The sequence below is a fragment of the Brevibacterium aurantiacum genome (assembly GCF_003932995.1).
Lineage (GTDB): Bacteria > Actinomycetota > Actinomycetes > Actinomycetales > Brevibacteriaceae > Brevibacterium > Brevibacterium aurantiacum.
In genome coordinates this window covers 3625468-3739765 of record NZ_CP025333.1, presented here as the reverse complement: position 1 = coordinate 3739765, position 114298 = coordinate 3625468, and the positions used below count along the sequence as shown (strand labels likewise).

The window sequence follows — 114298 nt, the reverse complement described above, 5'->3', positions numbered from 1 at the left end:
GTGGTCTCCGGATCCTCGGGCAGGCCGATGACGATGTCGTCTCCGTCGGCCACATCGCCGGCCAGCAGCGCGCGGGCCAGCTTGTCACCGATCTCGCGCTGGACCAGCCTGCGCAGAGGCCGGGCACCGAACGCAGGATCATAGCCCTCTAGCGCGAGCCAGTCCTCGGCGGCATCCGTGACCTCAAGCGTGATCCGCCGTTCGGTCAGTCGAGACGCCAGACGCTGGATCTGCAGGTCGACGATCGAGGACAGCTCCTCGGTGCTCAGAGCATCGAAGAGGACGATGTCGTCGAGGCGGTTGAGGAACTCGGGCTTGAACGTCGAATGCACGACGCCGAGCACCGCATCCTTCTGCTCCTGCGCGCTCAGCGACCTGTCGACGAGGAACTGCGAACCGAGGTTCGACGTCAGGATGAGGATCGTGTTCCGGAAGTCGACCGTATGGCCCTGGCCATCGGTGAGGCGACCGTCATCGAGAACCTGCAGCAAGATGTCGAAGACGCTCGGGTGAGCCTTCTCCACCTCATCGAGGAGGACGACGGAGTAGGGGCGACGGCGCACAGCCTCGGTGAGCTGACCGCCCTCGTCATAGCCCACGTAGCCCGGAGGGGCACCGACGAGACGGGACACGGTGTGCTTCTCCCCGTACTCGCTCATATCGATGCGGATCAGGGCCTTCTCATCGTCGAAGAGGAAGTCGGCGAGGGACTTCGCCAGCTCCGTCTTGCCCACACCCGTGGGTCCGAGGAACAGGAATGAGCCCGTCGGACGGTCCGGGTCGGCGATGCCGGCACGTGAGCGTCGGATCGCATCCGAGACCGCGGTGACAGCATTCTTCTGGCCGATGAGACGCTTGCCCAGCACATCCTCGGCGCCCAGCAGCTTCTCGATCTCCCCCTGGAGCAGGCGGCCCGCGGGGATGCCGGTCCACGCGGAGACCACCTCGGCGATGTCATTGCTCGAGACCCGATCGCTGACCATCGGATCGGTCTCGGTCTCAGCGTTGGCCTCCTCTGCCTCGGCGATGTCGATCTCCTTCTGCACGGCGGGGATCTCCCCGTAGAGCAGACGTGAGGCGGTCTCCAGGTCCGTGTCGCGCTGGGCCTTGTCCGCCTGGGAACGCAGATCGTCGAGCTTCGTCTTCAGATCGCCGACACGGTTGAGGCCGGCACGCTGGGATTCCCAGGTGGCCTCGAGGCCGTGTAGCTCCTCTTCCCGATCGGCAAGGTCGGCACGCAGGGCGCCGAGGCGTTCGATCGAAGCCGTGTCCGTTTCCTTGGACAGGGCCATGTCCTCCATCTTCAGTCGGTCCACCGCGCGGCGGAGCTCATCGATCTCGACCGGAGCCGAGTCGATCTCCATGCGCAGTCGGGACGCGGCCTCGTCGACGAGGTCGATGGCCTTATCCGGCAGCTGACGCCCGGTGATGTAGCGATTGGACATGGTGGCCGCGGCGATCAGGGCGCCGTCGTTGATCGAGACCTTGTGGTGGGCCTCGTAGCGTTCCTTGAGGCCACGCAGAATCGCGACCGTGTCCTCGACGCTGGGCTCACCGACGTAGACCTGCTGGAACCTGCGTTCCAGGGCAGGGTCCTTCTCGATGTTCTCCCGGTACTCGTCGAGGGTGGTTGCGCCGACGAGGCGCAGTTCACCGCGGGCGAGCATCGGTTTGAGCATGTTGCCGGCATCCATCGCCGAGTCACCGGTGGCTCCGGCTCCGACGACGGTGTGGAGCTCATCGATGAACGTGATGATCTGACCATCGGCGTTCTTGATCTCTTCGAGAACGGCCTTGAACCGCTCCTCGAATTCACCGCGGTACTTCGCTCCGGCGACCATTGCGGACAGGTCCAGACTGATCAGGGTCTTGTTGCGCAGGGATTCGGGCACGTCTCCGGCCACGATCCGCTGAGCCAGTCCCTCGACGACGGCGGTTTTGCCGACGCCTGGTTCGCCGATGAGGACCGGGTTGTTCTTCGTCCTCCGGGAGAGGACCTGGATGACCCGTCGGATCTCCTTGTCGCGGCCGATGACCGGGTCGAGTTTGGCCTCACGTGCGGTGGCGGTGAGGTCGACGCCGTATTTCTCCAGCGACTGCATCGTGTCCTCGGGATTTTCCGAGGTGACCTTCTTGCCTCCGCGCAGCTCGGGCAGGGCAGCCAGCAGCGCATCGCGTCCGGCGCCGTTGGCTCGAAGGGCTTCGCCTGCCCCGTCCTTGCCTGCGGCTGCCGCGAGCAGCAGGTGCTCGGTCGACACGAACTGATCGCCGAGGCTCGTCATCTCCTCCTGCGCGAGATTCATCATCTCGAGTCCGGAGCGCGAGAGTCCCGGCTGGGCGACGGTCTGCCCGCTGACGGTGGGGAAGCCGTCGATGGTCGAACGGACAGCGGCGAGCACGGTCCGGGGGTCGGCGCCGACCTTGGTCACCAGGTTCGAGGCCAGTGAGTCGGGCTGATCAAGCAGCGCCGCGACCACGTGGGCGGGCTCGACCTGGTTGTTCCTCCTGGCCACGACGTCATTGATCGCGGACTGCAGCGTCTCGCGTGATTTGGTTGTCATCTGTGCGTCCATGCGCATCTCCTTCACAAGTGTTCCGTGAACAGTAATTGCTCTCGAAGAGTTCAACACCAACAAAGTTGAGTCTATTCCACTCAGCTTTAGAAAAACCCGAGAATCCGCCTCCTCGCGGGGAGCATGTCACGCAGGCGCACCGCGGGGAGTGACTCGACGCAGCAGCTCACCTCAGAAGCACGGATTGGAGGTCGAATCGGCGCAGCACCCTGTCGGCGACCTCCGGATCGGTGCCGCGTTCGCGCCGGGCCTTGAGCACTTCCGTGCGGGCCGACTGCAGCGCCCGGGTCTGCACCTTGGCCATGACCTCGCGGTTCTCCTTCAGCGTCGTCGCCTGTTCAGAGCTGGCCTGGTCGTCAGTGGTTCCCAGCAGCTGCGCATAGAGGCCCTTGAAGCGGGCGCGCAGAGGGTCGGCCACCTCGTCGGGCAGAGCCGGGTCGTTCTTGATCTGGTGGAGGGCGGCTTTGTAGGCCCGGGCCGCGATCTCCTTCGTCGCCTGGCGTTCCTTCTCCGCCTCGTCGTCGATGCCTAGGACGTTGACGATGGTGGGGAAGGTGAGGCCGGCGAGCACCAGCGTCACGAGCAGGATCACCGCGGCTGCGACGAGGATGTAGGAACGGCCGGGGAAGGGTTCGCCGGTGTCTGTGGTCGCCGGAATCGACAGGGCCAGTGCGATCGTGGCCAAACCGCGCATGCCGCCCCAGGTCATGAGCGTGGCATCCCTGATGTTCAGCGGTGCGGCATCCGGGTCCTCCTCCCTGCGCTTGTTCTCCAGCACGGTTCCGATGAGCAGCCAGCCGAACCGCACGGCGATGACGATGAGCGCGATGCCCAACCCCACGAGGACGGCCTTTCCCAGGTCGGCGTGCTCGGACTCGACGACCATGCGCAGATCGAGGCCGATGAGGCCGAAGGCGATTCCGGTGATGAGCATTTCCAGGACCTGCCACGTCGAGGCCTGGGTGACACGTTCCGCCGAGTTGCCTTCGACGTCGCGCCTGCGCACCTCGAGCGCGGCCACGACGACGGCGATGACTCCGCTGGCATGGAAATGTTCGGCGATGAGGTAGACGCCGAAGGGCAGCATGAGCATGAGCGAGGAGCGGGCGATCGTATGGTCGATCTTCTCCATCACCCACCACACGATGAACACGACGACGAGGCCGACGGTGATGGCGATGACCGCGGAGATGAGGAAGGACAGGGCCAGCTGACCGAAGTCCACCTCGGTGCCGGACATGGCTGCCGCCATCGCCGTCTGGAAGATGACGAGGGAGGCGGCATCGTTGAACAGCCCTTCACTCTGCAGGGTCGACATGATCCGCCGAGGTATCGAGACAGTTCCCGCGACCGCATCGACGGCGACGGGGTCAGGCGGGGCGAGCATGGCGCCGAGGGCCACCGCCGCCGCGATCGTGATCCCGGGGATGAGGAGGACCGCAGTTCCGGCCACTGCCGCCACCGTCACCCCGACGAGAGCGACCGCCATGCCCAGGATCGTGCGCCAGCGGATGGCGAAGAGCGCCCACGAGGTCTTCTGCGCGGCGGCAAACAGGAGCGGAGGCAGGAACAGAGGCAGAATGAGATCGGGTTCGATGGTGATCTCGGCGAACGTGGGAATGAACGCGCCGGCGATGCCGATGATGACCATGAGAGCCGGCCAGGGGAGGCGCAGCTTCTGGCCCAGGCCCACGACCACGCTGGTTGCGGCACCGAATCCGATGATCATCAGCAGAGTCGTCATGCTCGTCTCCTCGATATGGGTGGCATGAATGCACACCGGTACAACGGCATCGATGTCAGGAAACATCGTCTCCATGAGGGGGCGCCTGGTAAGGATTCGGAAAGAGATCCACATCAGGTTTCCGCGCCGGACCAACGATATTTTGGCAGAATACCCTTATGTCTGACTCAATTGTATTCTCCCTGGAAAAGGACGCAGTCGCGACGATTTCGATCAACGAGCCTCAGACTCGGAACGCGCTGTCGCGCTCGGTGATGAAGGGTCTCATCGACACCCTCGCCGAGGTGGGTCAGCGCACCGATGTCCGTGCCGTGATCCTGTCCACCGCAGGTCACGTCTTCAGCTCCGGGCATGATCTCAAGGAGATCAGCGGGGCGAAGCTGGAATCGCAGCAGGAGACCTTCGCACTCTGCTCCGAACTCATGCAGCTGATCCAATCGATCCCGCAGCCGGTCATCGCACAGGTCCAGGGCGTGGCGACCGCCGCCGGGTGCCAGCTCGTCGCCAGCTGCGACCTGGCGGTCGCAGCAGCGTCGGCTCGGTTCGCCACCCCAGGGGTGAAGATCGGCCTGTTCTGCTCCACACCGATGGTGGCCCTGACCCGGGCGGTGCCGGCGAAGACGGCGATGCGGATGCTGCTGACCGGGGACTTCCTCAGCGCAGATGACGCACTGTCGTTCGGTCTGGTCTCCGATGTCGTCGCCGATGACGAGCTGGAGGCCTCGACCCTGGAATTGGCGCGGAAGGTCGCGTCAGCCTCGTCAGCTACAGTGGCAATAGGCAAAGCAGCGTTCTACGAACAGCGCGATCTGCCTCTGGCAGAGGCCTATGAGCACATGTCGGAGGTGATGGCGCACAACGCCGTCGCAGCCGATGCGCAGGAGGGGATCGACGCTTTTCTCACCAGAAGAGAGCCTCGGTGGCAGCATCGGGACTGACAGTGTGATTTCCTATGACAGTGTGCTCATTCGGATGGACCGGATGAGATGCTTCAGATGATGATGGAGGATCAGACGTGGCGGTAATCGTGACCGGAGCCAGCGGCTTCATCGGTGGCGCCATCGCCCGTGCCCTGGCGAACAGGGATGAGACGGTCTATGCCTTGGGTCGACGCGATCCCGAGATTCCGGGTGTGAATTTCCAGGCGTGGGACCTGACCGAACCTGCGTCGGAAGCGGTGAAGTCCCTGGCGTCGAAGGCCACGGCGGTCTTCCACTGCGCCGGCATCGCGGCCGTCAATGCCGATGACGATGAGCTCTACAGCGTCAAGGTCACGGGGACGAGGAACGTGCTCGACGCATTCGCGAAGGCGCGAATCGTGCACATCTCCTCCACCACCGTCTATTCCACGAACGCACCCCATGCGGACCTGTGGGAAGAGGCCGGGCCCAAGGATCCCAACGACTTCCACGACGCCTATTCGAGGACGCATGCTCTGGCCGAGCAGCTGGTGATGCGGATCCGTCCCGATGCTGCCATCCTCCGGCCCGCCGCGGTCTACGGCCCCGGCGAGACGATGCTCATGCCCTATCTCAGCCAAGTGGCGAAGAAGGGAGTCCTGCGACTTCCCGGCGGCGGTCGGCAGAAGATCACCCTGACCCACATCGACAACCTGGTGCGAGCGGCCATCGCCTGCGTCGACGTACCCTCGGCTTCGGGCCCGTTCAACATCGGCGATCCGACTCCGTACAAGCTCAAGGACGCCGTCTCCACCCACTTCGCCCGTATGGAATACGAGCCTGTCGTCATCGATGCGATCGCGAAGGACAAGGCGCTCTTCGCCGCGAAACTGGGCCTGAAGATCAAGACGTTCTTCAAGCGGGGCAACCGGGCGGAGCTGTTCCTCGTCGAGTACCTTCAGCACGATCGCACGTACAACCTGACTCGTCAGCAGCGAGTGCTCGGAATCTCCACCACGCAGTTCCTTCTGCCCTCACGGTTCCAGTAGCCGTTCAGGCAGTCAGCCACTCAGCGGCGCAAGATCGCGGAACTCATCGTTTGAGCCCGTGCTGGGCCGCGACGATCCGTGACATCACCGCGCGCGGGAGCACCCGTTTGAGCAGGAACGGCAGCGGTGCCCTGCTCCCTACGGCATAGAATTCGCGAGGCCTGGCCGCCTCGATGGCCGTGACGATGGTCGTGGCCACGGTCTCGGCCGAGATCCCGCCTCGTTCATTGTCATCGAGGTGCTCAAGCATCGTTCTCACATCCTCGGTGTAGACAGAACCGGGAGAGAGGTACTTCGTCCGCCGGTTGCCGATCCCGGTGGCGATAGACCCGGGTTCGACGACACTGAGCCAGACTCCGAATGGCGAGAGCTCCTGACGTGCGGCCGTGGTGAATCCGCGCAGGGCTGCCTTGGAGGCGACATAGGAGCTGCGGTGGGCCAGGGGGAAGCTGGCGAGCATGGACCCGACCATGATGATCCGGCCGCGACCACGCTCGCGCATACCGGGCAGGACGAGCTGACTCAGACGCACCGGCCCGAAGACATTGGTGTGAAACAGGCGGTCGATGGCATCGGAGGGCAGCTCCTCGAAGGGACCCGACTGGCTCTCGCCGGCATTGTTGACGAGGACGTCGACGGTGCCAAGCTCGGCGCCCAGTGACTCGACGCTGTCGAGATCGGCGAGGTCCAATTGAAGATAGCGCACCCCGGGGATCCGCTCGGACTGCGGAATCCGCTCGGGGTCCCGACTCGTGGTCAGCACCGTGCAGCCACGGTCTGCCAACTTCCTCACCAGCGCGGCACCGATGCCGGAAGTGCCACCGGTGACTAACACCGTGAGATTTGTGTTCGTCATGGTCTTCACGCGCTTCCCAAACTTCCCGCCACGGCACGTCCGGCACGCATCCCGGAGAAGATGCACCCGCCCAGGAAGGTTCCCTCAAGTGCGTTGTAGCCGTGCATCCCTCCGCCGCCGAATCCCGTGACCTCGCCGGCCGCATAGAGTCCGGTAATCGGTGTGCCGTCTGCTCCGATGACCTGGGCGTCGAGGTTCGTCTCCAGCCCACCCAGGGTCTTGCGGGAGAGCAGACTCAGCCGCACAGCGATGAGCGGACCGTGGGCCGGGTCGAGGATCTTGTGCGGTTTCTGGACCCGCACGATCTTGTCGCCGAGGTAGTTCCTGGCATTGTGGATGGCTTGGACCTGCGCGTCCTTCGAGAACGAATGGTCCATCTGCCGGTCACGTTCGATGATCTGGTCGACGAGGTGGTCATGATCGATGACGGGACCGCGGGAGCGCTCGTTCATCCCGGCGACCAGCTCCTCGGTGGTGTCGGCGACGACGAAGTCGGAACCGAACTTTTTGAAGGCTTCGACCGGGCCGGGAGCATCGGAGGACCGGGCGCGATCCAAAGTCAGGCGCCAGTCCTTCTTCGTGATGTCGGGATTCTGCTCCGAACCCGAGAGCGCGAACTCCTTGCGGATGATCGACTCATTGAGCACGAACCACGAGTAGTCGTGACCGGTCGAGAGAATGGTCTTCATGGTCCGGTTGGTGTCGAACCCGGGGTAGTTCGGTGCTGGGAACCGGTTGCCTTCGGCGTCGAACCACAGTGACGAGGGTCCTGGAATGATGCGGATCCCGTGGTTCGGCCACACGGGGTTCCAGTTTTCGATGCCCTCGGTATAGGCCCAGATCCGATCCCGATTGATCAGGCTCGCACCCGCCTCCTCGGCGATGGCCAGCATGCGCCCGTCAACATGGGCAGGGACTCCGGCCAGCATCGTCTGCGGGAACTCGCCGAGGCGTTCGGCCGGCCAGAACTTGCGCATGAGTTCGAAGTTGTGGCCGATGCCGCCGCTGGTGACGATGACCGCAGGGGCACGCAGCTCGAAACCATCGAGCTCCTCGCGATTCGACTCGACCCCGCGGCCGGTGTGGCTGGGGGCCAGTCTCCGCCCGCGAACCCCGACGACCGAGGCACCATCCCCGCTGCCGCTGCCGCTGCCGCTGCCGCTGCCGCCATTGTCGACGATGAGCTCATCGACACGATGCCGAAACCCCATGGTCACGAGGCCTGCCGTTTCTGCCCGCTCCACGGGCTCGCGGAAGACCCGGACCACCTCGGGGCCGGTGCCCCAGGTGAGGTGGAACCTCGGCACGGAGTTGCCGTGCTCGGAGGCACCCGACCCGCCTCGCTCTGCCCAGCCGACGATCGGTGTCAGGCGCAGCCCCAGGTCATGGAGGTAGCGACGTTTGTCTCCGGCGGCGAACTCGAGATACGCCTCGGCCCACTGCCGTGGCCAATGATCGTCTTCCCGGTCGAAGCCCGCCGAGGTGGCCCAATCCTGGCGCGCCAGGTCGAGGGAGTCGTGGACGCCGAGTCGGCGCTGCTCAGGGGAGTCGACGAGGAAGAGTCCACCGAGGGACCAGAAGGCCTGACCGCCGAGGTTGGCCCGGTTCTCCTGGTCGAGGATGAGCACTCGCTTCCCGGCGAGGCTGAGTTCATGGGCGGCGACGAGTCCCGCGAGGCCTGCCCCGACGACGATGGCGTCATAAGCCTCATTCGGGTGAGGGGCGGCGGTCGGAGAGGTGTTTCCCATGGGCGACTCCTTCGTCGAAATGTGGGTCTGGCGACCCGTGCATACTCAGACTACTGGCCGCAGAGTCTGTCTACTGTCCGCGGTGTCTGCCTACTGTTCGCAGGGCTTGCAGTCGTGTCTCAGCGGCCCAGCGTCGAATCGAGCCAAGCAGCGGCGGCGGAGAACGAATCGTCCGTGGTTGTCGGGTCGAGTGGCACACCGGTCTCCACCGCACTGGGGTAGCTGCCGAGGAACCTCAGACTCCTGGTCACACGGTGGACTCCCTGCAGCGCATCGGCCATCCGGGCCTCGTGCACGTGTCCCAGCAGGTCGATCGAGAACTGGTAGAGCCCGAGTCCGTCACCGGTGGGTCGGGATTCGATGCGTGACATGTTCACCCCGCGGCTGGAGAACTGCTCGAGCATCTCCAACAGCGCACCCGCACGATCGGAGCGCAGCGAGGCCACGATGGTGGTCTTGTCGGATCCAGTCGGTGCGGGAATAGCACCGGGGCGAGTGACGACGACGAACCGGGTCTCGGCATCCTGACGTTCTCCGATGTCATTGGCCAGAACCTCAAGCCCGTAGCGTTCAGCCGCCAAGGCCGGACACACGGCCGCCACATGGTCGGCGGCATCGTTAGCCAGATCTCGTGCGGCCGCGGCCGTCGACGAGGTCGGCAGGTAGACGGCATCGGGGAAGTTCGCAGCCATGAACGTCCGCACCTGCGCCTCGCCATGCGGGTGGGAACCGAACGAGGTCAGCGTGCTGGGATCGGTCCCCGGCTTCACCGCCAGGACGAAGCGCACGGGCACGACCACCTCGGCGATGATCTGCAGCTGACCATGATCGGTCAGGGCATCGATCGTGGCCGGCACGCCGCCTTCGATGGAGTTCTCGATCGGCACGACCGCAGCCAGGCAGTCACCGTCGAGGACGGCCTCGAGAGCCGCGGCCCCGTTGCGCATGGGCTGGGTCGATGCGTTCGAGCGCAGGCCGTGGGAGTCGAGGTACTGCAGCAGTGCGGCCTCGGTGAATGTGGCTTCGGGGCCCAGGTAGGCGTAGCGCTCTGCGCTCACTGCGTAGTCTCCTTCTCGGTACTCGGCGAGGTGCCGTTCTGCTTCTTGGCCCGGAGTCTGCGCACGAGGATCGCTCGGGCGACGTCGCGGTATTGGGCGGCACGGTGCAGCTGTGCATTGAGGTCCTTGCCCGTGACCCGGTGGTGGAGGTCGCATTCGACCTCTTCGACGCGCAGGCCGGCATTGACGACATCGATGGTCATGGCCGTTTCGACGCCCCAGCCGGCGGCGAAGGGCAGTGCCGTGTCGAAGGCCTCGCGGCTCAGGCAGCGCATTCCCGACAGGGGCTGGGTCGCGTCGAATCCGCTGAGTTCGGCGATGCCCTTCTTCGCGAGACCGACGACGAAGCCGAACCCACCGCCCTTGCGTTTCTGTGCGGGCAGGATCGCGATCGTCATATCGGCCTCACCAGCGAGGACAGGTGCGGCGAGCGGGGCCGTGTTGAGGGCTGAATCTTCCAAGTCGCCGTCGATGAAGAGGAGGGCGCGGTGATTCGGGCGCTGGTTGGGATCCGAGTCGGAGATCTCACGATTCCTGATCGCAAACGCGCCGGTCATCATGGCCGCAGCCTTGCCCTTGTTCTTCCTGTGGGTGACCACCTCGGCGCCGGCCCTGCGGGCACGAACGCCGGTGTCATCACTCGAACCGTCATCGACGACCATGATGATGTCGACGCCGGGGATCTGCTTGGCGCTTTTCACGGTCGCTGCGATCCGGTCGGCTTCGTCCATCGCGGGGATGACGGCGGCGATCGCGCGGGGTGCCGCCCCCGGAGATGGAACTGGGGTGTTCGACTGTTCGGACATGGAAACTCTTCTCCTGTCCGCCTCACGCACCGGCGAATGCGCGTCGACGCTCGCCGGTGGTCGTGGCGACGGAACTCAGTGGATGGTCAGCTGACGAGCGACGATGCCTGAACGTGCACGGCGTGCCTCGGTAGACAGAGACTCGCCCGAGTTCATGGTCGTCTCGAGGCGCTTGCCGAACTCCGCGATGGGTTCTTCGATGTCGTCGACCTGTGTGCCGAATTCGAGTTCCCAGACGGGCACGATGATTCCGTGGGCCCGGAAATATCCCAGGAAAGTGCCCGGACCGCCGAGGTCGTTGAGCCCCTCGACCTGCAGGCTCGCGAGAGCGTCGACGATCGCGTCCTCACCCTCGGGGCGTGCCCAACGGACGTAGGTGCGGCCCGACATCTCGGTCCAGTAGGCGGACTTCACCGAGGCGAGCTTCTCCGTGGGGGAGATGGAGTCGTTGGCCTGTTCGAGCGCCGCAGCAACATCGGAGTCCGTCTCGGCCTCGGGCAGCTTCCAGTACTCGAAAGTCTCGAGGACGCGGATGTCGAACGGGTGGTCGGTGTCGAGGATGTCCTGCAGACGCGGTCCCTGACCTGGCTCGGTGGTCGCCTCGACGGTGGTGCCCGGCTCCGCATCGACTGCGGCCAGGATGCCGTGGGCGACATCGCGAGAAGCATCGGTCGAGGACACAGGAACCTGCATGCCGGCCAAGATTTCACCGTCTTCACGGTGCCAGGCCTGCCATGCTGCGGGCAGCAGGGAGGTGATGGTGATCTCCTGACCACCGAACTCCTCTTTCAGCTTCGCCGAGGCGGTCGCCGCCGGCACCAGCTCACGCAGGCAGATGAGGTCCGCCTCGAACGGCAGTCCCTCGAACGGACGTGCAACGAAGGCCGTGGCCTCTGCACGTGCCAGACGCTTGGCAATGACATCTTCTTTGGAACGCTTCGACTTCTTACCCATGGAAGACAAGTCTAGACGGTCTGGCGAATCGGAATGCATCCCGTTCGCCGGGGCGATTCAGTGCTGCCCGGCGACCGGGATGAAGTAGCGCGTGGTGTTCGACTCGTCCATCGTCACCTGCAGTTTGTCACCCGGGTTCGGGAACGCCGAGTGTTCGGGATTCTCCGGCGTCAGTCCCAGGTTCTCCAGGCGGATGATCCCGTGCCGACCGACCTCGTCGGCGGCGAGGACATAGGAATGATTGAGCTCGCGGATGGTGACCTCGATCGAGGGGACCTCCGCTGCAGCATCGACATTCGTCACCGTCCGAGGCGGTGAGGCGTTGCCCATTCCCAGGTAGGCACTGACATCATCGGCGATATAGGCGGCAACCACATCGGCCTGAGCCAGGAGCCCGGAGAGGACGACGGAGAGCCGCTCCTGCTGGGCATCTGATTTCAGTGCCTGACCGGGTTTGAACAGATGCTCCTCGGCGAGCACACACCACGCATCCTGCATGATCGTGCGCAGCTGGAGCTCGACGAGCACTGAGGGTTCGGCGTCGAAGGGAACTTCGATGATGAGATGGCGTCCGCGATAACCGGAGGGCTTGGGCTGGGCGGAATAGTCCCGCACCTCGGCGATGGAGAGGTTCGAACTGTCATTGCTGTCGGTGAGCAGATCCCACAGCGCGGTCTGTTCCCGCTCGGTGCGGCACACCGCCCGGGCACCGACAACATCGATGACCTGGTTCTCAACCTCGACGGCCTCATGGATCTCGTCATTGGCGTCGGCGAGTTTGCGGCGCAGCTTCTCCCCGGCTCGGAGTCGGTCCTTGATCCGTCCGCGGCCGACGGTGACTCGATCGCCTGACAGCAGCGCGGAGCCCGAGCATGCGGCCTCGACCCAATCGTTGACCGTCTCCAGGGCGGCCCTCCATGTCGACTCGCGCCTGTCGTAGGCTTCGTCGACCAGTTCGCGGACTGTTGCTGACATCCTCGTCACCTTCCTAGCTCCTGATTCAACTTCACCAGAAGACGGGGTGGATGTCCATGCTTTACGCGCGAATGAGACGAGCTTTCCTCCGGGAGGTCATCACGGGAGCCTCCGGGGACTGTTCAGGGGTCCTGCGATGCGCGCCGCAGACTCAGCGCTCGGTGGGAAGGTACCCGTATTCGTAGCCGCGGGCCAGCGCATCTCTGCGATTGCGGACGCCGAGGCGCGCGTAGAGATTCGACAGCTTGTTCTTCACAGTTCCTTCGACGAGGCTGAGCTCAGCGGCGATTGCGGACACCGAGGACTGGGTGTCCAGCAGTGCCAGGAGCTGTCTCTGCGAGGGGCTGAGCAGTGTGTGACCGGCGCGGATGCGAAGTGTCTCCCCAAGATCCAGCAGCCGCTGCCGGAGCCGTTCCCCGGCACCGCGATCGCCCGGTCCGCCGATGGCACCGTCGGCGCCGTCGGTGGAGTTGGATTCGCTCGCGAAGACCGGAGCGATCAGGTCCCACTCGGCAGCGCTGGAGCTGCGCGCGATCAACTGATCGCGCAGAGACTTGGGAACCAGCGCCACGGGAATGAGGCTGGCTGCGATCCTGCAGTACTCGAGTGCGTCGACGAACGCGGAGTCTGACTCTGCCAGTTCTCCTTTGCCCAACAAGCTGGCAGCCTGAATCGCACGTGCCGAGGCCCTGGCGTGCAGGTCGAGTGGCTTCTGAGACAGCACTCTGTTCGCCAGGTGCGCCGCGGTCCCGTGTTCACCGATGGTCAGATGGAGTTGAGCTCTGGCCAGGATGATGTACGGCGATTCGGTCTCGGCGTCGAGCAGGACATTCTGGGCGAGATGGGTCTGGCCCTGAGCCAGGTGGAGGGAGACCAGCATGAGCTGGAGTGAGTGGAGCAGGAGTCCGTAGGCCGGCAGGGACGATCGGTTGGTGTCGATGATCTGCTCCAGGCGCTTGCCCTCGATCCCGACATCGCTGCGCAGAATGCCTAATAGCGATCTGTACTGAACGACTCCGAGCCACGAGTGATGACCTAGTGAGGGGTCAGTCAGGCGCGCCGAGTACCGGCTTGCTGCGTCGAGGTCCAGGCCGTCCATGGCGCGAATCATGCGAGCCAAGGAATAGGCGGTGAGCGTGTGGGGGTTGTTGAAGCGAGTTTGCTCCCTGAGCTCGTCGAAGTGACGCAGGTGCGCGTCACTCGATGGCCCGTTTCCGAGCATCGCGTACGCCAGGGCACTGTAGGCATGTGCGGGGAGCAGGAGATAAGGAGAGGACGCAGAGGCGAGCTCTGTGATGATGATCGACCGGCGCAGCAGTTGGACACTGCCCGTGAGATCGCCGACGAACATGGTGGTGATCCCATATTCGAGGTGGAATCGTGCTTCGCAGAGTCGGCTCGATGCTGACTGGAAGTGTCGGCTGTCGTTGATGAGCTCCTGGGCCGTCCGGGCCACTTGCAGACCCTGGTCCGACTGGCCGAACACCTTCTGGCGCCGCATCGATGCGATGGCCATGATCAGGATGTCATCGACGGTGAAGTCACCGTCCTTGATCCGTTCCAGCTGCGAGTCGAGCGTCGGGACCGCCGAGTGCTCGAAGTCGACCTGGCCGAGAACGGTGAGGGCGTCGCTGACGCGAAGGCGCCGTCTGGCCTCACCTGCTTGCAGGCAGTCGCCCTTCGCCTCGGCCAATACCGCCGAGTTCTGAGTCTGCGCCTCGGGGACCTTCGAGAAGGCCTCGAGAGTCGCGTCGAAATGATCGACCATGAGTGCATGGCCGCGGTTCGCCCAGAGATCTGTCAGTGCGCTCCACTCTCCGGCCTCCGCGACCTGCAGGAGTGCCTCATCGAAGCCCTCCGAATGATAGGAGGCTGGGGCCTTCAGCCATTCCGCGGCGCTGCCACCAAGTGCGCGTCGCGACCGCGATTCGCTGTGCCGATCCCGGTCGTCGTAGAGCCGCCTCAGGATCGCTCTCATGACCGGCGGAATCGTGTATTGACCGGTGTCTTCCAGCGATGGGAACAGCAATCCGTCCTCGAGCAGATGTGCGCTCAGGTCAGCGATGTCGAAGGTGTCGCCGCCTTCTGGGTCGATGGGGACGGCAAACGACCCCAAGTAGCGCATTGCTCCGGCGGCGATGGCCAGAGTGTCGGCGTTGATGTCGCGTACGAATGAGAGCAGATGGGCAAACCTCAGCTCGGGACTGTCCGGGGCCTGGCTTCTGATCTGAGTCAGAACCTCGGCGGATGGCAGATCCGAGTAGTGGTCGGCATCGACTGTCGAGAGGTCATGGCCCATCGAGTCGGCGCCCTGCAGAACGGCTTGGCCTGCCAAGATATGGCCAGATGTCTGCAAAAACAGACTCTTCCACACTGGTTCGGGCAGCTCGGGCGCGAAATCGGCGAGGCGAGTCGCGAATGCGTGAGCTGTCGTCGAGCGCTCGCCGGGAAAGACGCCTGCACCGGCTGAGCGGTCCGTCGGGGGAACGGGAGCGCCCTGGTCAGCGGAATCATGCATGGGTGGGGACCTCTGGCAGTGGGGATATGGGGATTTGGGGATTGACTACCATTAAGTAATCTATCTGATCTCTTTGAGAGAATTCCGGTTACACAATGTGGCAGCTATGTGATTTTCACTAAGTCTGCGTTTGTCTGCGTTCAACTTCACTCAATCTGTGTTCAACGATGCCGTTGCGCATTATCGGGGAGTGAGCAGCGGCACGTTGTTCTTAGGATCACTTGTGAAGTGGTGTTTCGTCAATATTGATCTGTAGCGGCGTGGGGGAGTGCCGAAGCAGGCTCAAGACGTGAGGTTTTCGTCGGGTACTGCTCACACCTCGTAGTCGACGATGACAGGAGCGTGATCCGACGCGCCCTTGCCCTTGCGCTCCTCGCGGTCGATCTCGGCACCGGTGGCCTTCTCAGCCAAGGACGGTGAGGCGAGCTCGAAGTCGATGCGCATGCCCTTCTTCTTCGGGAATGCCAGCCTCTGGTAGTCCCAGAAGGTGTAGACGCCTGGGCCTGGTGTGAACTGCCTGGTGACCTCGGTGAGCCCGGCGCCGAGGAGGGAGTTGAAGGCATCGCGCTCGGGCTCGGACACATGGGTGAGTCCGTCGAACTCCGCCATGTCCCAGACGTCCTCATCCAAGGGTGCGACATTGAAGTCGCCACAGAGGACGAGCTTCTTATCAGGTGTTTCACTCAACTGTGCAGAGATATCGGCAGTCAGGGCCCGATACCATTCGAGCTTATAGGTGTAGTGCGGGTGGTCGAGTTCACGACCATTGGGAACGTAGAGCGAATACACTCTGACTCCGCCGCAGGTGGCTGAGAGTGCACGGGCCTCGACCACGGGCTCTTCGCCGAATGAGGGAATGTCGGTGAATCCGATCTCGGGGTCCTCGAGTCCGACTCGGGAGGCGATGGCCACACCATTCCACTGATTGAGGCCGTGGAAGCTCACTTCATAGCCACGGGAGGTGAACAGGTCCTCCGGGAACTGTTCGTCCTTGCACTTGAGTTCCTGGATGGCCAGGACGTCGACGTCGGAGCGATCCAGCCAGGCGCCGATTCTGTCATGTCGGGCGCGGATCGAGTTCACATTCCAGCTCGCGATTCTCACTCTCCCACCATAGGCGGTCCCGACCGCAGGCCCAAGCTCAACAGGCAGAAGGAAGCCGGTCACCAGGAGGAGTCAGCAGGCGCACCCCGTGGCCCCATCACCTCGGCGCCGGTTGGCTACCGATAATCTGGGGTCATGCCTGAAGCACTCAACGAACACCTCGGCCACGATGGTGCCGCCTGCCCCGACTCCTACTATGTGCGCACGGGGCCGGAGACCTTCATCTCGACGCTGCACAGTCAGGGCGCCTGGCAGCCGGGCGAACAGCATCTGGCCCCAGCCGCAGGACTGGTGCTGGCAGAGATCGAACGCCGACTGCCCTCGGACAAGTTGGTCTCTCGGATCAATTTCGACATCCTCGGCGTCATCCATTCCGGCGAATTCACAATCGACGTCAACGTCATCAGGCCCGGTCGGACCATCGAACTCATCGAGGCGAGCATGCGCCATGGTGAGCGCACGAGCGTCCACGCCAGAGTCTGGCGCCTGCTGCCCAGCGACACCACCAGCGTCGTCGGCGACGAATGGCAGGCTCTGCCAGAGCCCGAAGAAGCTCCTGCCGTACCGTTCACCGGCCGCTGGGGCGGAGGCTTCATCGCCTCGTTGGACGGTGGCCAGTTCGCCGACGTCCGCCCCGGATTCGCTCGTTCCTGGATTCGGTCCCCCTTTCCCCTCGTCGACGGTGAGGACGACCCCGCGACCGCGGCCTTCGTGAAGCTCGTCGATACAGCCAACGGGCTGGCTGTGAGAGAAGATCCGAAGACGACGTTCTTCCCCAATGTCGACCTCACCATCCACCTCACCCGAGTCCCCGAACCAGGCTGGGTCGGCTTCGAGACGAAGGTGGCGTTCGGCCCCACCGGGATCGGCGAGACCACGAGCGTCCTCAGCGATGTCAAGGGGCCGATCGGCACCGCGGCACAGTCGCTGACAGTGCGGGTGGGCCAGGGCGCGAAGTGACGAGGCCGCGCGCTCTCGTCACCGGCGCCAGCTCAGGGCTGGGGCGTGGTTACGCCCTCAGCCTCGCCGCCGATCACTATGACCTCGTGCTCGTGGCCCGCGATGAGACGCGCCTGCGGGAGCTGGCGACGAGCATCGAAACCGAACACGGCACCCACGCCGAGGTTGTCGTGGCCGATCTGTCCACCCGATCCGGCATCGACATGGTCCGGACTGTGGTTGAGACCTCACGGATCGATCTGCTCATCAACAACGCCGGATACGGACTCAAGCAGGGTCTGCTCGACTCGGATGCGGCCGAGCTTGAGGACCAGGACATGGTGCTCACCGGCGCCGTGCGCGAGCTTTCGCTGGCCGCGGTCAAGCAGATGCGCGAACGTGGTCGCGGCGGTCTGATCAACGTCTCGTCCATGGCGGCACTGACGACCATGGGGCAGTATGCGGCATCGAAGATGTCGACTCTGGTCTTCACTGAAGCACTCGCCGGCGAACTGCGAGGTACCCCGGTGACGGTCACCGTCGTCCTGCCTGGATTCATTCGGACCAGATTCCATGAACGACTCGGCGTCGACCGGCCCGGGCCGGGTTGGATCTGGCTGAGTGTGCAGCAGGTCGTCACCGCGTCCCTGCGCGATGCCAGGCGCGGCAAGGTGGTCTCGGTCCCCGGGGTGAGCTACGCGCTGGCGGCTCGAATCGCCCGCTTCGTTCCGCGTTCCCTGGTGCGCTGGGGGTCGACGGGATTCTCTCTCAGCAGACGAGACGATCACTGAGTTCGCGGCAGTGACAGTTGCGACCCGCCGAATGAAGTTGAGTCTTGAATTATTTTCGGCGAGGCTTGTGACCTGGGGTTCTATCAGGTGTTCAGGGTCGCCGAAAGGCGCCCTTGCGGCTTAGGCAGGGCGGAACAATCTTTACAAGTAGGATCGATGTGTGATCCAATAATGGTGTTCGCCCGGTGGGGATCGGGTGGACACAACGGACGTATGGGGATGCGTCCGGGTACTCGAGGGGAGTGCTGCGAGGACCCCGGGATGTCGCGATTACGCGCCCCGGGGTCTTTGTCATTCACAGCTGAACACTGCGCTGCTTCCTCTGCCGTGACCTGGCGATGGCGACCTCGACGCCGACTGCGGACAGCGGGACGCCGAGTGCCTGACTGGCGTTGCGGGTCACGCGATCTGCGACGTCGGCGACGACTGAATCGATGTCGGCGCGTTCGTCGACATCGAGGTGGAGGACGAGCTCAGGGCGTCGCGCAGTTCCGCGCAGGATGGCCTGTGCGTCCACGACCTCGGGGGTGGCTTCGAGGTCATCTTCCACGGCGGCGGCCACGACGTTCGCCGTCACTGTGGTCACACCGCTGCGAGCATCTTCCTGCATGCGCAGAGGCTTGGCGGAATCCTTCCGCGGGACCTGCGCAGCGAGCCAACGGATGCCGATGATCGCCAGAATGAGGGCGACAACCAGTGCAATGACCGCGGAGAACGGCAATGCGAATACGGCGGCGACAGGCTGCAGTGCTGCGTCCGGCGTCAAGCCGGGGGCCACGGCTGCTGCCAGGCCGAAGCTGATCGCAAGCACAGCGAGTCCGGCCACCAGGAGGAACAGTCCGACGATGATGAGTCCGGTGCGGTTGGCACCTGCTGCCATACGTCTCATGCCTGCCTCCTGTGTGCTCGGACCTTGACGGTGGGTGTGCGGTCGAAGGCGATCGAGTCGAAGCGCTGGGTGACTGCGGCATCGACATCGCGGCGGATCTCGTCGTTGTCACGCACGGGGGTGGAGAAGGTGACGTTCGTCGACGAGGCATTGGATGCGGCGCGCACGCTCGAGACTCCGTCGACGGAGTCCGCTGCCGCGGCCGCCAGGCCGGACAGCGCCGAGGTCGGCAGCACCACTTCGAAGCGCTCGATGTGCTCCGGGGTCTGCGTGCGGTAGCCGATGACGCGCTTGGCTCCGGGCGAGATTCCGATGATGAGGAAGATCAGGCCCAGCAGCGCAATGACGACACAGGCGGCGATGATGGCCGCGGATCCCCAGGTCATCTCGCCGAGGCTCGACAGTCCTGGGACTCCGTCCGAGAGCGCGGAGCTTCCGGAACCTGCAGAGGCGATGGCGGCAATGGCCGCCCAGCCGAGGGCCACGGCGATGACCAGGATCAGGATGGCGAGGATGACGGCGGGCACCACGCGTGCCGGGCGTGCCCGAAACAGTCGTGCGCTCATTGCAGATTCCTCACTGTCTTTCCGGATCCTGATGCATTGGGCTTGAGCCATTTCACGGAGATGTCGACCTGATGGACGGTGACTCCGGTGAGGGCTTCGACATCGGTGCTGAGGCGACGACGGACCGATTCGGTCGCCTCGGTGATGGGGGATGGGTACTGCAGTCCGAGTTCGACTTCGAGGGTGCAGCTTCGACCCGAAAGGGTCACGTCAACACTGGGCCGGGAATCGAGATCGGCGCTCGAACCGAGTCCGAACAGACCCGATTTCGTCCCGCCGATTCCGGGCAGACCTTTGAGGATCTGGGAGGCTGTCTTCTCGATGACCCGGTCCGCGATCGTGAGGTCGCCACGTGATGAAGCCACGCTGTCACCTCCGCGTTGTTGAACGTGAACTCAGTGCGCTGAGGTCGAGTCGTCCGTCGAGGACCAGGCCGACGACGAGGCCGAGCCCGCCGCAGATGGCGACGATGAGGAATGCCAGGAATCCTCCGAAGTACGCGACGATGCCCAGCGTCAATCCGACGAGCAGTCCGATGAGTGTTTTCGACATGTCATTCCTTCCGCCGAGGCGGCGAGTCGTTCTCGGGCCTGAGATCGGCCGCGGGAAAGGCTGCGTTCGTGTGTTGAGTATGCAAACTGGTGTGTAGGGGGCAGATCAGTTGAGTTCGACGGTGTCGTTGGAGCTCTGCTGATCGTCCTCATCACCGGGGAGGTGGACGTCGGTGACCTCGATGTTGACCTCGACGACCTGGAGTCCGGTGCCCTGTTCGACGGCACGGATGACGTTGCGGCGGATCGCCTCGGCGACGTCGACGATCGACGTTCCGTACTCGACGACGATGGTGAGGTCGATCGCGGTCTGCTTCTCACCCTTCTCGACGGAGACTCCGCCGGAGACGTTGGTCTGCGAGCCGGGGATGCGGTCGGTGAGGGTGTCGAAGGCGCGGCGTGCGGCGGTGCCCATGCTGTAGACGCCGGGGACCTCACGTGCAGCGATGCCGGAGAGCTTGGCGACGACGTTCTCGGCGATCGTGGTGTTGCCCATGTCGGTGACGAGGGGGCTGCGCACCGAATCGTCGGTTGTGGACTGCTGGGAAACGGTGGACTGCTTGACTTCAGGCATTTCTGATTCCTTAACGTTTCGATTGCGCTGACATTGGTACAGACGCGGCAGGTCAGAGAACCTCACGCACCTGTGCTGAAAAAGTTCTCAAGCGAGTTCGCACTCGACATTCCCCCGGCACGGAATGTGCGCTCATAGCGCCGACGGTCGCATACGATGTGGATATGACAAGGCACGATGATCGGTTCGATCTCGTCACCCTGGTCGTGCGCGCGAGGGAAGGTGATATCGATGCCTTCGAGTCGTTGGTCGACCGGTATGAGACGAAGCTGCTGCGATTCTGCCTGCGCACTCTCGGTGATCGGCAGGATGCCGAGGACGTCGTGCAGGACACGCTGGTGCAGGCGTGGAAGTCGTTGAACGCCCTGAGTGAGCCCGCCGCCTTCGGTACCTGGATCTACCGATTGGCATCGAACAAGTGCACCGACATGCTGCGGCGGCGGATGGCCAGGCCCTCGGATGCACAGGACCCCGACGATATGAGCATCCACCCAGACGGGCGTGCATCGGTTGAGAAGTCCGTTGAGGCACGCACCGCTCTTCAGCATTTCTCAAGCGTTCTCCAGACGCTCTCGTCAGAACAGCGGGTAACCTGGGTGCTCCACCAGATGGAGGGTCTCAGCTACGCCGAGGTGGCCGCGACTCTGGGCATCAGCGAAGGCAGCGTGCGAGGCCGCATCCACCGGGCCCGAACTGCCGTCATGGAGGGGATGGAAGGATGGACATGAACGAACATGTCGGCTCCGGCGCTGAACCTGACCAGACGAACGATGATCTCCAGCGGGAATCAGACGCTCAGCTTCGCGGTGTCATCGACGAATACATGGCCACGTTCGAACCTGAACCTGAGGACACTGCCGGGGTGCGCGAGCGCATCCTCCAGCTGGTCCGAGACGATCTGTACCGTGGGCCCTCGACACGTCTGCAGACCGAACATGGTCACCCGTTTTCGATCTCCACTGCCGCGGTGCGCTCAATTGTGCGCAGAGCCGTCGACTCGGTGGACGGTATCCGTGCCCGCAGCGTCGACGTCGAACCCGCCGGTGAACCCGAAGGCAGAGCGGCGACGGTGTCATTGACACTGGCTATGCGCGCCGGCATCTCCTTCGCCCCCACCGCCGAGGCGATCCGCGGGGCCGTGTCCGCCGCGGTTCTGTCCGAACTCGGGATTCCAGCTGTCAGGATCGATATCAATGCTGAGGATGTGTACGTTGACTGATCGTGGCGAAGCGAAGGACCTCAACCTCGTGAACAGCGGCAATGGCTCTGGTATCGGCAGCGGCTCAGGCGTCCGCAGCGAGGTCGCGGAGTCGGAGCGTCTGGCGACGTCGGTGACCTCGGTTCCCGGTGTCAGAAGCCTGGCGCCGGGACTGCGCGATCTGGTCGCCACAGCCACAGCCAGAGTGCTGCGGCGAGTCGGTGGTGAGCCTGTCGGTGTCGACGTGGCTCGCGGAAACGACGGTGTGAAGGTGAGGATCGATGCCCATCTTGACCGCACCCGTTCGGTCGCCGAGGTTGTCGATGAGATCTTCTCCGTCGTCGAGGCCGATATCGCTCGCGGGGCAGTGGAGGCCAGCGGACGGCTCGACATCGATCTGCGCGTCGTCAGCCGAGGGTAGCTGCCAGGACTGAATGGGCAGCTACCCTCGACTGAAGGGCAGCCGCCAGGACTGCAGGTGAATATGGCGAGGGCCGGAATCCAGTGATGGATTCCGGCCCTCGCCAGGATCAGACCGTGATCAGGCGGCCTTGTCCTTCTTGCCCATCTTGCTGGTGATGAAGCCCCAGATGAGAAGGACGATCAGCGAGCCGCCGATCGCGCACAGCCAGGACGAGATTGAGAAGAAGGCATCCATCTGGACGCCGAAGATCGCGCCGCCGAGCCAGCCGCCGATCATGGCTCCGATGACGCCGATGATGAGTGTGGCGATGAGTCCGCCGCCCTGCTTGCCCGGCAGAATGGCCTTGGCAATGGCACCGGCAATGAGTCCGAGAATCAAGTATGCGATGAAACCCATGAGGTTCACATCCCTTCAGAAGTGGCTGATGATCGGGCTTGCTGAGTGAATCTGTCTCCAATGGTAGATCCGATTCTCGCGGAACGTACCGCTTCGCCCGATTCTTTATGACATTGGTGCAGACGTTCGCTCGGTGGAAACCTCACGGACGAATTCTGTTCGTATGCTGTGATCCCCATCGCCACCTCGGCGAGGGCGGCTGGGGCTCACGACCACCTCGGCGACGGGGGCGCTGGGTGTGTGTGACGGCCCTGGTCCGCGCAATGGCACTGGCCGTTTAGACTTGTGGGCATGACCGATAGCGCAGACACCCGCCGACAGTTGCTCGACCTCATCGACGAACTCGCCGTGGTTCGTGGCAAGGTGACCCTCTCATCAGGCAGGGAAGCTGACTATTACCTGGATCTGCGCCGGGTCACTCTCGATCATCGCTCCGCACCTCTGATCGGCGATGTGGTGCTCGACCTCCTGGCTGCCGAAGGCCTGCTGGAGCAGGTCGATGCCGTGGGCGGTCTGACGATGGGAGCCGACCCGGTCGGCACCGCAGTCATGCACCGCTCCGTCGTTCGCGGCACTCCGGTGGATTCCTTCGTCGTCCGCAAGGAGGCGAAGAAGCACGGGATGTCTCGTCGCGTCGAGGGCCCCGATGTCGCCGGCAAACGGGTCGTTGCGGTCGAGGACACCTCCACCACGGGTGGTTCGGTGCTCACCGCCGTCGAGGCTCTCAAGGAGGCCGGCGCCGAGGTGGTGGCCGTGGCCGTGGTCATGGACCGTGACACGGGAGCCAAGGAGCGGGTCGAGGCGACGGGAATTCCGTATCTCACGGCGTTGACGACAAGCGATCTTGGTCTGGACTGAGACGTTTCCTCGGACTCCGCGGGCGCCGTCTCACCCGTCGATCACCAGCTGGGACTCGACTGGCAATTCTGTCGAAATCGGGGTCCTGGTTTGAAACATCGTGGTCCATTCAACACGATAGATGAGACACTCCCACAGTACTGCTTCAGGAAAAGTAAGGATGACGCGTGCTCACACTGAAAGAGGTTTCCCTGCGCAAGGGAAAGCGAACTTATCTCGACGAGGTGAGTTTCACCGCGCAGGCAGGCCGGATCACCGCAATCGTCGGATCCCGTTCAGCCGGTCGGACCGAGCTGGTTCGCGTCATCATGGGGCTGATCTCGCCCGATGAGGGCACGGTCAAGCTCGAGGACTTCGAGCTCGACTTCGGCGATCGTCAGAACTTCGGATATCTGCCCGCCGAGCGCGGCGGCTACCCGAACATGCGCGTGATCGATCAGATCGTCTACCTGGCGCGTCTGCACGGCATCACGCTCGGAGCAGCGGAGCGCAATGCGCTGACGCTGCTCTCGCGTCTCGAGCTCGCCGATCGCGGCTATGCCCCGCTGAAGAACCTCAGCGGCACCGAGATCGCCCGCGTCGACATCGCAGCGACCCTGGCCGCCGATCCCGATGTCGTCATCATCGACGACGCCTTCTCCGGACTCGACTCGGAGTCAACCGAACTTGTGATGTCCCTGCTGCGTGCCCACGCAGCCTCAGGCGTGCCGGTCATCCTGGCTACCGACAATTGGGAGGCCGCGCAGGCCCATGCCGACGACGTCATCGTCCTCAGCCAGGGACGGGCCAGCGTGTCCGGCAGCGTGGCAGAGCTGCGTTCGGATGTGAAGTACCGGGTGGAGCTCTCCGACGCCGAGGCGGCTGCTAAGACATTGGAGAAGCGCGCGGACATCAGCGACGTTGCGATCCTCGATTCCGCCGACAACGTCATCAGCTTCCGGGCCGCCGATGCTGGTGCGGCCGCACAGACCGTGGCAGCACTGAATGGTGTGAAGAGTTTCGAGAGTGTTCGCCCGACATTGGCCGAGCAGTACAAGGAGGCTTTGTGATGGCAGGCAAGGACGAAGGCCAAGACGGGGACTCCCCAGAGCCACAGGTGTCGAAGGGCACTGCGGGCGAGAACATCGATGACCTGGGCACTCCGGTCGGCGACGACGTCACGGTGACCGACAACGATGGCGACACAACACAGAGCACCGGCACCGGTGCGAAGTCGGCCAAGAAGGCCTCAGCGGCTCGGAACGGCAAGTCGACGAAGAACGCCAAGGGCGCAAAGCCAGCTGCGACTGCCGATGATGATGCTGCCGACGCAACCGATGCGGCTGATGCCAGCGACGCTGACGCAGTGGCGGCCGACGACGGTCTCGACGAGGTTCCGTTCGAACTTGCCGAGGACAAGCCCTCCGCCGACGAGCTCCCCGAGACCGGATTGGTCTCCGAGTTCGTCGACGTGAACAAGCGCCAAGCCGCGTGGCTGGTGTCGAACCGAGAGAGCACGACCGCACTGCGCAGTCCGTTCTTCCTGGTCACCGGCGCGGTCATCGTGCTAGGTATCCTCGCTGCGATCATCTCCGGCGTCGTCGCCGGATCCGACGCGAAGTCGGGTACTCCGACCATGGCCATGGTCGGAGTAGGCGAACAGGCTGCCATGTACGAGCAGCAGCTGGGCGTGAAGATCACCGACGCCAAGGACGCTCAGGCTGCAGAGAAGCTGGTCAAGGAGGGCAAGGTCGACGCGGCCTTCATCCAGGACCCCAGCGGACAGGCACAGCCGACGATCATCGCCTTGGACGAACAGCCCGAGGCACTGCTGGAGAAGCTGGCGCCGAAGACTGAAGCGACACTGCTGAACGCGCCGGCAGTCGGAGCAGAGATCGCAACTCCGCTGCTGTGGGGCATGGCAGTGTTCGCGCTTCTCGTGGTGGCCACCCTCGGCACCGCGCTCTATCAGAACCTGCGTCTGGAGAAGCGCAACCGGATCACCGAGATCATCGCGGCGACGATCCCTCCTCGCGCCTCGGCCTCGGGTCGGATCACGGGCATGCTGTCCCTGACGGCTGTGCACCTGGTGATCGCGATCGTTGTGGCAGAGCTCGGGCTCTCCATCACGGGGAAGACCTCCTTGGCATTCGCCATGCTGCCCGGGCTGGGCTGGTTCGCACTGACCCTGCTGTTCACTGCCTGGACCATCTACGCGCTCCTCCTGTGGGCATCGACTGTGGCTGGCAGCACGGCACGCAAGATCTTCGTCTCGATCATCGGCGTCATCACCGTGGCCGGCTTCATCGCTCCCGTCATCATGGGAGCCTCCGGAATGGTCGCCAAGGTGCTGTCGTGGACTCCGTTCACCTCGCCGTTGGGAATCGCCGGACGCTTCTTCGCAAGCCCACCTGAATGGTGGGAGGGCCTGGTTGCTGCGGCCATCGCAGCAGTGGTGGCGCTCATCGTCCACTCCCTGGCCAGCAGTGCCTACGTTCGCGCGGTGCTCACCGGCGGCGGACGCGGCGGCAAGCCCGTGAAGATGAGCAAGCGTGCACAGAAGGTCTCCGTCGGCGCAGCCGGTAAGAAGGAGACCGATTCGAAGGATGCTGCCAAGGATTCGGACTCGGACGACGTGGTCGATTCGGACTCCGCCGACACCTCGGCGGGCAAGTCGAAGGCTGACACCTCGGCGGATGAAACCGATGACAAGAAGTGACTGAGGACAGCGCGTCGGAGTCGAACGCGCCACAGGTGGGGGTCGGTCCGTGGACCGGCCCCTGGCCTGTGTCTGAGCACTTCGATCCCGAGCTTCTGGCTGAGGGCGATCGGCGCAATGTCGTCGACAAGTATCGCTACTGGAAACTTGAGGCGATCGTGGCCGATCTCGACGCCACGCGGCACGAATTCCACGTCGGTGTTGAGAACTGGCAGCACGACCTCAACATCGGTTCGGTCGTCCGGACGGCCAATGCCTTCAACGCAGCCGCAGTGCACATCGTGGGCAGACGGCGCTGGAATCGGCGTGGAGCGATGGTCACCGACCGGTACCAGCACATCATCCACCACCCGAGCATCGACGATCTTCTGCAGTGGTGCACCGACAACGACGTGCCGCTGATCGGGATCGACAACTTCCCGGATTCCGTGCCCTTGGAGACCTATGACCTCCCGCGCCGCAGCCTGCTGCTGTTCGGCCAGGAGGGACCCGGGCTGAGCGATGAAGCACATCAGGCGAGCACTGCGGTGCTGTCAATCGCCCAGTACGGTTCAACGAGGTCCATGAACGCCGCGGCCGCGGCAGCGATCACCATGCACTCCTGGATCCGCCGTCACGTCTACGACCAGCCGGTGAACTGAAGGGCTGCGGGCCTCCGGACTGACTGCCTCCGGCCCGCGCGACGGCGGACCGGCGTACCGGCGGGGAACGAAAACAGTGGACGTTTTGTGCTGATTCCAGGGTTGGAATCAGCACAAAACGTCCACTGTTTTCTCTAGCTGATCGCTGTTGGTGCTCTTCCGCTTCAGGCTGAGTGCGTGAAGCGGAAGAGCGTCAGCTGCCTGACCTCAGTTGAGGTCGGCTGCGTGCGGCTCGATGAGCCCACCGATCTCTGCCAGCTCGGCAGTCAGCGAATCGGCATCGTCGAAGGTGCGTGAGATGACCGTCAGGCGCTTGGCGTAGTGACCGATGGGGTATTCCATCGTCATGCCGATGCCGCCGTGCATCTGAATCGATTCCTGGCTGATGGTGCGAGCCGACTGATCGATGATGATCTTGGCCGCAATGACATCGCGGTGGCGGTCCTTCTCGGAGCCGGCTTCCTCATTGGTGACCGCGAGACGCGAATAGAGCGCCATGCTGCGGGCGTATTCGAGGTCCGCGTAGAGGTCGGCCGCACGGTGCTGGAGAGCCTGGTTGGCACCGATCGGGGCACCGAACTGCTCGCGAGTCTTGAGGTACTCAGCCGTCATCGTCAGAGAGGTCTCCATCACGCCGACAGCTTCGGCCATGATCGCAGCGTTCGCGGTATCGAGCAGTTCTGCGACGACGGCGTGCGCGTCGGCGGCGCCCAGGCGCTGGGCCGGAGCGTTGTCGAACTTCACGCTGGCGCTGCCCTGCCCATCGGCCTGACGGTGAGCGACGCGGTTGACTCCCGAGGCCGACGCAGCGACGAGGTACAGTCCCAGGTCGCCGTTCTCTGCGGCCGTGACAATGAAGTGGTCGGCGACGTCGCCGCCGAGTACGCCGGTCTTCTCACCACTGATCGTGTAGGCACCATCTGCACCCGCCGAGGCGGTGGTGGAGGGCGTGTCGACCGCGTAGCGCAGGCCCGGTTCGAGAGCGGCGAAGGCGAGGAAGGTCTGGCCTTCACACACGGAGGGCAGGATCTCCTGCTTCTGTTCTTCGGTGCCGGCTGCGACGATGGCGGTGGCACCCAGCACTGCGGTGGCCAGGAACGGCTCAAGCACGAGCGAACGGCCGAATGCCTCGAGGACCACCGCAACCTCGGCGAAGGTCATCTCGGCTCCACCGTAGTTCTCCGGGATTGCCAGGCCGAGAAGGCCCATCTCTGCGAACTGCTCCCACTTCTCGCGGGAGATGCCCTCTTCGCTGGCCAGGATGGCTTCGCGGGCCTGGGTGTCGTACTCGCTGCGCAGGTACTTGTTCAAAGTGCTGGCGAGTTCTTGCTGAATGTCGTTGAGTTCAAGATCCATGATTGTCCTCTTCTTAAATGTCCTGGGGTCCTGGGAACCTCAGAGACCAAGCAGTGCTTTCGAGATGATTCCGCGCTGCACCTCGGACGAGCCGCCGTAGATGGTGACCTTGCGGGTGTTGAAGTACGCGGGCAGGGCATCGACGGCACCCAGCGGAAGGTCTGAGAAGCCTTCGCCCTGGGCACGGTCGGCGACGAAGTCGAGTCCCTGTGGGCCGAGGACGTCGACGAGGAGTTCGCTGATGTCCTCCTGCAGCTGCGAGCCCTTGAGCTTGAGCACGGAGGAGCGTGGGTCCGGCTTGTCCGATCCCGCCGCCTGAGTCGAGAGGATGCGCAGCTGGGTCATCTCGAGTGCGGTGAGTTCAGCTTCGATCCGAGTCAGACGGGCTGAGAACAGCGGGTCATCCAGCAGAGTGCCGCGTGCCGTCTTCGTCACCGCGGCGTAGGCCTTGGCCCGAGCCAGGTTGACCTTGGAACCGCCGATGCGGGCAATGCCGGTGCGCTCGTTGCCGAGCAGGAACTTCGCGTAGGTCCAGCCCTTGTTCTCTTCGCCGACGAGGTTCTCGACGGGCACCTCGACATTGTCGAAGAAGACTTCGTTGACCTCATGGCCGCCGTCGATGAGCTGAATCGGGCGGACGGTGACACCGGGGGTCTTCATGTCGATGAGCAGGAATGAGATACCTGCCTGCTTCTTCACGTTCGGGTCGGTGCGCACCAGGTTGAACATCCAGTCGCCGTACTGACCCAGGGTTGTCCAAGTCTTCTGACCGTTGACGATGTACTTGTCTCCGTCACGGACTGCTGTGGTCTTCAGCGAAGCGAGGTCAGAGCCGGCATCGGGTTCGGAGAAGCCCTGCGACCACCAGATGTCGATGTTGGCGGTGGCGGGAAGGAAGCGCTCCTTGATCTCCTGGCTGCCGAAGGTCGCGATGACAGGGCCGACCATGGAGACGTTGAAGGGCAGCGGCTGCGGGACGCAGGCGAGCTGCATCTCTTCGAGCCAGATGTGGCGCTGGACAGGAGTCCAGTCCTGGCCACCCCATTCGACGGGCCAGTTCGGCACGGCGTATCCGTGCTGATTGAGGATGCGCTGCGAAGTGACCATGTCCTCTTTGGTCAGCTCCTGGCCGGTGGCGACCTTGAAGCGCAGTTCCTCGGGGATCTCCGTGCGATAGAACTGACGCATCTTCTGCGCGAACTCGCGCTCCTCTGCATTCAGCAAGGTGTCCATGAAAACTCCTGATTGATCGTTCGGTAACTTAATCCCAATAGTACGTTTCGGTGTTCAGGCTCACAAGTGGGTGAAGGCTCCAGTCGCCGAGGATCTGCGGAATCGGAGCCTGCGATGCCGCGATGCTGACCAGAAGGCGCTCGGCAGCCTGACAAAGGCCCTCCCGGTGGTGCGTTTTGCCTGGTATCTGCACTGTTAAGGCGCAATATGTCTGAAGTATTACCATTTCGTGATATTCGGTCACTGCGAATGTTACGTTTTCTTAACAGTAATGTGCTGGATCTAGGACCAGTAATGAAGCAGTTCTAGTATCGGAAGGACCGGCGCGATCAACCAGATCGACGAGCTGCTGGCCCGCGCCTGACGCCAAACCCATTGGCCGCGGCTGGCACCGCACTCGATGCGTCAACGGTTGGTAAGTTCTCATCGAAGTTCGTTCTTGGATCGAGGAGAACTTACCAACCGTTGGCCCCTTTTGGGAGGGGGAGTCCCGTACCTCAGCTCCTCGTCGCCTCAGCTCTCGGCCTGCGCTTGCATCGCCTTCCGTGGGGCATCGGGCCTTACTGGGATGATGAGGAGCAGGCCGATGAACAGCACGATGAGAATGCCCAGGGTTCCGGCCCGCTGGAAGCCGAAGATCGAGATCGAGACCGCGAACATGGCCGGGCCCAGGAAGCTCACGGCCCGACCAGTCGTGGCGTAGAGGCCGAAGTTCTCTCCGGCTCGTTCGGGCGGAGTGATCCTGGCCAGGAATGATCGGCTCGAGGCTTGCACCGGGCCGACGCAGAAGCTGAGCACGAGAGCACAGACCCAGAACACGGCTGCGGTATCGCTGAAGAGGATCGGCAGTCCGCCGATGAGGATGATGATGAGCCCGGCGATGATGACGGGCTTGGGTCCGAGCTTGTCATCGAAGACTCCGGCGATCATCGCTCCTGCGCCGGCGGCGACATTGGCGGCTACACCCAAGATGATGATCTCCGAGGCGGAGAAGCCGTAGCTGCCTGCCGCGAGGACTCCTGCGAAGGCGAAGATCGCGGCCAGACCATCACGGAACACTGCCGAGGCGATGAAGAACCGCAGCGTCTGATGCTCCTCCTTCCACATCCGTACCAGGCGGCGGACGAGCGCGGCATAATCGGCGATGAACGCCTTGACCGGATGCCCCTTCGCGGGATTGGCGGCCTTGGCGCTCGGTGCTGTGAACAGCACCGGCAGGGCGAAGATTGCGAACCAGACCGCGGAGAGGGCGGCGACGACGCGGAATCTCATTCCACCCTCATCGCCAGCACCGAAGAGCCCGACCTCGGGCTGGATGACGAGTACGAGGAGGATGACGAGAAGGACGAGTCCGCCGGCGTAGCCCATGCCCCAGCCGAAGCCGGAGACCTTCCCGACGTTGTCAGCTTGGGTGATGCGAACCATGATGCCGTTGTAGGACACCTCGGCGAACTCGAAGAACACACTGCCCATGGCGATGAGGAGGAGACCCAGCCACAGATACTCGGGGGAGTCGCGGACGAAGAAGAGGCCGAACATCGTGAGGATGACGATTCCGGTGTGGACGCCGAGCCACAGTTTGTGTCGTCCGCCGGCGTCGGCCCGGGTGCCTGCAGCCGGCGCCACGAGAGCGATGATGAGCCCGGCTGCGGCTGTCGACCAGCCGAGTGCCGACGAGCCCGCCTCCTCGGTGGCCGCCACGCTCTTCGTCAGATAGGGGGCGAAGACGAAGGTGATGATGACGGCATTGAAGGACGCCGAGCCCCAATCCCAGAGGGCCCAGCCGAGTATTTTCGAACGTGACCCAGCAGCCGGCCTCGGATTCGTCTCCATGACGCCACTGTACTGAATTATCGTCGGTGCCCCCCGCAGCTGACTTCGCCTGCGCCAGCCGCGCCAGCCGACGCTGAACGGGTCAGCCGCGCACGACTACGTGGGCTCCTCGATTGCCTATGCAGTGAGTTCTCCGATAAGTTCTCAGCGAATTACTTGATAGTGCCGATGTGGTGCGGCAGAGTGGGTAGACGATTATGTCCACTTGTACGTCCACTTGAATCGAAAGGCCCTATGACTACCTCCGACGAGAACGGGAACGGCAGGGCGGAGGAAACGACCGCCTCGGCGCCGGTAGATGATGCCCGCCGCCCACATATGCTCATCGAAGACCCCGAACCGATCAGGCTGCATCTGCCGCGCGATGTTTCAATCACCGATGACGACAGCGACGCAGAGATCACCGCCAAACTGCGTGCTCAGGGAGTGCGCATGGGCAAGGGAATGGTGGCTCCGGCCGTCTTCTGGCCTGCCCTGATCGCCATTCTGGGCGTTGCGCTGCTTGCGATCTTCCTGCCAGATGGCACCAGCAAGGTCCTGACGAGCATCAACGATTGGATCGTCGCCGACCTCGGGTGGTACTACATGCTCGTCATCGGCGGATTCGTCATCTTCTCCGTCGTGATCGGGTTCTCGAAGTTCGGCAAGATCACGCTCGGGCGTGACGGGGAGAAACCCGAGTTCGGAGTCTTCTCCTGGTTCGCCATGCTCTTCGCCGCTGGCATGGGCATCGGCCTGGTCTTCTACGGCGTCGGCGAGCCGCTGACCTATGCCACATCCGGCCCCAAGCCGGGATGGGACGGCAGCGAAGCGGATATCTCCAAGCTGGCGATGGCCCAAACCTTCATCCACTGGGGACTGCATCCTTGGGCGATCTACGCGGTGATCGGATTGGCACTGGCCTACGCGATCCACCGTCGCGGACGTCCCGTCTCGATCCGCTGGGCGCTGGAGCCGCTGCTCGGGCACCGCGTCAAAGGGTGGATGGGCGATATCATCGACATCCTCGCCATCTTCGGCACCGTCTTCGGCATCGCGACCTCACTGGGGCTCGGCGTGCAGCAGATTTCGTCGGGGCTCCAGGCAATCGGGCTGGTCGGCGAGGTCGACAACACATTCCTGGTCATACTCATCGTCGTCATCACCTTCCTGGCGACCCTGTCCGTGATCTCGGGAGTGGGCGCGGGAATCAAGTGGCTGTCGAACATCAACCTGTCACTGGCGGGCCTTCTGCTCATCGCCGTGCTGCTGCTCGGCCCCACCCTGTTCCTGTTCCAGAACCTCATCGAATCCCTCGGCGTCTACCTGGCGAACTTCTTCAACATGACCTTCGACGTCGGTGCCTACACCGGTGAGGAAGGCGCCGAGTGGGCATCCAGCTGGACGATCTTCTACTGGGGCTGGTGGATCTCCTGGGCCCCGTTCGTCGGTGTGTTCATCGCCCGCATCTCGCGGGGACGCACCGTCCGGGAGTTCATCGCCGGCGTCCTCCTCGTGCCCACCGTGGTCGGATTCATCTGGTTCGCTGCACTCGGCGGCACGGGAATCTACAAACAGCTCTTCGGCGAGGGCGGCCTAGTCGACCCGGAAGACGGAGTCGTGGCGGAGAAGGTGCTCTTCGATGTGCTCAGCTCCCTGCCGATGGGCAGCATCCTCTCTGTGATTGCCATCATCCTCGTGACGATCTTCTTCATCACCTCCTCGGACTCCGGCTCGCTGGTCGTCGACATGCTGGCGTCGGGCGGGCACCCGAACCCGCCGGTGTGGTCACGTGTGCTGTTCGCCGCACTCGAGGGCGCTCTGGCGATCGGACTGCTCCTGGCCGGCGGCCTCGGTGCTTTGCAGGCGGCCTCCCTGGCGACGGCGCTGCCGTTCAGCATCATCCTGATATTCATCGCGATCTCGATGGTGCGGGCGTTCCAGATCGAATCCGTCAGAGCTCGGGAGATCGAGACCGGTCAGCGTTTCCACGAGGTCGGTGAGCACATCGCCGATGACTTCGACGAATACCTCGGCGACAAGGTCGATGCACGCATCGACTATCGGCTGTCACGGACCAAGGGTGTGCTGAATAGGGCACCCAAGGAGGAGAGGAAGCCCAAGGGCTCCCGATAGGGATCGTGCGGCAGAATCCAACGAAGCAGCAGAGGCGACCAGGTGATTGATCCTGGTCGCCTCTGCTGTCTGTGCTCGTGCAGGCCGCATGTTCGCGGAGAAGCGAGAATTCCCTGTACACGGCGGGGACCGCTTCTGTCGCCTGCCGGAGACCGAGTAGTCTGGGAGCAACCGAAAGCGCACCGAATCCACCGACCAAGGAGCCCATATGCCCATTGCAAGCCCCGAAGTGTATTCCGAGATGATCAACCGGGCGAAGTCTGAGGGCTTCGCCTACCCCGCGATCAACTGCACCTCTTCGCAGACGATCAACGCCGCCATCCGCGGCTTCGCAGAGGCCGGATCCGACGGCATCGTCCAGATCTCGACCGGTGGCGCCGAGTACATCTCCGGCCCGACGATCAAGGACCGAGTGCGCGGAGCCATCGCGTTCTCCGTCTTCGCCGCCGAGGTGGCCAAGAGCTACGACGTCAACATCGCCCTGCACACCGACCATGCCCCGAAGAAGGAGGTCGAAGAGTGGGTCAAGCCGCTGCTGGCTCTGTCGACCGAACGTGTGAAGAACGGCGGCGAACCCTACTTCCAGTCGCACATGTGGGACGGTTCGGCTGTTCCCCTCGCTGAGAACCTCGTCCTCGCCGAGGAGCTGCTCGAGCTCTCGGCGGCCGCCCACTCGATCCTCGAGATCGAGGTCGGCGTCGTCGGCGGCGAAGAGGATGGCGTTGAGAACGAGATCAACGACAAGCTCTACACCACGGTTGCCGACGGCCTGGCCACCGTCAAGGCTCTGGGCTCCGGCGAGAAGGGCCGCTACCTCACGGCTCTGACCTTCGGAAACGTCCACGGCGTCTACAAGCCGGGCAATGTGAAGCTGCGTCCCGAGCTGCTCGGTGAGATCCAGACCGATGTCGGCGCGCAGGTGGGCAAGGACAAGCCCTTCGACCTCGTCTTCCACGGCGGCTCGGGTTCGAGCGCAGAAGAGATCGCCGAGGCGGTTCGTCATGGAGTCGTGAAGATGAACATCGACACGGACACCCAGTACGCCTTCACCCGTCCCGTCGTCGAGCACATGTTCCGCAACTACGACGGCGTACTCAAGATCGACGGCGAAGTCGGGAACAAGAAGATCTACGACCCGCGTGCCTACGGCAAGGCAGCCGAAGCCGGCATGGCCGATCGCATCGTCGAGGCATGCCAGAACCTCGGCTCCGCAGGAACCAGCCTGAAATAGGCAGCACGCGCCGCAGCCCTGTCGCAACTTTGGAGTAGCTGCGGCGGTGCGGCGCAACAACCGCGCGGTACGACGAGAGGTCCGGGACGCCATTGTCCCGGACCTCTCGTCTATTCAATTGTGTCTACTCAGTTGTGCCTGGCAGCGGTGATCAGCCTTCCGAGACTTTCTCTCCCGCCGCCACCTTGGCGATGCGCGTATCCCAGAAGTCAGCGTTCCTGATGTTGAGCGCCTTGGGATCGAACACCGGATCCAGCCCCTGTTTCCTCTGACGTTCGAAGTCCCGAAGGAGCTTGAACGCAGGACCCTGCAGGATGAGGATCGCGATGATGTTGAGCCATGCCATGAGACCCACACCGATGTCGCCGAGTGCCCAGGCACTGCCGGAGGCCGACATCGCACCGACGGCGACTGCGACGAGGATGAGTACCTGCAGAACGCGCTTGCCGATGGTCAGCGCCAGGGGGTTCTTGATCCGACCCAGCAGGTAGACCAAGTTGGTCTCGGCCATGTAGTAGTAGGCGACGATGGTCGTCAGGGCGAAGAGGAAGATCGAGATCGCGATGAAGCTGGCGCCGAAACCGGAGATCATCGTGTCGAGACCGGCCTGCGGCCACTTCTCGCCCGGAGTCGCGGCGATCTCTTCGACCATCTGACCGCGCCCCGTGCCGATGATGGTGGTGCCGTCTTCGCCGAACACCTTGTACATGCCGGTGGAGAGGATCATGAACGCAGTTGCCGAGCACACGAACAGGGTGTCGATGTAGACCGACCCGGCCTGGACGAGACCCTGCTTCGACGGGTGCGAGACCTCGGCGGCGGCGGCCGCGTGAGGTCCGGTGCCCTGACCGGCTTCGTTTGAGTAGATACCGCGCTGGACACCCCACTGGACGGCCATGCCGATGATTCCGCCGAAGGCAGCCTCTGGTCCTGCGTCGATGCCGAAGGCTGAGGTGAAGACGAGCTGGAAGACCGGGATGATCTGGTCGGCGTTGATCAGGGTCACGGCGATCGCGGCAATGATATAGATGACGGCCATGAAGGGCACTGCCAGCGAAGCGAAGTGCGCGATGCGCTTGACGCCGCCGATGACGATAAAGCCCATGATGATGGCGAGGATGAGCGCAGTGATCCAGGTCGGAGTTCCCCAGGCGTTCTCAACGGCGCCGGAGATGGCGTTGGACTGGATGCCCGGGAGCATGAAGCTCATCGCCATGACGGTGACTGCTGCGAAGACCATGCCGTAGACCTTGAACAGGCCCTTGGCCTTGGTGTGGCGGTAGGCCTTCTCAATGTAGTAGGCCGGTCCACCGCGGTATTCACCGGTCTTGGGGTCCTGCTCCTTGAACACCTGGCCAAGAGTTGATTCGACGTAGGAGGTCGAGGCGCCGAGGAGCGCGGAGATCCACATCCACACGATGGCACCTGGTCCGCCGAAGCCGATGGCGGTGGCAACGCCGGCGATGTTGCCGACTCCGACTCGACCGGCCAGCGATATCGATAGGGCCTGGAACGAGGAGACTCCTTCATCGGAGCTCTTGCCGCGGAACATCTGGGTGAAGATCGCTTTGATCTGTCGGATCTGGACTGCGCGAGAGCGGATGGTGAAGTAGACACCGGCACCGAGGCACAGGTAGACGAGGGCAGAGGACCAGATGATGCCGTTGAGCCATTCGAGGACTGCGGACATGCTTCTCCTATCAGGGAGGCAAAAAGTGGAAACGAACATTCGGCGGGACCCGGCAGTGAGCCCGATCGAGCATTTTCATGGGCAATCAGCGACGAAAACGTGAGTTTTCTCTGTGATTGACCTCATAAGTCAAACGGATTGTGACCCGCGACGCAAATCCAGTGGTGTCGGCCCGGAAAATCAGCTCGGGCGCGGTCTTCTGAGCGGTCACCGCGAGGTTTCAAAGTGATGACAGGGTGGGCGGAGTCATACTATTCAGTTCACTATTTGGGACGGCGGCCGTAAGATGTGGTGCGGATCTCTCCGAGCAAAGACGACTCGGAGAGCACTTTGGATGACAAGGAACACAATGAAACGTCGAACTGGTGCAAAGGCAGTGGCCATCGCCGCTGCCGGCGCTTTGCTACTCTCGGCATGCTCGACCTCGACCACCGGCAACGACGGTGAAGAGGGCGGTGGCTCCCTCACAGTGGGAACCACAGACAAGGTTGTCGCTCTCGACCCGGCCGGTGCCTATGACAACGGAAGCTCGCTCGTCGAGCAGCAGGTCTATCCGTTCATCCTGGCCTACAAGCCGGGAACCGCGGACCTCAATCCCTCCATCGCAGAATCGGCGGACTTCAGTGAGCCGACGAAGTACGAGGTCAAGCTCAAGGACGGGCTGAAGTATGCGAACGGAAACGAACTCACCTCCTCGGACGTGAAGTTCTCCTTCGATCGACAGCTGAAGATTCAGGATCCGAACGGACCGTCGTCCCTCCTCGGCGGCCTGGAATCAGTTGAGACTCCGGATGACTCCACGGTCATCTTCAACCTCAAGCGCAAGAACGACCAGACCTTCCCAGGTGTGCTGGCCAGTGCCGCAGGACCGATCGTCGACGAGGACGTCTTCGAGGCGGACAAGATCACTGAGAACCAGGACATCGTCGACGGCAAGGCCTTTGCCGGTCCCTACACGATCGACGGATTCAAGTTCAACGAACTCATCACCTACAAAGCCAACCCCGACTACAAGGGCTTCATCGAGCCGGCGAAGACCGAGACCGTGCAGATGAAGTACTACTCGGACGCCAACAACATGAAGCTCGACGTCCAGGAGAACACGATCGACGTGGCCTGGCGTTCGCTCTCGGCCACCGACGTCGAAGACCTCGGCAAGAACGAGGACCTCAAGGTGCACAAGGGCCCCGGCGGCGAGATCCGCTACATCGTCTTCAACATGGACACGATGCCCTTCGGTGCCAAGACCGACAATGCGGATGAGAAGAAGTCCCTGGCCGTGCGTCAGGCCATGGCCGACTCGGTGGATCGTCAGGCAATCGCCTCCCAGGTCTACAAAGACACCTTCACTCCTCTGTACTCGCATGTTCCCGATGGACTGCCGGGCGCCGACGAGCCGTTGAAGTCGGAGTACGGTGACGGTCAGGGCGGAGCCGATGTCGACAAGGCCAAGAAAGCCCTCAAGGATGCCGGCGTCAAGACCCCGGTCACGCTCAACCTGCAGTACAACCCCGACCACTACGGTCCCTCCTCGGGCGACGAATACGCTCTGGTCAAGGATCAGCTGGACAAGACCGGGCTGTTCAAGGTCAACCTGCAGTCGACCGAATGGGTGCAGTACAGCAAGGACCGCACCGACGACGCCTACCCCATGTACCAGCTCGGCTGGTTCCCGGACTACTCGGATGCCGACAACTACCTGGTGCCGTTCTTCTATGACACCGACGAGACACCGAGCTTCCTGGCCAATCACTACCGGGATAAGACGATGAACAAGGAACTGAACGCTCAGTCCTCCATCGACGACAAGGGCAAGCGCGCAGACGCGCTGAAGAAGATTCAGGGTCAGTTGGCCGAAGAGCTGCCGACCCTGCCGCTGCTTCAGGGCAACCAGATCGCGGTCTCGGGCAAGGACGTCAAGGGCGTCGATGACACCCTTGACCCCGCGTTCCAGTTCCGGTTGGCGCTGCTGAGCAAGTGAGAGCGCGAACCACACACGTCGCCAACGACGTGAGAGTGCGCATGGCTACGCCGCGACGATCCATGACCTGATCGTCATTCGAGGTGCAGGTGAGCCGCCCGGCCCGCCTGCACCTCGTGGTGCGTTCGCATGGCATCCCAGCATGCCTGCGACCGCAACCCAGCGTGCCCGCAGCCGCATCCAGCGTGCCCGCGAACGCATTCAGCGTGTCTGCAACCGCATCCAGCGTGCCCGCACTCTGTGGCACCGAACAAGAACCACGTCGGCACTCGAGCTTTCTGAGCGTCGACGCCAGCAATGAAGGAACACATGTCTGCAGCCATCAGCGAACCAGGGGCAGAAGCCGCCGAGACCTCGGTCGCGGTGAAGAATCCCTCGGGGGGCGGATTGGGACGCTACGTCGTCATCCGATTCCTCCTCATCATTCCCACCATCTTCATCCTCACCACTCTGGTCTTCTTCCTCATGCGCATCACCGGTGATCCGATCACCGCATCTCTGGGTGGACGCCTGACCAAGAGCCAGTTGGCCGAACGCATCCATGCCGCCGGCTACGACCGGCCGCTCCTCGTCCAGTACTTCGAATACATGGGCAATCTGCTCAAGGGCGACTTCGGCACCACGGTCTCAGACGGCCAACCCGTGTCGAGCATTCTGCTCAACTACGGCACCGCGACCATCGAGCTCGTCTTCTACGCCCTCATCGTCGCGTTCATCCTCGGCATCCCGCTGGGCATGCTCGCTGCCTACCACAGGGACAAGGCCCCCGACGCCGCGCTGCGCATCCTCGCGATCCTCGGCTACGCGACTCCCGTGTTCTTCGCGGGCATGATCCTCAAGCTGGTATTCGGCGTATTCCTGCCCATCCTGCCCGTGGCGGGTCGCGGCACCACCGAGACCGAATACATCATGTCGGGCGTGGTTGGGCCCACCCGGTTCTACATCATCGATGCGATCCGCATCGGCAACTTCGAGGTTCTCGGCGATGTGCTCGCCCACGCGGTCCTGCCCGCGATCGCCCTCGGCGTGCTCACGGCGGGAGTCTTCCTCCGCCTCGTGCGCACGAACCTCATCGGCACCCTGGGCCAGCAGTACATCGACTCCGGCCGGTCCCGCGGCATCTCCGAATACCGCCTGGTCACCAAACACGCCTACCGTCCCGCGCTGATCCCGATCATCACGGTCATGGGCATGCAGATCGCGCTCATGCTCGCCGGCGCCGTGCTCACGGAGACGACGTTCGAATGGAAGGGGCTGGGCTTCAAGCTCGCCGAATACCTCACCGCCCGTGACTTCGTGGCCGTCCAGGGAATCGTGGTCTTCCTCGCCATCATCGTGGCGCTGACCAACTTCCTCGTCGACGTCATCGCCGCCTTCATCGACCCCCGAGTGAGGTACTGATGTCCACTCCAGACAACACAGCCAAGAAGTCCTGGTTCTCCCGCCTCCCGATCGTCTCCCATCTTCGTCAGTCAGTGGGTCTGCAGCGAGGGATGCTCATCACGGGTCTCATCCTGTGCGGCATCGTCCTCATCTGCGCGATCTTCGCACCGCTGATCGCCCCCTACGGGTTCAACCAGCTGGGCACCTCCGAGGGCAACTTCGGATCGAAGCTGCCACCTGGCGGGACCCACATCTGGGGAACGACCGTCGGCGGCTACGACGTCTTCTCCCGTGTGGTCTGGGGAGCCCAGACCGCGGTGGCCGTCATCATCGTGGCCGTGATCATGTCACTCTTCGCCGGCGTGATCCTGGGACTCGTCTCGGGCTACCTCGGCGGTTGGCTCGACCGCATCCTCGTTGTCATCGCCGACGCGGTCTATGCCTTCCCGACCCTGCTGCTGGCGCTGGTCATGTCGATTGCGATCTCCGGCGGTCAGTCGAGTGCCTGGGGCGGCATCGCCGCGGCCGCGTTCTCGATCACCGTGGTCTTCATTCCGCAGTACTTCCGCGTCGTCCGCGCAGAGACCCTGCGCCTGAAGGCAGAGCCCTTCGTCGAATCGGCGATCGTGCTCGGTGCTTCGAAGACCCGGATCATCTCAAAGCACATCTTCCGGAATGCCACCCGTACTCTGCCGCTGATCTTCACCCTCAACTCCTCCGAGGCGATTCTGACTCTGGCCGGACTCGGGTTCCTGGGCTTCGGAATCGAACCCACCTCGGCGTCGGAATGGGGCTATGACCTCAACAAGGCACTGCCCGACGTGACCAGCGGCGTGTGGTGGACCTCGGTCTTCCCAGGCTTGGCGATCGTGCTGACCGTTTTGGGCATCACCCTCGTCGGCGAGTCGATGAACGACCTCAACGACCCGCGTCTGCGGGTGCGTCGCAAAGCCAAGGGCGCCAAGACAGCGAAGGCCGCGAAGGCCGGCTCATCGTCGAGCATCAATGAGACCGCGGAGGCCAAGTGATGAATGAGAACGTGAAAGACAACAGCACCGACGGCTCGGACAGCGCGGCCGGCTCGGACAGCACAGCCAGTCGGGCGAAGAGCATCCTCGACATCGACGGGCTCGACGTCACCTTCTCCACCGACGGCGGCGACGTCCACGCGGTGAAGAACGTGACCCTGTCGGTCACCCCAGGGGAGGTGCTGGCCATCGTGGGCGAATCCGGCTCCGGCAAGACCGTGACGGCACGCAGCATCCTCGGACTCCTGCCCGAAACCGCACAGCGGTCGGGCGCCGTCATCGTCTCCGGCAAGGACGTGCTCAGCGTCTCCGGGGAGCAGCTGCGCAAGCTGCGCGGAACCGATGTGTCGATGGTCTTCCAGGAACCCTCGACGGCGCTCAACCCCGTCTACACCGTGGGGTGGCAGATCGCCGAGGGCCTGCGGGCCCACCACAAACGTGCGAGCAAGGCCGAGCTCAAGGCCAAGGTCATCGCCGCGATGGAGCAGGTCGGGATTCCCGATGCGCAGAACCGCTTCGACTACTATCCGCATCAGTTCTCCGGTGGGCAGAAGCAGCGCATCGTCATCGCCATGGCGCTGGCGCTGGGCGCCGAACTCATCGTCGCCGACGAGCCGACGACGGCTCTCGACGTCACCGTCCAGGCCGAGATCCTCGACCTGCTGCGGGACCTGCGCGATGAGACAGGGACCGCGATCGTGCTCATCACCCACAACATGGGTGTCGTCGCCGACCTCGCCGATCGGGTGGCCGTGATGTATCGCGGTGACCTCGTCGAGGTGTCCTCGGTCAAGCAGCTCTTCAGTGACCCGAAGGAGCAGTACACGCGTGACCTCCTCGGCGCTGTTCCTCGCCTGGGATCGACGGTTGCCGGCAGCCGCAAGGCCGCTGCCGCCTCGGCGAAGCAGGATCGCGCCGGCGAATCCGCCCGCGACTCCGCCCGCGACTCCGCCGGCGACTCCACCGGCGCTGATGCGGACCCCGGCAAGCCTCGGGATGAACGCGATTCCATCGTCGTTGCCCGCAACCTCGACATCGTCTACCCGGGAGGATTCGGACGGTCGGACTTCCAGGCGGTGTCCTCGGTCAGCTTCGACATCAAGGCCGGCGAGGTCTATGGTCTGGTCGGCGAATCAGGATCGGGCAAGACCACGATCGGGCGTGCCATCGCAGGCCTGACCAGGGCCAGTGGAGGCAGCCTCAAGGTGCTCGGGCACGAGATGGTCGGATTCAAGGAACGAGCCTTCTCTCCGATCAGGCGCCGCATCGGATTCGTGTTCCAGGACCCGGCGGCCTCATTCAACCCGCACCTGACGATCGGTGAGTGCGTGGCGGAGCCGTTCGCCATCCACCAGCAGGACATGTCGCCGAGGGATCGTGAGAAGCGCGTGCTCGAACTGCTCGACTCGGTGCAGCTGCCGAAGGCCTACGGTGCCAGATACCCGCACGAACTCTCGGGCGGCCAGCGCCAGAGGGCTTCCCTCGCCCGCGGTCTCGCGCTCGATCCGGAGTTGCTCGTCGCCGATGAGCCGACCTCTGCCCTGGATGTGTCGGTGCAGGCCAAGGTGCTCGAGCTGTTCGTCGAGCTGCAGAACAGGTTCGATTTCGCCGCCTTGTTCATCAGCCACGATCTGGCTGTCGTCGACATGCTCTCCGACCGCATCGGAGTGCTGTTCCACGGTGAGCTGCTGGAGGAAGGCACGGGTGAGCAGGTGCTCGGGTCACCGAGCAACGACTACACGAAGCGACTCATCGCCTCTCTGCCGGTGCCCGACCCGGACGAACAGGCCAAACGCCGGGGACTCGCCCGCGGCCTGCGCACCACTGCCGGCTGAGCGGCGGTCCGAACTAGCGACAAAAAATACCCGAAGGGACTAAACACGCGCGGCGCCGTGCGGGTTTAGTCCCTTCGGGTGAATATAGCGATGTGGGCCTGGCCGTCGCGGGGTCAGGCCTGGTCGTCGGAGATGAAGTCGAGCATGCCTGCCTGGCTGATCGGCAGCGCCATGAGCCGGTCAAGCTCTACTGCGCTGGGGTCGATGCCGAGGATGCGCAGGGAATACTGAGTGAAATCGCGCTCGATGACATCGGGAGTCAGGTCGCCGGTGGGTTGGTACCAGAGTGAGAGCGAATTGCAGATCGAGTGGATCGCACGCGTGACAAGCTGCGCACTGTCGACCTGGAACGTCCCGGCGTCGATGCCGGCTTGGACGATGTCGCCCATGATGACTCGTGCCTCACGCTGGAGTTCTTTCACGCGAGCGGCATTGTCACCGGTCAGCCGTTCGGTGTCGCGCAGCAGCACGGTGGACACCGAGACATTCTCCATCCGGTACCGAGCCAGGTAGCGCACGGCCACGGTCAGCTGCTCGGTCGGATCATCGCCAACCTCGGCGATGGCAGCTCGGCTGTGCTCGCTGTACCAGGTGTACGCCGTGTGCACGAGCTCATAGAGAGCTTCCTGCTTGGATGGGAAGTAATAGTAGAGTGCGGACAGGCTCAGTCCTGCGGCCTGTGCGATATCGCGGATGGAGGCACCGTCGAATCCCTTTGCGGCGAAGGTGTCCCGAGCCGAGCGGAGGATGTTGTTGCGGCCGTTGGTTGATCTCACGGTGCTTATGCTCCTTGACGGTCGGATATCGAACAATCTTTCACTTGCCAACCGAGGATACATGACGTTGGGCTGAGATTGGCCGTTTCCGGCCAGAATTCGCGGATCTCGCGCCGCCGAGGTGTGCGCTGGCTGTGGTCGGAATGTGCGGGGGTCACCCCATACAGGCAGTGAGAAGTGACGCCAATCACAGTATGGAACGGGAATGATTGACGGTTCAATCATGTTGGGCAGATGTGGATGGCACGGACGAAGACTGCCGGTGCCGATCACCTGAAACCAGCATCACCTGACATTGCACCCTATGAATGAACTGAGGACGGACATGCTCAACATCGCCATCATTCCCGGAACTTCGCGCCCGCAGGCACTCAATCCGCAGGTCGTGGCTTGGGCCAAGGACCAGCTGGCCGGTCGCGAGGACGTGCGTGCCGAGATCGTCGACTTCGGCGAATTCAATCTGCCGCTGCTCGACGAGGTCATCCCGGCCGGCGCGAACATGTACCAGAACGACCACACCAAGGCGTGGGGCGCCAAGCTCGCCGAATTCGATGCCTTCATCTTCGTCACCCCTGAATATAACCACTCGATCTCCGGATCACTGAAGAACGCCCTGGACTTCGTGGCCAGCGAGTTCAACCACAAGGTCGCCGGCATCGTGAACTACGGCGCCGACAAGGGTGTGCGTGCCGCCGAGCACCTGCGCCACATCCTCGCCAACTACAAGCTCGCTGTTGTCCGTGACCAGGCCTCCTTCAGCCTCTTCACCGACTTCGCCGATGGCGTCTTCACCCCGACCGAGGTCTCCGCGACTCCGTTTGCTTCGATGGCCGATGACCTCGTGGCCTGGGGCGAGGCACTGAAGTCCGTGCGCGAGGATTCCGCCTCCGAGGAGCAGGCAGCCTGACCAACAGCTGACACGTTCGAAGCCCGTCGCACCGAAAGGTCGGCGGGCTTCGTCGTGCCCGGACCAGACTGGCCTGCGTTAAAGTCGAACCAACTCAACCGTTCACTCAACGCTGCGAAGGACACTCATGGATCTCAACAACACAGTCGCACTCGTCACCGGCGGAGCCTCCGGGCTCGGCCGTGCCACCACGGAACGGCTCCTGGCTGCCGGTGCCCAGGTCGTCATGGTCGACCTCAACGCCGAGGTGGGTCAGCAGGTGGCAGCGGAACTGGGCTCCAGTGCCCATTTCGTCTCAGCCGATGTCACGAACGAAGAGCAGGTCCAGGCGGCCGTGGACACCGCGACCGGTCTCGGACTGCTGAGGGTCGTCGTCAACTGTGCGGGAGTTGCGACTCCGGGCAAGCTCGTCTCGCGCAAGGGCCCACTGGCTTTGGACGCGTTTTCGAAGGTGCTCAGCATCAACGTCGTGGGCACGGTCAACGTGTGCCGCCTCGCCGCTGCCGCGATGCAGGCGCAGGAGAATGTGGGTGAGGAACGCGGCGTCATCGTCAACACCGCCTCGGTCGCAGCCTTCGACGGTCAGATCGGACAGATCGCCTACTCCGCGTCGAAGGGCGCGATCGCCTCGGTGACCCTGCCGATGGCGCGCGAACTCGCATCCTCACAGATCCGTGTCGTGACGATCGCGCCGGGCATCTTCGAGACCCCGATGATGGCCGGTCTGCCCGAAGAGGCCCAGGAGTCTCTGGCGAAGTCGATTCCCCATCCGTCTCGGCTGGGCAAGCCCGCCGAGTACGCGCAGCTCGTCGAATCGATCGTCGCCAACCCGATGCTCAACGGTGAGACCATTCGCCTCGACGGCGCCATCCGCATGGCCCCGAAGTGATCTGAGTCGTCCTCGACGCTCAGCGCCGTTCGTTGACGAGCAGGGACAATTGCACGCGGGTGCTGACGTCGAGTTTGTAGAAGATGCGAGCCAGATGGGTCTTCACCGTGGCTGTGGAGACGAACAGCGCCCGCGCCACCTGCGCATTCGTCATCCCCTGAGCGACCGCCTCGGCGATCTCCCGTTCTCGTGTGGTCAGCGGTTCCAAGGGGTCGGGTCCGATCGGGGCACTGTTCCAATTCGAAGCACCAGACACTCCTGTCGCCGAGGTGGTGTCTCGTCCCAGCAGGGACTCGACCGCACTTGGTGACAAGGTTCGTGTGCCGTTCGCGGCTGCCCGAACCGCGTGGATGAGATCTTCTGGCGGAGTGTCCTTGAGGATGTAGCCGGCCGCTCCCGAGCGCAGTGCCTGAAGCACGAATTCATCGGTGCCGAAGGCCGTGAGGATGAGAACCTCCGGATGAAGAGTCTGAGCCATGAGGGCACGGGTGGCCTCGAGCCCGTCCATGACAGGCATGCGGATGTCCATGAGAATGAGGTCTGGACTCAGCTCTCGGGCAAGTTCGATGGCCTCGGCACCGTTGGCCGCCTCGGCGATGATGTCGATGTCATCGGCGGCGCCGAGGAGCAGGCGCAGGCCCGAACGCATAAGGGACTCGTCGTCGGCGATGATGGCTCTGATGCTCATGCGCTGATCTCTTCCGTGTTCTGGACGGGGATGCGAGCTCGCAGTTCGAAGTCAGGATAGTGGCTGACCTCGAGGTCACCGCCCATCGCCTCCAGCCGTTCCTTGAGACCCAGAATCCCCAGGCCGGAGCCGGCGATGTACTGCTTGCGGTGGGGTTCGCCGTGTGCCGGGGCGCCGAGGAGGCTGTCCGGGTAGTGATTGCGCGCGGTCATCGTGATATATCGAACGGCGTCATCGCCCTCGCCGCCGATGGTGATGGTGAGCATCTCACCGAGCGCGTGTTTGAGGGCATTGGTCATGGTCTCTTGGACGAAGCGGTAGATCGTCATTCGTTCGAGGCTGCCCAGGGCGTGCAGTGATTCGGAGGTGAGCGGTTCGGAGTAGATCAGAGTCACCGACTCCGGGCGGTCGGCGACGAGGCGGTCGAGATCGGGGTCGATCACTGTGCCTTGGTCGTCTCCGCGCAGCATCGTCAGAACCTCTCGCAGCTCGATTCCCGAGCGGCGGGCGCTGCTGGCGATGAGTCGGGCGCTTTCGTGGACGGACTCGGGGTCGAGGTCTCGCCTGACGGACAGTGCACCGGAGTACATGGCGATCACGCTGAGGTGGTGCGAGAGGGAGTCGTGCATGTCGCGGGCGATGCCGCGGCGCACCTCAGCGACGGCACGGTCCTGGCGCGAGCGTTCGCGCAGAAGCGTCTGCGCGGCGGTGTCGATGAGCCCTTGTTCGCGGGCTCCGCGGATGACGCCGATGACGACGATCATTGCGTAGACGGTTCCGTTGACGAGGAACAGCGGAAGTTCGAAGGCTCCGACCGCCGTCGGGGTGAGCGTGTACGTCAGGCCCTGGGAGATGATCGCGGCAGCGAGGCAGGTGAAGTCGAGTGACCAGCTGCGTCGAGACGTGAGGGTGATGAGGATGAGCAGTCCGGCGAATGCGCCGAGGACGCCGATCGTACCGGTGACGATGCCGAGGAATCCGACCGCCACCGGAACCCAGCCGCCGGGCCGACGCTGCAGGGATTCGACGGAGCCGTCCGAGGCGAGGAATTCTACGCCGCCGCGACCAGTGTTCGTGAGGAAATCGCGCAGCTTCTCGGCCGCAATCACCTTGGGGTGCAGGGATCGGCGGGGGATCGTCCGTCCGTCGAAGGCAAGGACGATGGGCAGGCAGGCCAAAGAGATGAGGCCGAAGAGGATATGGATGAACAGTTCGGCACCGAGCGCTCCGGTGCGGGCACCTGCCTCCTCGAAATCCGGCCATTCGGTTCCGACGATGACGATGAGCGCGAACACGCCGATGGCCGCCGAGATGCCTGTCCAAAGCAGGACATGCATCAGAGAGCTGCGGCCGGAAGGAGGAGTCACAATTCGACACTACCTGTCGCCGCTCGCCGGTGCTGTCCTCCGAAAGGATGAGATCATTCGAACCGATGACCGAGCGCTCCCGCCGAGGTGGTGCGAAAGGCTGGAGACATGTCAACGGATTTCATTCGCCAGTTCAGATCGCAGCCGCAGCACAGGTGGTACAGCCCGCTGCTCGTCGTCGTCCTCACCGCAGTCTTCTATGGGGTCGGCCTGATCATCCAGTTCGGAGGGTTCCTCGTCTGGGCACTGATCGTCATCGATGGTGGAAATGGTGACTTCGACTCCCTCGCCGAGACCATGGTCGACTTCAACACGCTCAATGGAATCGTCAACGGTCTGATCACCGTCATCCTCATGTGGCCGGCAGCGGAACTGGCCACACGCATCGTCTATCGCCGGTGGTTCTGGTCGATGATCTCGGTCGGCCGCGGACCTTCCTATAGTGGGGCGGTCGGCCGCGGACTTCGCTGGGGTCTGCTCGGTCGGTACATGCTGCTCGGTCTGCCCGTGTGGGGGATCGCTGCGGTCGTGCTAATCGTCTTCTCACCGGGGGCGATGGGGGACCTGACTTCCGGCGTGCAGTGGGACGGCCGCGTCGCCGCCATGCTCGTCGCAGTTTTCCTGCTCGTGCCGTTCCAGGCCGCCGCCGAGGAGGTCATCTTCCGTGGTCTGGCGATGAACGTCATCGGCAGCTGGCTGAAGCACCCCGCCTGGGCCGTGCTCATCCCTGTCCCATTCTTCGTCTTCGGCCACCTCTACGACCTGCCGGGACTCATCGATGTCGGCATCTTCGCAGTCATCGTCGGCGTCCTCACCCTGTACACGAACGGACTGGAGGTCGGCATGGCCTTCCATATCGTCAACAACATCTTCGCCCTGGGACTCGGGGTCCTCTCCGGTGCCGACATGAATGCGACGAGCGGACCGGCGATCGAGACCGTCATCTCGATCAGCGTCCCGATCGTGTTTGCAGTACTCGTTGTCCTCGACACCCGACGCCGGCAACGCACCGAGGAAAGCAGAGAAGAACGTGGAAACAGGAAAGCGAACCAACAGACGAATTCGGATCTCCCGACGACCACGCGGGTCTGCACAGTGGGCCGCGCACACGATCACCGGGAACCCCGTGCTTGAGCAGCTCGCGGGAATGATCGCGATCCTGGTCCTGCTCATCATCGGTGCCTTCGCAGCAGGCTTCATCGACACTCGTCTGCCCCGGGGCTTCAGCCTGAAGGGCTCGACGGCCGATGGCCCCCGATGAGGGGAGCAGGGTTCAGTGGGAGTCCGGCAGCGTCGTCAGGCAGCGGTCGACGAATTCGTCGGGCGTGAGATCGGCTAGGCGGGCGGCTTCCTCAATGCGGCGGACTGATTGCGGGGACAGCTCAGAAACTGCCTTCGCGGACAGATCAGAGTCCGCTTCGCCGAGATCCGTCTGTGGCTCAACTGCCGCGGATTCGGGTTTCAGCAGCAGTGAGGAGACGGGCACTACGACGACCCCCAGGGCTGCGAGTATCCAGACGATTCCGATCAGCCGAGTCAGCCACTCGTAGTCCCACGCAGACTGGAACCAGATTGAGATCAACGACAGCGCGCAGCCGAGAGCGATGAGACAGAGGGTGATCGACAGTGCGATCCTGACCGTCCACGACCGGTTCGAGACCAACAGCAGGATGAGCGAAGCGACGGAGGTGCAGGCGGAGAGAAGGCAGGCCGTGACGAGCAGCTTCCAAGGGAGGTCAACGTCGTAGGGCTCTGCCCAGACGAACCAGAGGGCCAGCGCCAGAGCGAGGACGGCCAGTCCGATGGTGATGACGCCGAACTGCTTGCCGCGCCTGCCGATCAGTGTCGCCCCGCAGAATGTTGCAACGCTGAAGACTCCCGTCAGCGCCGTCGTGGCGAGGACCTGGTACGCGATCTCCGACTCGATGTCGCCGAGGAGGACGATGATCCCGCCCAGCGCCGCGAGACTGAAGGTCGTGACGATCGCCATGACGATCGCTCGTCGGAGGCTTTGGGCCAATGCGCTCGGGGCCTGGTGTGCCATCGGGGGCCGATCCTTCCGAAGGATTGTCTGGGCAGCACCATCATTATCCCATCGGAGCATCAGTAAGCCCTTCACGAGGTGGGCAACGTGGCCTTGACCTCGAATCCGCCCTCAGCAGTCGGACCCACCTGCAGCGTTCCGTCGAGTGCTTCGACCCTCTCGCGCATGCCTTTGAGGCCGAATCCTCCGCCGAGGTGGCCCTCGTCGGGCTGGCCCGAGCCCGGGTGATTCGTTCCTGAGTCGGTTGAACCCGGAACCCCGTTGACGACACTGACCGACAGCTGCCACTCATCGGTGCGAACGGACACCCTCACTGGTGCGCCGGGAGCATGGCGCAGAGCGTTCGACAGTGCTTCCTGGACGAGGCGGAAAGCGGTCAATCCGGTCGTCGGGTTGATCTCGATCGGCTCCGCAGAGAATTCGAGTTCAACCTCGGCGCCCGAACCGCGGGTGGCCTCGACGAGGTCGGGAATGTCATCGATCATCGGCTGCGGAGCCAGATCGGCATCGCGGCCACCGCGCAGAATCGCCAGCAGACCGCGCATCTCATTGAGTGCCTGCCGAGCCGAGCCGGCGATCGAATCGAACTCGTCAACGCTTCGGGTATCGAGTTCGGGCAGTCGGTAGCGGGCCGTGGTGGCCTGGACGCTGATGACGGACATGCTGTGCGCGACGACGTCATGGAGTTCCTGGGCGATCCGGTTGCGTTCCTCGAGCTCTTGACGCTTGGCCAACTGCTCGGCACTGAGCTGGCGCTCCGTGGCCAGCTGGGTGCGTCCGCGGATCCACAGATTGCCGATCACCGCGACGATCGAGATTCCGGCAGTGAGTGAGACCGTCGTGATGACATTTGCCAGCGCCCCCGACAGTCCTCCCGCATGGGGCATGGTCAGGCTCAGCGCGCCGAGCACTGTGGACAGCGACCACAGGATGACGAGGTGGAGCCAGCTGTGCCGCATCCCGATGATGAGGTGGAGGAAGAGCAAAGCCAAGATTGACGTCACTGCCCACGGCCAGACCTCCCCTGTGACGTCCGCAGTGAGGACGATTCCTGCAGCGGAGGAGACGAGGCCGAGGACGATGGCCGGGATCGGTTTGCTCACGGCAAGCACCAAGGCCCCGCTCGAGGTGAGCGCGAGGAGCATTGCAACGACCGCTGGCATTCCGTAGACAACCGCCGTTACCGGCCATCCGATGGCCACGAGCACCACGCCCACGAAGATGCTCATCAGCCAGAACCAGCCCTCGCCGGCGGAGCGCGTCAGGAACGAGTTGGCTGCCGGTGACACCAGGACTGTCGATCCCGACGAAGTCGCCGAAGCAGCCCCCATCGGATCGTGGCCCCATGCGTCACCGGCTCGTGCTTTTCCCGCCGAGGTGGCCCCATCGTGACCGGGCGCCAGACCTGCCGTAATCGCCGCGATCTCCAACCGGGCCATGGCGTGCAGGACGAAGGGGAACGTGACGAGGAGGATGAGTCCGGAGATGAACTGGAAGGTCGCCTCGGCGCCGAATCCCAGATCCACCAAGGGGGTGTCGTTCCACCAGGCTGCGATGAGGCTGATGAGATCGGTGTTGTCGTAGGGGAGGAATCGTCCCCAGAAGAAGTAGGTGATCCCACCCAGGGCACCGAAGAACCAGGGGATCACCACAGAGAAGGTGAAGAGCCGGATCGGCAGCGCGAAGACCATTTCGAAGAGCAGGTCGAGCCAGCGCCGTCCCTCGGCCATGACACCGAACCACCCGCTGATTCCGCGTCCGCGGGGACGATGGACAACCTCGGCGATGGGGGCTCCCCACTGCCGGGCACGGGCCCGGGACAGGTTTGCGAATCCGGTCGCGACGTAGAGCGTCAGCGGCAGGAGCAGGGCGCCGATCCAGATGACGATGGTCGCGATGGACACCGAGAACAGCGCGATGAGCGCGACGAACCCGATGAGGGAAATGAAGAAACCGGGAAGGATGAGGACACTGTCGCGCCCCAGATTGTGCCACATCCGCGACCACCACGATCGGGTGATGGGCGGTGTATCAGCAGGACGGGGCACGGTCTCAGAATACGTGCTCGGCCAAGTGGCCGCATCGGTGGGAGAGGTTTCGAGGGTCGGGTTCATTTTCGGATTCCTTGTTCGTTGAGCGTCAGTGTGTGCGGCTCTGGTGAGCGGAGGGCAGGAACGTTGGTTGGGACGTGCTCGGGGGCGTATGCGTCGTCGAGGTGATTCGACGCGGTCAGTGATGCTGCAGCGGACGGCATCTTCGCCTCGAGGACGCGGGGATGGAACTGGGAGAGCATCCAGACGCCGCCGATCCCTCCGACCGCGGCGAGCAGGAGGAGGCCGATGGCCATGGGGGTAAGGCCCGTGTATTCGCCGAAGAAGGCGGCGCCGATGGCCACCGCCACGATCGGGTCGATGACGGTCAGACCGGCCAGAACCGTCTCTGGAGGGCCTGAGGCGTAGGCAGTCTGGACCAGCCAGAATCCCACCGCCGAGGCGAGGGCCACGGCTGCCAGCACCATCCACCACCGCGCGCCCATGAGGTCGAACTCGGGGAGTCCGCCAGCCACGACCGTGCGGGCGAGCACATGTGTCGCGGCGGCGACCGTGCCGAAGATGATGCCGGTCATGATGACGCGTGGAATGTGCCCGGCCCGACTGAGTGCGAAGAGCGCGCCGAAGACGCTGAGGGCGATGAGGAGTGCCAGCAGCCACGTCACCGATTCCTCGGTGGCGACGAGTTCGTGGGAGAACTGCGCCGAGGTGGTCACGAAGGCGAAGATCGAGAACATCGTCACCCCGATGCTGATGAGCAGTGGGGCACCGAGCTGCAAGCCGAAGTACCGGCGGCTGATGAGCGCGGCGAAGACGAGGGAGATCGCACCGATGGGTTGGACGATGGCGACCGGCCCGAGGCCCAGTGCGATGACATTGAGGACGGTCACCATGCCCATGAGTCCCAGGCCTGTGATCCAGGTGGCTCGGCGTTTGGGTCCGGGTGTCATGGTGGCGACGGCGTACTGCTGGAAGTGGGTGCCGAGTGCCAAGCAGAAGGCTGCGACCGTGGCGAGGATTATCGCTGTGATGATCATGGTGTGCACGCTAAGGACCTGGTGTCATGGGGCGCATCATACGAAGGAGTGATTGTGCAGGCGGGGGAGTGCTACTTTCGGATGAAATCGGCCCTGGTGGGGAGGTTTCCGCCTGATTTCACGGGCTTTCGAGGGTCCACCGTGGTGCGGGTCGGGTAGCGTGAGAGCATGCCAGAAGCAGGAGTGCCAGGGGCAAGTCCCGCACCAGGGTCGACGCCGAGTCCCGCACCAGGGTCGATTGCGCGCGACGGGGTTCCGCCGCCCTCGTCCGAGACGACGCGCGTCGCCATCGTCGATGACCAGGCCATGGTCCGCCAAGGATTCGGAGCTCTCCTCGATGCACAGCCGGACATGAGTGTCGTCGGCAGTGCCGAGGACGGTTCGCAAGTCGTCGACCTCGTGCGCAGAACCGCACCCGACGTCATCCTCATGGACATCCGGATGCCGAAGCTCAACGGTCTCGATGCCACTCGGGCCGTGTTCTCGATGCCCGGCGAGCACCCGAAGATCATCATGCTCACCACCTTCGACGCCGATGAGTACGTGTTCTCAGCACTGCGCGCAGGGGCCAGCGGCTTCCTCCTTAAGGACGCCACCGCAGAAGACATGATCACCGCCGTGCGCGTGGTCGCCGAGGGGCAGTCGCTGTTGGCGCCGTCCGTGACCCGCCGACTCATCTCCGAGTACGTGAGCGGACCCAAGATCGCCAAGGACACCGCCGTGCTCGGGCAGCTCACCGACCGTGAGATCGACGTCATGACCCTGGTGGCCAAAGGCCATGCCAACGCCGAGGTGGCTGAGCACCTGTTCCTGGCCGAGCAGACCGTGAAGACCCACGTGTCGCGGATCCTGTCCAAGCTGGGCCTGCGCGATCGCACCCAGATCGTCGTCGCCGCCTACGAATCGGGCCTGGTCGTCGCCGGGAGCTGAATGGCTCGGCACTCAACCTCCGTGCGTGAAGGCTCGGCGCCTTAAACCTCCGTGACGTCACTAATTGCACCCGCGTGCTGACTACCTTCATATCGGACACTGTTCGCAGTGGTTTATCGGACAGTGTCCGTACTGACTTATCTGACACTCAGGTGGGTTTCTTGAACGATTCGACTCCCGATGGGAGGTGCTTACGGTCTCTGTTGACGAATCTGCCGACCTTGCTGATGTTGTATTGCCTGAGTAGAGGAAGATCGAGCGTCGCGACGAGTTCACCGTGCGGGATGAGATAGAACTCGAGGTGTCCGCCATGATCAGTGATGGGCACCTGGTGCCCTGTCCAGGGTGAACCGAACACGATTACATGCTTACGGAACTTGAAGTGACCGCCACAGTGAAGGGCTCGAACCGAGTACTGGAAACTGAGGTGGCCCCGATCATCGGTCGTGGTGTATCGATCGAGCAATGCCAGACCTGAGTTGCACAGGTTTAGTTACCCTGGCGGAGTCAAGGTGATTGGCCAGTCGGTAGCGCGTCGAGGAGTTCCCTCGCCGCCGGCGGGATATCTGGGGCGAACGTGATCTCCTGATCACCAATGACGCCAGTGAACTCCCGCAACGGACGCAACGTCGTGATGATCTTCTTCAACGACACCCCGGACGCGTCTTGCATAAACCTCGCCACACCCAAAGCAGTGAACACGACTGTCAGGTGAGCCTCGATCGCGTCCCGGGTCCGGTGAAACATCGGCCTGGCATCGAGATCTGTCTTCGACATCCGAAACGACTGTTCGACATGCCAGAGGTCGTGATAGCTGCCGATGACCTCCCTTGCCGGCATGATGGTCTTTGGAATATTGGTGACGTATCCCTTGAACCCGGACAGCTTCATCGCCCGGTCATAGGCCTTCTCGTCGAAGACCTTCTCCGCTCCCTTGGTTTTGACGAACCTCGCTGATTTCGGTTGCGAGTCTCCCTCGATGATGCTGATAGCTCGGTTGCGCTGCAGATTCAGAGTCTGTTCGTCACGCATCGCTCTCTTGCGTCGGTACTGCCACACCGCCCGCCACGCATCCGGAAACGACTCCGCGTCCCAGACGGGTTCCGACCTCGTTTTTGTTCGGTGTGGGTCAAGTCGTTTCTGGCCACGAGGAGTGATCGTATCGATGACGGTCTGGTCATCGGCCCACTCGCCGTTCCAGTGGAAATACGTTGCCAGGTCGTGCGGGGCCTTGACCTGCCTGGAACCAACAATGAACCGCAGGCCTGCGTCATCGAGTTCTTTTAAGTTCTTCGACGAGAGCATTCCGGCATCGGCAGCCACGACCATGTCCGATACTTGGTGGCGGTCTTGGAAGCGTTTGATCACGGGAATGATCGTGTGGGTCTCTGCTTTGTTGCCTTCGAAGCACCCGATCTCTAACGGGAACCCTGTTCGATCAACGAGGAGTCCCGTCCGACAACGATCTGTGGGTCGACTCGACGTTCTTTGGAGTATCCGACTTTTCGCAGACTGTCTTCTTTCTCTGCCTCGAAGTACAGGGTAGTGACGTCGTAGAGGAGGAGACTGATCCCGGTCGTAGCCACTGAGTAGTCGAAACACTTCGCTGCGATCTGGTCGCGATAGTTGTGGTCGCGGGCGCGTTTGAGACACGTCAGGAACGTGTTGCGGTGGACAGTATCGACACCGAGCTCGGAAAGGACTCTCACGCTATCGGATTTCGAGGTGGGTTCGATCAGGCGGGCGAGGACGAGTTGGAAGAAGGCTTCGTCATCGACGGTATCAAAGCCCAAACGCTCGTAGGCGGCACGGATCGTATCGACGATGACTTGTGACCGGCTGGACTTCACGACCGCGGGGGCCGTGGCGGGTTTGTCGGTGTGGTCGAAGTCGAGGACACCTTGTCCGGGGTGGAGTTTGTCGCGGCCAAGAGCCATGAGTGCTGCGAGTTCCTCGGGAGTGTGGGCAGAACCGAGGTGCTCGACGATGCGGTAGCGTCCACCTGTTTTGTCAGCGATCTGCACTGCGGTGGCCCCGGACGCTGTGGGGACCTTACGCACGAATGGGCTCATGGACCCATTTTAGTGTCGAATTTAGTTACCCAAAAGCGCGAGTGATAACTCCCTTACCAGCACAAACATTCCACGACACCGTGAAATCACCGGTCACCTGTGCAAGTCAGGAGCAATGCCAGATACTTTCATCCGTGGTGAAGGGGACTCTATTAAGGCGGCGGAAGAGCAGGCGTGGCAGAAGTACCAGGGCTACATCGCCGACGGTCACGAGCACGAGTTCGAAACCCGCGGCTACACGGACGGCTCTGGAAGCTGTAAACACTGCGGATTGTTCTCATCAGGCGTATTCGACCTCCACGAGATCGGTGCCGTCTGCGAAGTCTGAGGAGATGACATGTTCGCCTCGGTTGGCGATCGCATGTTCTGCTTGGAGCATGATCCTGACCCGCTTGCTGAGCGCATACGGCGTATGAAGCAGCGAAGGACTGGCAAACACGTCAGCGTACTCGAAGAACTCCTCGACATCCTCATGTCCGACGAGTAACCAACAACCCCAAGACCCCGAGCGTGTGATGTGCTCGGGGTCTTTTCTATTGGGTATGTGCCTGTGAAGAGTGTCCCAGTTCCTCTAGCGGACTAGCAGGAGCGCAGCGCCACCACTCACGTGCGCTTCACTAGCCGAAACGGCTGGTGGTTCAAGGGTCCGTTTTTGAAGACCATATCAACCGAGTCCGTTCCGGCATCTGTGTTGTGCGTCAGCACTGATTCCGAGGTTCCGAGCACGCTTCCGCGGCCGAAGTAGCGAAATCCGACTGCTACTCGCGTGGAGCTCTCGTCGATCGTTTCAATTTCCGTAACTTTCGACCACTGGCCGGGGTATTCAACACGGTCGACCAGCACCACAGGCTTGGTGAACAGTCTCAGAAACCAACCGTTGACCCAATTCGTCTTAATGCGTACGCGCAACACCGTGGTCATCGCTTACCTCATGTTCTTCTAGAAAACTAACCTGACTACGAAATCCAGCCATCTTCGGACGCAATTCTTTCAACACAACGGTCGGTCCCGAGGCAGCGATCACAGCTCCAATCATAATGAATGCAAACGACCATAGCCCGATCATTGCGATAATAAGAATATGCAAACAAACTGACAGCCAAACACCGAAACGTCGGCTCCGGCGCGGCCCAACCAGGAAGAACGCAATCGACATTTCAACAGCTATCGTTCCCCACGTCATCATTAGCGACAGGAAAGGAATATCGACAGCGAAATCAAACAGCGGCCCGAATGGCGGGGCGGTGCCAAACATGGGATCTAGCGTAATGAAATAAACAGCGGATCCGTCACGCCATTCTGGAACAGCGGTCTTCTCTATCGCAGAATTCAGATAAAGCCATGCGATCTGAAAGCGTATTAAATGAGCAGCTACCCAGCTCAGAGGCAGGAGTTTTGAACCACCCACCTCATCAGGCATCCAATGGTTCTTCCGGCCATCCGATAGCAAAACGAGCGCAAGCAGCAGGACGAGGACCTGTGAGATTGATTCTCCGCCATCGGCGAGACTGATCGCTGGCGCAAAGGACAACGTCACCCATGCGTGGAGTAGCCCTGTGTAACGGGGGAAGTAGCCAGAGAGGACGAGCAGCAGGCTGGCAATAACCACGAGCGTGGGTACCGTGAGCCCACCCCACGAGTACATCATGCAGTACGCGCCAATACGGGCGACGCCGTCACAAGATGGGCCGAAATCTTTGTCCGATGACGACACGAAGAGTGCATCCCACTCAGTTAGCAACAGAACTGACAGCTGGGCTAAGGCGATAAGGGACCGCGCAACCGCGATCTTCCTCGAACCCGACGGCATGCAGGCCAAGGACCGTTCGATCGGCAGAGTGAGTCCATGAACTAGTTTTCGCATGTCACCTGCATTTCAATCATTCCTTCCGGGATGTGCGTCTGTTCATACAGGTCCCGGTAGGACCAGGGGACCGGCTCTGCCTGGGCGATGACTACTTTCCCGCACAGCGTCGGGTGTTTAAACGTGTTGTCGGCTCGAATGGGCTCGGTCGTGGATGCTTTGAGGGATTCATAGCACTCTTCTAGATCTTCACCCGTTTCGCACTTGAACCAGTCCTCTTCCGCGAGGGGAGTCAGCAGCGCGCCGCCCTCGGGGCCCTGAGCTCTTTGTGTCCGGCTTAGGCCTAGTGTCCTGCGCCGGTAGTTCGTTGCATTAGTCGTGAGAGAGATTCCAGTATCTCTTCCGCGGTTTTCGTCCACACGAATGGCTGCGGGTCCTCGTTCCACGCCTTAACCCACTCGCGAAGGTCTTTCTCCAGGGCTTGCACGCTTCGGTGGTCACTGCGCTGGAGGAGTTCGCGGGTGACTTCAGCGAAGAGCCTCTCGACCTGGTTGATCCACGACGAATACGTGGGCGTGAAATGAATATGGAACCGCTCATGCTTGCCCAGCCAGTTCCGCACCAACGGGTGTTTGTGCGTGCCGTAGTTGTCACACACGACGTGGATGTCGAGGTGGTCTGGAACGTGTTTGTCGATCTTGGTTAAGAACTTTTTGAACTCGATCGCGCGGTGCTTGCGGTGTGTCGAGGCGATCACGGTTCCATCGGCGACATTCAGCGCTGCGAAGAGACTCGTCGTGCCGTGGCGGGCGTAATCGTGGGTACGTTTCTCCGGCATGCCCGGCATCATCGGAAACGCCGGCTGGGACCGAGACAGCGCTTGGACCTGGGACTTCTCATCGACGCTGAGCACGACAGCGGACTCGGGTGGATTGAGGTAAAGGCCGACGATGTCGTAGACCTTTTCCACGAAGAGAGGGTCGTTGGAGAGTTTGAACCCATCGGCGCGGTGGGGTTTGAGCTCGAAGGCCTTCCAGATCCGTCCGATCGTCGATTTCGATAGTCCGCTGCGTTCGGCCATCTGCGCCCGTGACCAGTGGGTGGCGTTTTTCGGTGTTTGTTCCAGGGTTGAGGTGATGACGTCCTCGACCTGCTCGGCCGTGATCGTGGCGGGTCTACCTGGGCGTGGTTCGTCGACGAGACCATCGAGTCGGTCGGCAATGAATCGGTTCCGCCATTTGGCCACAGTCGCGGGCGTGCAGCCGAGGCTGGTGGCGACTTCCTTGTTTGATCGTTCCTGCCCGCAGCCGAGGATGATTCGTGAGCGCAGAGCAAGGGCTTGTGAGGACTTGCGCCGACGGGACCAGCGAGTCAACGTCTGGTGTTCTTCATCGGTGAGGATCAGTTCGGCTTTCGGACGACCGGTGCGAGGCATACTCCATTCTACAACTTCTTACACGAATTTACGGCGCAGGACACTAGCAGGTTATCCGCCCGTCCTTGTGGGGTCTCCATCACGGACTGCAGGTTGCCGTCGTAGTAGAACAGATCCGAGTCTGATGGCGGCTTTGTGAAGAACCCCCAACCCTGCGGCGCAAGATCAACACTAAACACTCTGGCCGCATTGACTTTGCCTCTATCGGACAGCACATTGCTAGGCAGCGAAAAGAATACCGATACGAGGAGCATCAGTATCGCTAATCCGAGGAGGGCTAGCGTCACCAGCGAACGCACGCTTGCTGCCCCGGCAATTGACCACTTCCGACTCATACGGCAAGCGCACGGGTCAGGTCAGCAACGAACTCAGTTTTCACGAGTTCTCCATCTGCCGAGTCCGGTGCCATCAGGTAAGACACGGCCGAAGGGACGACGTAGAGCCCGATGACCGCCATCGTTGCAGCAGCGGCATTGGCGTAAACAGCAACGTTGACAAAACCTACCGCGTAGGCGACGACGCAAACTTTGCCGCCAGGCCCACATCCCTTTTGTGGGGACACTTTTATGGGCACCGACTCCACCCCGTATTCGTCCTCTAGGAAATCGAAGTAGGTATCCGTCAGGTTGGTCAATGCAGCCTCAACCTGCTTCGGGTCGCCCGACGTCAAAGGGCTAACAACTTTGCCTTCAAAATCGGGGTGGTAGTCAAGGTATTCGTCAATCACCTTGCCAAGGACTTCCTTGTCCGCCATCGGGCGGTCCTTATTAAAGTTGAACCGCTCAAGCAATTCAGGGTTTTCTTTTGCTACCTTGCCGGTTCCTTCAAACAGGAATTGCAGAATTTCTTCGTGCGTGTAATTTTCAGCAAGCTTTGCTGACTCCTGGCCTGACTGCGGACTCGGGTACTCAACATCGACCGCGGACGCGGGCGCTGCTGATGACGATGCAAGGCTCAACGCAAGTATTCCAGCGCATAGTGACTTCTTGAACATCATGCTCCTAGTTGTTTAAACATCAAACGGGGTTGCTAGTTCAACTGTTGACCTTATGGGACTCTGAGCAAATCGTCAACGCAGTCTTACAGCAAGTACGGTTTATTTTTCAATGGACTTTTTCGGTGATCCGCAGCATGACAGTTTGTGACAAAGACTCTCGCTTCTTGCCTCTTGCCCGAGTGGCGCATGATAAAATCCCAGACGTATTAACGCCTGGGGTTCATGTGTAGGGTCGACTTCGGCCTACCCGATGGTTTCGTAGTCGCTTAGCTGCGGACCACCGATGGTGTAGCCAAGATTGGCTATCTGGTCGCTGAACAGCGCCAAGCCGCGGGGGAGCCCAACACTGGCCTCCTCAGCTTCCTGCAATTCGTACGCATCCGGGAAGTCGTCATAGCTGACGCGAGTGTCCGGTGCGAAGATGGCCAGCTCGAGCTCGCCAGTGGTGTAACCACCTTCCAGGGTGACATCCAGGATGTCGAACGCATCCGGGTGCTGCGGAAGGATCTCGTTGACGAATTCCACGAGGTCGGCGCCGTCGTAGTCGGGCATGCCAGGGACAGCGGCCAGCGCTTTCAGCATCGGCGCCGTGTCGGTTTCCGAGCTGTAGCGGAAGTCGTAGCCTTGGCCTTTAGTGATGTTGATCTCCTTTGATATAGACGAATGGGTCTCCGCCTACCGTCGATGCTGGCCGGGCTTGCTCAACCGTGTCATAGTGTCCAACATTCAATGAGACATCAACAACCGTTAGAGTGTCTGACACTTAAGAAGGTCTCACGTACGCAAACCACTACATGGTGTGCGAATCATAGGTCGGCAGAAGCTCAAGGTAATCCACATGCATGTATCCGCCGACGAAACCTGTTTGTGTCGGCATGCCCGGATGCGCCACCTGCACCCAATCATTGGCATCCGGTTGTGCGGAGCAAATGCGCATCACCCGCCCACTGGCACCCCGAGCCCATCGGCCGAGGAGCGAACATTGGTCAGGGGCAGTATCAACAGGGGCGGCTTGAAGCGCGAGGCATGCGTCTTTCAGTATGTGTGGCTACCGGTGGTCCTCCTGTAGCCGTATCGGGAATGGGTCTGTCCCCATAGTGCCGGGATGAACACGAAAGCACCCGCCACGCGATGACAAAGTGACGGGTGCAAACGTTTGCAATGTTCATGTGGTCGGCAGAAGCGAATCCACTAACCGCTTCGCCCCCCTCAATCGCACTCACCTTCCTCGACATCCTCCGCTGACGAACAAAGAACTCCAGCTCCACTGCCACCTCGTCCAGTTGGACAACGGCGTCCTCCTCGCTGACGTCCAACCGCTCTAGAGCATCCAGCACAACCCGGGCATCCTCGTTGCCCCGCCAGACCAGGGCGCGCAGATCCTCGCAGTATTCTTCCGTGCGAAGCCGCGCCCCAATCGGCGAAGTGCGCCGGTAGGCAATCACAACCGGGGTTTGGCAGACTGTGGCCAGCTTCCAGAAGCAGACCTTCGACTCCGCAACAGTCAGCCGCACTCCGTAATGCGTCCGGGGCGATCGGCTCCTTGGGCGGCTCGATCTTGACCGGACTCGAGGCTCGGGAATCCGCCGCTCGGAACCGACACGGACTCAGCGGGCGAACTGAGCGCCGAGCTCCTTGACGATCGTCTGTGCCGAGGCCTCACGTGCGCCGCGATAGCCCGTGCCGGCCCACAGGTGCAGGCCCTGGGGATCGCCGTCCTTCTTCGCCTGAGCGCGGAATGACTTCGTCAGATGATGAACCGCCGGGTAGGCGTTGACGGCGATCGAGTCGAACGTCCGCACGAAGTCATTGACGAGCGTGCGGGCAGGGCGTCCGGTGAATGCCCTGGTCAGCTGTGTCTCAGTGAAGTCATCGGACGCCAGAGCCGCGCGGTGGGTCTCGGCAGTCCCTGCTTCATCGGTGCGCAGCAGGAGAGTGCCCACGACCACGGTGCTCGCCCCTGCCTGCAGGAGAGCCTCGACCATCTCAACCCCGTCGACTCCGCCACCGGCCGCGATAGGGAGGTCCACCTCGGCGAGGACATCTCTGACAACGTCGCTCGTGGCGCGGTCCTCGATCGACCGGGTCGGATCGGCCGTCCCCGAATGCCCGCCCGCCCGCGGGCCCTGAACGATGAGGGCATCGACGCCGCGTTCGGCACCGGTGCGGGCCTCGGCGGGAGTCGTCACGGTCGCCGCGACCTGGGTGCCGACGTCATGGAGACGAGCCACCACCTCGGCGGTGGGGATGTTGAACGTCATCGAGACCAAGGGCACGGGATGGGCGAGAAGGTAGTCGACCTTCTGCGCATAATGGTCATCGTCATCGACCGGTTCGGGATTGAGAGTCAGCCCGCGTTCGGCAGCCACGGGTTCGAGGGCGGAGGCGAAGGCGTCGAAGGCCGCGCGGTCGATGGGAACGGGATTCGGAGCGAAGAGGTTGACGCCGAAGTTCTCGGTCGTCTCCCGCATGCGATCGATGAGTGGGGCCAACGCCTCGGCGGTGAGGTAGCCGCCGGCCACGAACGGGAAGCCGCCGGCTCGCGCAACAGCAGCGGTGAGATCCGGGGTCGTGGTGCCGCCGGCCATCGGCGCGCCGATGATGGGCAGGGCTGTCTTCTCGAAGGCGATCGTCGTCATCGTTTCGTGCTCCTTGCTCGGATGTCCTGGACGGGGTGGATTTCTGTTCGGGTGATGCTTTCGTGGCCATTCTTGCACTCACGATGGGCCGCGGTGTTTGCACCGGGAAGGTTTGCGGCACTGTTTTCGCTGGGCCGCGGCTCTCTGGGCTGGATGGGTGAGGGTATCCAGTCGGTGGAGTCCCGTCTCATCCGAAAGTAGTGCTTGGGCGGACTCAGGTCGGAACTCAGAGGTGATGTGCCGGCGGTGATCGCGCCCATAGGTTCGGATGTATCGAACGACGAGCTCAGCACTCTGTGCAATCAGCGGAGCTCAATCCGACAAGGAGCCGACATGTCACTCACCCTCAGCAGGCCGCCCGAGGCCGGGGCGAACCACCTTTCCGCCCCGCACGGCGACACCACTCGTCGACCGCACCGGGACCGGGCGATCGACCTCATCCGGTTCGGCTGCCTCGTCGTCGTGGTGATCCTGCATTCGATGATGAGTTCAGCCGTGCTCGGAGCAGACGGTGACGTTGTTCCCACGGTGGCGCTGCTGCACACCACCGGCTTCACAATCGCCTCGTGGTTCTTCCAGATCATGCCGTTGTTCTTCTTCATCGGCGGATACGCCGCCATCAACGGTTGGCGACGCACTCAAGCCACCGGTGGCACCTGGGCCGACTATATTCATGCCCGCCTGCGCCGCCTCGTCATTCCGGTCGCAGTGCTCATCGGCGTTGCCGGTGTCGGACTGTCCCTGGCCTCTGAATTGGGGGTGCCCGCCGGCCTGCTCGCCGAGGCGAGCACTCGCATCGGGCAACCGCTGTGGTTCCTCGCCGTCTACGTCGGGCTGACATCGCTGGTTCCCCTGGCGGTGCACTTCCACGAAAGGGCGCCGAGGCGGACGATCGCAGCGCTTGCCGGCGCGGTGGTCGCTGTGGACGGCTTGGTCGCATTCACGGGAGTGACCGGACTGGGCTATCTCAACTTCCTGTTCGTATGGCCGCTGATCCAGCAGTGCGGCTTCTTCTACGCCGACGCCATTCATCGTCCCGTGCGGGCCTGGTCTGCTTGGACCGTGATGGTGCTGTCCCTGGTGAGCCTCGGGGTGCTTGTCGGTCTTGGGGTCTACAGCCCGAACATGCTCATCAACCTCAACCCGCCCACCGGTGCCTTGGTGCTGCTCGGTGTTGCGCAGATGTGCATCCTGCGGCTGAGCCATGCGCGTCTGAACGAAATCGTGTCCGGTGGTTCGGATCGGACTGCGGTCGGATACGAGTACCGTGCCCGCATCTGGGAGCGTGTCATCTCCTGGGGCAACACCTACGGCATCCAGGTCTACCTGTGGCACATGCCGATCGTCATCACCCTTATCGGAGCTCTGGGCTACGCAGCTCAGCTGCTGTCCGGGGTGCCGGCAGGAGATGGGCTGTCGGCAGCCGGGATCGTACTCCCTGAGATCGAATCGAATTGGTGGTGGCTGACCAGGCTGTCATGGCTGATCACGGTGATGGGACTGGCCGCGCTTTTGGCAATGGCCATGTCGAAGATCCCGTTCCCCGGTGAGGATAGGTTGGCCAAGTTCGGGCGCGCAGCGGCGAGGGGTGTGCGGGCGAGCTTCTCGACTTTCGAGGCTCGAGTGGGTCAGCGTCTGTCGAGTCCTGTGTCTCGGGCCCTCACGGCGGTCACTCTGGCCATGGGCGGCATCGCGATCGCACTCCTCGTGGGAATCGCTCCACTGATCTGGACGCTCGTCTCCGTTTCGGCGCTCCTGATTTCACTGGTGCTGGCCGCCACCATGAAGGCGCCGGGGTCCGAGAGGGCTGCAGCGACGGAGATGCCGGCGGCGGATCGTGGCAAAGCGATTGTCAGTTTCGGCTGAGGAGCGATCGGGGCCGCCGCCCCGCTCGCCTCATTCCACTGACTGCGCCAGCTGCTCGGTGACGGTGCCCCAGCCGTCGAAGAAGCCGAGCTCCTCGTGACGGGCACGCTGCTCGGGGCTGCCATGGCGGACGACGGCCTGATAGTCAGTGCCGTCGGGGTGGTCGCCCAAGATGATCTCGGTGGTCATGGAGACAGGGTCGGGAGAGACAGGGTGCCACGTACTGTTGACCGCGTTGGTGAACACCAGACGGCTGTTGTCCTCAACGAGGAGGAAGACGGCGTCCACGTGCGGAGTGAAGGTCTCCCCGTCCTCGCTCATCATGGTGGAGAAGGCCCCACCCGGGCGGAGTTCAAGGGCGTCGACGCGAAGAGTCAGCGGCGCTGGTATCCACCATTGCGCCAGTTTGTCAGGATCCGTCCAAGCAGACCAGATGGATTCCTTTGGCGCTCGGATCACTCTCTGGATTGTGAGGTCGAGAGCGGAGTCGAAATGTCGGGTGCGAGCGAGATTTGCGGTGATGATTCTTCCCTACTGTGATTGCTGCCGTTGGTGTCAGCGGCAGCGCTGTGTGCGATCTCGTCGTCTGTGGCGGTGACGAACCGCTCGAGGCGATCCGTGCTGGCCTCCCAGATGAGTCTCTGCTCGGCCAGCCAATCATTGAGCAGTGTCAGTCGATCGCGGTTGAGTACGCAGGTGCGCACCCGGCCTGTCTTCTGAGTTCGGATCAGCCCACACGACTCCAAGGTGCGCACATGCTTCATGAACGACGGGAGTGAGATCGGCAGGGGCTCTGCCAGTTCTCCGACACTCGCCGATCCGTGGCCCAAACGGTGGACCACTGCACGTCGTGTGGGATCGGCAAGAGCGGTGAACATCGCATCAAGCTGATCCGAATACTTAGCCATGAGGCTAAGTATTACATGACTCGGAGCGAAAAGACCCACGGATCGAGAAATTTCCTGCTCAGACTCTTTCGTGACGGAAAGTGACGCCGGAAGACCGTCACATGACGGCTGGTGACATCCGAGGTCACAGACGACGGCAGCACTCGTGCCAGTACGTACACACTGGTGGAACTTCGGCAGCGAAGTCGAAGTGCCATCAGTGAAGGAAGGTCCCGCCATGAGTATCACCCAGAACGGAATCTCGACCCGCTCTGTGCATTCGGGGGCCAACCCCGAATCGCATACCGGTTCGGTTGTTGCCCCTATCTTCCAGACCTCGACCTTCATGATGGACACCCCGGGCCAGACCCGCGCCGGCTTCGACTACGCGCGCACCGGCACCCCGAACCGCAGCGACCTCGAAGACGTGCTGTGCGAACTGGAGAACGCCTCCTTCGCAGCGGCGGTGAACTCGGGGACTTCCGCCGAGGTCGCGGTCTTCTCGGCACTGCTGGGTCCCGGCGATGAGATCATCATCCCGCGCGACATCTACGGCGGCACGTACCGGCTGCTGAAGAATGAATACGAGCGCTGGGGCATCAGCATCCGCACCGTCGATCTCACCGACACCGAGGCGCTGGCGGCCGCGATCTCGGCCAAGACCGCGATCGTGTGGGTCGAGACTCCGAGCAATCCCGGGCTCGACATCGTCGACATCGCCGAGACTGCCAAGCTCGCCCACGCCGCAAACGCCATCCTGGCCGTCGACTCCACCTTCGCCACCCCGATTCTGCAGCGCCCCATCGAGCTCGGCGCCGATGTCGTCATCCACTCGACGACGAAGTTCATCAACGGCCACTCCGATGTCATCGGCGGTGCCGTTCTCGCCGGTGACGGTTCGACCTGTCCCCGTGCCGCCGAGGTTGTCGAACGTCTCGAGTCCTACCTCGCATCCGTCGGGTTGGGCATCGCCCCCTTCGATGCATGGCTGACTCGCCGCGGCATCAAAACCCTGCCGGTGCGGATGGCTAAGCACTGTGAGAACGCGCAGGCCGTGGCGCAGTGGTTGGAGAGCCGTCCTGAGATCGCTGAGGTGTATTACCCAGGTCTGCCATCTCACCCGGGTCATGAGGTCGCGAAGAAGCAGATGAGCGGCTTCGGGGGAGTGGTCTCATTCCGCACCGACACCGAGGCAAGAGCTCTGTCGCTGGTGAAGAGCACGAAGCTCATCACTCTGGCCGAATCGCTCGGTGGTGTTGAGTCACTGATTGACCATCCTGCGACCATGACCCACCTGGCCGTCGCAGACTGCGAACTCAGCGTCTCGCCGACATTCATCCGCCTGTCCCTGGGCATCGAAGACATCGCCGACATCCTCGCCGACCTCGACGCGGCGCTCGCTTCGACGGTGCAGACTCCGGACGGCGTGAGCTCCGACGCGGAGGCACTGGGTGCGGAGGTTCCAATTGCGGACCCCTCACCGTCAACTCTTCAACACCCTGTAGCAACGGTATGAATTGATACTCGCAGTGCCACGCGCAGTGCCAGCGGTGGTGCGTGGAGCTGTGGGTGGGATTCACCGCTGGCGGTGCGTGGTGGGACGGTGCAAATCGCAGGTGGCGGTGCGTGGCGCGTGTGTGCGTGGTCACGGGGCGTGGGGAAAACCCGACGCAGGCTAGGTGGTCAACGTGCTGTTGGCAGCTTGTCGACTCCCGTAGCGTTATTGCTATGAGTGAGAACACCCCCACGAACCCACGCGAATCGGAGCCGCAGAGCGCCGATTCCCTGGAGTCCCAGGCACCAGAAGAAACGCCAGAATCGGACAGGCCCATCGGCGCCGAGGCGATCGTCAACGCGCCCCCGACCGCAGAGACTCCCGCGGCTGCAAAGACCCCCGAGGCCGAGGAGTCTGCAGACCGCTCCGAGCCTTCGGGCAACGGCGCAGTCGACGAGTCCGCAGACACACCGTTGGCGACGGAGGCCGGACAGTTTCGGACGGCTCCTATGGATATGGAGGTTCCCTTCAGCCGCGGTGCCGCTCAGCAGTACGGGTCGGCTCAGCAGTACGGGTCGGCTCAACAGCACGGTTCGGCTCACGACCAGGAATCGCCGGCGACTAACCACCCAACGCAGCAGTACACACAGGCCTATCCCCAGACCCGCGTGATGAATGCGAACTTCCCGCAGGGGTTCTCGCAGCAAACACCCTCACAGCACCCCACTCAGGCGTACCCGTCCCAGGGCACCCACTCCTCTGGACCTGGCAATCTCCAGCAGCAGGGCGCTCTCCAGCAGCCCGGCTACCAGCCGCGCACCTACTCCGCCCAGCAGCAAAGCCCACAGCAGGGCCAACACCCCAATCAGCTCCCTGCGCCCGTGCCCGCTCCCAACGGCCAGATGCCGATGCAGCCGATGCAGCCACCTCGGCGGAAGAAGCCGAAGTCGGAGAACGTCACGTACGCACCTGCGACGGGGGCGATGCCGCTGACGCGTGAGGAAGGCACCGAGATTCCCGCCGACGGTCCGATCGAATGGCCGCAGAAGCGAGTCGGGATCGTCGGCGTCGCGAACCTCGTGCTCTCCGCCGTGATGGCTGTGGTCTGGGCCTGGATCCCGCTTGGCCTGCTGTTCACCGGCTTCGGCGGAATCTTCGCACTCGGCCTCGGTGTGCTCGCACTCGTCGCCTGGGTCGTCGTCCAACAGGGCGCGAACGTGTTCGAACGTTACCGGGCCGAACTGATCTATGGCGACCGGATCCCGGTCCCGAAGGTCGAACGCAGCACCCGAGAATCTGCCTTCGGCCGCTTCTTCCACAATCGATGGCTGCACGTGAAGTCGGGATCCTTCTGGCGCTCGACTGCCCACCACTACGTGAAGATGCTGCTCGGCGCGATCATCGTCGGCGGCACCATCGCCGGCATCTGCGGTGCAATCATCGGCATCTTCAGCGCCATCAATCCTGAGGGCATCACCGACTTCTTCTTCCGTGGAACCACCGGTGGGCTGGGGCGCACCGGCATCGCCATCGGCTCTCTCATCGTCCTCGCCAGCTCACTGGCGATCCTGTGGTTCGCCCCGTACCTCGACAGGGCACTCGACCGCAGCCTCCTGCCACCGGCACGCACCGCTGCCCTGCAGGCCGAGGTTACCGATCTCGACCGGGCCCGCATGGCCGGGATCGAAGCTGCGGGTGCGGAGCGACTGCGCATCGAACGCGACCTCCACGACGGAGCCCAGCCACGACTCGTCGCCCTGAGCATGACGCTGGGCATGGCGAAGTCGAAGATCGACAAAGATCCAGAGCGCGCCAAAGAGCTCGTCTCCGAAGCCCACGCCGAGGCGAAGGGCATCGTCAACGAACTCCGCCAACTGGCACGTGGAATCCACCCTGCTGTGCTCACAGACCGCGGCCTCGACGCGGCCGTCTCCGCATTGGCCGGACGCTCGACGATTCCCGTCGAGGTCGACGTTCGACTCGCCGGGCGCATCGATCGTGAGGCCGAAGCCGTGGCCTACTTCGTCGTCGCAGAGTGCCTGACGAACATCGCCAAGCACTCGGGTGCGACACATGCTCGGGTCTTCATCGCCCCCATCGAGGCGGGAGTCCAGATCGTCGTCACCGACAACGGTCAGGGCGGAGCGCGCATCGACCGTTCGGGCCGTCACACCGGGATCGCCGGTTTGGTCGATCGCGTCGAAGCCGCTCGTGGGACACTGAACCTGACCAGCCCTGCAGGTGGGCCAACTACTGTCGTTGTGGAGGTGCCATGCGCATCGTAATTGCCGAAGACTCTGCCATCTTGCGAGCCGGACTCGAGAGGCTTCTGGTTGATGCCGGGCATGAAGTGATCGCCGCCGTCCCCGATGCCAACGAGCTCCTCGCCACAGTCCACAACACGCCGCCGGACCTCGCCATCATCGACGTGCGCATGCCGCCGACGTTCACCGACGAGGGCATCCGCGCCGCAGTCCTCATCCGCAAGCAGAACCCCGACGTCAAGGTGCTCGTGTTCAGCCAGTACGTGGAGGAGCAGTACGCATCCGAACTCATCGCTGAGAACACCGGTGGCTTCGGATACCTGCTCAAAGACCGAGTCGCCGATGTCGAGGACTTCCTCGCAGCCGTCGACGAGGTCGCCTCCGGCGGCACTGTCTTAGACCCCGAAGTCGTCTCGCAGATCCTCGTGCGCACACGCAAGAAGGATGGGCTGTCCACGCTGAGCCCGCGCGAACTCGAAGTCCTCCAGCTCATGGCCGAAGGCAAATCCAACGCCGCGATCGCCCGCACCCTCTACCTCAGTGCGGGAGCAGTTGAGAAGCACATCAGTTCGGTCTTCACCAAGTTCGGCCTCACCGCCGACACCTCTGACAACCGACGCATCCTCGCCGTCCTCACATTCCTCGGAGCATAGAATGCCTGCCACAGTCCACGTCAGCGAATCCACCCGCGCGAGCATGCGAGTGATCATCACGATCGCCGCGCTCGTCGTCCTCCTCGTCCCGATCGCCTTCAGCGTCGCGCACGGAGCCTCTCGTCTGAACTACGCGAAGCTCGATGTCACGAAGCCGCTGTCGACCTCAGTCACGGATCTGAAGTTCCTCCTCGATACCACCGCATCAGTGACCGTCAAGACCACCGAGACCGATGAGCCGACCGTCCGGCTCACCGCTACCGGGCCCCGCGACGAAGCACCGACGCTGCAGGTGAGAGAGGCCGAGGACTCGTCGACGGTGTCCGTAGACGATCAGCGAAACCTCGAGAACGCCCAGATCGAAGTCACCCTTCCTGCGAAGACCTCGAAGGAGATGAAACTCGACTTCAACGGCGGCTACGGTGCCATCGACGTCGTGGGTGACTACCAGGAGATCGTCGCGAAGACAGACGGCGGCGCAGTCGATGTCAGCGGCTCGGCCGAGCGTCTGCAGACATCGACCGACTACGGAATGACTGACTTGAGCGGGACCTTCGACACCATCGAATCCAAGACCGGTGTGGGCACACTCAACGGTTCCAATCTCAACGTTCGCGATCACGTCGACGCCGTGACCTCGACGGGAACGATCGATCTCGATTTCACCAACGACATGGTGCCGATGTCCGGCATCGTTGCCAAGGCCGACGAAGGCACGATCGACATCCGCCTGCCGCGCTTGGACCTGGCCCAGGAGAGGATGGCCGCCGAGGCCGCCGCTTCCAAGGATGACGATGGCAGTGCCGCTGACGCCAAGGATCTGTTCTACCGCATCAACGCGAACTCGAATGAGGGGAGCGTGGATCTGGCCAAGGACGTCAAAAAGTACGACGCTGCACGGTCCTCGAAGGATGCCGAGGGCAAAACGATCATCCCCGTCTCGGCGAGCACCGACATGGGTACGATCACCATCGAGCAGAACTAGACTGGTCCATACGGTGCCCGTCGGCGCAACCGCCGGCGGGCACCGCCATTCGGTCAGCGTTCCGCTGACCCTGTGACTCGACAGTCGCCGATCCACCGAATCCAGGGGATGAGACATGCAGATCACCGTCTATGGAGCCACCGGCACATTCGGCCGCAGACTCGTGGCACACCTGCGTGAACGTGAGCACTCGGTGATCGCGGCCCACCGCGGAATCGGGGTCGACACCTTTGCGGGAGAAGGAGTCACCGAGGCGGCCGAAGGCAGCGATGTCCTCGTCGACTGCGTCAATCTCATGACGAACAACCGCCACAAAGCACTCGACTTCTTCTCCCGCAGCTCCCGGTCGATCGCCCTGGCCGCGGCAGAGAATCCGGGAGCAGCGATGGTGTGTCTGTCCATCGCCTTCAAGCCTGAGGTCGCGGCGTCCAAGCTGCTCGGCTACTACCAGGCCAAAGAACTGCAGGAACGGGTCTACCGCAGGCTGATCCCCGCCGACCAGCTCCTGATGTTCCGATCAGCCCAGTGGTTCGAACTTGTTGACACAATGACGTTCACCGCGGGTCCGGTGGCATTCGTGCCGAAGATGAGAGTGCAGGCCCTGGCCGCCGACGAGTCAGCTCGAATGATGGCCGAGGCCATCGATGCAGGAGAACGCGGAACCATCGAGGTCGCCGGCCCCGAGGTCAGCGACTTTCCGACGATCGCCGGCAGGATCGCGGCGGCCGACGCAGACTCGGCCGTGAGCGTCGGAGCAGGTCCGAGTGGCGGATCCCGTGCGAGGGGTATCCCGAAGATCGTCTCCGTTCCGATCCCAGGACCGATGTCCGGAAATGGCCTCATCCCCGATTCGCCGAGGCTCTCCGCCGTCACCGTCGCTGAATGGATCCGTTCCCGCTGAGGTGCAGGCATGACGTTGTAGTATCCAGTCGGGAGGAAATACATGGACTGGCTGGAATTCGGACTCGACGGCATCGATGCGGTGAGGATCGTCGTATCCTGCATTGCCTTCTACCTCGGCATCATTATTCTCGTCCGCGTATTCGGCCAACGGACCCTCGCGAGCCTCTCGAGTTTCGACCTTGCCGCCATCATCGCCTTGGGGGCGATCATCGGTCGTTCGATCCTTGGTGACACTCCGACTCTCATCGCCGGTCTCCTGGCCTTGGCCACCCTGCTGATCCTCCAGGCTCTGACCGGAAAGGCCCGGCGCTTCCACCGCATCGCAGGCATCGTCAACAGCCCCGCGATCGTCCTCATGGCCGGCAGTCAGCTGCTGATCGACAACCTCGCCAGAGCCCATGTCGACCCCGCCGAAGTGTATTCGAAGCTGCGCATGGCAGGCATCAGACAGCGCGCCGAGGTGGCCTGCGTGATCCTCGAGCCGACAGGTCAGATCAGTGTGACCAGGCGCGGCGCCCCGATCGATGAAGACCTGCTGCGCGGCGTCATCGGTGCGGAGAGAATCCCCCGCGAGAGCTGAGCCCCGCCGCCACACGGAGACTGAGATCTCTGCCCCTCAGCCATCGATTCTAAGGACGCGCTCAACCATCGAGCCCGAGTACCCGCGCTCCGTTGCGCCACAGCACCGAGCGCATCCATTCGTCGCCGAGGTCGAGTCCGGCCAGCCCCGAGATCTGATCCGCATAGGGGTAGGGAATGTTCGGGAAGTCCGAGCCGAGGATGATCTTGTCCTGCAGACCGGCCAAGCGTTCACGGTAAGCCGGGTCCACCTCGGCGGGGGAGGAGAAGAATCCTGACACGTACATCGTCGTGTCCAGGTGGACTCCGCTGTAATCCTCGGCGAGGCTGGCGAAGGCATCGTATTCGGGCATGCCCATGTGGGCGACGACGAACTTCAGGGACGGGTAGCGTTCGAGCACATTCGCCACGGCCTGCGGGCCGGTGTGGGCACCCGGCAGAGGTTCGGAGCCGGCGTGGATGACGATGGGCACCTGCGCCTCGGCGAGTGCCGCCCACGCCCGATCGAGCACCCGGTCATCGGGGGAGAAGCCACCCACCTGGATATGGACCTTGAACAGTCGGGCACCTGCTGCCAGAGCCTCGGGGACATAGTCGGCGGACTCCGGTTCGGCGTAGAGAGTCGCGCAGTGGATGACATCGTCATGGGCGGCGGCGAACTCGCGGTTCCACTCGTTGAGCCAGGCGGCCATGCCGGGTTTGTGCGGGTAGGTCAGTGCCGGGATGGCACGGACGCCCAGGTCACGGACGATGTTCAGGCGGGTTTCGGTGTCATAGCGGTAGTGGATCGGCCACGGATAGCCATAGCTGGCTTCGGCGGCGTCGAAGTAGGCCCATACTTTGTCGAGGACGTTCTGCGGCAGGAAGTGGATGTGGATATCGGCGAGGCCCGGGATGCCCAGCGCCTCGAGGTAGGCCGGGACGTCGGCATCGGTGCGTGGAGGTTCCGCCGCGGTCGCCTTGCTGTGATGAGTCGCGTCCTTGCGATCGGGAAGTGTGAAGTCGTCCATGCCCACCACCTTAGGCGGTGGACGCTGAGCGGGCCGAAACGGCGGGCAGCGGCTTGGCAGTATCGGTGCCTGCGAAGCGGACTCGTGTACGTCCAGCCCTCACTCATGACTCGAACTTAGACTGCCTGTATGGAGTTCACCGATCCGTACGAGATCGACGTCCCGCCGGGCACACGTCACGTAGGTGACGGACCCTTCTGGATGCCCGGCGACACCGTGACCTGGTCGTTTCGACGCTTCGACTTCGACCGTGACCACGCCGAGGTGCGTCGGCCGATGCACGTCATCGAGGACGGTCCCACCGGTGCAGTGCTGTGGATGGCAGGAGGCACCGAAACGGTCGATACGAGAATCGTCGGGTGGGAGGATTCCAATCCCCACGATGTTCCGCTCAAGGAACGTTTCCGCCCGTCCGCCGAGGCGCCCCGACGGATCAAGGCGCCCGGCAGCTGGCGTGGGCTCGGGGTGCTCAAGATCGTCCCGCCGCGAGTCCCGTTCTCCGTGTGGGTTCTGCTCAAACCCGGGGGAGCAGGGTCTGCTGCGGGTGACGCTGCTGCCGGTGGTTCTGCGGGGGTCCGCGCGGATTGGTACGTCAACCTCGAGGCCACCCACCGCCGCACGGGTGACACCCTGTTTACGAGCGATCACATTCTCGACATCACTTTCCCCGTCGCCAGCATGCCCCTGCACACGACATCCGGGCGTGCGATTCTCAACCCGAACGGAGCGGTGTTCAAGGACGTAGACGAACTCGCCGCCGCGGCGAACTACGGAGCCTGGCCACGTGAATGGTCGAACATCATTCGACGCAATGGATCGGAACTGCTCGACCACCTCGGCGAGTTCACCTGGGCATTTGACCCGAAGTGGGAGAAAAAGGCGCGAGAACTGGCGGCAGAATCAGCAGTCTCGAAATCTTCGCAGAATCAGGAACATCAGCGGATCCGAAGTGGTTGCTACAACAAGGACTGGATCTAGGCTCTGCCGCTTCGGCCGCCAACGATTCAGCCCCACAGACATCCCGCGACCGTGCGCAGACAGCGCGCGGCGTCGATGAAAGGAAGCATCTCGATGACGACAAACCACAGGATTCGCCTGAATTCTCGTCCAGTCGGAGAGCCGAAGGCGGAGAACTACCTCCTCGACGAGGTCGACCTGGGTTCGCCGCAGGACGGTGAGGTTCTGCTCCGCACTCTGTATCTCTCACTCGATCCCTACATGCGCGGTCGGATGTCAGATGCGAAATCCTATGCGAAGCCGGTCGAGGTCGGCGACGTCATGGTCGGTGCCACGGTCTCCGAGGTCGTCGAGTCGAACTCGTCCGACTTCTCCACCGGCGACACCGTCCTCGGCTACGGCGGCTGGCAGGAGTACTCCATCGAGAAGGCCGCACACCTGCGCCGTCTCGATCCCGAAGTCGCCCCGGTCAGCACCGCTCTCGGCGTGCTGGGCATGCCGGGCTTCACCGCATACTCAGGACTCCTGGAGATCGGGCGCCCACAGGAAGGCGAGACCGTGGCCGTTGCTGCCGCCACTGGCCCCGTCGGCTCCGTCGTCGGTCAGATCGCGAAGATCAAGGGCGCGAAGGCTGTCGGCATCGCCGGTGGACCCGAGAAGGTCGCCCACCTGAACGAGCTCGGCTTCGACGTCGCGCTCGACCACCGGACCGGCAACCTCAAGAACGAACTCAAAGAATCAGTGCCGCAGGGCATCGACGTCTACTTCGAGAACGTCGGCGGAGACGTGTTCAAGGCCGTGCTGCCACGTCTGAACACCTACGCTCGCGTGCCCGTCTGCGGTCTCGTCGCCAACTACAACCTGACCGAGCTGCCCGAGGGCCCCGACCGTTCGGGTGCGCTCATGGGCAACATCCTCACGAGGTCACTCAACGTCCGCGGCTTCATCCAGAATGAGTTCGTCGAGAAGCACCACGAGAACTTCCTGTCCGACATGAGCGGCTGGGTCAAGGAAGGAAAGGTCCGCTACCGCGAGGACATTCGCCCGGGCCTGGACAAGACACCCGAGTACTTCAACGACCTGCTCGCAGGCCGCAACTTCGGCAAGATGGTCGTGGCAGTCGACGCCGAGAGCTGAGGTAAGCTCCCTGCGTCGCAGCCTCCCAGCGGCGCTGTAGCCGCGCTGGCGGCGCAGAAATCACAAACGGTCGGTAAGTCCTGGTCGAATTTCGTATTATTTTCGACTAGGACTTACCGACTGTTTCAGTTTCAGGCCATCTTTCACGCCCGAATGTCAGTTACAGGCCGTCATTTATCCCCGAATGTCGCCGTTGGCTCAACCGGACATGACTGTGCGGCCAATTCGGGCCGCCGACAACCGGCACACAGCAGTGCGTTCTGCGAACCGCCTCCGACGACGCGGACCGTGTCGGCCGTTACCCCGGCCAACGCCTCGGCGGCATCGATGGTGCGGGCATGGGCCTCGGCCACGGATTCGGGTGGACGGTTGATCGACTACTCCGGGGTGGGCCAACCGTACTCGGCGAGTGACAAAGGGATGTTCAGGCGTCGTGCTGTCGAATCAATGCCGGAGGAGGAGCTCCTGGCTGACTCCCACGCTCACGCGAATGCCGCGAACACCTCGGCGGGGTCGAGTCCCAGGCTCAGCGCCAGGGTGAGGACGATGCGGGCCTTGCGGGCATCGAGGATTCCGGCGGGGATGAGCCCGGACTCGAGCAGCCCGATCTCACCGCCCGGATAGCCGTAGGTGTTCCTCAGGCTCGCACCCGAGCCCGGCCGCGATGCCAGGACGATGGGCATCGCCTCGCCGAGGCGGGCCACCGCTGGCAGCAGATGCTCGGGGACGTGGCCGCCGCCGACCCCGGAGATGACGGCACCGGCGAAACCGGACTCGATGAGCTGGGTCAGTGTCTCTTCGGGTTCGCCCATCCCCACCTCGGCGAGGGCGACCTTCGCAAGCGTCTCCGGGCGGGAAAGGCCCGCGAATGGGGACGCGTCCTCAGCCGTCGGCCTGTGGGGGAGGCGAACGGTGTCTTCGCTGATCCACCCGATCGCGCCGAGGACTGGGCCGGAGGAAAACGCCGCAGTCGAGGTCACGTGGGACTTGCGGACGAAACGCGGATCATGGATCTCGTCGTTGAAGACCAGGGTTGAGGGCAGTTCACTGCTCAGAGAGGAAAGCGCGGTCAGAGCGGCGGCGCGCACGTTCGCAGGGCCGTCGGCGCCGGGCAGTGTCGGATTGCGCATGGCCCCGGTGGCCGCGATGTGAGTGGCCGAGTCATTGAGCAGCCAGAGGGCGAAGGCGCTCTCCTCGAGAGTGTCGGTACCCTGCGTGAGAACGATGCCGTCGGCCTCGGTGGTGCGCGCGAGTTCGCGGACGTCGAAGAGCATGTCGAGGGTGACATTGGCGCTCGAGACCTGCGACACCTGTGTGAAGTCGGCCTGCAGGTCCGGCCAGATCTGGTCGAGGCCGGCGGCCGCGGCGATCTCCGCTCCGCTCAGGGCCGGGGCGACACCTCCGGATTGGTTCGAGGTCGAGGCGATGGTGCCGCCGAGGGCAGCGACGAGGAGATGAGGAGCGTTCTCTGACATGGGCACGAGTCTATCGGGCAGTTTCGGTGCTCAGCCCCTGATGCCGACGTTCTGTGTCATGGCTCTTTGCTAGTCTCCAAACATGGATCCCGACACCGTGCTCACGCTCGCTCATGACCAGGCGATCCAGTACCCGTCTGTGGAGATCGAGCACCCGTTCGGGCCCGAGTACAACGTGTACAAGGTGCGCGGGAAGATGTTCCTGATGGCCTTCGATCTGCGCGGTGTGCCCAGCCTCAATCTCAAGATCGATCCGCTGGACGGGGAGGTGCTCTGTGATGCCTATGAGGAGATCACTCCCGGATATCACATGAGCAAGAAGCACTGGATCACTGTGGCGGGAGCAGGCGCGGCCGAAGACGGATCCGGGAACATCCTTGATCCCGACCTTCTGCACGATCTCGTGCTCGAGTCCTACTGTCTCGTCGTTGCGAAGCTGCCGAAGAAGGACCGACCCGTCGACCCGAAGACCTTCGGCGGAAGGGACGAGACATGAGTCGGTAGACGCTCCACCCGTTAGGAAGCTTCGACGAGTGCTGGTTCCGCACGCTGCTCGGCGGCAATGGCATCGGCCTCTTTGCTCTGCTGAGCTCGTTTCCGTCGGTTGCCGGTGACCCAGGCACCGAGAGTGACAGAAGCCCAGCCGATGACCATGCCGGCGATGTCATCGAGGATGTAGTGCCAGCCGAAGTAGAGCGTGGCGATCACTGTGGCGCCGAAGAATATCCACGTCACTGTCTGCCACAGCGGCTTCTGCTTGGTTCGCATCATGAATAGGGCCGCTGCGAACGTCACGGAGACGTGCAGAGAGGCGAACGCGGCCACACCCTGGATCTGCCCGCTGCCGACCGGGTCGACAAGGACGTCGAGCCGAGTTTCGATGAGTGACTGCTGCAGCTCGGTGACCCCGGTGTCGGCCAAGCCGCGGTAGAGCTCGGGTCGGGCAAATGCAGGCCCAAGAGCGGGCAGGATGTAGTAGCTGACCGTGCCCAGCACCCAATTGAGACACAGCGTCGTGGCATACCAGGCGCCGATCGCGAGGTTGCGACTGAGAATGAGCACAGCGCCGAGGCTGATGGGAATGAGCGGAAGATAGGCGAGATAGACGACGGAGAGCACTTCTGCCATGAACCCGGTGCCGAACAGATTGTGCAGGAACACAGCGGGATTGATGCCCCCGCTGAACCACAGATCGGTATGCGAAAGCTCGTGATCGTAGATGACTCCTTCGCGGTAGGTCGGAAGGTCACTCTTGAGGTTTCTGTAGCTGAGATAGCAGATGTAGAAACTCATCATGCCCGCGGTGATGCACAGGACCCGACGGAGGCTCCATTCGTTTCTCACGACTTCGCGCATCCCGTTGGACAGATGCTTCCAGCCGCTCGTTCGCACGGCGTCCACGACGATGCCCACGCCGAAGAACAGCAGAGCCAGCAACGGCATCCGGATATAGGCGGGTCCGAGGAAGCCGTCCGGGTCCCTGAGCGGCCGCCCGAGGTAGATCGAAGAAGCAAGGGCGACCAATGCGACAGCTATGGAGAGCAGCATGGCAAAGGTGTAGGGCCATCGTCGTATCCGAGTCATCGGCACACGATATAACGATTCGATATCGGAATGGCGAATCCAGTGGCGAGTGTCACGAGCTGAACAAAACATGAATATCGGGCCAATAATCGACTGTCTGCAAGCCGCCCGAAAACGACCTGTGCGCCGCCCGAAGATGAGCGGTGCGCCGTATGAGAGGCATGCAAGCTGCGTTCCCGTGGTCCGCGCACCCGAACTGCACCTGAAATTGGCAACGGACCCCACCGGCGCAGACAATAGGGGACATGTCCGCCCTCAGCTCCGCACTCGCCTACCGGCGACTGCTCGATACGAATGCCACTCTGCGCATGCTGCGGGCAGACCATCTCCCGGTCATGGCGGCGACGCTGGGAACACACCTGGGTAAGCCCGGCACCCGAATCTCCACCGAAGACCTGCACGAGTCCATCGACTCCGATCTCGAGGAGCTGCGCGACCACTTCGATCTGTCCACGCGGACAGCGAAGGCCTACTGTGACGATTGGCGCCGGGCGGAGATCCTCGTGCGCCGCCCGGCCACCTCGGCGAGGGGCGAGACCTACGAACTCTCCGCGGCGGGATTCGACGCCATCCGCATGCTCGAACAGTTGCGCACCCCGCCGCAGACCGCGACCGAATCACGGCTGGTCAGCCTCGCCCAATCGGTGCGGCAGCTGGCCATCGACACTGACCCGGACAGCTCCCGCCGACTGGAATCCCTGCGAGCAGAACGCGACCGCATCGATGCCGAGATCGCCCGCGTCCGTCGCGGTGACCCCCGTTCGATCGTCCTTGACCGACGCCGGGCGAATGAGCGAGTCAGCGATATCCTCCAACAGGCGCAGGGCCTGCCCGCCGACTTCGCTCGCGTTCGGGCCCGCTTCGAAGAACTCAACCAGGAACTGCGGATCTCGATCCTTGCCGCCGAGGACTCCCAGTCCCAGGTACTGAACGAGGTCTTCCGCGGCGTCGACCTCATCGAATCCTCCGACGAGGGCAGAACGTTCTCCGCCTTCTCCCAACTCGTCCGCGATCCCGAACAGGCCTCGGCCTTCGACGAGGACATCGCAGCGATCCTCGATCGTGACTTCTCGGCCACGCTGACAGCCGAGACCCGCCGGTCACTTCGCACTCTGATGCGGCAGATGAAGGACGGCTCGCGCGAAGTCTCCGACATCCTGTCCGAGTTCGCCCGCGGTCTGCGCCGCTACGTCCACTCCCACGAATTCCAACGCGACCGCGTCATGCGCACCCTGATCCAGGATGCCCTGGCCGCGGCGGCCCCGGTCTCACAGGTGCGCAGACCCTACGACAACCTCGGCGTGGATCTCGAGCTCTCAAGCGTGGCATTGGGCAGCGTCGGTGAGGTCGTCCTCCACGATCCCACCGAATTCGATGCCGGTGCCGAACTGGGCGAGGCGACCGAGACCGAGGTCGACTTCGCCGAACTCATCGCCGTCGCCCGGGAATCGGAGATCGACTTCTCCGAACTCTCCGACAACGTCAATCAGGCCATCCACGGAGCCCAGCAGATCTCCGTCGCCGAGGTGCTCGACCAGTTCCCAGCCTCACAGGGCCTGGCGAGCGTCGTCGGTCTCTTGTCCCTGGCCAGCACCTACGGACATGTCGATTCCGAAGCCCGGGATCGACTCGAATGGGCCGGGGTCGACGGGATTCGACGCAGCGCCACGATCCGCCGCCATTACTTCACCGAAGGCATCACACTATGAACGATTCCGCAGACACACCTACCGAGGCCGAGGAGTCCGCGCACAACTCGAGTGGGCTGTGGTTCCAGGACACCGGGACCTTGGGTGAGCGCACTCGCCGGGTTCTGCTCGAACTGCTCAAGGGTCCCTATGTCTCCGGCGCACAGAGCCCGCAGCTGTGGTCGGCGCTGGTCGCCGACGAGTCCATTGTGCGCTCACGGCTGCACGACCTGTTCTTGGATCTCGTCATCGACAAGATCGACGAATTCGCCTTCACTCGCAAGGTCGTCACCGAGGAGATCGATGTGCCCGCGGCTGTGCGCAGCGAACGGCTGACCTTCCTCGATACCGCCATGCTTCTCGTCCTACGGCAGCTCCTGCTGGCCGCCCCCGGCGAGCAGCGCGTGATCGTCGATCGCGAGGAGGTCTACGAACGCCTCGCGATCTATCGCACAGGCGACGAATCGACGTTCCAGCGCAATCTCAACGGTGCATGGAGTCGCATGAGCAACCGCCTGCGCGTCCTCCACAAGGCAGGTGAGGAGCGTTTCGAAATCTCACCGATGGTGAAGTTCCTCATCGACGAGGACCAGGTGCACGAGCTCATCGACGTCTACGAGCGCATCGCTTCTGGAGAGGCCAAGGGCTCCATCGCCGAGGCGGGACTCAGTTCCGATGACACCGACGACACCGACGATCGCGATTCCGACGACACCGAGGAGGACGAAGCATGACCGAGGCCCTCTTCCCACTCGATGCCGCACTCATCGCGGACCAGGCCCGTGCCCGTGGAGCCGACCGTCCCGATGTCGGCAGCCAGTGGCGGCTGTCGGAGATCCAGATCGCGAACTGGGGCACCTTCGACGCTGACATCCACCGCATCCCCGTCTCCCACAAGGGCCACCTCATCACCGGGCCCTCAGGCTCAGGCAAGTCCTCGCTGCTCGACGGCATCGCCGCCGTACTCACCCCCGACAAGTGGCTGCGGTTCAACGTCGCGGCCCAAACTGCGGGCAGCCGGGTCGATCAGCGCAGTCTCGTCAGCTATGTCCGCGGCGCGTGGACCCGCACCGCGGACTCCGATGAGGACCGTGTCGTCAGCAAGTACCTGCGGCCACGCGCCACGTGGAGCGGCATTATCCTCCGCTATGACAATGGCACCGACCGTCCGCTGTCTCTGGCCAGGCTCTTCTTCATCAAGGGCTCGGGCACGAAGATGACCGACCTGTCCGACGTCTGCATCCTCGAACGGGCCGGCCTCGACCTCGCCGACCTGCAGCAGTACGCCCGCACCGGCCTTGAGACGAGGAAGCTCAAGACCGAGCATCCCGAAGCCCTCATCACCTCGAACGGGTCCCACGCCAGGTTCTACGCCCGGATGCGCAAGGTCTTCGGCATGGCCAGCGAATCGGCGCTGCAGCTGCTGCACAAGACCCAATCGGCCAAGAGCCTCGACAGTCTCGACCGCCTCTTCCGCGACCACATGCTCGAACCACCGGTCACCTTCGACCTGGCAGAGACCGCGGTCAACCAGTTCGGGGACCTCAAAGACGCCCACGACCACGTCGTCGAACTCCGCCGCCAACGCGACCACCTCCTGCAGCTGCGCGAGGCCTCGAACCGTTACGACTCCGCCCATGAGTCAGCGGCGAAGTCGATCGCCCTCAACGATGCCCTGCTGCCGTTCCAGAAACGACGCGAACTCGACCTCATGCGTTCAGACCTCTCAGCCCAGCGGCGGGAACTCGTCGAAATCGAGGTCGCCGCCGACCGGGCCAAGAAGGACTACGACGCTGCCGTCGACGAATACGACCTCGCCCGCCGAGCCACCCTTGACCTCGGCGGTTCGGAGGCCGAGCACCTGCAGCAGCGCATTGACACGGCCGAGACCGAACGCCGGGCCATTGCCGACCGTTGGGCCAGTCTTGAGCGACAGCTGAAGCAGGCAGACATCGATCAGGTGCCCACCTCGGCGGCGGAATTCGCCGAACTCCAGGCCCAGATCGCCGCCACCCTCGATAACGAGACACAGGCCGCGGGTCCCAGCCATGCCGACCACGACCGCTTCTCGAAAGCCCGGGCACGAGTCAGAGACCTCGAAGCCGAGATCGACTCCCTGCGTCGTTCCGGCTCGACCGTGCCGGGCAACCTGCTCCAGATCCGACAGGAACTGGCCGAAGGCACCGGACTGAGCGAGAAGGCCCTGCCCTTCGCCGCCGAACTCATCGAAGTCGACCCCGACCACGCCGCCTGGACTGGGGCGGTCGAACGCGTGCTGCGCCCGTTGGCGCTCACGGTCCTCGTGCGCAGCGAGAACCTTGGTGCGGTCCGGTCTTGGGTCGACTCCCACCGGATCAAGGGACGACTCGTCTTCGAAGAGATCCCCGCCCAAGCTCCGAAGCCCAGACCCGTCAACAGTGCGAAGTCCCTGGTCAACAAGGTCACTGTGGCCGAAACCGGATTCGGGGACTGGGTGCATTCCACCCTGTCCGAACGCTACGACTTCGCCTGCGTCGACAGCCCAGACGAGCTCGATGACCATCCTCGGGCCGTCACCATCAAGGGACAGGTCAAGACTTCCCGGACACGCTATGAGAAGGATGACCGGCGTCGCATCGACGATCGCAGCCAGTGGGTGCTCGGTGACCGGGAGAGCAAACTCGAAGCTCTCATCGCCGCACTGAAAGAAGCCCAAGCGGAACTGGCCGAGGCTCAGGCCATCGTCGACGCCGCAAATGCAGAGACCGCACAGGCCCACCGCCGGAAGGGCATCCTCGCCGGAATCCGTGAACAGTCCTGGCGCGATGTGGACCTGGCCGGAGCCAAGGAGACGATCGCGGCCCTGGAGAAGGCGCTGCGCGAACTCGAGGACGCAGACGGCGACCTGCAGCAGGCGATCGGCGCCGAACGCGAAGCCCGCGCGGCGAAGGAGACTGCCGAGACTGCGACCCGCGACAGCGACTACGCCCTGCGCCGAGCGAACGAAGAGATCACCGGTCTGCGGGCCGGCCTCAGCCGACTCGAGGACGACGTCAATGCCGGACGCATCCCCGAAGTGGATCCGACGATCGCCGAACAGCTCGAGGCCCGGTTCACACGTATCCAGCGAAGCATCAAACGCGAAGCTCTGCCCGAGATCGGTCAGCAGGTCTCCCAGGCTCTGCAGTCGGAGAAGGACAAGGCACAGGCCATGGCGAGCGAGGCCGGTCAGGCCGTGACCAGACTGGCAGCTGAATTCAAGGCCGCGTGGTCCTCGGTCGCCTCGGACCTCACCGCCGATGTCGCCGATCGACACGACTACCTGGCGATGCTCGATGAAATCCTGGCCCACGGCCTGCCCGACCACGAGAACAGGTTCCGGGACCTGCTGCGACAGCGTTCCCGCGACCTCATCGGCGAACTCCTCAACGAGATCCACGCCGCCCCACATGAGATCGAGGACCGGGTCGCACCGATCAACTCCTCCCTCCTGCGCTCCCAGTTCGACGAGGGTCGCTACCTGCGGCTGAAAGTCAAGACCCGTCGCAGCCAGACCGTCAACGCCTTCATCTCCGACCTCCGCAAGGTCGCCGGCGGCACCTGGGGCGATGAGGACATGGAGACCGCGGAGGATAAGTACGACACTCTCGCCGAGGTGATGCGCCGGTTCGCCTCAAGCGAGCACGTCGACAAGGTGTGGAAGAACCAGTGCCTCGACACGCGTCTGCACGTGTCCTTCTTGGCCGAGGAGATCGACGACCACGGTCGCGCCCATGCCACCTACGATTCGGGTGCGGCGATGTCCGGTGGTCAGCAGCAGAAGCTCGTGATCTTCTGCCTCGCAGCGGCACTGCGCTACCAGCTGGCTGATCCCGACGAGGCGATCTCGAAGTACGGCACGATCATCCTCGATGAGGCCTTCGACAAGGCCGACACGAGGTATACGCGCATGGCGCTCGACATCTTCATCGAGTTCGGTTTCCACATGGTCTTGGCCACTCCTCAAAAACTTCTGCAGACCATCGAACCCTATGTTGGTGCGGCGACCTCGATCGAGAACCCGAGCCGCCAGAAGACCCTGGCCTCGACCATGGTCTGGGCCGAGGAGAGCGCTGATGAGAGCTGATCCGGGGAGGCGTCGATGACGATGCTCTCCGTCGCCGAGGCGCGGGCGAAGGCCCGTACCCGCCTGAACAAGTCGATGTCGACCTGGGCCACCCAGCCCGGCCCTGTGGTCCTCGAGATCGCCCTGCACCCGCCGACGGAGAAGCAAGTGCTCGACGATCAGCGAGCAGCGATGGAATGGGCCGCTAGCTGGCGGACGATTGCCGCTCCTGCTCCCGCTTCTGCTCTCGCTCCGGATACCGACACCGCGATGCCGAAAATCTCCGACAATCCGGTCATCGACTGGACCGAACGCTCCTGGGCACGGGTCGGTCGGCAACAGGTCCCGCTGCGATTGCGGCTTGGAACTCCGGAGACTGTGGCGAACTTCGTCGGCGGTGAGGAGGCACGACAGTGGCGTCGGCTGCGGGACCGGACCGCGACGATCAGATCACGGTTCTGCGATAAGCGCCCGGCCACCTCGGCGAATGTCGAGCATGTCGCGGCGAGCGTGGATCCTCTCGCCTCGGCGATCAAAGCACACGCGAAACGGATCCTCGGGTTGGGCCCGGCCGAGTTCACCACTCTGCTCGACGTCGTCGAATGGCTGCGCGATCACCCCGTGGGGACCCTGCGGCCACGCCAGCTGCCTATCCGCGGGGTCGACTCGAAATGGTTTGAGACACACAGGTCCCTGGTCACAGCATTGCTGGAGGCAACTGGGCGATCCGAAGCCGTCGACGTCCTTGATGCCGAACCCCGGATTCGGATGCGCATCCTCGACCCGGAACTCATACCGTCGGGGCTGAGCGACATTACCGCGCCAGTGACCCAACTGAGCCAGCTGGCAATTGCGCCACGGCTCGTATTCGTGTTCGAGAATCTCGAATCTGTGCTCGCGATGCCCGATTGGGACGATGCTGTGGCTGTCCACGGCTCGGGTTACGCGGTGGACAATGTTGCCCGCCTGGCCTGGACGCACAGGGCGCGAGTCATCTACTGGGGTGACCTCGACTCGCACGGCTTCGCAATTCTCTCGCGGCTGCGCAAGCACCTGCCGCACGTGGACTCGACGCTCATGGACGAAGCCACCCTCATCGACCACAGAGACCTGTGGGTGCAGGAGCCGAAACCCCACACAGGAGTGTTCCCGGAACTGACTGGGACCGAATCGCGGGCACTCGCCCGACTGCGCGCCGAGGGCGATGTGCGACTCGAACAGGAACGCATTCCGTGGGCCACCGCGCTCGCCGCACTGACAGCGAAAGCCACCTCGGCGGGGGAGTCTGCACCGATGACAGGGGAACAGGGGTGACCGACCGGCCACGCGGAGGTCTGGCCGCACTGTGCATCGCTGAGCTGTGCAGCTGGGGTCTGCTCTACTACTCCCTTCCGGTGGCGGTGACTCCGATCGCGGCCGACATGGGGTGGAGCCACACCACTGTGACCGCGGCACTGACCGTCGGGCTCATCGTCTCCGCGCTCGCCGGCGTCCGCGTCGGTAAGTTGCTCGACGCCCACGGGCCCAGGACGCTCATGAGCATAGGCACCCTCATCGGCATTGTGGCGCTGCTGCTCGTGGCGGTGGCACCGAACCTCGTCGTCTTCTTCGCAGCGTGGGTGTTGGCAGGATTTGCCCAGGCCGCCACCCTCTATCCGCCGGCCTTTGCTGTCGTCACCCGCTGGTACGGGGCCGAGCGAACCAAGCCGCTGACAACGATCACTCTCGTCGGCGGTCTCGCCTCAACGGTGTTCGCCCCGATCATCGCCTGGCTCATCGACGCCTGGGGTTGGCGACCGACGTATGTCATCCTTGCCGGCATCCTGGCCGTGACGGCTCTGCCGATGCACTGGTTCTTCCTCAACCGTGGCTGGACCGATGAGATGTCGCAGAATTCGACGGTGCCATCACGCGCGCAGCTCCGCAGCATAACGCGGTCCCCGAAGTTCGTCATCCTCCAGATCGCCGTCGCGCTGGCGACCTTCACTCTCTTCGCAGTCACGATCAACATCATCCCACTCATCATCGAGCGTGGAGCCGGATACTCGCTCGCCGCGATCGCCCTGGGACTCGTCGGCTTCGGGCAGGTAGCCGGACGATTCTTCTACCCGACGTTTCAGAGGCGCACGAGCTCACGGGCGCGAACCGTGCTGCTGCTCGGCGCCGGAGCGATCGGGCTGTGGCTGCTCGCCTTCGTGCCCGGACCCATCTGGCTGCTCATCGGCATAGCGATGATTACCGGTGGTGTCCGCGGGTGCATCACCCTGCTGCAGGCAACTGCCGTGGCCGACCGGTGGGGGACTGCGAACTTCGGTGCGATCAACGGAGTCTTCGTCGCTCCCATCACCGCCGGCACTGCGCTGGCACCGGTGGCGGGACCGGCGCTAGCCGGAGTCGTCGGCGGTTATCCGATGATGGCGATCGTCATGGCCGCGTTGCTGACTGGGGCGGCGGTGCTGTCAGCCAAAACATGATTCGGACCAAGGTGTAAGAGCCGGCGACTCGGACATGAGTACGTAAAGAAACGTGTAAAGAATTCGGCGATTTCTTTACACGTTCCACTGATGTGACAAATAGGTTGTCACATTTTCGCCTACGATGCGTTGCTTCTATGGTCGGTTGATTCCTTTAAGTGCGGCCAGCCGCTAATCTGTTTGCGTGCCTGATGCATTGTTCTCAGATCCGCGGCTTGCTCGAGTCTATGATCCGCTTGACCCGGATCGAGGTGACCTCGACACATATGTCGACGTAGTCAGAGGATTCGGAGCCAGAGTCGTTCTTGACGTTGGCTGCGGGACCGGGACCTTGATCTCCCGTCTTGTCGATCTTGGAATTTCCGTCCTGGGTATCGATCCCGCTGCCGCATCTATTGACGTCGCTCTGTCAAAGGTAGATTCCGACTTGGCTGAGTTCGTCGTGGCCGAGGCTCCTGACATCGCTGATGACCCAACTCGGCATAGAAACTTCGACTTAGCAACAATGACAGCGAATGTTGCACAGGTATTTCTCGAAGACGAGGACTGGCTTGCCACACTTCGAGCAATTCGCACTTGCCTTCGTCCAGGAGGACACCTGGTTTTCGAGACCAGGCGACCTTCCGATCGTGCCTGGAAACGCTGGGACAAAGAATTGACCTGGCGAGTTGTTGACGTCGACGGCGAGGGGCCTGTCGAAACCTGGGAGCAGGTCACCAAAGTCGATGATGAGTACGTCACCTTTGACTCACCGACGATCTTCCGCAGCGATGGCGAGCGAATCAATTCCACATCGACTCTGCGATTCAGAACTAAAGACGCGTTGCAGCGCACGCTATTGCAAACCGGGTTTGCCGACGTCGAAGTGCGTGACCTCCCCTATGCTCCAGGGCGAGGTTGGCTGTTCGTGGCTTCCGCTTGAACTGAACTGAGCTGCATTCCGCCCAGTTGATCACTGGCTCGTTTTAGACTGATGAACATGTCGATCTCCGGGGAGCGTCAACCGCGAAACAGCCAGCCCCCTCTGCGTCGGCACCAGCGCGAAGCTCTCGATGCTCTCGCCGACTCGGTCGCCGAAGATGCTCGCCGGTCATGGATCGTGCTGCCGCCAGGCGCTGGGAAGACTCGAGTCGGCATCGAACACGCGAAGAACCTTCTCGACGACGGGCACGTCGCTAGGGTCGTAGCCTTCGGCCCCAACACTGCGATCCAGACTCAGTGGGCGAACGCCTGGAACAGCCACAGCTCCGACGCCGCCGGACTCGACCGGAAACTCACCATCAGGTTCACCGCCCTGACGTACCAATCACTGGCCGTCTTCGACGAAGACCGTGACACCACGAACAGCCTCCTCAACGAACTCGCTCCGGGCGGTCGCGAACTCGTCGACCGCCTCGGCGAGGCAGGCCCTCTGCTGCTCATCCTCGACGAATGCCATCACCTGCTCGACGTGTGGGGCAGCCTGCTGACCGAACTTCTCGACCTGCTGCCCGGCGTCTGGGTGCTCGGGCTCACGGCGACACCACCGGGCACGATGACAACAGCACAGGCAGAGCTGGTGTCCGGACTGTTCTCCGACATCCGATACTCCGCGTCGATCCCCGCAGTCGTACGCGAAGGCGACCTCGCACCGTTCGCGGACCTCGTCTGGGTGACGACCCCGACGAACGAGGAGAACAGCTGGCTGTCGGGGCAGGCTGTGCGCTTCACCGAACTCATCACCGACATCCTCGACCCCACCCAGGGCACTGTGCCGTTCCTCGAATGGGTTGACAGACGGTTCCTGGGCACCCGAGAGCAGACTGTCAGCTGGGCGGCCATGAGCCGCTCGAAACCGGAACTGTGCTCGGCTGCGCTGCGGCTTCACCATGCACAGCTGCTCCGCCTGCCTCCGGGCGCCAGCCCCGCCGAACAGCACCGCCGCAACCCCGATGCCGCTGACTGGGCACTGCTCATCGACGATTGGATGCGCCACCACCTGATGGCCTCCGAAGACCCCAAAGACATCGAACTCGCCGAGGCGATCCGTCGTGCCCTGCCCGCAATCGGGTACCGCTGGACCCGGAACGGCATACGGGCAGGACGCTCACCCGTCGACCGCGTCATCGCCTACTCGGCAGCGAAGCCACAGGCAACGACCGAGATCATCTGCACCGAGGCGGCCAACCTCCAAGAACGCATGCGCATGCTGGTCCTCTGCGACTTTGAATCGCTGACATCGACACTGTCCGCCGACGTCAGCGGCGTGATCAGCGAACGCTCCGGTTCGGCACTGCTCGTTCTCGAAACACTCGTCTCCGATGCCCGCACCACAGGTCTCCGACCACTGCTCGTCTCCGGCAAGACCGTAGCCGGAGCACCGGAGGTACTCAGTGAGCTGCGTGCACGCATCGCCGAATCCGACGAATCCCTGGCCTCCCGCCTGCGTGTGAGCGAACCGGCAGCGGGAATCAGCCGACTCGAAGGCCCGTGGAACAGCCGAACGTGGGTTCCCTATGTGACAGACTTCTTCACCACGGGCCAGTCACAGGTGCTCATCGGCACTCGCGCCCTCCTCGGCGAAGGATGGGACGCACCGGCCATCACCGGCTTGATCGATCTGAGCACCGCGACCACGCCGACCGCGGTGACGCAGACCCGCGGCCGCGCACTGCGGCGAGACCCAGATCAGGCACACAAGGTCGCGCTCAACTGGACGGTCGTCTGCGTCAGCCCCGATCATCCACGCGGGGACCAGGACTGGGGGCGTCTGGTGCGCAAACACGACGGCTTCTTCGGTACAGACTCCGAGGGCGAGGTCGTCGACGGCGTGGCCCATATCGATTCCGCCTTCTCGCCCTACGAGCCGCCTGCAACCGAATTATCCGACGAGATCAATGCGCGGATGATCGCCCGATCCCAAGACCGCCGGGAAATCGCCGGGCGATGGCAGGTCGGCAGCGACTATCGAGACGAGGCACTGCGCTCGGTGCGAATCCTTCAGCGCACAGACCATCAAAGCCCGGAACGGTCGGGCCCCACCTCAGCTGACCCCATTCGCAACGACGAGGTCAGCGTTGCTCCGCGCCACCTCGGCGGGGATCCGGGGCACATCCTGCCGTTCGGGATCAGGACTGCCACCGTCGTGCCCTGGATAGGGCTTGGGCTGGTTCTCCTGCTGCTGGGTGTGGCGCTCGGCGGCAGCGGAGGTGTGGTGCTCGCGGTGATCGGCCTTGGACTTTGGGTGAGCCTGCCGGTGGCGCTGTCCGTGGCAGGGCAACGACGAACTGACCTCTATGCGAAGCCGCCGACGGTGGGCCAACTCGCCGGTGCCATCGCCGATGCTCTGCACAACGTGGGGATGAGCAAGGTCGGATCGGAGTCTGTGCGGATTAGCGTTGACGCGCGCGGGGACCTGCGGTGCCATCTCGATGCGGATGCCCGGTCCGCGGAGGTCTTCGCGCTCGCCCTCGACGAGGCGGTGTCTCCGATCGCCGACCCAAGGTATCTGGTTTCTCGTTGGTCCCTGCCACAGACATCGACGGGAGCGCGCGGACTGTGGGAGCGTCTGCAGCTCGGGTGGTCGAATGCTCAGCAAAGTGACCCGGTCTGGCACGCGGTGCCCTCGGCTCTCGGCACGAGAAGAGAATCGGCGCTGGCGTATTCGCAAGCGTGGGACCGGTGGATCGGCGGCGGCGAAGCGATCTACACGAGGAACCCGGAGGGTGCTGGGGTCCTCACCGCATACCGCGGAACGAATCCGATGCAGCTGGCGTCAGTGCTGCGGACGTCCTGGCGCTGAGCCTCAGACCGTGAGCTTCAGGCATTGGCACCTGCTCCGTCTGACCTGTCTCTGACTTCACACCCGCAGACCGCTGACCTCGGGGGTAGACTGAAACCGCGGTACCAGCCTGTGTCGGCACTCTGACGGGGATGCTGACGGAGGTCCACCCCGGAGCTGTGAGAGCTCCACGTGTTCCAACGGAAGGAATCCTATGCCCACCGTCGCCGGAAACATTGTCGATACGCTCGTGGCCAGCGGAGTCAAGCGGGTCTACGGGATCCCCGGAGATTCGCTCAACGGCTTCACCGATGCGCTGCGCGTCAACCCGCAGCTCGAATGGGTCCACGTCCGCCACGAAGAGGCGGCATCCTTCGCCGCCAGCGGCGAGGCCGCCTTGACCGGTGAACTCGCGGTCTGCGCCGGCAGCTGCGGGCCGGGAAACCTCCACCTCATCAACGGTCTCTACGACGCCCAGCGCTCTCGTGTGCCGGTGCTCGCCATCGCCGCTCACATCCCCAGCGATGAGATCGGCTCGAACTACTTCCAGGAGACCCACCCGACCGAGCTGTTCCGCGAATGCAGCGTCTACGTCGAGCACGTGGCGACCGCGGAGCAGATGCCGCGCCTGCTGCGCATCGCCATGCGTGAGGCCATCGAGAAGCGCGGTGTCGCGGTCCTCGTCATCCCCGGTGACGTCGGACTCGCCGATATCTCTGCCGCCGCCGAGGTGGTCCGGTCGTATGCGCCCCGTGTGATCCCCGCAGAATCCCAGCTTGAAGAGGCTGCGAAAGCACTGAACAAGAGCAAGAAGGTCACGATCCTCGCCGGTGCCGGAACCGAGGGCGCCCACGATGAGCTCATCGCCATCGCCGCCAAGCTGCAGGCACCGATCGTGCATTCGCTGCGCGGCAAGGAGTTCATCGAATACGACAACCCCTACGACGTGGGGATGACCGGTCTGCTCGGCTTCTCTTCGGGCTACCATGCGCTTAAGGACTGCGACACTCTGCTGATGTTGGGCACCGACCTGCCCTACCAGCAGTTCTACCCCGACGACGCGACAGTCATCCAAGCCGACGTGCGAGGCTCCCAGATCGGACGGCGCACCCGCGTCGACATCGGTCTGGTGGGCACCGTGGCTGACACCGTCGGCGAGCTCCTGCCGCTGATCAAACCGAGCCGCAGCAGCGCTCACCTGAAGTCGATGACCAAGCATTACGGTAAGACCCGCAAGGATCTCGACGAACTCGCAACCCCGTCGAAGCGGACCATCCACCCGCAGTACCTGACTCGCCTCATCGACGAGATGGCCGACGACGATGCCGTGTTCATCCCCGACGTCGGCTCACCCGTGGTGTGGGCTGCCAGGTACCTGACGATGAACGGCAAGCGCCGACTCATCGGTTCCTTCAGCCACGGCTCCATGGCCAACGCCCTGTCCCAAAGCGTCGGCGTCCAGGCCTCCCATCCGGACCGGCAGACGATCGCGCTCGCCGGAGACGGTGGCCTTGCCATGCTGTTGGGCGAGCTCATCACCCTGACGCAGAACAAACTGCCGGTCAAGACCGTCGTCTACAACAACTCCTCGCTGAACTTCGTGGAGTTGGAGATGAAGGCCGCCGGCTTCGTCACCTTCGGAACGGAGCTGTCGAACCCCGACTTCTCCACCATCGCCGAGGCGGTCGGGATCAAGGGCTTCCGCGTCGAGAAGTCGAAGGACCTGCCGAAGGTCGTCAAGGAATTCCTTGCCTACGACGGTGCGGCGGTCCTCGACGTCGTCACCGAACGGCAGGAACTGTCCATGCCTCCCACGATCACCGCCGAACAGGCCAAGGGCTTCGCGCTCTACGCCGTCCGCACGGTGCTCTCTGGCAAGGGCGACGAGCTCATCGACTTGGCACGAACGAACATCCGCCAGCTGTTCTGAGGGTCGCTGGCCGCTGGAGGCCTGCCGCTAAAGCCTGTGCGCGTCAACGGTTGGTAAGTTCTTCTCGACCCGGAGCTCCGGATCGAGAAGAACTTACCAACCGTTTGCCTATTCATCTGCCCCCGGCTGCAGGTTCAGGCAGGATTGTTCAGGTGGGTGTTGAGGAGTTTCCCAAAGGTCGCCAAATCTGTCTTCTTCGTGACTCGGAGGACGGTCCACCCCTCGGCTTCCAACAGTTGTTGCCGTTCGATGTCAGTGTTGAATTGCCCCGCTGACGATCGATGATGGTCTCCCTCATACTCGATGGCCAGCTTGAACTCTGGATATCCCAAATCGGGTTGCAGGATCACATTCTTTATCCGGCAGAGAACCTGCGGGTGAACTACAGGTTCGGGAAAGCCGTTGTCGATGAGCCACAGCCGTAGCCAGGTCTCACGAGGAGAGTCAACGGTCAGGCGGACGAGCGAAAACGCCTTCTCTATCCTTCGGCGGCTGCGGACCTGGCGGCGAGTGGCGAGTTCGGTTTGAAGCGATTCGACAGTGGTCTTCGGGCCGCCGAATCGCTTCGACACCGCTGCATCGCCGAATTGCACGAGTTCGAGCAGACTGAGGTGAGAGCCGAGTTCGACGAGAAGGTGCGGAACCGTGACCAATTGCAGGTCGAAGAAGTCGATCTGCTTGAGCTGACGATGTCGATGAAGAATGACTTGTCGCATATTGACTCGGGTGCAGGCCGTGTCTCCGGCGACGTGTAGATCCTGATCCCGGATTCGGTTCGGCACTGGCAAGCCATAGAGACGAGCCGCAGTCCAGAATGTGCCGGCCACGTCGGGGCGTCGCAGACGAAAGCCTCGTAGCTGCGTCGCAACTCTCTGCCAATTGACTCCTGCCCAAACCGGCGTGGGAGCCACGGTGTCCTCGGTTCTGTCGATCCAAACACCATGGACGAGCTGGATATACCGAGGATCATGCTGCAGTGCATACGAAGTGATCTTCCGAGCGGCTAGATCGGCGCGGGTGAATGGAGTCGGCATCTGCCTGAACGTCATCGGTTTCGAGTGCCAATACGACATGCTGATCAGTATCGGGCGGCCAGAGGCACACTTTCCAAGTGGCTCAGGAGCGTTGGGGATAACGACCCGGCATCCCCAGGGGAATTACGTCGAAGTCAGGTCCAGCTGTGGACTGATTCATACTCGGCTCAAGCAGCGATTTCCGCTGACCCTGAGCGGTGTTCCCGTTATCGCAGTTGTTGCTTACGGCCCCAGCACGAATCTCTCGGTCGCAAAATGCTCCAAAGCTCGGGCTCATCCACATCGCAAAGCGCATGAGTCGACTTTCGCAGGTCCAGCGAACCGGAATCCCGACATATTTGTGGACTCTTGTTGAAACGGTTGGTAAGTTCTTTGCGATCCCGAGCTCGGGATCGCAAAGAACTTACCAACCGTTGGTGTAGGAAGCCCCAGTCGCGCCCACTGCCGTCTGACTAGCCACGCTCACGTTCGCCGCGGCGACTGGCCGCTTCACATTTCACGCGATCGGGTACTCCGCCAGGGCTTGCGCAGTGACCAGTGCCGCGGTCATTGCCTCGTGGCCCTTGTCTTCTTGAGAGCCTTCGAGTCCGGCACGGTCGAGTCCCTGCTGTTCGGTGTCGCAGGTCAGCACGCCGAAGCCGACTGGTTTGCGGGAGTCGATGGCAACGCGGTTCAGCCCATCGGTGGCGGCTTGGCAGACATAGTCGAAGTGCGGGGTGCCGCCGCGGATGACGACGCCGAGGGCGACGACCGCGTCGAAGTGTGGAGCCAGTCGGGCTGCGGCGATGGGCAGCTCGAAGCTTCCTGGGACCCGCACCAGGGTGGCTTGGGCCCCGGCCTCAGAAGCCGCGCGCTGTGCGCCGTCGACTAGGCCGTCCATGATCTGTGTGTGCCAGGATGCTGCGATGATGGCGACTCGAGTATCGGCCGCGGAGACGGTGAGCTCGGGTGCTCCGGAATGTGCCATGGGTGGATCCTTTCGTCGCGGCCGTGATGGCCGGAAGAGTCAGTGGTGAGTAGTGCGAGTGAGTGAAATGCCTGCTCAGCAGTGGTGCTTCTCGGCGATTGTCGCCGAAGCAGTGGCGCTGCCGACCACAGAAAGCAAGGTCAGGGTGTGGTGCATGCGTTCACGTTTGGTGTTGAGGTAGTTCGAGTTCTCCGGTCGCGCTGGGATCTCCAGCGGAACAACGGCCTCGATCGTGATCCCCAGCGACTCGAGCGCCCGGGTCTTGTCCGGATTGTTCGTCAGCAGACGGATGTGAGTCAGGCCGATCGAACGCAGGATCTCCGCGGCGGCACGGTAGTCACGGTCATCGTCGTGGAAGCCGAGTTCACGGTTCGCATCAACGGTGTCCAGCCCCCGATCCTGCAGGGCGTAAGCGCGGAGCTTGTTGCTCAGCCCGATGCCCCGGCCTTCGTGGCCTGTCATGTAGATCACGGTGCCACCCTCGTCGGAGATCTGCTGCAGCGCCAGATCCAGCTGCTCACCGCAGTCGCAGCGGTGCGATCCGAAGACGTCCCCGGTCAGGCACTCCGAATGCACCCGAACCAGGGGAGCGGGTCCGTGCAGTGAAGGCTCCTGACCCGCCGGTTCATGGGCAACGGCGGCAGAATCGATCCCGGAGAACACGCCGAGGTGGTCGTGCCCGTCGATCGTGAATGCGCGGGCGCTGAAGCTCCCGTGCTTCGTCGGCAGCGGCACCTCCGCCGAGGCTTCGATCGCTCGCAGGTTCGCGCCAGACTCATGAGTTGAGCTATGACCCGCTGATCCGGCATCCGGCCGTTCGGCATTCACAGCGTCTTCGTGATCGGACTCGTTGAGGTAGTCGATGAGTCCTTCGATCGAGACCATGACGAGCTGATGGGCGTCGGCGAACTCGCGGAGGGAGTCGAAGCGCATCATCGAACCGTCGTCATGGACGACCTCGCCGATCATGGCCACGGGAGTGGCACCGGCCAGCCGAGCGAACTCGACTCCGGCTTCCGTGTGGCCGGGGCGTTCGCGGACTCCACCGGACTTCGCGATGAGTGGGAAGACGTGCCCCGGGCGTGTGATCGATGCCGGATCGGGGGCTGCTGCGGCGAGGTGGCGTCCGGTCAGGGCGCGTTCGGCGGCACTGATGCCGGTGGTTACGCCGACCGCATCGCAGCTGATCGTGTAGGCGGTGCCCTTCGGATCTTCGTTGGCAGCGACCATGGGCGGAAGTTCCAGTGCGGCGGCACGCTCAGCATCCATGGGTGCACAGATGACGCCCGAGGTGTAGCGGACGAAGAAGCCCATGGTGTCAGCCTCGGCGAATTCAGCAGCCATGATGAGGTCGCCTTCGTTCTCGCGGTCCTCGTCATCGACGACGACGATGGGCTGGCCCGCGGCGAAAGCGGCGATTGCCTCGCTGATCGGATCGAGTCGAGCAGCGCTCGGGGTGGTTTCAGTCATGGTCGGCTCCTCGTCGGATGCTGTCGGTTGAGTTGAAGACTGTGGTCGTTTCCGCGGTGGTCTCTGTGCGGAACGAAAGCAGGCGGGCGGTGTATTTCGCGAGCACATCCACCTCGACGTTGACCGGATCGCCGGGGGAGAGGTCGCCGAACGTGGTGTGGGTCAGTGTGGCCGGGATGAGCCCGACCTCGACCCAGGCGCTGGCCTCGGAAGGTTCGGAGACAGCGGTCAGCGTCAGGGAGACGCCGTTGAGAGCGATGGAACCCTTGGTGGCGGTGTAGGGCGCCAGAGAGTTCGGGATGCCGATGCGCAGGGTTGACCACTCGGCGAAGTCGTCTCGGCTGAGCAGCTCACCGCACCCGTCGACATGTCCCTGCACCACGTGGCCATCGAAGCGCCCCGAAGCCGGGGTGCACCGTTCCAGGTTGACCCGGTCCCCGATGCGCAGAGCCCCGAGACCGGTCAAGCGCAGAGTCTCGCCCATCACCTCGGCGGTGAAAGGTCCTTGCACCTCGGCGGTGAAGGCACCCGGCGACTCGCCAGGCGCACCACTGTCCTGTGGCGAGGATGATTCGTCCCTGACCGAGGTCAGGCATACGCCGTTGACGGCTAGCGAGCCGCCGAGGCCGAGGTCGTCGACGAGCCCCTTGGCGTCGATGGTGATGACGGCAGAGTCATCCAAGTGGTCGATGGCTTCGACGGTGCCGAGCTCCTCGATGATGCCGGTGAACATGTGCCCTCCGAATGGATTGTCGATGGTCAGTTGGAGATGAGTCAGATGGTGTAGTTGTCGGTGTTGCCGGAGCTTGAACCGCTGCCCGAGCCGGTGACGAAGTGCAGCAGGACGTCGGCGCCAAGTTGCGTGATGGCAGGTTCGGCAGTCTCATCGGAAACCAGGCCGACTGCCTCGCTCAGGGTCGACGTACCCAGACCCGACAAGCTGGATGTTCCCGCCCCCACCAGCAGTGGCGCTTGATAACAGAAGACCTCGTCAACGACGCCGGCGGCGAAGAAGGCGCCGAGCACGCTGGGTCCACCCTCGACGAGGATGTGGCGCATCCCGCGGGCATGCAGTTCGCCCAGTGCTGCAGTGATGTCGCGTGTACGCAGGTGAACGGTGTCGGGATTGAGTGCGAGGAAGGACTCCGAAGGCAGGGACGTCAGCCCGAGGACGATGGGCACCGGCTGGGATTCCAGCGGATCACCGCCCGGACCTCTGGCATTGAGTCGGGGGTCATCGGCGAGGACCGTTCCGGTGCCGACGAGGATCCCGTCGACGCGGGACCGGTACTTATGTGAATGCACTCGCGATGCCGCCGAGGTGATCCATTGGCTGGTCCCGTCGGACGCGGCGACCATGCCGTCGAGGCTCTGTGCGATCTTCGCTGTGACGAACGGACGCTCGGCATCGACGGCGCGACGCCACCTGGCGTTGAGAGCCGAGGATTCGTCATGGCCCAGGCCCGAGCGGACCCGGACCCCCGCCTCGGCGAGGGTGGCTCCACCGCCAGCGGCAACGCCGTTGGAATCGGAGAGAGCGAAGACGACCTCAGGGATACCTGCATCGATGATCGCCTGCGTGCACGGTCCGGTCCGGCCGATGTGGTTGCAGGGTTCCAGGGTCACGAACAGGGTGGAGGCGGTGAGGTCGACGCCGAGGTCGATGGCCGTGGTGATGGCGTCCACCTCTGCGTGGGGGCTGCCGGCACCAGCATGATGGCCGACGACGATCTGCGAGTCCCTCGTCAGGATCGCGGCTCCCACCAGCGGGTTCGCGCCCCGGTGACCGTTTCGCGCAGCCTGCAGGGCCGCGGACATCGCGGTCGTTTCGAGTTCGGTGAACTCTGCCTGCATGAAAAAACCTCCCGAGCCGATGCCGGGAGGGAGGATATTGCGGGTGCAACTATCAGAGCGTGCGAACGTGTGCGACAGCGCATTGGGATGCACCGACTCACAGCGACCGCGGTCGCCATGCTCCTCCCATCCAGACTCTGACTGTCGGTCTCGGAATTTCACCAAGTCAACCATCTGCACGAATGCAGCCGGCTCGCGGACTATCACCGCCGGTACGGATTTTCACCGTCCCCGGAACATGTGACCACAGATTAGCACGCACCTCGCCGAGGCGGCCATGACGTCCGTCACATGAGAAACGCAGGTGCCCTGCCGTAGTCCCGCCAGGGGCGTTCTCCCGAACAGCGCCAGCTCCGAAGGTGGGATGTAGCCCTTGCGAAATTACATAACTTAGGTATATACCGGAGTTATGGATGATGTTGATTCGGCGGAGCTCGTCTCTGGCCTCGTTGTCGTGTCCTCCCGCCTGACCAGGGCTCTGAGGCGAGTGATCGGTGACGAAAGTGACCTGGTCACATTGCGTGGCCTCGGAGTGGTCGAGCAGTACCAACCCGTGCGGGTCGGTCATTTCGCGCAGGGTTACCTGTGCTCCCAGCCGGCTGCGACGAAGATTCTGGCCCGTTTGGAAGAGGCGGGATATGTGCTGCGCGAGGCCAGTGCGAGCGATCGACGGGCATCGCAGTTCTCGTTGACCGATGCCGGCCGCTCCAGGCTGGCCGAGAATCGCAACATACTGGCCGAGCGGATGGAGCCCTACTTCGAGGCACTGACTCCCGAAGACAGACTCAGCGTCCATCGGGCGCTGGGCCTGGTCTCGCAATACCTGCAGGATCAGCATCCGGTGGATGCCGATGAGGTTCAGCCAGACGACGAGCAGACCGGCTGACGACGAACCACCTCGGCGGCAATCACATCGAGCCGAGGAATCACATCAGACAAGCGACAGCGAACCACAACTTATCGACGAAAGGGTGCGCAGGAACAGCAATGAGCGTGTCACCAGGTAATGAAGCACAGACGAAAGACGGGGAGGGCGCGGAAGCATCGATTCTGCGTCAACCACGAGCAGTATGGGCGGTCGCGTTCGCCGCGGTCATCGCGTTCATGGGCATCGGTCTGGTTGATCCGATTCTGCCCGCGATCTCGGCCGAACTCCACGCATCCCCGTCGCAGTCGATGCTGCTGTTCACCAGCTACCTGTTCATCACCGGCGGCATGATGTTCTTCACGAGCTTCGTGTCCTCCCGGATCGGTGCGAAGACCACGTTGCTCATCGGCCTCATCCTCATCGTCGCGTTCTCCGCCCTGGCCGGAATCTCCGGCAGCGTCGACCAGATCATCGGCTTCCGCGCGGGCTGGGGATTGGGCAACGCGCTCTTCATCTCCACCGCTCTCTCAACCATCGTCGGTGCCGCCTCCGGTGGTGCCGACAAAGCGATCATTCTCTACGAGGCGGCTCTGGGCATCGGCATTGCGACCGGGCCTCTGCTGGGTGGCCTGCTGGGCGGAATCTCGTGGCGCGGACCGTTCTTCGGCACAGCTGTCCTCATGGCCATCGGCTTCATCGCCATCGTGATCCTGCTGCCCGGAGGGAAGACGGACACCGGCATCAAGACCGCGCCTGAGCCGATCAAACTCAGCGCCACCTTCCGGGCGCTTGCGCGTCCCGGCGTCCTCGTGCTGGGCATCGCCGCACTGCTGTACAACTTCGGCTTCTTCATCCTCCTGGCCTACAGTCCATTCCCTGTCGAGGCGGCCGCAGCGAAGGCCGGCATCGAGGACTTCGGGGCCATGGGCCTCGGCTATGTCTTCTTCGGCTGGGGCATGTGCGTGGCAATCACCTCCGTTTTCGGGGCGCCACTTCTGACCAAGCGCATCGGGCGTCGCCGCAGTCTCGTCGTCGCGTTGATCGCACTGGCTGTGCTGCTGGCTGTGATGGGATTCCTGGTGGAGTCCTTCGTCGGAATCATCATCTGTGTTATCCTCGCCGGACTGGTCCTCGGCGTGCTCAACACGGTCTTCACCGAGTCTGCGATGGAAGCCAGCGATCTGCCCCGACCGGTGGCTTCTGGAACCTATTCGGGTGTGCGCTTCATCGGCGGCGCCGTTGCTCCGCTGGTGGCCGGACCGGTCTCCGAAGTCCTTGGCGTCGGGGCCCCGTACCTCTTCGGTGCGGCTACCGTGCTGCTGGCTGTCGTGGTCCTCAGCGTCTCTTGGAAGGCACTGCGTCGCGTCGATGGTCACATCGAGGAGGCTCCGGTCGATGAGGCCTATGCCATCACTGGAGGCGATGCCTGAGGTGAGAGCGTTGCGGGAGAGGGATCTCCTGTTCCGAGCGTTCGTCTGAAGCGAAGCGTTGATGGCGCCCGAGAGGCTTGATCCTCTCGGGCGTCTGTCGCGTCATGGCATCGCCGTAACGGTATCGATGGGCCATAGATACACACTGTTCATTTCACGTTCCAGATCTGGAACACCGCGAATGCGAGGATTCCGGTCACTCTGTAGCACAATTGATATCGCACTTCCTGTGCAGAGACGATATTTTTCCTACCACGAAGGTCACCATGTCCTACGACGCGAACAACGCATATCCCGCAGGCCCCGGTGCCACAGGTCCAGGAGCAATGGGCCCAGGCGCTGGTGGATTCGGCGGCCAGCCTCGCGGAGCTGCCAGCCCAGAAGACCTGTCCCTCCCTCTCTATGGTGCGTCGTTCGGCCAGGCCGTTAAGCGCTTCTTCAAGAAGTACACCCACTTCTCGGGCCGCGCATCGCGCAGCGAGTTCTGGTGGATGGCGCTGTTCGCTTTCCTCGTGCAGCTCATTCCAATGATTCTGATCACTGTCGGCGCAATCATGGCGGCTAGTTCCGCGGCGATGGTCGATCCCTACGATCCGGCTGCTGCACAGGCTGCTATGTCGGGTCCCGGCGTGATCATCGCTGGAATCGGCTATGTCATCGGCGGTCTCATCGCTCTCGCCATGATCATCCCGAACCTGGCGATCACGTGGCGTCGCCTGCACGACGCGAACTTCGCCGGACCGTTCTTCTTCCTCAGCTTCATTCCCGGAGTCGGCGGTCTCATCGTGTTCGTCCTCGAGCTCCTGCCTTCCAAGCCTGAGGGCCAGCGCTTCGACGTCTGATCGTCTGAACGTTCTCGTCTGAGCGGGGCTCTGATCGCAGAGCCCGGGCCTCAAACGAACTGAAGCTGCCGCATGCATACCCTGCATGCGGCAGCTTTTTGCTGTGCGGGAACAGCCTGAGCATCGTCGTAGGCGTTGCTTCGCCGATTCGTACACGCCAATTCATACGCTCAGCGCCGTTTCGCACCTCGCCTGCTAAGTCGCACCGTTCCCGCTACCTCATACAGCTAGTTTCACTTTGCGACCTGGGGCTGTCATGTCTCAGGAGTTCGTTTACATCTCTCTCACGGCTTCGTTGACAACCGATTCCATGACTTCGTTAACAGGTAGCAGCCCCGTGAGAATCGGGGAATGTCGAAATCGCTCTCATCTGCCCTTCGCCGCCAGATCATCTCCTACGACCCCGCCGACCCAGCAAGCCCATCGATCTCCGAATTCTGCCGCACACACGGCATCAGCCGACCCTCGTTCTACAAGGTCCGCGACCGCTACGCCGCTGAAGGCAACGCGGCGCTCAACCCTCGCTCACGCGCCCCGAAGAAGCCAGCCCGCACGTTCACTACCGACACCGCCAACATCGTCCTCGACGTCCGGGAGCGTGTGAGCAGTTCGGGCTGGGATGCCGGTCCGAAGACCATCTGGTTCACCGTCGTCGACGAAGCACTCTTCGCCGACGAATGCATTCCATCGGTGTCGACGATCGCCCGGATCCTCAAAGACGCCGGTGTCGTGGCGAAGAACCCGAAGAAGCGTCCCCGAACGTCTTACATTCGGTTCCAGCGCGCAGCCGCGATGGAACTGTGGCAACTCGACGCCTTCGAGTTCAGACTCTTCGACCACGACGATACGGCCCTGCGTACGAAGGTCACGATCTATCAGCTCATCGATGATTCGACCCGTATGGATGTGGGGACCAGCGCGTACGGTCGGCCGGAGAACGGCGACGACGCCGTGACAACAGTGTCGACCGCGCTCGACGCCTACGGGGTGCCTCAGGAACTGTTGTCGGATAATGGGGCGGCGTTCAACCTCTCCCGGCAGGGCGCGGTCACCCAGTTGCAACGTGTTTTGGCTGATCGCGGATGTCTGGCGATCACTGGTCAGTTCCGGTCACCGACGACCCAGGGCAAGGACGAACGGTCACACCAGACTCTGCAGCGGTTCCTCACCGCGCACAAGCCGGTCACATTGGACGCCGTCCAGGATTTGCTCGTCGATTACCGCAAGCACTACAACCATCATCGGCCTCACCAATCGTTGCCGGGGTCGATGAGGCCAGGTCAGGCATGGCAGGCCGCGGAGCATCGTCCCTCGGACGGGACTCCGATTCCGCACACGGACCTCGTTGCGACCGCGCTGGCCTACAAGGCCAAGAACACGAGAACCGCCGCCACCGCTGAGCTTGTCGGCCAGGACCGGCAGCACACAGTGCGCGGGCATCTGCGGCCGTTGCCGGACCAAGTGGTGGTGACGAAGGCGAACCCGCAGATCTATTTGCAGGGGAAGATCATCAAAGTGCCCACTCATCTGGTCGGCACGTATGCCCCGGTGCTCACGGACACGGAGTACATGCTCTTCGATACTCGTGATGGTGGGGAATCGATCGGGTTCCCAATGCCGTTGGACGTCGCGGAGGTCACCGGGCGGATGATTCTTCTGTGGCAGGTGCGGGGCGCGAGGATTCGGGATCCGAAACCGTCGTGGTTGGACAAACAACGCACCTACGCCGCGAAGCATTACGCCTCGCACGATGGTCGAGCCGAGGGCGGAAGTGTCAACGAAGTGATGAACGAGGACCTGTCAGAGAAGTCATGAAACCATCCGTCAGTTATGTGGTGAGACTGGTTGTCAACGAAGTCATGAAAGAGGTTGTAAACAAACCCGGGGGATTCGACATTTGCGACCTGGGGCTACTAAAACCTACTGGTGCAGATGTAGGGCGTGAAGCTGACTGGGCGTATTGCTCCCGGCGACGCCGCCCTCGTAGCAACGCCCTCACCCCGCCGCTACGCCAGAAGACCCCCTCGCGCTCATGGACTTCACAAATGACCACACCATCGCGGCGAAGACGATCGCCCAGACTGCCAGCGCGATCCAATACCACTGAGCGCCGATCCAGGAGATGATCGGCACATCGTCGACCGTCCCCACGTTCGTGCTCGCCACGGAGTACATCCCCAGTGGGAAGACCATGCTCCACAGCCCGGCCGAGTACCCAAGGGGATGCGATGTCCGAAGTGTCGCCACAGGCCGGCGATGACTAGTGCTGGGATGAGCCAGGTCGAGATCGACCACAGGATCGCCGAGGCGCCCGCGATGATGACGGTCGTCGCCGCAAGGATCGGCGCAGTCCCACCCTCGAGGATCTTCGAACCTGCGACCACTGAGATCGCCAGTGCGCCCATCATCACCCAGTACGGGGCATCGAGGTCCTCCGGGCCGATGCGGTGGAGCAGCGCCCTCATCCCGACGAAGGCGGCACAGAGGAGGTAGAGCCCGATGCCGACGCTCCAAGCGATGACAGCGATGACGGCAAGGGCGGAGCTGAGATTGACGCCAGACGCAGCCTCCGGGGCTGGCAGGTGTGCCATCAGCCCGGATGCGGCGACGGCAACTGACTGAGCCGCAACCACGCAGACGAACCAGGTGCCGTTGACCTGCGTGAGAATGGGAGACTTCGATGAGCCGAGCACGGCGGAGAACGGGATGAGGTAGCCCAGAATCAGCAAGGCGATGAGGCCGACGCTGAAGACGACGAGGGCGACGCGGAAATGTGCTTGGCCCTCCAGAGCGGTGGCCAGGACATTGGTGGCTGCGACGAAGGTGAAGAACCCGAAGGCCTTCGACGGATTGTGGAGATCGGCACGCAGCTCCTCGTTGTGCACGCAGGCACGCCAGATGACGAGCGAGAGGAAGAAGACGTAGAGAACCACGGCCAGCCAGAAAAGGATCGTTGAGAGTGCGGTCAGTCCCTTGAGGTGTGCGCCGACGGACATGATTCCGGTGGCCATGACGGACGCGAAACATCCTGGTGTGACCGTCCCCGGGCTCAGCCCCCACCTTGTCTGCAGGTGTGCCAAGTTCGTCTGTCCGTTGCTCATTTCTCCATTATCGACTTTTTGTGGGATTGGAGACATTCGCCGCATTTTGAAGACGGTAAGCAATTTCGGCACTATAGTTACTCATGAGTGACTTGACCTGCGTCAGACGGAACGGCTCCGTGCGAGCCTATGTGGCGTAATGTGCTTGGCAGTGGAGCATGCCTGAACCGCGTTCCCCGCGTCATCGGCCAGCGCAATGGGTCGACAGAGTCGCACACTTTGGGGGCAACAGGAATGCAGAGCACTTCGCAGACGCTCGTCGATGAGACGGAGCAGGCGGTCAGCCACGTCAGTCTTCGCGGATGGGGGCTGTCGGGAAAGCAGGGGGACGTGTTCTCCGGCCTCGACCTTGACGTCCCGCGCGGTTCGGTCGCCATCATCCAAGGTGCTGCCGGGTCCGGCAAGACATCCCTCTTGCTCTCGATCGCTGGACGCATGCGCGTGACTTCCGGCGAGGGGCATGTGGGCGAACTCGACATCCGTAAACAGCCTCGCCTCGTCCGCGAGCAGGTCACAGTCGGCCACATCGCCGGTCTCACCGACCTCGAGAACGACTTCACTCTCGCCCAGCACATCGCCGAACGGCTGATCATGCTCCAGCCCTGGTACAAACCCTGGGTCTCGAAGTCCTCCCTGCGCGAGGTCATCGACGTCATCCGCGAGACCTTCGCCTCCGCCACCGGGGTGATCGACCGTCTTCCCGAGGGCAACTTCTCCACATCTGATGCCAAGGACGCCGATTTCCTCATCGACGACGAGGGCAAGGCCTTCGTCTCCGAGCTCACCGAGCTGCAGAAGTTTCTCCTTGAGCTCGGCCTTGCCAGTCTCGCTCAGGCACCGGTCGTCGTCCTCGACAACATCGACTATCTGCGCGAGCGCGAAGACCGTGCCCGCGCCTGGGCGGCCATCCTCATCTACCAAGAGCTGCGCCGCAAACGCGATCCCGAGCATCCACTCACGGTCATCGCGTCCTGCGAGGACTCCTCCGATGTCGACCTCGTCCTCGACGCGTTGTCCACGGAGGTCTCACCCACCTCGGTGAGCACATTGCAGCTCACCCAACATCCCCGCCACTGAGTCGCCGGACTCAGTCACCGAGGTGGGCGACTCGGACCGTGGCCCGCTTCCACCAGCTTTTCGAATCTGTCGACGACAATAAGGTGCTTCTTCGATGTTCTCTCTGCCTTGGCTCGAGCTCAGCCGTTTCAAACGACACACGATCACTCGCCTGGCGATCATCGTCGTCGCGGTCATCCCCGCGATCTACGGTGGACTGTACCTGGCCTCGAACTGGGCCCCGACGGACAACCTTGACCAGCTCCAGGCTGCCGTGGTCAATACCGATGAAGGCGCGGAGAAACCTAACTCCGACGGCGAGAAGCTCCAGGCCGGCGACGAGCTCGTCGACAAGATCACTCCCGAAGGCGAAGGCGGATTCGACTGGCAGGAAACTTCGCTGAAGGAGGCCAACGACGGCCTGGCCGAAGGCAAGTACTTCGCAGTCCTCGAGATCCCATCGAACTTCTCGAAGCGTCTGGTCTCAACCGGGGGAGACGACCCTGAACAGGCAGGACTGAACCTGCGCACCGACGATGCACACAACTTCATCGTCGGACAGATGGCCGGAACCATCCTCAACGAGATCAAGTCAGCACTTAACGAGACCACGACGGCCGAATACGTCTCCGAGGTCTACCTCGGCTTCAACGACATCCACTCCTCGACAGAGCAGGCCGTCGACGGCGCCTCCCAGCTCAACGACGGCGCGACCGACCTCCACGAGGGGACGGGCGAACTCTCCGACGGCGCGCATACTCTCGACAAGGGAGTAGGGACGCTGCAGACCGGAATCGGCGATCTCGATGAGGGAGCAGGAGAGCTCGAAAAGGGCAGCGGAGACCTCAAGACCGGGGCCGACAAATTGGCCAAGAGCACCACCGAGGCGAAGAACGGTTCGAAGAAACTGGCGACCGGGGCCGGACAGGTCGCCGATGGAACTTCGCAGCTGCGCGACACCGCGGACGAGACCACGGACAAAGCCGAGGACCTGCGCGATCGCGCCGACGACCTCGTCGAGGGAGCACGCCCCAAGCTGAACCAGGCGGAAGACGACTTCGACTCGGCGCGGAACACGGTCAACGGCGATATGGACGACCGGGTCGCACAGCTGCGTGAAGATTATCCCGATGACCCGAATGTGCAGAAACTCGCTGACGACATGGACAACCTCGGCGGGGATCTCGACAAAGCCCACGGGCGGGCATCGAAGGCCGCAGATGAGGCCAAGGATCTGGAGGATCCGGTCAAGGACGCCGTCGATGACGTCATGGGCAAGATCAGGGAAGCCGATAAGAAGATCGGCAAACTCGACGATGGGGCGCAGAAGGTGGCCACCGGGGCCGATGACCTGCACTCCGGACTGATCAAACTCGACGCCGGTGCGGGAGACCTGGCCAAGGGCGCCGGCGACCTCAACGACGGCGTCATCCAGCTCAAGGACGGCACCGAGAAGGCCAAGACCGGTGTCGCCGACCTCAAGGACGGATCCTCGCAGCTGGCTGACGGCTCCGACGAACTCGACAAGGGTGCGAATAAGCTCGTCGATGGTTCGGGAGAACTCGCCGACAAGCTCGCCGACGGGCTCAAACAGATCCCGACCTATGACAAGTCTGATCGCGAGAACCGATCGGATGTCGTTGCGGTGCCTGTCGACGCCGAGAAACTCAAGGACAATGCTGTGGACGCCTACGGTGAGGGCCTGGCTGCATTCTTCGTCTCCCTGGCCCTGTGGATCGGCGGCATGATCACCTATATGGTCATCAACGCGATTCCGTATCGCGCGCTGATGTCATCGGCGAAGTCCTCCCGCATCGCGTGGGCCGGCTACGTGCCCGGCATCCTGTTCGGAGTCGCCCAAGTCGCGGTGCTATATGGAGTGCTCACCTTCGCCCTCGACTTCTCCGCAGGCAGCTGGATATGGACCCTGCTGTTCTCGATGCTCGTAGCGGCCAGCTTCCACGCGGTCCACCAACTCTGCGTCGCGGCCTTGGGAGGTGTCGGCAGACTGGTCGCCCTGGTCCTCCTCATGGTCCAGATCGCCTCGGCGGGAGGCACCTACCCGGTGCAGACGGCGCCGAGCATCTTCCAGATCATCTCGCCGTTCCTGCCGATGACCCACGCGGTCAACGGTCTGCGGACCCTGATCGCCGGCGGGGACATGTTCATCGCCGCGCAGTCGGCGGTCGTGCTGCTGCTGATGACCGCGATCTGTCTGGTGGCAACCATGTTCGTCTGCGGCCGGAAACGGATGGTCACGCTGACCCAGCTCCACCCGAGCCTGTCGCTCTAAGGTTCCGGAGCGTTGGACCCATCCCTCGCCGAGGTGGTCAATCGTCATCGAAATATCTCAGGTACCGCTGAGGTTCATGGAGGAATCGCCTCCAGTGATCGACCATATCGAGACGGTCCCATGTGGATTCGCGCAGCCCCCACTCGCCGACCTCGACGAGTTTGGCTCCCTCGGCCCGGGCCAGGACGGGGGAGTGGGTGGCCATGATGGTCTGCAGCCCCGCGCGATCTCGCTCTCGGATGAGCTGCAGGAGCGTCAGCGAAGCAGTGAAGGACAGTGCGCTCTCCGGTTCGTCGAGAACCCACAGCCCTAAGTCCATGAACTTCCCTGACAGCATCTCGATGAACATCTCGCCGTGTGACTGCTGCGAGTAGTGGTGGCCGCGCATGGCGCCGATCTCCATCAGGTAGGCCATGTTCTCGTGCATAGTTTCGGCGCGGAGGAAGAATGCGCCGCGCTTCGAAGCGGCACCGCGCACGATCTGCACGTGCTCGCTCAGCTCAGGAACCTCCTCAGCGTGGTCGCGCACTTCCCATCCCGTGCCGCCACCGTGCGGGAGGTCGAGAGCGGTGGCCAGCGCTTCGATGAGCGTTGACTTGCCTGAGCCATTCTCACCGACGAAGACGGTGGTGCGCTCGAACTCAAAGCCGTCCAGAAAGTCATGCACAGCAGGAAGCTCACGCAGCCAAGGGCTGAGCTCTGGCGGGGAGTGTGCATGTTTGGTCACCGATCGCAGCGGCAGATCTACCCGGGAATCCATGTGTCCGAATGTAGACGTCGGCACGGACATGACAATTCCGGGCAACGTCGCCGAGGCGGCTGGCGAAGACAGCTAAACTTCTACCCGAACGCCAACCGCAGGGCCAAGATCACCAGCACCACGGCGATGAGCACGTCGAGAACCTGCCACACCCGCGGCTTTGCAAGGAAGCGCGAGAGCCCACGGGCGCCGTAGCCGATGCCGAGGAACCAGGTGAGAGATCCGAGCATCGCCCCGATCGTGAACGGCAACGCTCCTCCTGGCCCCTGCTGATTCGCCAGATTGCCGAGCATGACGACGGTATCGAGGTAGACCCCAGGATTGAGGAACGTCAGTGCCAGGGTCGTCGCGATGATGGACTTCAGGCTGCGCTGATGCGTATCTGCCTCGAGCCCCGATGCCTCGCGCGCAGATTTCAGGCTGCCCCACGCATACCAGAGCAGATAGGCCACACCCAGCCACCGCAGAATCTCCAGAGCCCACGGAGCCAGCAGCACGATCGCACCGATGCCCACCGTGCCAGCTCCGATGAGCAGCACATCGGCGAGGATGCAGATCGTGAGCACCACGCCGAGATGCTCACGCCGAATTCCCTGCCGCAGGACGAGCGCATTCTGCGGACCGACGGCGATGATGAGCGACCAACCGGCGAGGGTTCCGCTGACGAGATGAGTGAGCACTCGAAAAGACTATGGCGCGCAGGCGGATAAGAAAAACAACAGAATCTTCATCTGATGCACAATTACTTCATGAACATCGATCACGTCAAAGCTCTGGCCGCCGTCGTCGACGAGGGCACGGTCGAAGGTGGAGCGTTCGTCCTGGGCGTCACGCCATCGGCGACGAGTCAGCGCATCCGCACGCTCGAATCCCGCATCGGGCAGGTGCTCATCCGTCGCACGAACCCGATCACCGTCACCGAGGCGGGGGAGGCGGTCCTGAAATATGCGCGGGAGATAGAGCTCCTCGAGTCCGAAACCATGGACCGTCTGCACGGCATCGACATCGACGCTCCCGACGGCATCGGCAAGGACGCCGGTGCAGCGCCCAACCAGAGAAGGCGAGTCCCGACAGTGCTGCGCATCGGTGTCAACGCCGATTCGCTCTCGACGTGGTTCCGTCCGATCTTCGCCGAGGTGGCCGACTGGGACGATATCGTCATCCGCATCGAGGTCGCCGACCAAGACAAAGCCCTGCCGCTGCTGACGTCGGGGGAGGTACTGGGCACCATCACCTCGGCGGAGGTCGGTGGGTACGGCACCCAGGTGCAGAAGCTCGGTTCGATGCGCTACGTCGCCGTCGCGACGAAGGGCCTGCTCGCGAAGTACGGCGCCGAGGTTGACGGTGGATCATTCGCCGAGGTGGATCTCGGATCCCTGCCCATGGTGAACTTCGGCAAGGACGATGACCTGCAGTTCACCTATCTCAGGCGCGCCGGAGTGACGACGATTCCGCCGATGTCGGTGGTGCCCAGCTCCTGGGAGTTCGCGGCCGCAGTCGAGGCAGGGGTCGGGTGGGGGCTGATCCCGATCACGCAGCTGGGAGATCTCAGCAAGGACCTCGTGCCGCTCTCGTCCGAACCGAACATCGACGTTCCGCTCTATTGGCATCATTGGAACCTCGCCTCGGAGAAGCTCGGCCGACTTACCGAGGCCCTGCACCGAGCCGCCGCCCAGATGCGCTGACGCTCGACCCAGCTGGCACGTCTACCGTTGCGCGCCAGGTACCGGTTCGAGCACCTTCGCGATCAGCCACCTGAGCTGATCGAGCGCGGCATCGACGGTGACGCGCTCGGGAGTAACGATCGAATGCAGAGCCAGCCCATCGAGCATGGTGAACAGGGCAACGGAGATGGAGGCCACCTCGGCGGGGTCGATATGGCCCTCCTCGGACAGCATTCCGAGCCACCGATGCAGGCATTCATAGGTGAAGTCGTGCCCGTACTCGAGGAGCCTGCGGGACACTTCGCGCCGGTCGGGGCCGAGTGCACTCAGATGCATCGTGAACCACAGCTCGAGCTGCATATCGCGGTGCTCGTGCGTGGGGAGGAACTGCGCGCAGCACTCGAAGAGACGATCGGCAGGATCCAGTTCGGAATCAGAGATTGAGAAATCTTTGACTGCCGTCTTCATCGAACCCCGGGCGATTGCTTCGTGCAGGTCAGCCTGGGTCGGGAAGTAGTGGCGCAGCGTCGAGGCACCGATCCCGGCCTCCTTCGCAACTGCCCGCACGCTGAGGCTGATCTGCCCAGGCGGGCCCTGTTCGGCCAGGCGGATTGCCGCAGAGATGATGTCATCGCGTCGTGACATTGCTGCTCCTCTCGGTCTCGCACTGCAGTGTCCCTTCCTGTATAGTACAGCGTACTGGCACACTGTGCTAGAAAGTCGGGTTCCAGGTCTGAAATGGATCGTGGGGTCGGACGCAGAACCTCGACCGTGACTCCGCCCTAGTGAAAATGGAGCCCAAGAATGATCGAATCCATCCAGAATTTCGCCGACTCGTTCCCCGACTGGCTGCAATGGGCCGGGGTGCTGCTCGTCTCCGCGATCCCCTTCGTTGAGTCCTACTTCGGTGCCGTCATCGGTGTCGCCATCGGCCTGCACCCGGTCGTCGCGATCCTCGTGGCCGTCATCGGCAACGTGATCTCGATGCTCGCCTTCGTATACGGAGCCGGGGCCATCCGCGACAAGGCGACGAAAAACAAAGACAAAGACGCTGAGCCCTCGCAGAAGCGCCAGAGACTCAAACGCATGTTCGACAAGTTCGGTGTCCCCGGAGTCTCCCTGCTCGGCCAGACTCTCCTGCCTTCGCAGATCACCTCGATGGCCATGGTCGGATTCGGTGCCAACCGCAATATCGTGGCCTTCTGGCAGATCATCTCGATCATCCTGTGGGGCGTGCTCTTCGGTGTCCTCGCCACCCTGGGAATCGAGCTCGCGCTGAGGTGATGAGGCAGAAGCTGAGCGGGCGGGCCAGGGGCTGAGCGGCTGCGTCAGTGCTCCCGCCTAGACTGGGCCCATGACGGAATCCACCCCGAGCACAGGGACCATCGACGCCGACGAATTCGCCGTTCAGGCTCAGCGGATCCTCGCCGAGCTCACCGCGAATCCCGACGCCCAGTTCCGCGACGGCCAGCTCGAATCGATCCGCGACCTCGTGGTCGAGAAGAAGCGCGTCCTCGTGGTGCAGCGGACAGGGTGGGGCAAGTCAGCTGTGTATTTCGTGGCAACCAGAATGCTGCGCGCGGCAGGCACCGGACCCAGCCTCATCATCTCCCCGCTGCTGGCCCTCATGCGCGACCAGATCGCTGCGGCCGAACGTGCCGGAGTGCGCGCGGCCAGCCTCAATTCCTCGAACGTCACCGAATGGGACACCGTCCTCGATGACCTCAGGGCAGGAAATCTCGACGTCCTGCTCGTCTCGCCCGAGAGACTGAACAACCCGCAGTTCCGTGACGAAGTTCTGCCGCAGCTGCTGGCCTTCCTCGGCCTCATCGTCGTCGACGAAGCCCACTGCATCTCCGACTGGGGCCACGACTTCCGCCCCGACTACCGGCGCATCGGACACATCCTGTCCGAACTTCCCGGCAACACCCCCGTCCTCGCCACGACAGCCACAGCCAACTCCCGGGTCGTCACCGACGTCGCCGAACAGCTCGGCCAGGACACCACCGTTGTCCGTGGCGAGCTCGCCCGCGACTCCCTCCGACTCGGGGTCCAACCCGGGCTCGACGCAAGCGCGCGCATCGCCTGGTTGTCCTCCCACCTCGGTGATTTCACCGGTTCGGGAATCATCTACACACTGACGGTCAGCGCAGCCGAGGACATCACCCGAATCCTGCGCGACCAGGGGCATGAGGTTCGTGCCTACACCGGCCGCACCGATGCTGAGGAGAGGGCCGAACTCGAGCAGCAGCTCAAGGACAACCGCATCAAGGCGCTCGTGGCCACCTCGGCGTTAGGAATGGGCTTCGACAAGCCTGACCTCGGCTTCGTCGTCCACGTTGGCGCCCCGTCCTCAGCCGTCGCCTACTACCAGCAGGTCGGTCGTGCCGGTCGTGCCACGGACTCCGCGGATGTCCTGCTTCTGCCCGGAGCAGAGGATCAGGAGATCTGGAACTATTTCGCCACAGCGTCGATGCCCAGCCAGACTGATGCCAATGCCGTGCTGCAGTCCCTCGCCGAGGCGGACGGCCCCCTGTCCGTGGCCCGCTTGGAGACGCTGGTCGGCACCAAGCGCACCCGGCTGCAGCTGCTCCTGAAGACCCTCGAGGTCGAGGACGCCGTGACCAAGATCAAGGGCGGCTATGTCTCGACGGGCCGCGGCTGGACCTACGACCAGGAGCGATACGAGAAGGTCGCTGCAGTGCGCGCGGCCGAAGCGCAGGCGATGCTTGACTACGAGTCGACGCGCGAATGCCGGATGGAATTCCTCATCCGCCAGCTCGATGACCCCGAGCCCAAGCCATGCGGACGCTGCGACAACTGCGCCGGAGCCTGGTGGTCGGCCGAGATCTCGGACGAGAACAGGCAGGCGACAGCAGGGACTCTGCATCGCATCGGCCTGCCCATCGACCCACGCAGCACCTGGCCCAGCGGCATGGCCAACATCGGCGTCCCGCTCAAGGGCCGCATTCCCGCGGGAGAGCTGGCAGCCGAAGGGCGAGCCATCGCCCGACTCAGCGACCTGGGGCAGGGGCAGACCCTGCGATCCTTCCTCGCTCCGGACGCTCCCGATGCCGAAGTGCCCGCGCAGATCGGCAAATGGTGCCTTGAGGTCCTGGCCCAATGGAACTGGGAGATCCGCCCCGAAATCGTCGTCTCGGTGCCAAGTGCGCGCAGGCCCACGACGGTGAGATCGTTGGCGGCGAATCTGGCCTCGGTCGGCAGACTCATCGACGGGGGAGAGCTGCTGCAGGTCCATGATCACGGCAGCCCTGAAGTCAACAGTGCCTTCCGCGTGAAGGATCTCTACGATGCCTTCGTCGTCCCGCCCGAGATCGAAGAGGCAGTGGCCGGTAAAGCGGTACTGCTCGTCGACGACGAGGTGGTCTCTCGCTGGACGATGGCGATCGGGGCGCGACTGCTGCGACAGGCGGGAGCAACAGCAGTGCTGCCATTCGCACTCGCACTGCGCGCCTGAGCTCAGCGTGCCGCGCGCATGTCCTTGACCAGCTTCGGCGTTCTCCAGCGACCGATCTCTGAGGCCTACTGCGTCCACGGGTAGGAAAGCCGGACGAGGTAGTAGTTGACGTATTCGGCGATTCCGAACACCCACACGACGATGACGACCACAGCCGCCAGCGGCGTCGATGGAAAGTTGGCGATCACTCCTGCTAACCCGGCGAGCAGGATGAGCGGGTTGATGATTCGCAGTCCGCGGAATAGTCGAGCCAGCTGCAACGGCATTCGACCAGGGCCGATCCAGGTCCGCGCGAGCAGCCAATAGACCCCTGCCTGGATGAGAACGAACTCCAGCGGCATGAGGGCGAACCACAGCGCCGCGCCCGCTCCTGCTCCCGCAGAGTCGAGTCGCTGCTGCAAGACGAAGGCGGCCGCCGCAAATGCTGCGACGGCCGCCAGCTCGCCAAGTCCCAGGCTCAGATATTTCCGCCTCAGCCTGGAGAAGCGATCTCTCACGGATTCTGTTGGAGTTGGAAGGTCGCCCCTTCCGGATCGGTGACGGTGACGATGCGACCATAGGGTGAATCCTCGGGGCCCGCGAGCGCCTTGCCGCCGAGTTCAGCCACCCGTGCTGCGGTGGCATCGGCGTCCTCGACATTGATGTAGTCACGCCAGAAGGAGACCTGTGTCCATTCGCTGGCGTCGCAGATGCCGGCCACGGCATTCTCCTCGGCGCCATGGGTCGAATAGGGGAACCCCTCCATCGCCACGATGTCGAATGAGAAGACGTTGCGGTAGAACTCCTGGGCGACGGGATAGTTAAGTGTCATGAGCTCGAACCACACCGGAGTTCCGGGCGTGAGTGGGGTGTCGAACCCGGTGAAGTTGCCGGGCTGCCACATGCCCACACCTGCACCCGTGGGGTCGGTGATGACCGCCATCTGTCCCAGCGGTCCGACGGACATGGGTTCGGCGATGGGGGCCGCGCCGGCGGTGAGCGCCGCCGCGTAGGTGCTGGCGATATCGCTGGTGTGGAGGTAGGTCGTCCACATCGCCGGAATCATCGGGTTCGGAGTGCCGTCCATATTCACGGCACGCATGGCACCGCCGACAGCGGCGCCGTCCTTCGTGATCATGTTGTAGTGGCCGAAGTCAGGTCCCTGATCCTCGAACTCCCACCCGAAGATCTCGGAGTAGAACTTCGTCGTGGACTCGAATTCGTGGCAGGTGTAATCGATCCAGACGGGCTGTCCTTCACGGAGATTCTCAGGCATTGCGGCTCCTCATCACTGCGGTTGGCGATCTGCTGGTGATTGCGTTCGGTGGCCGCGGAAACAGCGGCTGATATCAGTGCCAGTTCCTGGTGAACTCTGCGAAGTAGTCGCGCACGGTCGCCTGCAGCAGCGGGCCGAAGGTCACACGACTCACCCCGAGATCCTGCAGCTGGGAGAGATCGAGTTCATCGGGGACAGCTCCCTTGACGGGGTGTGCCGTGACATTGAGCGGCAGCGCTACCTCGGACAAGATGGTCTTGAGGGTGTCCGTGTTCGGCAGTCTGACGGGGTAGACGGAATCGGCACCCGCTTCGGCACAGAGATTGAGACGTCGGATCACCTCGGCGGTGGGATCTTCGAACTGA

At 63.1% G+C, this 114298-nt stretch carries 102 protein-coding genes, 2 pseudogenes and 1 riboswitch (2 of these 105 running past the window's edge); of the genes and pseudogenes, 51 read left to right on the top strand and 53 right to left on the bottom strand.

All coding sequences use genetic code 11. The annotated features are described in order from the left end of the window. Positions 1-2573, bottom strand: partial view of an ATP-dependent chaperone ClpB gene (gene clpB / locus CXR25_RS17235; RefSeq protein WP_125240809.1) — the 5' portion only. Its footprint begins 28 nt before the window's first position; only the first 2573 of its 2601 coding nucleotides appear in the window; it begins with the start codon at positions 2571-2573; the stop codon falls past the left edge of the window. 166 nt (positions 2574-2739) lie between these two features. Continuing rightward, on the bottom strand, positions 2740-4317 hold the full coding sequence (locus CXR25_RS17230) for a Na+/H+ antiporter (RefSeq protein WP_241212350.1): 1578 nt from the start codon (positions 4315-4317) through the stop codon (positions 2740-2742). A gap of 158 nt (positions 4318-4475) precedes the next feature. Here CXR25_RS17230 and CXR25_RS17225 point away from each other — a divergent pair, with 158 nt between their 5' ends. Further along, positions 4476-5255, top strand: coding sequence for an enoyl-CoA hydratase (locus CXR25_RS17225; protein ID WP_009881846.1), 780 nt, complete (start codon positions 4476-4478; stop codon positions 5253-5255). 77 nt (positions 5256-5332) lie between these two features. Further along, a complete protein-coding gene (locus CXR25_RS17220) occupies positions 5333-6265 on the top strand; it encodes an NAD-dependent epimerase/dehydratase family protein (protein WP_125240807.1) in 933 nt (310 codons plus the stop codon). A gap of 43 nt (positions 6266-6308) precedes the next feature. Here the strand turns inward: CXR25_RS17220 and CXR25_RS17215 are convergent, their stop codons facing one another. The 8 genes from CXR25_RS17215 to CXR25_RS17180 all read right to left on the bottom strand — a co-directional run bounded on the left by CXR25_RS17215 (position 6309) and on the right by CXR25_RS17180 (position 16284). Continuing rightward, positions 6309-7121, bottom strand: a complete 813-nt coding sequence (locus tag CXR25_RS17215) for an SDR family oxidoreductase (protein WP_125188494.1) — start codon at positions 7119-7121, stop codon at positions 6309-6311. A 5-nt stretch (positions 7122-7126) separates the two neighbouring features. Then, positions 7127-8869, bottom strand: a complete 1743-nt coding sequence (locus CXR25_RS17210; protein WP_125240806.1) for an FAD-binding dehydrogenase — start codon at positions 8867-8869, stop codon at positions 7127-7129. 119 nt (positions 8870-8988) lie between these two features. Then, positions 8989-9927: a prephenate dehydratase gene (pheA, locus tag CXR25_RS17205; protein WP_069601049.1), complete on the bottom strand. Its 939-nt coding sequence runs from the start codon at positions 9925-9927 to the stop codon at positions 8989-8991. After that, positions 9924-10733, bottom strand: a complete 810-nt coding sequence (locus CXR25_RS17200; protein WP_069601048.1) for a glycosyltransferase family 2 protein — start codon at positions 10731-10733, stop codon at positions 9924-9926. The genes pheA and CXR25_RS17200 overlap by 4 nt, the downstream gene beginning before the upstream one ends. Positions 10734-10808: 75 nt before the next feature. Beyond that, positions 10809-11687: a DUF5926 family protein gene (locus CXR25_RS17195; protein ID WP_069601047.1), complete on the bottom strand. Its 879-nt coding sequence runs from the start codon at positions 11685-11687 to the stop codon at positions 10809-10811. A gap of 57 nt (positions 11688-11744) precedes the next feature. Next, the gene (locus tag CXR25_RS17190) at positions 11745-12662 is read right to left on the bottom strand and encodes a GTP pyrophosphokinase (RefSeq protein WP_009881839.1); all 918 of its coding nucleotides are present in this window, start codon (positions 12660-12662) and stop codon (positions 11745-11747) included. Positions 12663-12813: 151 nt separating this feature from the next. After that, positions 12814-15180, bottom strand: coding sequence for a helix-turn-helix transcriptional regulator (locus tag CXR25_RS17185; protein WP_096157691.1), 2367 nt, complete (start codon positions 15178-15180; stop codon positions 12814-12816). A gap of 312 nt (positions 15181-15492) precedes the next feature. Further along, on the bottom strand, positions 15493-16284 hold the full coding sequence (locus CXR25_RS17180; RefSeq protein WP_029416604.1) for an exodeoxyribonuclease III: 792 nt from the start codon (positions 16282-16284) through the stop codon (positions 15493-15495). Between the two features lie 135 nt (positions 16285-16419). Here CXR25_RS17180 and CXR25_RS17175 point away from each other — a divergent pair, with 135 nt between their 5' ends. Continuing rightward, complete coding sequence (locus CXR25_RS17175; protein ID WP_009881835.1) at positions 16420-17244, top strand: thioesterase family protein; 825 nt, start codon at positions 16420-16422, stop codon at positions 17242-17244. Next, positions 17241-18014, top strand: a complete 774-nt coding sequence (locus CXR25_RS17170; RefSeq protein WP_009881834.1) for an SDR family NAD(P)-dependent oxidoreductase — start codon at positions 17241-17243, stop codon at positions 18012-18014. The genes CXR25_RS17175 and CXR25_RS17170 overlap by 4 nt, the downstream gene beginning before the upstream one ends. Before the next feature lie 295 nt (positions 18015-18309). Here the strand turns inward: CXR25_RS17170 and amaP are convergent, their stop codons facing one another. The 5 genes from amaP to CXR25_RS17145 form a co-directional block, all read right to left on the bottom strand. Then, positions 18310-18903 carry an alkaline shock response membrane anchor protein AmaP gene (amaP, locus tag CXR25_RS17165; protein ID WP_226829656.1) on the bottom strand — a complete coding sequence of 198 codons (594 nt, stop codon included), beginning with the start codon at positions 18901-18903 and terminating at the stop codon, positions 18310-18312. After that, positions 18900-19469, bottom strand: coding sequence for a DUF6286 domain-containing protein (locus CXR25_RS17160; RefSeq protein WP_096145660.1), 570 nt, complete (start codon positions 19467-19469; stop codon positions 18900-18902). Before CXR25_RS17160 ends, amaP begins: the two co-directional genes overlap by 4 nt. Further along, positions 19466-19834 carry an Asp23/Gls24 family envelope stress response protein gene (locus CXR25_RS17155; RefSeq protein WP_009881831.1) on the bottom strand — a complete coding sequence of 123 codons (369 nt, stop codon included), beginning with the start codon at positions 19832-19834 and terminating at the stop codon, positions 19466-19468. Before CXR25_RS17155 ends, CXR25_RS17160 begins: the two co-directional genes overlap by 4 nt. A gap of 4 nt (positions 19835-19838) precedes the next feature. After that, positions 19839-20021: a hypothetical protein gene (locus tag CXR25_RS17150; RefSeq protein ID WP_009881830.1), complete on the bottom strand. Its 183-nt coding sequence runs from the start codon at positions 20019-20021 to the stop codon at positions 19839-19841. Between the two features lie 105 nt (positions 20022-20126). Further along, the gene (locus CXR25_RS17145; RefSeq protein WP_009881829.1) at positions 20127-20594 is read right to left on the bottom strand and encodes an Asp23/Gls24 family envelope stress response protein; all 468 of its coding nucleotides are present in this window, start codon (positions 20592-20594) and stop codon (positions 20127-20129) included. A 164-nt stretch (positions 20595-20758) separates the two neighbouring features. Between CXR25_RS17145 and CXR25_RS17140 the strand changes: the two genes are divergently transcribed. Genes CXR25_RS17140 through CXR25_RS17130 form a run of 3 tightly spaced genes read left to right on the top strand, consistent with a single transcriptional unit; the run spans position 20759 to position 22213 of the window. Then, positions 20759-21322, top strand: coding sequence for an RNA polymerase sigma factor (locus CXR25_RS17140; protein ID WP_069601041.1), 564 nt, complete (start codon positions 20759-20761; stop codon positions 21320-21322). Continuing rightward, complete coding sequence (locus tag CXR25_RS17135; protein ID WP_096157690.1) at positions 21319-21813, top strand: Asp23/Gls24 family envelope stress response protein; 495 nt, start codon at positions 21319-21321, stop codon at positions 21811-21813. The genes CXR25_RS17140 and CXR25_RS17135 overlap by 4 nt, the downstream gene beginning before the upstream one ends. After that, complete coding sequence (locus CXR25_RS17130) at positions 21806-22213, top strand: hypothetical protein (protein WP_009881826.1); 408 nt, start codon at positions 21806-21808, stop codon at positions 22211-22213. Before CXR25_RS17135 ends, CXR25_RS17130 begins: the two co-directional genes overlap by 8 nt. Positions 22214-22333: 120 nt before the next feature. Here CXR25_RS17130 and CXR25_RS17125 read toward each other — a convergent pair whose 3' ends face one another. Further along, positions 22334-22612, bottom strand: a complete 279-nt coding sequence (locus CXR25_RS17125) for a GlsB/YeaQ/YmgE family stress response membrane protein (protein ID WP_009881825.1) — start codon at positions 22610-22612, stop codon at positions 22334-22336. Between the two features lie 291 nt (positions 22613-22903). Here CXR25_RS17125 and pyrE point away from each other — a divergent pair, with 291 nt between their 5' ends. The 4 genes from pyrE to CXR25_RS17105 all read left to right on the top strand — a co-directional run bounded on the left by pyrE (position 22904) and on the right by CXR25_RS17105 (position 26809). After that, the gene (gene pyrE, locus CXR25_RS17120; protein ID WP_069601039.1) at positions 22904-23470 is read left to right on the top strand and encodes an orotate phosphoribosyltransferase; all 567 of its coding nucleotides are present in this window, start codon (positions 22904-22906) and stop codon (positions 23468-23470) included. A 167-nt stretch (positions 23471-23637) separates the two neighbouring features. Then, a complete protein-coding gene (locus tag CXR25_RS17115; protein WP_009881823.1) occupies positions 23638-24519 on the top strand; it encodes an ABC transporter ATP-binding protein in 882 nt (293 codons plus the stop codon). Next, entirely contained in the window at positions 24519-26168 is a 1650-nt protein-coding gene (locus CXR25_RS17110) for an ABC transporter permease (protein WP_096145659.1), read from the top strand. The genes CXR25_RS17115 and CXR25_RS17110 overlap by 1 nt, the downstream gene beginning before the upstream one ends. Continuing rightward, entirely contained in the window at positions 26165-26809 is a 645-nt protein-coding gene (locus CXR25_RS17105) for a TrmH family RNA methyltransferase (RefSeq protein ID WP_125240805.1), read from the top strand. The genes CXR25_RS17110 and CXR25_RS17105 overlap by 4 nt, the downstream gene beginning before the upstream one ends. A 207-nt stretch (positions 26810-27016) precedes the next feature. Here the strand turns inward: CXR25_RS17105 and CXR25_RS17100 are convergent, their stop codons facing one another. The 3 genes from CXR25_RS17100 to CXR25_RS17090 all read right to left on the bottom strand — a co-directional run bounded on the left by CXR25_RS17100 (position 27017) and on the right by CXR25_RS17090 (position 31231). Beyond that, positions 27017-28165, bottom strand: a complete 1149-nt coding sequence (locus tag CXR25_RS17100; RefSeq protein ID WP_125240804.1) for an acyl-CoA dehydrogenase family protein — start codon at positions 28163-28165, stop codon at positions 27017-27019. 39 nt (positions 28166-28204) lie between these two features. Continuing rightward, entirely contained in the window at positions 28205-29398 is a 1194-nt protein-coding gene (locus tag CXR25_RS17095; RefSeq protein WP_069601036.1) for an acyl-CoA dehydrogenase family protein, read from the bottom strand. A 513-nt stretch (positions 29399-29911) separates the two neighbouring features. After that, positions 29912-31231, bottom strand: a complete 1320-nt coding sequence (locus tag CXR25_RS17090) for an MFS transporter (protein WP_096159948.1) — start codon at positions 31229-31231, stop codon at positions 29912-29914. A 234-nt stretch (positions 31232-31465) separates the two neighbouring features. On the opposite strand from CXR25_RS17090, the gene CXR25_RS17085 reads away from it, so the two are divergent. Further along, positions 31466-33346 (top strand): BCCT family transporter, encoded by a 1881-nt coding sequence (locus CXR25_RS17085; protein ID WP_420836560.1) that lies wholly within the window; start codon positions 31466-31468, stop codon positions 33344-33346. Positions 33347-33554: 208 nt separating this feature from the next. Next, positions 33555-34577 carry a class II fructose-bisphosphate aldolase gene (gene fbaA, locus CXR25_RS17080; protein WP_009881791.1) on the top strand — a complete coding sequence of 341 codons (1023 nt, stop codon included), beginning with the start codon at positions 33555-33557 and terminating at the stop codon, positions 34575-34577. 151 nt (positions 34578-34728) lie between these two features. On the opposite strand, the gene CXR25_RS17075 is transcribed toward fbaA, so the two are convergent. Further along, positions 34729-36267 (bottom strand): alanine/glycine:cation symporter family protein, encoded by a 1539-nt coding sequence (locus tag CXR25_RS17075; protein ID WP_009881790.1) that lies wholly within the window; start codon positions 36265-36267, stop codon positions 34729-34731. 349 nt (positions 36268-36616) lie between these two features. Here CXR25_RS17075 and CXR25_RS17070 point away from each other — a divergent pair, with 349 nt between their 5' ends. From CXR25_RS17070 to CXR25_RS17055, 4 genes are all read left to right on the top strand, one after another. Next, positions 36617-38248, top strand: a complete 1632-nt coding sequence (locus CXR25_RS17070; RefSeq protein WP_069601028.1) for an ABC transporter substrate-binding protein — start codon at positions 36617-36619, stop codon at positions 38246-38248. 309 nt (positions 38249-38557) lie between these two features. Next, positions 38558-39649: an ABC transporter permease gene (locus CXR25_RS17065; RefSeq protein ID WP_069601027.1), complete on the top strand. Its 1092-nt coding sequence runs from the start codon at positions 38558-38560 to the stop codon at positions 39647-39649. Further along, a complete protein-coding gene (locus CXR25_RS17060; protein WP_101583466.1) occupies positions 39649-40659 on the top strand; it encodes an ABC transporter permease in 1011 nt (336 codons plus the stop codon). Before CXR25_RS17065 ends, CXR25_RS17060 begins: the two co-directional genes overlap by 1 nt. Continuing rightward, positions 40659-42494 carry a dipeptide ABC transporter ATP-binding protein gene (locus CXR25_RS17055; RefSeq protein ID WP_236850536.1) on the top strand — a complete coding sequence of 612 codons (1836 nt, stop codon included), beginning with the start codon at positions 40659-40661 and terminating at the stop codon, positions 42492-42494. Before CXR25_RS17060 ends, CXR25_RS17055 begins: the two co-directional genes overlap by 1 nt. Before the next feature lie 113 nt (positions 42495-42607). On the opposite strand, the gene CXR25_RS17050 is transcribed toward CXR25_RS17055, so the two are convergent. After that, positions 42608-43270: a TetR/AcrR family transcriptional regulator gene (locus tag CXR25_RS17050; protein WP_069601026.1), complete on the bottom strand. Its 663-nt coding sequence runs from the start codon at positions 43268-43270 to the stop codon at positions 42608-42610. A 304-nt stretch (positions 43271-43574) separates the two neighbouring features. Between CXR25_RS17050 and CXR25_RS17045 the strand changes: the two genes are divergently transcribed. Together CXR25_RS17045 and CXR25_RS17040 are read left to right on the top strand one after the other, a co-directional pair. Beyond that, the gene (locus CXR25_RS17045; protein WP_236850534.1) at positions 43575-44177 is read left to right on the top strand and encodes an NADPH-dependent FMN reductase; all 603 of its coding nucleotides are present in this window, start codon (positions 43575-43577) and stop codon (positions 44175-44177) included. A 127-nt stretch (positions 44178-44304) separates the two neighbouring features. After that, complete coding sequence (locus CXR25_RS17040) at positions 44305-45066, top strand: 3-hydroxyacyl-CoA dehydrogenase (protein ID WP_125240803.1); 762 nt, start codon at positions 44305-44307, stop codon at positions 45064-45066. A gap of 19 nt (positions 45067-45085) precedes the next feature. Here CXR25_RS17040 and CXR25_RS17035 read toward each other — a convergent pair whose 3' ends face one another. Both CXR25_RS17035 and CXR25_RS17030 read right to left on the bottom strand, forming a co-directional pair. After that, a complete protein-coding gene (locus tag CXR25_RS17035) occupies positions 45086-45754 on the bottom strand; it encodes a response regulator (protein ID WP_125240802.1) in 669 nt (222 codons plus the stop codon). Continuing rightward, positions 45751-47121 carry a sensor histidine kinase gene (locus CXR25_RS17030; RefSeq protein ID WP_236850532.1) on the bottom strand — a complete coding sequence of 457 codons (1371 nt, stop codon included), beginning with the start codon at positions 47119-47121 and terminating at the stop codon, positions 45751-45753. The genes CXR25_RS17035 and CXR25_RS17030 overlap by 4 nt, the downstream gene beginning before the upstream one ends. A 108-nt stretch (positions 47122-47229) precedes the next feature. On the opposite strand from CXR25_RS17030, the gene CXR25_RS17025 reads away from it, so the two are divergent. Together CXR25_RS17025 and CXR25_RS19160 are read left to right on the top strand one after the other, a co-directional pair. After that, positions 47230-48255, top strand: a complete 1026-nt coding sequence (locus CXR25_RS17025; protein ID WP_069601021.1) for a CPBP family intramembrane glutamic endopeptidase — start codon at positions 47230-47232, stop codon at positions 48253-48255. Then, positions 48248-48382, top strand: a complete 135-nt coding sequence (locus CXR25_RS19160) for a hypothetical protein (protein ID WP_257784996.1) — start codon at positions 48248-48250, stop codon at positions 48380-48382. Before CXR25_RS17025 ends, CXR25_RS19160 begins: the two co-directional genes overlap by 8 nt. Before the next feature lie 12 nt (positions 48383-48394). Here the strand turns inward: CXR25_RS19160 and CXR25_RS17020 are convergent, their stop codons facing one another. The 3 genes from CXR25_RS17020 to CXR25_RS17010 all read right to left on the bottom strand — a co-directional run bounded on the left by CXR25_RS17020 (position 48395) and on the right by CXR25_RS17010 (position 52253). Continuing rightward, positions 48395-49165, bottom strand: coding sequence for a hypothetical protein (locus CXR25_RS17020; protein ID WP_069601020.1), 771 nt, complete (start codon positions 49163-49165; stop codon positions 48395-48397). 71 nt (positions 49166-49236) lie between these two features. Further along, the gene (locus CXR25_RS17015; protein WP_096157652.1) at positions 49237-51279 is read right to left on the bottom strand and encodes a sensor histidine kinase; all 2043 of its coding nucleotides are present in this window, start codon (positions 51277-51279) and stop codon (positions 49237-49239) included. Then, the gene (locus CXR25_RS17010) at positions 51276-52253 is read right to left on the bottom strand and encodes a hypothetical protein (RefSeq protein ID WP_069601018.1); all 978 of its coding nucleotides are present in this window, start codon (positions 52251-52253) and stop codon (positions 51276-51278) included. Before CXR25_RS17010 ends, CXR25_RS17015 begins: the two co-directional genes overlap by 4 nt. Before the next feature lie 168 nt (positions 52254-52421). Between CXR25_RS17010 and CXR25_RS17005 the strand changes: the two genes are divergently transcribed. Beyond that, positions 52422-53183 (top strand): response regulator, encoded by a 762-nt coding sequence (locus tag CXR25_RS17005; protein ID WP_083248870.1) that lies wholly within the window; start codon positions 52422-52424, stop codon positions 53181-53183. 507 nt (positions 53184-53690) lie between these two features. On the opposite strand, the pseudogene CXR25_RS16995 reads toward CXR25_RS17005, so the two are convergent. Then, positions 53691-55255, bottom strand: a pseudogene (locus CXR25_RS16995) (IS1634 family transposase). Positions 55256-55370: 115 nt separating this feature from the next. Here CXR25_RS16995 and CXR25_RS16990 point away from each other — a divergent pair. Together CXR25_RS16990 and CXR25_RS18725 are read left to right on the top strand one after the other, a co-directional pair. Next, positions 55371-55583, top strand: a complete 213-nt coding sequence (locus CXR25_RS16990; protein ID WP_069601015.1) for a hypothetical protein — start codon at positions 55371-55373, stop codon at positions 55581-55583. A 9-nt stretch (positions 55584-55592) separates the two neighbouring features. Then, a complete protein-coding gene (locus tag CXR25_RS18725) occupies positions 55593-55742 on the top strand; it encodes a hypothetical protein (RefSeq protein ID WP_162619355.1) in 150 nt (49 codons plus the stop codon). Positions 55743-55858: 116 nt separating this feature from the next. On the opposite strand, the gene CXR25_RS16985 is transcribed toward CXR25_RS18725, so the two are convergent. From CXR25_RS16985 to CXR25_RS16955, 8 genes are all read right to left on the bottom strand, one after another. Further along, positions 55859-56176: a hypothetical protein gene (locus tag CXR25_RS16985; RefSeq protein WP_069601014.1), complete on the bottom strand. Its 318-nt coding sequence runs from the start codon at positions 56174-56176 to the stop codon at positions 55859-55861. Further along, on the bottom strand, positions 56148-57065 hold the full coding sequence (locus CXR25_RS16980) for a sporulation-delaying protein SdpB family protein (RefSeq protein WP_226824289.1): 918 nt from the start codon (positions 57063-57065) through the stop codon (positions 56148-56150). The genes CXR25_RS16985 and CXR25_RS16980 overlap by 29 nt, the downstream gene beginning before the upstream one ends. 41 nt (positions 57066-57106) lie before the next feature. Continuing rightward, positions 57107-57478, bottom strand: a complete 372-nt coding sequence (locus tag CXR25_RS19420; RefSeq protein ID WP_164513997.1) for an SdpA family antimicrobial peptide system protein — start codon at positions 57476-57478, stop codon at positions 57107-57109. Further along, complete coding sequence (locus tag CXR25_RS16970) at positions 57403-58494, bottom strand: IS630 family transposase (RefSeq protein WP_009881631.1); 1092 nt, start codon at positions 58492-58494, stop codon at positions 57403-57405. The genes CXR25_RS19420 and CXR25_RS16970 overlap by 76 nt, the downstream gene beginning before the upstream one ends. An 8-nt stretch (positions 58495-58502) precedes the next feature. After that, positions 58503-58748: a hypothetical protein gene (locus CXR25_RS19415; protein ID WP_420836565.1), complete on the bottom strand. Its 246-nt coding sequence runs from the start codon at positions 58746-58748 to the stop codon at positions 58503-58505. A gap of 77 nt (positions 58749-58825) precedes the next feature. Further along, positions 58826-59491, bottom strand: coding sequence for a sporulation delaying protein family toxin (locus CXR25_RS16965; protein WP_069601012.1), 666 nt, complete (start codon positions 59489-59491; stop codon positions 58826-58828). Positions 59492-59734: 243 nt separating this feature from the next. After that, entirely contained in the window at positions 59735-60073 is a 339-nt protein-coding gene (locus tag CXR25_RS16960) for a hypothetical protein (RefSeq protein WP_069601011.1), read from the bottom strand. A gap of 1025 nt (positions 60074-61098) precedes the next feature. Next, positions 61099-62130: an NAD(P)H-dependent flavin oxidoreductase gene (locus CXR25_RS16955; RefSeq protein ID WP_069601009.1), complete on the bottom strand. Its 1032-nt coding sequence runs from the start codon at positions 62128-62130 to the stop codon at positions 61099-61101. 333 nt (positions 62131-62463) lie between these two features. Here CXR25_RS16955 and CXR25_RS16950 point away from each other — a divergent pair, with 333 nt between their 5' ends. Next, complete coding sequence (locus tag CXR25_RS16950; RefSeq protein WP_069601008.1) at positions 62464-63996, top strand: acyltransferase family protein; 1533 nt, start codon at positions 62464-62466, stop codon at positions 63994-63996. Between the two features lie 30 nt (positions 63997-64026). Here the strand turns inward: CXR25_RS16950 and CXR25_RS16945 are convergent, their stop codons facing one another. Then, on the bottom strand, positions 64027-64455 hold the full coding sequence (locus CXR25_RS16945; protein WP_236850529.1) for an SRPBCC domain-containing protein: 429 nt from the start codon (positions 64453-64455) through the stop codon (positions 64027-64029). Further along, a complete protein-coding gene (locus CXR25_RS16940; protein ID WP_164513996.1) occupies positions 64452-64904 on the bottom strand; it encodes an ArsR/SmtB family transcription factor in 453 nt (150 codons plus the stop codon). The genes CXR25_RS16945 and CXR25_RS16940 overlap by 4 nt, the downstream gene beginning before the upstream one ends. A gap of 217 nt (positions 64905-65121) precedes the next feature. Between CXR25_RS16940 and CXR25_RS16935 the strand changes: the two genes are divergently transcribed. The 6 genes from CXR25_RS16935 (at position 65122) to CXR25_RS16910 (ending at position 71763) form a co-directional block, all read left to right on the top strand. Then, positions 65122-66399 carry a trans-sulfuration enzyme family protein gene (locus CXR25_RS16935; RefSeq protein ID WP_069601006.1) on the top strand — a complete coding sequence of 426 codons (1278 nt, stop codon included), beginning with the start codon at positions 65122-65124 and terminating at the stop codon, positions 66397-66399. Between the two features lie 212 nt (positions 66400-66611). Further along, complete coding sequence (locus tag CXR25_RS16930; RefSeq protein WP_083248867.1) at positions 66612-68663, top strand: sensor histidine kinase; 2052 nt, start codon at positions 66612-66614, stop codon at positions 68661-68663. Further along, positions 68651-69295 (top strand): response regulator transcription factor, encoded by a 645-nt coding sequence (locus CXR25_RS16925; RefSeq protein ID WP_009881760.1) that lies wholly within the window; start codon positions 68651-68653, stop codon positions 69293-69295. The genes CXR25_RS16930 and CXR25_RS16925 overlap by 13 nt, the downstream gene beginning before the upstream one ends. Before the next feature lies 1 nt (position 69296). Then, positions 69297-70280, top strand: coding sequence for a hypothetical protein (locus tag CXR25_RS16920; protein ID WP_069601005.1), 984 nt, complete (start codon positions 69297-69299; stop codon positions 70278-70280). A gap of 115 nt (positions 70281-70395) precedes the next feature. Continuing rightward, positions 70396-71181 carry an SDR family oxidoreductase gene (locus CXR25_RS16915; RefSeq protein WP_009881758.1) on the top strand — a complete coding sequence of 262 codons (786 nt, stop codon included), beginning with the start codon at positions 70396-70398 and terminating at the stop codon, positions 71179-71181. 42 nt (positions 71182-71223) lie between these two features. Continuing rightward, positions 71224-71763, top strand: a complete 540-nt coding sequence (locus CXR25_RS16910) for a YetF domain-containing protein (protein ID WP_009881756.1) — start codon at positions 71224-71226, stop codon at positions 71761-71763. A 61-nt stretch (positions 71764-71824) separates the two neighbouring features. Here CXR25_RS16910 and CXR25_RS16905 read toward each other — a convergent pair whose 3' ends face one another. Then, the gene (locus CXR25_RS16905; RefSeq protein ID WP_009881755.1) at positions 71825-72772 is read right to left on the bottom strand and encodes an amidohydrolase family protein; all 948 of its coding nucleotides are present in this window, start codon (positions 72770-72772) and stop codon (positions 71825-71827) included. 129 nt (positions 72773-72901) lie between these two features. Between CXR25_RS16905 and CXR25_RS16900 the strand changes: the two genes are divergently transcribed. Together CXR25_RS16900 and CXR25_RS16895 are read left to right on the top strand one after the other, a co-directional pair. Continuing rightward, positions 72902-73750 (top strand): DUF402 domain-containing protein, encoded by an 849-nt coding sequence (locus CXR25_RS16900; protein ID WP_069601003.1) that lies wholly within the window; start codon positions 72902-72904, stop codon positions 73748-73750. Positions 73751-73843: 93 nt separating this feature from the next. Further along, positions 73844-74866: an NADP-dependent oxidoreductase gene (locus CXR25_RS16895; RefSeq protein ID WP_069601002.1), complete on the top strand. Its 1023-nt coding sequence runs from the start codon at positions 73844-73846 to the stop codon at positions 74864-74866. 482 nt (positions 74867-75348) lie between these two features. On the opposite strand, the gene CXR25_RS16890 is transcribed toward CXR25_RS16895, so the two are convergent. Beyond that, positions 75349-76341, bottom strand: a complete 993-nt coding sequence (locus CXR25_RS16890) for an asparaginase (protein WP_069601001.1) — start codon at positions 76339-76341, stop codon at positions 75349-75351. Positions 76342-76423: 82 nt separating this feature from the next. On the opposite strand from CXR25_RS16890, the gene CXR25_RS16885 reads away from it, so the two are divergent. Continuing rightward, positions 76424-76837, top strand: a complete 414-nt coding sequence (locus CXR25_RS16885; protein ID WP_069601000.1) for an MmcQ/YjbR family DNA-binding protein — start codon at positions 76424-76426, stop codon at positions 76835-76837. A 20-nt stretch (positions 76838-76857) separates the two neighbouring features. Here the strand turns inward: CXR25_RS16885 and CXR25_RS16880 are convergent, their stop codons facing one another. Further along, the gene (locus CXR25_RS16880) at positions 76858-77889 is read right to left on the bottom strand and encodes a phosphatase PAP2 family protein (RefSeq protein ID WP_069600999.1); all 1032 of its coding nucleotides are present in this window, start codon (positions 77887-77889) and stop codon (positions 76858-76860) included. A gap of 281 nt (positions 77890-78170) precedes the next feature. On the opposite strand from CXR25_RS16880, the gene CXR25_RS16875 reads away from it, so the two are divergent. From CXR25_RS16875 to poxB, 8 genes are all read left to right on the top strand, one after another. Beyond that, the gene (locus CXR25_RS16875; RefSeq protein ID WP_069600998.1) at positions 78171-79634 is read left to right on the top strand and encodes a DUF3375 domain-containing protein; all 1464 of its coding nucleotides are present in this window, start codon (positions 78171-78173) and stop codon (positions 79632-79634) included. Then, positions 79631-80347 carry a DUF4194 domain-containing protein gene (locus CXR25_RS16870; RefSeq protein ID WP_009881748.1) on the top strand — a complete coding sequence of 239 codons (717 nt, stop codon included), beginning with the start codon at positions 79631-79633 and terminating at the stop codon, positions 80345-80347. Before CXR25_RS16875 ends, CXR25_RS16870 begins: the two co-directional genes overlap by 4 nt. Continuing rightward, positions 80344-83718 carry an ATP-binding protein gene (locus CXR25_RS16865; RefSeq protein WP_096163014.1) on the top strand — a complete coding sequence of 1125 codons (3375 nt, stop codon included), beginning with the start codon at positions 80344-80346 and terminating at the stop codon, positions 83716-83718. The genes CXR25_RS16870 and CXR25_RS16865 overlap by 4 nt, the downstream gene beginning before the upstream one ends. A gap of 15 nt (positions 83719-83733) precedes the next feature. Next, positions 83734-85011: a Wadjet anti-phage system protein JetD domain-containing protein gene (locus CXR25_RS16860; RefSeq protein ID WP_125240800.1), complete on the top strand. Its 1278-nt coding sequence runs from the start codon at positions 83734-83736 to the stop codon at positions 85009-85011. Then, positions 85008-86171 (top strand): MFS transporter, encoded by a 1164-nt coding sequence (locus tag CXR25_RS16855; RefSeq protein WP_125240930.1) that lies wholly within the window; start codon positions 85008-85010, stop codon positions 86169-86171. Before CXR25_RS16860 ends, CXR25_RS16855 begins: the two co-directional genes overlap by 4 nt. 184 nt (positions 86172-86355) lie before the next feature. Continuing rightward, positions 86356-87093, top strand: coding sequence for a class I SAM-dependent methyltransferase (locus CXR25_RS16850; RefSeq protein WP_029416575.1), 738 nt, complete (start codon positions 86356-86358; stop codon positions 87091-87093). Positions 87094-87150: 57 nt separating this feature from the next. Next, positions 87151-89952, top strand: a complete 2802-nt coding sequence (locus CXR25_RS16845) for a DEAD/DEAH box helicase family protein (protein WP_205676727.1) — start codon at positions 87151-87153, stop codon at positions 89950-89952. A 193-nt stretch (positions 89953-90145) separates the two neighbouring features. Then, positions 90146-91861: a ubiquinone-dependent pyruvate dehydrogenase gene (gene poxB, locus CXR25_RS16840; protein WP_009881741.1), complete on the top strand. Its 1716-nt coding sequence runs from the start codon at positions 90146-90148 to the stop codon at positions 91859-91861. A 134-nt stretch (positions 91862-91995) separates the two neighbouring features. Here poxB and CXR25_RS16835 read toward each other — a convergent pair whose 3' ends face one another. The 5 genes from CXR25_RS16835 to ribD all read right to left on the bottom strand — a co-directional run bounded on the left by CXR25_RS16835 (position 91996) and on the right by ribD (position 97186). After that, positions 91996-92454: an endonuclease domain-containing protein gene (locus CXR25_RS16835; RefSeq protein WP_125178421.1), complete on the bottom strand. Its 459-nt coding sequence runs from the start codon at positions 92452-92454 to the stop codon at positions 91996-91998. Between the two features lie 937 nt (positions 92455-93391). Beyond that, positions 93392-93862, bottom strand: coding sequence for a 6,7-dimethyl-8-ribityllumazine synthase (ribH, locus tag CXR25_RS16830; protein ID WP_009881739.1), 471 nt, complete (start codon positions 93860-93862; stop codon positions 93392-93394). Between the two features lie 75 nt (positions 93863-93937). Next, on the bottom strand, positions 93938-95332 hold the full coding sequence (ribB, locus tag CXR25_RS16825; RefSeq protein ID WP_096157632.1) for a 3,4-dihydroxy-2-butanone-4-phosphate synthase: 1395 nt from the start codon (positions 95330-95332) through the stop codon (positions 93938-93940). After that, on the bottom strand, positions 95325-96065 hold the full coding sequence (locus tag CXR25_RS16820; protein ID WP_096157631.1) for a riboflavin synthase: 741 nt from the start codon (positions 96063-96065) through the stop codon (positions 95325-95327). Before CXR25_RS16820 ends, ribB begins: the two co-directional genes overlap by 8 nt. Before the next feature lie 41 nt (positions 96066-96106). Next, complete coding sequence (gene ribD / locus CXR25_RS16815) at positions 96107-97186, bottom strand: bifunctional diaminohydroxyphosphoribosylaminopyrimidine deaminase/5-amino-6-(5-phosphoribosylamino)uracil reductase RibD (RefSeq protein WP_096157630.1); 1080 nt, start codon at positions 97184-97186, stop codon at positions 96107-96109. A gap of 114 nt (positions 97187-97300) precedes the next feature. Further along, a riboswitch (FMN riboswitch) is annotated at positions 97301-97429 on the bottom strand. Between the two features lie 166 nt (positions 97430-97595). Between ribD and CXR25_RS16810 the strand changes: the two genes are divergently transcribed. From CXR25_RS16810 to CXR25_RS16795, 4 genes are all read left to right on the top strand, one after another. After that, positions 97596-98072 (top strand): MarR family winged helix-turn-helix transcriptional regulator, encoded by a 477-nt coding sequence (locus CXR25_RS16810; protein ID WP_125240799.1) that lies wholly within the window; start codon positions 97596-97598, stop codon positions 98070-98072. A 101-nt stretch (positions 98073-98173) separates the two neighbouring features. Further along, complete coding sequence (locus CXR25_RS16805; protein WP_125240798.1) at positions 98174-99484, top strand: MFS transporter; 1311 nt, start codon at positions 98174-98176, stop codon at positions 99482-99484. Positions 99485-99750: 266 nt separating this feature from the next. Beyond that, positions 99751-100326: a DUF805 domain-containing protein gene (locus tag CXR25_RS16800; RefSeq protein ID WP_226824330.1), complete on the top strand. Its 576-nt coding sequence runs from the start codon at positions 99751-99753 to the stop codon at positions 100324-100326. Between the two features lie 351 nt (positions 100327-100677). Beyond that, the gene (locus CXR25_RS16795) at positions 100678-102141 is read left to right on the top strand and encodes an integrase core domain-containing protein (RefSeq protein WP_241211545.1); all 1464 of its coding nucleotides are present in this window, start codon (positions 100678-100680) and stop codon (positions 102139-102141) included. A 180-nt stretch (positions 102142-102321) separates the two neighbouring features. Here the strand turns inward: CXR25_RS16795 and CXR25_RS19410 are convergent, their stop codons facing one another. Together CXR25_RS19410 and CXR25_RS16790 are read right to left on the bottom strand one after the other, a co-directional pair. Further along, positions 102322-102519 (bottom strand): SLAC1 family transporter, encoded by a 198-nt coding sequence (locus tag CXR25_RS19410; RefSeq protein WP_404801853.1) that lies wholly within the window; start codon positions 102517-102519, stop codon positions 102322-102324. A gap of 74 nt (positions 102520-102593) precedes the next feature. Further along, a pseudogene (locus CXR25_RS16790) lies at positions 102594-103427 on the bottom strand (tellurite resistance/C4-dicarboxylate transporter family protein); the annotation flags it as partial. Between the two features lie 234 nt (positions 103428-103661). Between CXR25_RS16790 and CXR25_RS16785 the strand changes: the two are divergent. Together CXR25_RS16785 and CXR25_RS16780 are read left to right on the top strand one after the other, a co-directional pair. Further along, a complete protein-coding gene (locus CXR25_RS16785; RefSeq protein ID WP_009884317.1) occupies positions 103662-104504 on the top strand; it encodes an ATP-binding cassette domain-containing protein in 843 nt (280 codons plus the stop codon). Positions 104505-104598: 94 nt separating this feature from the next. Then, positions 104599-106776: a YhgE/Pip domain-containing protein gene (locus CXR25_RS16780; RefSeq protein ID WP_009884316.1), complete on the top strand. Its 2178-nt coding sequence runs from the start codon at positions 104599-104601 to the stop codon at positions 106774-106776. A gap of 37 nt (positions 106777-106813) precedes the next feature. Here the strand turns inward: CXR25_RS16780 and CXR25_RS16775 are convergent, their stop codons facing one another. Beyond that, on the bottom strand, positions 106814-107536 hold the full coding sequence (locus tag CXR25_RS16775; RefSeq protein WP_009884315.1) for an AAA family ATPase: 723 nt from the start codon (positions 107534-107536) through the stop codon (positions 106814-106816). Positions 107537-107616: 80 nt separating this feature from the next. Next, complete coding sequence (locus CXR25_RS16770) at positions 107617-108216, bottom strand: LysE/ArgO family amino acid transporter (RefSeq protein WP_009884314.1); 600 nt, start codon at positions 108214-108216, stop codon at positions 107617-107619. A 69-nt stretch (positions 108217-108285) separates the two neighbouring features. On the opposite strand from CXR25_RS16770, the gene CXR25_RS16765 reads away from it, so the two are divergent. Continuing rightward, positions 108286-109221: an ArgP/LysG family DNA-binding transcriptional regulator gene (locus CXR25_RS16765; protein ID WP_069601455.1), complete on the top strand. Its 936-nt coding sequence runs from the start codon at positions 108286-108288 to the stop codon at positions 109219-109221. Between the two features lie 21 nt (positions 109222-109242). Here the strand turns inward: CXR25_RS16765 and CXR25_RS16760 are convergent, their stop codons facing one another. Continuing rightward, a complete protein-coding gene (locus CXR25_RS16760) occupies positions 109243-109845 on the bottom strand; it encodes a TetR/AcrR family transcriptional regulator (RefSeq protein ID WP_069600986.1) in 603 nt (200 codons plus the stop codon). Between the two features lie 159 nt (positions 109846-110004). On the opposite strand from CXR25_RS16760, the gene CXR25_RS16755 reads away from it, so the two are divergent. Both CXR25_RS16755 and CXR25_RS16750 read left to right on the top strand, forming a co-directional pair. Next, positions 110005-110484: a hypothetical protein gene (locus CXR25_RS16755; RefSeq protein WP_009884311.1), complete on the top strand. Its 480-nt coding sequence runs from the start codon at positions 110005-110007 to the stop codon at positions 110482-110484. Positions 110485-110554: 70 nt separating this feature from the next. Further along, positions 110555-112678, top strand: a complete 2124-nt coding sequence (locus CXR25_RS16750) for a RecQ family ATP-dependent DNA helicase (RefSeq protein ID WP_096146250.1) — start codon at positions 110555-110557, stop codon at positions 112676-112678. A 65-nt stretch (positions 112679-112743) separates the two neighbouring features. Here the strand turns inward: CXR25_RS16750 and CXR25_RS16745 are convergent, their stop codons facing one another. The 3 genes from CXR25_RS16745 to CXR25_RS16735 all read right to left on the bottom strand — a co-directional run. Next, a complete protein-coding gene (locus tag CXR25_RS16745; protein WP_205677676.1) occupies positions 112744-113175 on the bottom strand; it encodes a hypothetical protein in 432 nt (143 codons plus the stop codon). Then, positions 113172-113933 (bottom strand): VOC family protein, encoded by a 762-nt coding sequence (locus tag CXR25_RS16740; protein ID WP_069600983.1) that lies wholly within the window; start codon positions 113931-113933, stop codon positions 113172-113174. Before CXR25_RS16740 ends, CXR25_RS16745 begins: the two co-directional genes overlap by 4 nt. Before the next feature lie 73 nt (positions 113934-114006). Next, positions 114007-114298 carry the 3' portion of an isocitrate lyase/PEP mutase family protein gene (locus tag CXR25_RS16735; protein WP_096146252.1) on the bottom strand. Its footprint extends 482 nt past the window's final position, so only the last 292 of its 774 coding nucleotides appear in the window; the start codon falls outside the window, past its right edge — the gene reads right to left on this strand; it ends in the stop codon at positions 114007-114009.

Excerpts from the sequence above, each read along its gene's own strand:
- CXR25_RS17230 (WP_241212350.1), bottom strand. The coding sequence starts at position 4,317 with ATGACGACTCTGCTGATGATCATCGGATTCGGTGCCGCAACCAGCGTG.
- CXR25_RS17225 (WP_009881846.1), top strand. The coding sequence starts at position 4,476 with ATGTCTGACTCAATTGTATTCTCCCTGGAAAAGGACGCAGTCGCGACG.
- CXR25_RS17215 (WP_125188494.1), bottom strand. The coding sequence starts at position 7,121 with ATGACGAACACAAATCTCACGGTGTTAGTCACCGGTGGCACTTCCGGC.
- CXR25_RS17210 (WP_125240806.1), bottom strand. The coding sequence starts at position 8,869 with ATGGGAAACACCTCTCCGACCGCCGCCCCTCACCCGAATGAGGCTTAT.
- CXR25_RS17200 (WP_069601048.1), bottom strand. The coding sequence starts at position 10,733 with ATGTCCGAACAGTCGAACACCCCAGTTCCATCTCCGGGGGCGGCACCC.
- CXR25_RS17195 (WP_069601047.1), bottom strand. The coding sequence starts at position 11,687 with ATGGGTAAGAAGTCGAAGCGTTCCAAAGAAGATGTCATTGCCAAGCGT.
- CXR25_RS17190 (WP_009881839.1), bottom strand. The coding sequence starts at position 12,662 with ATGTCAGCAACAGTCCGCGAACTGGTCGACGAAGCCTACGACAGGCGC.
- CXR25_RS17185 (WP_096157691.1), bottom strand. The coding sequence starts at position 15,180 with ATGCATGATTCCGCTGACCAGGGCGCTCCCGTTCCCCCGACGGACCGC.
- CXR25_RS17175 (WP_009881835.1), top strand. The coding sequence starts at position 16,420 with ATGCCTGAAGCACTCAACGAACACCTCGGCCACGATGGTGCCGCCTGC.
- amaP (WP_226829656.1), bottom strand. The coding sequence starts at position 18,903 with ATGAGACGTATGGCAGCAGGTGCCAACCGCACCGGACTCATCATCGTC.
- CXR25_RS17160 (WP_096145660.1), bottom strand. The coding sequence starts at position 19,469 with ATGAGCGCACGACTGTTTCGGGCACGCCCGGCACGCGTGGTGCCCGCC.
- CXR25_RS17150 (WP_009881830.1), bottom strand. The coding sequence starts at position 20,021 with ATGTCGAAAACACTCATCGGACTGCTCGTCGGATTGACGCTGGGCATC.
- CXR25_RS17145 (WP_009881829.1), bottom strand. The coding sequence starts at position 20,594 with ATGCCTGAAGTCAAGCAGTCCACCGTTTCCCAGCAGTCCACAACCGAC.
- CXR25_RS17140 (WP_069601041.1), top strand. The coding sequence starts at position 20,759 with ATGACAAGGCACGATGATCGGTTCGATCTCGTCACCCTGGTCGTGCGC.
- CXR25_RS17135 (WP_096157690.1), top strand. The coding sequence starts at position 21,319 with ATGAACGAACATGTCGGCTCCGGCGCTGAACCTGACCAGACGAACGAT.
- CXR25_RS17125 (WP_009881825.1), bottom strand. The coding sequence starts at position 22,612 with ATGGGTTTCATCGCATACTTGATTCTCGGACTCATTGCCGGTGCCATT.
- pyrE (WP_069601039.1), top strand. The coding sequence starts at position 22,904 with ATGACCGATAGCGCAGACACCCGCCGACAGTTGCTCGACCTCATCGAC.
- CXR25_RS17110 (WP_096145659.1), top strand. The coding sequence starts at position 24,519 with ATGGCAGGCAAGGACGAAGGCCAAGACGGGGACTCCCCAGAGCCACAG.
- CXR25_RS17100 (WP_125240804.1), bottom strand. The coding sequence starts at position 28,165 with ATGGATCTTGAACTCAACGACATTCAGCAAGAACTCGCCAGCACTTTG.
- CXR25_RS17095 (WP_069601036.1), bottom strand. The coding sequence starts at position 29,398 with ATGGACACCTTGCTGAATGCAGAGGAGCGCGAGTTCGCGCAGAAGATG.
- CXR25_RS17090 (WP_096159948.1), bottom strand. The coding sequence starts at position 31,231 with ATGGAGACGAATCCGAGGCCGGCTGCTGGGTCACGTTCGAAAATACTC.
- CXR25_RS17085 (WP_420836560.1), top strand. The coding sequence starts at position 31,466 with ATGACTACCTCCGACGAGAACGGGAACGGCAGGGCGGAGGAAACGACC.
- fbaA (WP_009881791.1), top strand. The coding sequence starts at position 33,555 with ATGCCCATTGCAAGCCCCGAAGTGTATTCCGAGATGATCAACCGGGCG.
- CXR25_RS17075 (WP_009881790.1), bottom strand. The coding sequence starts at position 36,267 with ATGTCCGCAGTCCTCGAATGGCTCAACGGCATCATCTGGTCCTCTGCC.
- CXR25_RS17070 (WP_069601028.1), top strand. The coding sequence starts at position 36,617 with ATGAAACGTCGAACTGGTGCAAAGGCAGTGGCCATCGCCGCTGCCGGC.
- CXR25_RS17065 (WP_069601027.1), top strand. The coding sequence starts at position 38,558 with ATGTCTGCAGCCATCAGCGAACCAGGGGCAGAAGCCGCCGAGACCTCG.
- CXR25_RS17060 (WP_101583466.1), top strand. The coding sequence starts at position 39,649 with ATGTCCACTCCAGACAACACAGCCAAGAAGTCCTGGTTCTCCCGCCTC.
- CXR25_RS17055 (WP_236850536.1), top strand. The coding sequence starts at position 40,659 with ATGAATGAGAACGTGAAAGACAACAGCACCGACGGCTCGGACAGCGCG.
- CXR25_RS17045 (WP_236850534.1), top strand. The coding sequence starts at position 43,575 with ATGAATGAACTGAGGACGGACATGCTCAACATCGCCATCATTCCCGGA.
- CXR25_RS17040 (WP_125240803.1), top strand. The coding sequence starts at position 44,305 with ATGGATCTCAACAACACAGTCGCACTCGTCACCGGCGGAGCCTCCGGG.
- CXR25_RS17035 (WP_125240802.1), bottom strand. The coding sequence starts at position 45,754 with ATGAGCATCAGAGCCATCATCGCCGACGACGAGTCCCTTATGCGTTCG.
- CXR25_RS17025 (WP_069601021.1), top strand. The coding sequence starts at position 47,230 with ATGTCAACGGATTTCATTCGCCAGTTCAGATCGCAGCCGCAGCACAGG.
- CXR25_RS17020 (WP_069601020.1), bottom strand. The coding sequence starts at position 49,165 with ATGGCACACCAGGCCCCGAGCGCATTGGCCCAAAGCCTCCGACGAGCG.
- CXR25_RS17015 (WP_096157652.1), bottom strand. The coding sequence starts at position 51,279 with ATGAACCCGACCCTCGAAACCTCTCCCACCGATGCGGCCACTTGGCCG.
- CXR25_RS17010 (WP_069601018.1), bottom strand. The coding sequence starts at position 52,253 with ATGATCATCACAGCGATAATCCTCGCCACGGTCGCAGCCTTCTGCTTG.
- CXR25_RS17005 (WP_083248870.1), top strand. The coding sequence starts at position 52,422 with ATGCCAGAAGCAGGAGTGCCAGGGGCAAGTCCCGCACCAGGGTCGACG.
- CXR25_RS16990 (WP_069601015.1), top strand. The coding sequence starts at position 55,371 with ATGCCAGATACTTTCATCCGTGGTGAAGGGGACTCTATTAAGGCGGCG.
- CXR25_RS18725 (WP_162619355.1), top strand. The coding sequence starts at position 55,593 with ATGTTCGCCTCGGTTGGCGATCGCATGTTCTGCTTGGAGCATGATCCT.
- CXR25_RS16985 (WP_069601014.1), bottom strand. The coding sequence starts at position 56,176 with ATGACCACGGTGTTGCGCGTACGCATTAAGACGAATTGGGTCAACGGT.
- CXR25_RS16980 (WP_226824289.1), bottom strand. The coding sequence starts at position 57,065 with ATGCCGTCGGGTTCGAGGAAGATCGCGGTTGCGCGGTCCCTTATCGCC.
- CXR25_RS16970 (WP_009881631.1), bottom strand. The coding sequence starts at position 58,494 with ATGCCTCGCACCGGTCGTCCGAAAGCCGAACTGATCCTCACCGATGAA.
- CXR25_RS19415 (WP_420836565.1), bottom strand. The coding sequence starts at position 58,748 with ATGCTCCTCGTATCGGTATTCTTTTCGCTGCCTAGCAATGTGCTGTCC.
- CXR25_RS16965 (WP_069601012.1), bottom strand. The coding sequence starts at position 59,491 with ATGATGTTCAAGAAGTCACTATGCGCTGGAATACTTGCGTTGAGCCTT.
- CXR25_RS16960 (WP_069601011.1), bottom strand. The coding sequence starts at position 60,073 with ATGCTGAAAGCGCTGGCCGCTGTCCCTGGCATGCCCGACTACGACGGC.
- CXR25_RS16955 (WP_069601009.1), bottom strand. The coding sequence starts at position 62,130 with ATGACGACGATCGCCTTCGAGAAGACAGCCCTGCCCATCATCGGCGCG.
- CXR25_RS16950 (WP_069601008.1), top strand. The coding sequence starts at position 62,464 with ATGTCACTCACCCTCAGCAGGCCGCCCGAGGCCGGGGCGAACCACCTT.
- CXR25_RS16940 (WP_164513996.1), bottom strand. The coding sequence starts at position 64,904 with ATGGCTAAGTATTCGGATCAGCTTGATGCGATGTTCACCGCTCTTGCC.
- CXR25_RS16935 (WP_069601006.1), top strand. The coding sequence starts at position 65,122 with ATGAGTATCACCCAGAACGGAATCTCGACCCGCTCTGTGCATTCGGGG.
- CXR25_RS16930 (WP_083248867.1), top strand. The coding sequence starts at position 66,612 with ATGAGTGAGAACACCCCCACGAACCCACGCGAATCGGAGCCGCAGAGC.
- CXR25_RS16925 (WP_009881760.1), top strand. The coding sequence starts at position 68,651 with ATGCGCATCGTAATTGCCGAAGACTCTGCCATCTTGCGAGCCGGACTC.
- CXR25_RS16920 (WP_069601005.1), top strand. The coding sequence starts at position 69,297 with ATGCCTGCCACAGTCCACGTCAGCGAATCCACCCGCGCGAGCATGCGA.
- CXR25_RS16915 (WP_009881758.1), top strand. The coding sequence starts at position 70,396 with ATGCAGATCACCGTCTATGGAGCCACCGGCACATTCGGCCGCAGACTC.
- CXR25_RS16910 (WP_009881756.1), top strand. The coding sequence starts at position 71,224 with ATGGACTGGCTGGAATTCGGACTCGACGGCATCGATGCGGTGAGGATC.
- CXR25_RS16905 (WP_009881755.1), bottom strand. The coding sequence starts at position 72,772 with ATGGACGACTTCACACTTCCCGATCGCAAGGACGCGACTCATCACAGC.
- CXR25_RS16900 (WP_069601003.1), top strand. The coding sequence starts at position 72,902 with ATGGAGTTCACCGATCCGTACGAGATCGACGTCCCGCCGGGCACACGT.
- CXR25_RS16895 (WP_069601002.1), top strand. The coding sequence starts at position 73,844 with ATGACGACAAACCACAGGATTCGCCTGAATTCTCGTCCAGTCGGAGAG.
- CXR25_RS16890 (WP_069601001.1), bottom strand. The coding sequence starts at position 76,341 with ATGTCAGAGAACGCTCCTCATCTCCTCGTCGCTGCCCTCGGCGGCACC.
- CXR25_RS16885 (WP_069601000.1), top strand. The coding sequence starts at position 76,424 with ATGGATCCCGACACCGTGCTCACGCTCGCTCATGACCAGGCGATCCAG.
- CXR25_RS16880 (WP_069600999.1), bottom strand. The coding sequence starts at position 77,889 with ATGCTGCTCTCCATAGCTGTCGCATTGGTCGCCCTTGCTTCTTCGATC.
- CXR25_RS16875 (WP_069600998.1), top strand. The coding sequence starts at position 78,171 with ATGTCCGCCCTCAGCTCCGCACTCGCCTACCGGCGACTGCTCGATACG.
- CXR25_RS16870 (WP_009881748.1), top strand. The coding sequence starts at position 79,631 with ATGAACGATTCCGCAGACACACCTACCGAGGCCGAGGAGTCCGCGCAC.
- CXR25_RS16865 (WP_096163014.1), top strand. The coding sequence starts at position 80,344 with ATGACCGAGGCCCTCTTCCCACTCGATGCCGCACTCATCGCGGACCAG.
- CXR25_RS16860 (WP_125240800.1), top strand. The coding sequence starts at position 83,734 with ATGACGATGCTCTCCGTCGCCGAGGCGCGGGCGAAGGCCCGTACCCGC.
- CXR25_RS16845 (WP_205676727.1), top strand. The coding sequence starts at position 87,151 with ATGTCGATCTCCGGGGAGCGTCAACCGCGAAACAGCCAGCCCCCTCTG.
- poxB (WP_009881741.1), top strand. The coding sequence starts at position 90,146 with ATGCCCACCGTCGCCGGAAACATTGTCGATACGCTCGTGGCCAGCGGA.
- ribH (WP_009881739.1), bottom strand. The coding sequence starts at position 93,862 with ATGGCACATTCCGGAGCACCCGAGCTCACCGTCTCCGCGGCCGATACT.
- ribB (WP_096157632.1), bottom strand. The coding sequence starts at position 95,332 with ATGACTGAAACCACCCCGAGCGCTGCTCGACTCGATCCGATCAGCGAG.
- CXR25_RS16820 (WP_096157631.1), bottom strand. The coding sequence starts at position 96,065 with ATGTTCACCGGCATCATCGAGGAGCTCGGCACCGTCGAAGCCATCGAC.
- ribD (WP_096157630.1), bottom strand. The coding sequence starts at position 97,186 with ATGCAGGCAGAGTTCACCGAACTCGAAACGACCGCGATGTCCGCGGCC.
- CXR25_RS16810 (WP_125240799.1), top strand. The coding sequence starts at position 97,596 with ATGGATGATGTTGATTCGGCGGAGCTCGTCTCTGGCCTCGTTGTCGTG.
- CXR25_RS16805 (WP_125240798.1), top strand. The coding sequence starts at position 98,174 with ATGAGCGTGTCACCAGGTAATGAAGCACAGACGAAAGACGGGGAGGGC.
- CXR25_RS16800 (WP_226824330.1), top strand. The coding sequence starts at position 99,751 with ATGTCCTACGACGCGAACAACGCATATCCCGCAGGCCCCGGTGCCACA.
- CXR25_RS16795 (WP_241211545.1), top strand. The coding sequence starts at position 100,678 with ATGTCGAAATCGCTCTCATCTGCCCTTCGCCGCCAGATCATCTCCTAC.
- CXR25_RS19410 (WP_404801853.1), bottom strand. The coding sequence starts at position 102,519 with ATGGTCTTCCCACTGGGGATGTACTCCGTGGCGAGCACGAACGTGGGG.
- CXR25_RS16785 (WP_009884317.1), top strand. The coding sequence starts at position 103,662 with ATGCAGAGCACTTCGCAGACGCTCGTCGATGAGACGGAGCAGGCGGTC.
- CXR25_RS16780 (WP_009884316.1), top strand. The coding sequence starts at position 104,599 with ATGTTCTCTCTGCCTTGGCTCGAGCTCAGCCGTTTCAAACGACACACG.
- CXR25_RS16775 (WP_009884315.1), bottom strand. The coding sequence starts at position 107,536 with ATGGATTCCCGGGTAGATCTGCCGCTGCGATCGGTGACCAAACATGCA.
- CXR25_RS16765 (WP_069601455.1), top strand. The coding sequence starts at position 108,286 with ATGAACATCGATCACGTCAAAGCTCTGGCCGCCGTCGTCGACGAGGGC.
- CXR25_RS16760 (WP_069600986.1), bottom strand. The coding sequence starts at position 109,845 with ATGTCACGACGCGATGACATCATCTCTGCGGCAATCCGCCTGGCCGAA.
- CXR25_RS16755 (WP_009884311.1), top strand. The coding sequence starts at position 110,005 with ATGATCGAATCCATCCAGAATTTCGCCGACTCGTTCCCCGACTGGCTG.
- CXR25_RS16750 (WP_096146250.1), top strand. The coding sequence starts at position 110,555 with ATGACGGAATCCACCCCGAGCACAGGGACCATCGACGCCGACGAATTC.
- CXR25_RS16740 (WP_069600983.1), bottom strand. The coding sequence starts at position 113,933 with ATGCCTGAGAATCTCCGTGAAGGACAGCCCGTCTGGATCGATTACACC.